This window comes from Coriobacteriaceae bacterium (assembly GCA_025992705.1).
GTDB lineage: Bacteria > Actinomycetota > Coriobacteriia > Coriobacteriales > QAMH01 > QAMH01.
Genome location: DAJPGJ010000001.1, coordinates 1 through 115343 on the forward strand (window position 1 = coordinate 1; position 115343 = coordinate 115343).

The 115343-nt window shown below is 58.8% G+C and carries 108 protein-coding genes, 1 tRNA gene and 1 riboswitch (1 of these 110 running past the window's edge); of the genes, 32 read left to right on the plus strand and 77 right to left on the minus strand.

The genetic code is table 11. The annotated features are described in order from the left end of the window. The first annotated feature begins 63 nt into the window (after positions 1-63). On the plus strand, positions 64-1071 hold the full coding sequence (locus OIM11_00005; protein HJI99532.1) for a GGGtGRT protein: 1008 nt from the start codon (positions 64-66) through the stop codon (positions 1069-1071). An 84-nt stretch (positions 1072-1155) separates the two neighbouring features. Here the strand turns inward: OIM11_00005 and OIM11_00010 are convergent, their stop codons facing one another. The 18 genes from OIM11_00010 to typA form a co-directional block, all read right to left on the minus strand. Further along, entirely contained in the window at positions 1156-2181 is a 1026-nt protein-coding gene (locus OIM11_00010; GenBank protein HJI99533.1) for an aspartate-semialdehyde dehydrogenase, read from the minus strand. 92 nt (positions 2182-2273) lie between these two features. Beyond that, a complete protein-coding gene (locus OIM11_00015) occupies positions 2274-2870 on the minus strand; it encodes a CYTH domain-containing protein (protein HJI99534.1) in 597 nt (198 codons plus the stop codon). Positions 2871-2955: 85 nt separating this feature from the next. Beyond that, the gene (locus tag OIM11_00020; GenBank protein HJI99535.1) at positions 2956-4158 is read right to left on the minus strand and encodes an aminoacetone oxidase family FAD-binding enzyme; all 1203 of its coding nucleotides are present in this window, start codon (positions 4156-4158) and stop codon (positions 2956-2958) included. Between the two features lie 22 nt (positions 4159-4180). Next, complete coding sequence (locus tag OIM11_00025; protein HJI99536.1) at positions 4181-4696, minus strand: signal peptidase I; 516 nt, start codon at positions 4694-4696, stop codon at positions 4181-4183. Positions 4697-4768: 72 nt separating this feature from the next. Then, positions 4769-5767, minus strand: a complete 999-nt coding sequence (locus OIM11_00030) for a MucBP domain-containing protein (GenBank protein HJI99537.1) — start codon at positions 5765-5767, stop codon at positions 4769-4771. Further along, positions 5767-6558, minus strand: coding sequence for a hypothetical protein (locus OIM11_00035; protein ID HJI99538.1), 792 nt, complete (start codon positions 6556-6558; stop codon positions 5767-5769). The genes OIM11_00030 and OIM11_00035 overlap by 1 nt, the downstream gene beginning before the upstream one ends. Next, complete coding sequence (locus tag OIM11_00040; protein ID HJI99539.1) at positions 6555-7241, minus strand: hypothetical protein; 687 nt, start codon at positions 7239-7241, stop codon at positions 6555-6557. The genes OIM11_00035 and OIM11_00040 overlap by 4 nt, the downstream gene beginning before the upstream one ends. A 15-nt stretch (positions 7242-7256) precedes the next feature. Then, entirely contained in the window at positions 7257-7799 is a 543-nt protein-coding gene (locus OIM11_00045; protein ID HJI99540.1) for a hypothetical protein, read from the minus strand. 26 nt (positions 7800-7825) lie between these two features. Further along, positions 7826-10564 carry a hypothetical protein gene (locus OIM11_00050; protein ID HJI99541.1) on the minus strand — a complete coding sequence of 913 codons (2739 nt, stop codon included), beginning with the start codon at positions 10562-10564 and terminating at the stop codon, positions 7826-7828. A 92-nt stretch (positions 10565-10656) separates the two neighbouring features. Continuing rightward, positions 10657-11355 (minus strand): N-acetylmuramoyl-L-alanine amidase, encoded by a 699-nt coding sequence (locus OIM11_00055; GenBank protein ID HJI99542.1) that lies wholly within the window; start codon positions 11353-11355, stop codon positions 10657-10659. Between the two features lie 12 nt (positions 11356-11367). Then, on the minus strand, positions 11368-12747 hold the full coding sequence (locus tag OIM11_00060; GenBank protein ID HJI99543.1) for an O-antigen ligase family protein: 1380 nt from the start codon (positions 12745-12747) through the stop codon (positions 11368-11370). 1 nt (position 12748) lies between these two features. Next, complete coding sequence (locus OIM11_00065; protein ID HJI99544.1) at positions 12749-17296, minus strand: 2-hydroxyacyl-CoA dehydratase; 4548 nt, start codon at positions 17294-17296, stop codon at positions 12749-12751. Positions 17297-17322: 26 nt separating this feature from the next. Continuing rightward, on the minus strand, positions 17323-18687 hold the full coding sequence (locus OIM11_00070) for a PFL family protein (protein HJI99545.1): 1365 nt from the start codon (positions 18685-18687) through the stop codon (positions 17323-17325). A gap of 72 nt (positions 18688-18759) precedes the next feature. Continuing rightward, positions 18760-19407: a hypothetical protein gene (locus tag OIM11_00075; protein HJI99546.1), complete on the minus strand. Its 648-nt coding sequence runs from the start codon at positions 19405-19407 to the stop codon at positions 18760-18762. 243 nt (positions 19408-19650) lie between these two features. Beyond that, complete coding sequence (gene purH, locus OIM11_00080) at positions 19651-21252, minus strand: bifunctional phosphoribosylaminoimidazolecarboxamide formyltransferase/IMP cyclohydrolase (protein ID HJI99547.1); 1602 nt, start codon at positions 21250-21252, stop codon at positions 19651-19653. A gap of 29 nt (positions 21253-21281) precedes the next feature. Continuing rightward, entirely contained in the window at positions 21282-24578 is a 3297-nt protein-coding gene (locus OIM11_00085) for a M28 family peptidase (GenBank protein ID HJI99548.1), read from the minus strand. A 73-nt stretch (positions 24579-24651) separates the two neighbouring features. Continuing rightward, on the minus strand, positions 24652-25431 hold the full coding sequence (locus OIM11_00090; GenBank protein HJI99549.1) for an ATP-binding cassette domain-containing protein: 780 nt from the start codon (positions 25429-25431) through the stop codon (positions 24652-24654). A gap of 13 nt (positions 25432-25444) precedes the next feature. Next, positions 25445-27268, minus strand: coding sequence for a translational GTPase TypA (typA, locus tag OIM11_00095; protein HJI99550.1), 1824 nt, complete (start codon positions 27266-27268; stop codon positions 25445-25447). Between the two features lie 117 nt (positions 27269-27385). On the opposite strand from typA, the gene OIM11_00100 reads away from it, so the two are divergent. Further along, entirely contained in the window at positions 27386-27532 is a 147-nt protein-coding gene (locus OIM11_00100) for a hypothetical protein (protein HJI99551.1), read from the plus strand. Positions 27533-27545: 13 nt separating this feature from the next. Here the strand turns inward: OIM11_00100 and OIM11_00105 are convergent, their stop codons facing one another. The 4 genes from OIM11_00105 to OIM11_00120 all read right to left on the minus strand — a co-directional run bounded on the left by OIM11_00105 (position 27546) and on the right by OIM11_00120 (position 30339). Beyond that, the gene (locus OIM11_00105; GenBank protein HJI99552.1) at positions 27546-27947 is read right to left on the minus strand and encodes a hypothetical protein; all 402 of its coding nucleotides are present in this window, start codon (positions 27945-27947) and stop codon (positions 27546-27548) included. 143 nt (positions 27948-28090) lie between these two features. After that, positions 28091-28927, minus strand: a complete 837-nt coding sequence (locus OIM11_00110) for an energy-coupling factor transporter ATPase (GenBank protein ID HJI99553.1) — start codon at positions 28925-28927, stop codon at positions 28091-28093. After that, positions 28903-29754, minus strand: a complete 852-nt coding sequence (locus OIM11_00115; GenBank protein HJI99554.1) for an energy-coupling factor transporter ATPase — start codon at positions 29752-29754, stop codon at positions 28903-28905. Before OIM11_00115 ends, OIM11_00110 begins: the two co-directional genes overlap by 25 nt. A gap of 3 nt (positions 29755-29757) precedes the next feature. Next, the gene (locus tag OIM11_00120; protein HJI99555.1) at positions 29758-30339 is read right to left on the minus strand and encodes an ECF transporter S component; all 582 of its coding nucleotides are present in this window, start codon (positions 30337-30339) and stop codon (positions 29758-29760) included. Between the two features lie 12 nt (positions 30340-30351). Beyond that, positions 30352-30493: riboswitch (FMN riboswitch) on the minus strand. Positions 30494-30561: 68 nt separating this feature from the next. Here OIM11_00120 and OIM11_00125 point away from each other — a divergent pair. Next, on the plus strand, positions 30562-31848 hold the full coding sequence (locus OIM11_00125; protein ID HJI99556.1) for an aminotransferase class I/II-fold pyridoxal phosphate-dependent enzyme: 1287 nt from the start codon (positions 30562-30564) through the stop codon (positions 31846-31848). 95 nt (positions 31849-31943) lie between these two features. On the opposite strand, the gene OIM11_00130 is transcribed toward OIM11_00125, so the two are convergent. The 3 genes from OIM11_00130 to OIM11_00140 form a co-directional block, all read right to left on the minus strand. Next, entirely contained in the window at positions 31944-32294 is a 351-nt protein-coding gene (locus OIM11_00130) for a rhodanese-like domain-containing protein (protein ID HJI99557.1), read from the minus strand. A gap of 232 nt (positions 32295-32526) precedes the next feature. Continuing rightward, complete coding sequence (locus OIM11_00135) at positions 32527-32946, minus strand: hypothetical protein (GenBank protein HJI99558.1); 420 nt, start codon at positions 32944-32946, stop codon at positions 32527-32529. Positions 32947-32949: 3 nt separating this feature from the next. Next, positions 32950-35373: a molybdopterin-dependent oxidoreductase gene (locus OIM11_00140; GenBank protein ID HJI99559.1), complete on the minus strand. Its 2424-nt coding sequence runs from the start codon at positions 35371-35373 to the stop codon at positions 32950-32952. 177 nt (positions 35374-35550) lie between these two features. Between OIM11_00140 and OIM11_00145 the strand changes: the two genes are divergently transcribed. Then, positions 35551-36486, plus strand: a complete 936-nt coding sequence (locus tag OIM11_00145; protein ID HJI99560.1) for a MarR family transcriptional regulator — start codon at positions 35551-35553, stop codon at positions 36484-36486. Here OIM11_00145 and OIM11_00150 read toward each other — a convergent pair. From OIM11_00150 to OIM11_00165, 4 genes are all read right to left on the minus strand, one after another. Then, positions 36452-37723: a type II toxin-antitoxin system HipA family toxin gene (locus OIM11_00150; protein HJI99561.1), complete on the minus strand. Its 1272-nt coding sequence runs from the start codon at positions 37721-37723 to the stop codon at positions 36452-36454. The genes OIM11_00145 and OIM11_00150 overlap by 35 nt on opposite strands. 1 nt (position 37724) lies before the next feature. Next, complete coding sequence (locus tag OIM11_00155; GenBank protein HJI99562.1) at positions 37725-38024, minus strand: helix-turn-helix domain-containing protein; 300 nt, start codon at positions 38022-38024, stop codon at positions 37725-37727. Between the two features lie 184 nt (positions 38025-38208). Further along, complete coding sequence (locus OIM11_00160; protein HJI99563.1) at positions 38209-40155, minus strand: NAD(P)/FAD-dependent oxidoreductase; 1947 nt, start codon at positions 40153-40155, stop codon at positions 38209-38211. A gap of 268 nt (positions 40156-40423) precedes the next feature. Further along, on the minus strand, positions 40424-41452 hold the full coding sequence (locus OIM11_00165) for a VanZ family protein (protein HJI99564.1): 1029 nt from the start codon (positions 41450-41452) through the stop codon (positions 40424-40426). Positions 41453-41813: 361 nt separating this feature from the next. Between OIM11_00165 and OIM11_00170 the strand changes: the two genes are divergently transcribed. Next, positions 41814-43079 carry a hypothetical protein gene (locus OIM11_00170; protein HJI99565.1) on the plus strand — a complete coding sequence of 422 codons (1266 nt, stop codon included), beginning with the start codon at positions 41814-41816 and terminating at the stop codon, positions 43077-43079. 212 nt (positions 43080-43291) lie between these two features. On the opposite strand, the gene yddG is transcribed toward OIM11_00170, so the two are convergent. The 5 genes from yddG to OIM11_00195 all read right to left on the minus strand — a co-directional run bounded on the left by yddG (position 43292) and on the right by OIM11_00195 (position 51059). After that, positions 43292-44221: an aromatic amino acid DMT transporter YddG gene (yddG, locus tag OIM11_00175; GenBank protein HJI99566.1), complete on the minus strand. Its 930-nt coding sequence runs from the start codon at positions 44219-44221 to the stop codon at positions 43292-43294. Between the two features lie 70 nt (positions 44222-44291). Beyond that, positions 44292-45350 (minus strand): carboxypeptidase regulatory-like domain-containing protein, encoded by a 1059-nt coding sequence (locus OIM11_00180; GenBank protein HJI99567.1) that lies wholly within the window; start codon positions 45348-45350, stop codon positions 44292-44294. Positions 45351-45352: 2 nt separating this feature from the next. Next, positions 45353-47962: a molybdopterin-dependent oxidoreductase gene (locus tag OIM11_00185; protein HJI99568.1), complete on the minus strand. Its 2610-nt coding sequence runs from the start codon at positions 47960-47962 to the stop codon at positions 45353-45355. Between the two features lie 256 nt (positions 47963-48218). Beyond that, the gene (locus tag OIM11_00190) at positions 48219-48578 is read right to left on the minus strand and encodes a hypothetical protein (protein HJI99569.1); all 360 of its coding nucleotides are present in this window, start codon (positions 48576-48578) and stop codon (positions 48219-48221) included. Beyond that, positions 48579-51059, minus strand: a complete 2481-nt coding sequence (locus OIM11_00195; GenBank protein ID HJI99570.1) for a molybdopterin-dependent oxidoreductase — start codon at positions 51057-51059, stop codon at positions 48579-48581. A gap of 251 nt (positions 51060-51310) precedes the next feature. Here OIM11_00195 and OIM11_00200 point away from each other — a divergent pair, with 251 nt between their 5' ends. After that, on the plus strand, positions 51311-51940 hold the full coding sequence (locus OIM11_00200) for a TetR family transcriptional regulator (GenBank protein HJI99571.1): 630 nt from the start codon (positions 51311-51313) through the stop codon (positions 51938-51940). An 82-nt stretch (positions 51941-52022) separates the two neighbouring features. Here the strand turns inward: OIM11_00200 and OIM11_00205 are convergent, their stop codons facing one another. The 3 genes from OIM11_00205 to OIM11_00215 all read right to left on the minus strand — a co-directional run bounded on the left by OIM11_00205 (position 52023) and on the right by OIM11_00215 (position 55901). Next, on the minus strand, positions 52023-53252 hold the full coding sequence (locus tag OIM11_00205; protein ID HJI99572.1) for an MFS transporter: 1230 nt from the start codon (positions 53250-53252) through the stop codon (positions 52023-52025). A 76-nt stretch (positions 53253-53328) separates the two neighbouring features. Next, a complete protein-coding gene (locus OIM11_00210; protein HJI99573.1) occupies positions 53329-53661 on the minus strand; it encodes a hypothetical protein in 333 nt (110 codons plus the stop codon). 2 nt (positions 53662-53663) lie between these two features. Continuing rightward, entirely contained in the window at positions 53664-55901 is a 2238-nt protein-coding gene (locus OIM11_00215; protein ID HJI99574.1) for a molybdopterin-dependent oxidoreductase, read from the minus strand. 511 nt (positions 55902-56412) lie between these two features. Between OIM11_00215 and OIM11_00220 the strand changes: the two genes are divergently transcribed. Continuing rightward, entirely contained in the window at positions 56413-58362 is a 1950-nt protein-coding gene (locus OIM11_00220) for an MFS transporter (protein HJI99575.1), read from the plus strand. A 146-nt stretch (positions 58363-58508) separates the two neighbouring features. Continuing rightward, positions 58509-58985, plus strand: coding sequence for a hypothetical protein (locus OIM11_00225; protein HJI99576.1), 477 nt, complete (start codon positions 58509-58511; stop codon positions 58983-58985). A 35-nt stretch (positions 58986-59020) separates the two neighbouring features. Here the strand turns inward: OIM11_00225 and OIM11_00230 are convergent, their stop codons facing one another. From OIM11_00230 to OIM11_00270, 9 genes are all read right to left on the minus strand, one after another. Further along, complete coding sequence (locus OIM11_00230) at positions 59021-59605, minus strand: TetR/AcrR family transcriptional regulator (GenBank protein HJI99577.1); 585 nt, start codon at positions 59603-59605, stop codon at positions 59021-59023. Between the two features lie 144 nt (positions 59606-59749). Then, on the minus strand, positions 59750-61213 hold the full coding sequence (locus OIM11_00235; GenBank protein HJI99578.1) for a radical SAM protein: 1464 nt from the start codon (positions 61211-61213) through the stop codon (positions 59750-59752). Positions 61214-61412: 199 nt separating this feature from the next. Then, positions 61413-62366, minus strand: a complete 954-nt coding sequence (locus OIM11_00240) for a hypothetical protein (GenBank protein HJI99579.1) — start codon at positions 62364-62366, stop codon at positions 61413-61415. A gap of 18 nt (positions 62367-62384) precedes the next feature. After that, positions 62385-63575 (minus strand): MFS transporter, encoded by a 1191-nt coding sequence (locus OIM11_00245; protein ID HJI99580.1) that lies wholly within the window; start codon positions 63573-63575, stop codon positions 62385-62387. 90 nt (positions 63576-63665) lie between these two features. Further along, entirely contained in the window at positions 63666-64079 is a 414-nt protein-coding gene (locus tag OIM11_00250; GenBank protein HJI99581.1) for a YbaK/EbsC family protein, read from the minus strand. Between the two features lie 131 nt (positions 64080-64210). Next, positions 64211-65056, minus strand: coding sequence for a protein-ADP-ribose hydrolase (locus OIM11_00255; GenBank protein HJI99582.1), 846 nt, complete (start codon positions 65054-65056; stop codon positions 64211-64213). Continuing rightward, the gene (locus OIM11_00260; protein HJI99583.1) at positions 65053-65328 is read right to left on the minus strand and encodes a hypothetical protein; all 276 of its coding nucleotides are present in this window, start codon (positions 65326-65328) and stop codon (positions 65053-65055) included. The genes OIM11_00255 and OIM11_00260 overlap by 4 nt, the downstream gene beginning before the upstream one ends. Before the next feature lie 158 nt (positions 65329-65486). After that, a complete protein-coding gene (locus OIM11_00265; GenBank protein HJI99584.1) occupies positions 65487-66449 on the minus strand; it encodes a DUF5692 family protein in 963 nt (320 codons plus the stop codon). A 24-nt stretch (positions 66450-66473) separates the two neighbouring features. Further along, on the minus strand, positions 66474-67421 hold the full coding sequence (locus OIM11_00270; protein ID HJI99585.1) for a hypothetical protein: 948 nt from the start codon (positions 67419-67421) through the stop codon (positions 66474-66476). Positions 67422-67566: 145 nt separating this feature from the next. Here OIM11_00270 and OIM11_00275 point away from each other — a divergent pair, with 145 nt between their 5' ends. Then, on the plus strand, positions 67567-68229 hold the full coding sequence (locus OIM11_00275; GenBank protein ID HJI99586.1) for a TetR/AcrR family transcriptional regulator: 663 nt from the start codon (positions 67567-67569) through the stop codon (positions 68227-68229). A gap of 18 nt (positions 68230-68247) precedes the next feature. Here OIM11_00275 and OIM11_00280 read toward each other — a convergent pair whose 3' ends face one another. Beyond that, a complete protein-coding gene (locus tag OIM11_00280; protein HJI99587.1) occupies positions 68248-68907 on the minus strand; it encodes a nucleotidyltransferase domain-containing protein in 660 nt (219 codons plus the stop codon). A gap of 136 nt (positions 68908-69043) precedes the next feature. On the opposite strand from OIM11_00280, the gene OIM11_00285 reads away from it, so the two are divergent. The 5 genes from OIM11_00285 to OIM11_00305 all read left to right on the plus strand — a co-directional run bounded on the left by OIM11_00285 (position 69044) and on the right by OIM11_00305 (position 72732). Further along, a complete protein-coding gene (locus OIM11_00285; protein ID HJI99588.1) occupies positions 69044-69454 on the plus strand; it encodes a pyridoxamine 5'-phosphate oxidase family protein in 411 nt (136 codons plus the stop codon). A 60-nt stretch (positions 69455-69514) separates the two neighbouring features. Then, positions 69515-70474: a GHKL domain-containing protein gene (locus OIM11_00290; protein ID HJI99589.1), complete on the plus strand. Its 960-nt coding sequence runs from the start codon at positions 69515-69517 to the stop codon at positions 70472-70474. Between the two features lie 23 nt (positions 70475-70497). Then, positions 70498-71226: a LytTR family DNA-binding domain-containing protein gene (locus tag OIM11_00295; protein HJI99590.1), complete on the plus strand. Its 729-nt coding sequence runs from the start codon at positions 70498-70500 to the stop codon at positions 71224-71226. Further along, positions 71223-72164, plus strand: coding sequence for a hypothetical protein (locus OIM11_00300; protein HJI99591.1), 942 nt, complete (start codon positions 71223-71225; stop codon positions 72162-72164). Before OIM11_00295 ends, OIM11_00300 begins: the two co-directional genes overlap by 4 nt. Before the next feature lie 193 nt (positions 72165-72357). After that, positions 72358-72732, plus strand: coding sequence for a LytTR family transcriptional regulator DNA-binding domain-containing protein (locus OIM11_00305; protein ID HJI99592.1), 375 nt, complete (start codon positions 72358-72360; stop codon positions 72730-72732). Positions 72733-72734: 2 nt separating this feature from the next. Here the strand turns inward: OIM11_00305 and OIM11_00310 are convergent, their stop codons facing one another. The 3 genes from OIM11_00310 to OIM11_00320 all read right to left on the minus strand — a co-directional run bounded on the left by OIM11_00310 (position 72735) and on the right by OIM11_00320 (position 75081). Further along, a complete protein-coding gene (locus tag OIM11_00310; protein ID HJI99593.1) occupies positions 72735-73727 on the minus strand; it encodes a nucleotidyl transferase AbiEii/AbiGii toxin family protein in 993 nt (330 codons plus the stop codon). Positions 73728-73737: 10 nt separating this feature from the next. Beyond that, positions 73738-74352 carry a type IV toxin-antitoxin system AbiEi family antitoxin domain-containing protein gene (locus OIM11_00315; GenBank protein ID HJI99594.1) on the minus strand — a complete coding sequence of 205 codons (615 nt, stop codon included), beginning with the start codon at positions 74350-74352 and terminating at the stop codon, positions 73738-73740. 114 nt (positions 74353-74466) lie between these two features. Beyond that, positions 74467-75081, minus strand: coding sequence for a helix-turn-helix domain-containing protein (locus OIM11_00320; protein HJI99595.1), 615 nt, complete (start codon positions 75079-75081; stop codon positions 74467-74469). Between the two features lie 263 nt (positions 75082-75344). Here OIM11_00320 and OIM11_00325 point away from each other — a divergent pair, with 263 nt between their 5' ends. Continuing rightward, on the plus strand, positions 75345-75548 hold the full coding sequence (locus OIM11_00325) for a DUF6440 family protein (protein ID HJI99596.1): 204 nt from the start codon (positions 75345-75347) through the stop codon (positions 75546-75548). 39 nt (positions 75549-75587) lie between these two features. After that, entirely contained in the window at positions 75588-76058 is a 471-nt protein-coding gene (locus OIM11_00330; GenBank protein ID HJI99597.1) for a hypothetical protein, read from the plus strand. Between the two features lie 9 nt (positions 76059-76067). On the opposite strand, the gene OIM11_00335 is transcribed toward OIM11_00330, so the two are convergent. Further along, a complete protein-coding gene (locus OIM11_00335; protein HJI99598.1) occupies positions 76068-77255 on the minus strand; it encodes an aldo/keto reductase in 1188 nt (395 codons plus the stop codon). Positions 77256-77533: 278 nt separating this feature from the next. On the opposite strand from OIM11_00335, the gene OIM11_00340 reads away from it, so the two are divergent. After that, positions 77534-78229, plus strand: a complete 696-nt coding sequence (locus OIM11_00340) for a pentapeptide repeat-containing protein (protein HJI99599.1) — start codon at positions 77534-77536, stop codon at positions 78227-78229. Between the two features lie 75 nt (positions 78230-78304). On the opposite strand, the gene OIM11_00345 is transcribed toward OIM11_00340, so the two are convergent. Next, the gene (locus tag OIM11_00345) at positions 78305-79237 is read right to left on the minus strand and encodes a radical SAM protein (protein HJI99600.1); all 933 of its coding nucleotides are present in this window, start codon (positions 79235-79237) and stop codon (positions 78305-78307) included. Positions 79238-79355: 118 nt separating this feature from the next. Between OIM11_00345 and OIM11_00350 the strand changes: the two genes are divergently transcribed. The 3 genes from OIM11_00350 to OIM11_00360 all read left to right on the plus strand — a co-directional run bounded on the left by OIM11_00350 (position 79356) and on the right by OIM11_00360 (position 80647). Beyond that, positions 79356-79688 (plus strand): helix-turn-helix transcriptional regulator, encoded by a 333-nt coding sequence (locus OIM11_00350; GenBank protein HJI99601.1) that lies wholly within the window; start codon positions 79356-79358, stop codon positions 79686-79688. A gap of 130 nt (positions 79689-79818) precedes the next feature. After that, positions 79819-79893: transfer RNA gene (locus OIM11_00355), tRNA-Gly, on the plus strand. Positions 79894-79981: 88 nt separating this feature from the next. After that, positions 79982-80647 (plus strand): DUF1847 domain-containing protein, encoded by a 666-nt coding sequence (locus tag OIM11_00360; GenBank protein ID HJI99602.1) that lies wholly within the window; start codon positions 79982-79984, stop codon positions 80645-80647. 8 nt (positions 80648-80655) lie between these two features. Here the strand turns inward: OIM11_00360 and OIM11_00365 are convergent, their stop codons facing one another. Beyond that, a complete protein-coding gene (locus OIM11_00365) occupies positions 80656-81945 on the minus strand; it encodes an MFS transporter (protein HJI99603.1) in 1290 nt (429 codons plus the stop codon). A gap of 127 nt (positions 81946-82072) precedes the next feature. On the opposite strand from OIM11_00365, the gene OIM11_00370 reads away from it, so the two are divergent. After that, the gene (locus tag OIM11_00370; GenBank protein HJI99604.1) at positions 82073-82981 is read left to right on the plus strand and encodes a MerR family transcriptional regulator; all 909 of its coding nucleotides are present in this window, start codon (positions 82073-82075) and stop codon (positions 82979-82981) included. A gap of 85 nt (positions 82982-83066) precedes the next feature. Here the strand turns inward: OIM11_00370 and OIM11_00375 are convergent, their stop codons facing one another. The 4 genes from OIM11_00375 to OIM11_00390 all read right to left on the minus strand — a co-directional run bounded on the left by OIM11_00375 (position 83067) and on the right by OIM11_00390 (position 87982). Further along, complete coding sequence (locus OIM11_00375) at positions 83067-83576, minus strand: 4Fe-4S dicluster domain-containing protein (protein ID HJI99605.1); 510 nt, start codon at positions 83574-83576, stop codon at positions 83067-83069. A 2-nt stretch (positions 83577-83578) separates the two neighbouring features. Next, positions 83579-85744, minus strand: a complete 2166-nt coding sequence (locus OIM11_00380; protein ID HJI99606.1) for a molybdopterin-dependent oxidoreductase — start codon at positions 85742-85744, stop codon at positions 83579-83581. A gap of 27 nt (positions 85745-85771) precedes the next feature. Continuing rightward, positions 85772-87061 (minus strand): NAD(P)/FAD-dependent oxidoreductase, encoded by a 1290-nt coding sequence (locus OIM11_00385; protein HJI99607.1) that lies wholly within the window; start codon positions 87059-87061, stop codon positions 85772-85774. A gap of 162 nt (positions 87062-87223) precedes the next feature. Next, a complete protein-coding gene (locus OIM11_00390) occupies positions 87224-87982 on the minus strand; it encodes a TipAS antibiotic-recognition domain-containing protein (protein ID HJI99608.1) in 759 nt (252 codons plus the stop codon). Between the two features lie 410 nt (positions 87983-88392). Between OIM11_00390 and OIM11_00395 the strand changes: the two genes are divergently transcribed. Then, positions 88393-90993, plus strand: coding sequence for an excinuclease ABC subunit UvrA (locus OIM11_00395; protein ID HJI99609.1), 2601 nt, complete (start codon positions 88393-88395; stop codon positions 90991-90993). Between the two features lie 17 nt (positions 90994-91010). Here OIM11_00395 and OIM11_00400 read toward each other — a convergent pair whose 3' ends face one another. Continuing rightward, positions 91011-91988, minus strand: coding sequence for a C-terminal binding protein (locus OIM11_00400; GenBank protein ID HJI99610.1), 978 nt, complete (start codon positions 91986-91988; stop codon positions 91011-91013). Between the two features lie 121 nt (positions 91989-92109). On the opposite strand from OIM11_00400, the gene OIM11_00405 reads away from it, so the two are divergent. Then, a complete protein-coding gene (locus tag OIM11_00405; GenBank protein HJI99611.1) occupies positions 92110-92571 on the plus strand; it encodes a GNAT family N-acetyltransferase in 462 nt (153 codons plus the stop codon). Positions 92572-92615: 44 nt separating this feature from the next. On the opposite strand, the gene OIM11_00410 is transcribed toward OIM11_00405, so the two are convergent. Genes OIM11_00410 through OIM11_00430 form a run of 5 tightly spaced genes read right to left on the minus strand, consistent with a single transcriptional unit; the run spans position 92616 to position 94454 of the window. After that, positions 92616-92981, minus strand: a complete 366-nt coding sequence (locus OIM11_00410) for an arsenate reductase family protein (GenBank protein HJI99612.1) — start codon at positions 92979-92981, stop codon at positions 92616-92618. Positions 92982-92995: 14 nt separating this feature from the next. After that, a complete protein-coding gene (locus OIM11_00415; protein ID HJI99613.1) occupies positions 92996-93343 on the minus strand; it encodes a hypothetical protein in 348 nt (115 codons plus the stop codon). 13 nt (positions 93344-93356) lie between these two features. Beyond that, positions 93357-93881 (minus strand): peptide-methionine (S)-S-oxide reductase MsrA, encoded by a 525-nt coding sequence (gene msrA / locus OIM11_00420; GenBank protein ID HJI99614.1) that lies wholly within the window; start codon positions 93879-93881, stop codon positions 93357-93359. A 6-nt stretch (positions 93882-93887) separates the two neighbouring features. After that, the gene (locus OIM11_00425) at positions 93888-94181 is read right to left on the minus strand and encodes a type II toxin-antitoxin system YafQ family toxin (protein ID HJI99615.1); all 294 of its coding nucleotides are present in this window, start codon (positions 94179-94181) and stop codon (positions 93888-93890) included. Positions 94182-94184: 3 nt separating this feature from the next. After that, a complete protein-coding gene (locus OIM11_00430) occupies positions 94185-94454 on the minus strand; it encodes a type II toxin-antitoxin system RelB/DinJ family antitoxin (GenBank protein ID HJI99616.1) in 270 nt (89 codons plus the stop codon). Positions 94455-94589: 135 nt separating this feature from the next. Between OIM11_00430 and OIM11_00435 the strand changes: the two genes are divergently transcribed. Then, complete coding sequence (locus tag OIM11_00435) at positions 94590-95315, plus strand: NAD(P)H-hydrate epimerase (protein ID HJI99617.1); 726 nt, start codon at positions 94590-94592, stop codon at positions 95313-95315. Then, positions 95302-96414: an aldo/keto reductase gene (locus OIM11_00440; GenBank protein ID HJI99618.1), complete on the plus strand. Its 1113-nt coding sequence runs from the start codon at positions 95302-95304 to the stop codon at positions 96412-96414. Before OIM11_00435 ends, OIM11_00440 begins: the two co-directional genes overlap by 14 nt. Before the next feature lie 23 nt (positions 96415-96437). On the opposite strand, the gene OIM11_00445 is transcribed toward OIM11_00440, so the two are convergent. After that, the gene (locus OIM11_00445; GenBank protein HJI99619.1) at positions 96438-96836 is read right to left on the minus strand and encodes a thioredoxin family protein; all 399 of its coding nucleotides are present in this window, start codon (positions 96834-96836) and stop codon (positions 96438-96440) included. A 254-nt stretch (positions 96837-97090) separates the two neighbouring features. Between OIM11_00445 and OIM11_00450 the strand changes: the two genes are divergently transcribed. The 3 genes from OIM11_00450 to OIM11_00460 are packed head-to-tail and all read left to right on the plus strand — an operon-like array spanning position 97091 to position 99042. Further along, entirely contained in the window at positions 97091-97519 is a 429-nt protein-coding gene (locus OIM11_00450) for a helix-turn-helix domain-containing protein (protein HJI99620.1), read from the plus strand. A 23-nt stretch (positions 97520-97542) separates the two neighbouring features. Continuing rightward, positions 97543-98379 carry an ABC transporter ATP-binding protein gene (locus tag OIM11_00455; protein HJI99621.1) on the plus strand — a complete coding sequence of 279 codons (837 nt, stop codon included), beginning with the start codon at positions 97543-97545 and terminating at the stop codon, positions 98377-98379. After that, complete coding sequence (locus tag OIM11_00460; GenBank protein HJI99622.1) at positions 98380-99042, plus strand: ABC-2 transporter permease; 663 nt, start codon at positions 98380-98382, stop codon at positions 99040-99042. It abuts the gene before it with no gap. Positions 99043-99183: 141 nt separating this feature from the next. On the opposite strand, the gene OIM11_00465 is transcribed toward OIM11_00460, so the two are convergent. The 6 genes from OIM11_00465 to OIM11_00490 all read right to left on the minus strand — a co-directional run bounded on the left by OIM11_00465 (position 99184) and on the right by OIM11_00490 (position 104111). Beyond that, the gene (locus tag OIM11_00465) at positions 99184-99717 is read right to left on the minus strand and encodes a GNAT family N-acetyltransferase (GenBank protein HJI99623.1); all 534 of its coding nucleotides are present in this window, start codon (positions 99715-99717) and stop codon (positions 99184-99186) included. Positions 99718-99961: 244 nt separating this feature from the next. Then, positions 99962-101101, minus strand: coding sequence for a DUF5692 family protein (locus tag OIM11_00470; protein ID HJI99624.1), 1140 nt, complete (start codon positions 101099-101101; stop codon positions 99962-99964). 16 nt (positions 101102-101117) lie between these two features. Next, the gene (locus OIM11_00475) at positions 101118-101708 is read right to left on the minus strand and encodes a TetR/AcrR family transcriptional regulator (GenBank protein HJI99625.1); all 591 of its coding nucleotides are present in this window, start codon (positions 101706-101708) and stop codon (positions 101118-101120) included. Positions 101709-101844: 136 nt separating this feature from the next. Further along, positions 101845-103344, minus strand: coding sequence for an ATP-binding cassette domain-containing protein (locus OIM11_00480; protein HJI99626.1), 1500 nt, complete (start codon positions 103342-103344; stop codon positions 101845-101847). A 186-nt stretch (positions 103345-103530) separates the two neighbouring features. Next, positions 103531-103839, minus strand: coding sequence for a hypothetical protein (locus OIM11_00485; protein HJI99627.1), 309 nt, complete (start codon positions 103837-103839; stop codon positions 103531-103533). Next, positions 103836-104111, minus strand: coding sequence for a type II toxin-antitoxin system Phd/YefM family antitoxin (locus OIM11_00490; protein ID HJI99628.1), 276 nt, complete (start codon positions 104109-104111; stop codon positions 103836-103838). The genes OIM11_00485 and OIM11_00490 overlap by 4 nt, the downstream gene beginning before the upstream one ends. Before the next feature lie 340 nt (positions 104112-104451). Between OIM11_00490 and OIM11_00495 the strand changes: the two genes are divergently transcribed. The 3 genes from OIM11_00495 to OIM11_00505 all read left to right on the plus strand — a co-directional run bounded on the left by OIM11_00495 (position 104452) and on the right by OIM11_00505 (position 107403). After that, a complete protein-coding gene (locus tag OIM11_00495; GenBank protein HJI99629.1) occupies positions 104452-105420 on the plus strand; it encodes an amidohydrolase in 969 nt (322 codons plus the stop codon). 88 nt (positions 105421-105508) lie between these two features. Beyond that, the gene (locus OIM11_00500) at positions 105509-106495 is read left to right on the plus strand and encodes a 2-keto-3-deoxygluconate permease (protein HJI99630.1); all 987 of its coding nucleotides are present in this window, start codon (positions 105509-105511) and stop codon (positions 106493-106495) included. Between the two features lie 26 nt (positions 106496-106521). Beyond that, on the plus strand, positions 106522-107403 hold the full coding sequence (locus OIM11_00505) for a LysR family transcriptional regulator (GenBank protein ID HJI99631.1): 882 nt from the start codon (positions 106522-106524) through the stop codon (positions 107401-107403). Between the two features lie 36 nt (positions 107404-107439). Here OIM11_00505 and OIM11_00510 read toward each other — a convergent pair whose 3' ends face one another. Continuing rightward, positions 107440-107967, minus strand: coding sequence for a zinc ribbon domain-containing protein (locus OIM11_00510; protein ID HJI99632.1), 528 nt, complete (start codon positions 107965-107967; stop codon positions 107440-107442). Between the two features lie 76 nt (positions 107968-108043). Between OIM11_00510 and OIM11_00515 the strand changes: the two genes are divergently transcribed. Beyond that, positions 108044-108388: a nitrous oxide-stimulated promoter family protein gene (locus tag OIM11_00515; GenBank protein ID HJI99633.1), complete on the plus strand. Its 345-nt coding sequence runs from the start codon at positions 108044-108046 to the stop codon at positions 108386-108388. Between the two features lie 93 nt (positions 108389-108481). Here the strand turns inward: OIM11_00515 and OIM11_00520 are convergent, their stop codons facing one another. The 6 genes from OIM11_00520 to OIM11_00545 all read right to left on the minus strand — a co-directional run. After that, on the minus strand, positions 108482-109039 hold the full coding sequence (locus tag OIM11_00520) for a flavin reductase family protein (GenBank protein ID HJI99634.1): 558 nt from the start codon (positions 109037-109039) through the stop codon (positions 108482-108484). A 19-nt stretch (positions 109040-109058) separates the two neighbouring features. Further along, a complete protein-coding gene (gene tenA / locus OIM11_00525) occupies positions 109059-109751 on the minus strand; it encodes a thiaminase II (protein HJI99635.1) in 693 nt (230 codons plus the stop codon). 230 nt (positions 109752-109981) lie between these two features. After that, positions 109982-111205, minus strand: coding sequence for an MFS transporter (locus tag OIM11_00530; protein HJI99636.1), 1224 nt, complete (start codon positions 111203-111205; stop codon positions 109982-109984). A gap of 242 nt (positions 111206-111447) precedes the next feature. Further along, positions 111448-114162, minus strand: a complete 2715-nt coding sequence (locus tag OIM11_00535; protein ID HJI99637.1) for a LuxR C-terminal-related transcriptional regulator — start codon at positions 114160-114162, stop codon at positions 111448-111450. Between the two features lie 216 nt (positions 114163-114378). Then, positions 114379-114816 (minus strand): FKBP-type peptidyl-prolyl cis-trans isomerase, encoded by a 438-nt coding sequence (locus OIM11_00540; protein HJI99638.1) that lies wholly within the window; start codon positions 114814-114816, stop codon positions 114379-114381. Between the two features lie 124 nt (positions 114817-114940). Continuing rightward, positions 114941-115343: the 3' portion of a hypothetical protein gene (locus OIM11_00545; protein ID HJI99639.1), read on the minus strand. Its footprint extends 104 nt past the window's final position; 403 of the gene's 507 nt are visible here — the last part of the coding sequence; the start codon falls outside the window, past its right edge; it ends in the stop codon at positions 114941-114943.

Consider the following 115343-nt stretch of genomic DNA (forward strand, 5'->3'; position numbering starts at 1 on the left):
ACGGGCAGCTACGGTCGATTTGACGAAGCGGCCAAGGTCATCGATCCGAGGAAGGAGTAGACCATGGCAGAGTTCGAGAACATGGACCATAGGCTCGACAAGATCAACGCAACGCTTAAGGAATACGGCATGGGCTCTCTCGACGATGCCGAGAAGGTATGCAAGGAAGCCGGCATGGATCCGCTCCCCTACGACATCGTCAAGAGCGTACAGCCCATCTGCTTCGAGGATGCCGCCTGGGCATATACGGCTGGTGCCGCCATCGCCATCAAGAAGGGCGTCAAAAGCGCTTCCGAGGCAGCCAGTGCCATCGGTATCGGCCTGCAGGCCTTCACCACGCCAGGCTCCGTCGCCGACGATCGCAAGGTCGGCCTCGGCCATGGCAACCTCGGCGCAATGCTCCTGCGCGACGAGACCGAGTGCTTCGCCTTCCTGGCGGGCCACGAGAGCTTCGCCGCGGCAGAGGGTGCCATCGGCATCGTGAAGAACGCCAACAAGGCACGCAAGAAGCCGCTACGCGTCATCCTCAACGGCCTCGGCAAGGATGCCGCCCAGATCATCAGCCGCATCAACGGTTTCACCTATGTGCAAACGCAGTTCGACTACGCCACGGGCGAGCTCAAGGTCGTCAACGAGACCCGCTACTCCGCAGGCGAGCGCGGCGACGTGCACTGCTATGGCGCCGATGACGTGCGCGAGGGCGTCGCCATCATGCACCATGAGGGCGTGGACATCTCCATCACGGGCAACTCCACCAACCCCACGCGCTTCCAGCATCCCGTCGCGGGCACTTACAAGAAGGAGTGCATCGAGCTGGGCAAGGACTATTTCTCAGTCGCGAGCGGCGGCGGCACGGGCCGTACGCTGCATCCGGACAACATGGCCGCCGGCCCCGCCTCCTACGGCATGACCGACACCATGGGTCGCATGCACTCCGATGCGCAATTTGCCGGTTCCTCGAGCGTCCCGGCGCACGTCGAGATGATGGGCTTCATCGGCATGGGCAACAATCCCATGGTCGGCGCAACCGTCGCCGTAGCCGTTGCCACCAACGCAGCCATCAACGGCTAGCTCCCTGGCACATATGCACACATGCAAGGAGGCGGGTCATATGACCCGCCTCCTTCTTCTTTAATTGATGATTTGCGAAGGCCCCTACGGGAGCAGCTCCTCGGCAATCTGGACGGCGTTGAGCGCCGCGCCCTTGCGAATCTGATCCATGACGAGCCAGAAAGCGAGACCACCCTCGACCGTGGGATCCTGGCGAATACGACCAACGAAGACGTCATCAGTGCCTTGCAGCAGGCCAGGCATGGGGTACACGTTGGCACCCGGATCATCCATGACCGTTACACTCGCGGCAGCCTCAAGTGCATCGCGGGCTTCATCAGGCGTGACCGGCTTGTTAAGCTCAACGTTCACGCTTTCCGCATGGCAGCGCAGCACGGGGATGCGCACGGCCGTCGAAGCGACCTTGATGCCCGCATCGCCAAAGATCTTGGCGGTCTCGACGACCATCTTCCACTCTTCCTTGGTGTAGGCATCATCCATGAACACGTCAATGTGAGGGATGACGTTAAACGCGATCTGGTCGGAAAACGCCTCGATGGTGAGCTCCTCGTCATCGAGGAACTGACGCGTCTGGTCGTAGAGCTCGTTCATGGCCTTGAGACCGGCACCGCTGGCAGCCTGGTAGGTGCTCACGACGACGCGTTTGATGCCACCGGCGAGATCGTAAAGCGGCTTGAGCGCAACGACCATCTCGATCGTCGAGCAGTTGGGGTTGGCGATGACGCCCGAGTGCCACTCGAGATCCTTCGCATTGACCTCGGGCACGACGAGGGGGACGTCATCGTCGGTGCGAAATGCGCTTGAGTTGTCGATCATGACGCAGCCCGCATCGACCACGGCCTGACGATACGCCTTGGAGGTGTCACCGCCGCAGGCGAAAAGCGCGATGTCGACGCCCTCGAAACTTGCCGGCGTCATCTCCTCGACCACGAGTTCGCCATCGTTGAACGGCACCGTGCTGCCAGCAGAGCGCGCAGATGCGAGCGCCTTGACTTTCGCAGCCGGGAAATTGCGCTGTTCGAGCACCTTGAGCATCTCGCGGCCAACGACGCCCGTTGCGCCAGCCACAGCGACAACAGGCTGTGCGGGCATGGGTTTGTTCCAAGTCATGTTCGTTCCTCTCAGGATTTCATATGAAGTGCAGACAATGATAGCGCAAGAGCGCCGCGAAAATGAGACAGTTGCTCAGAGCACTATCTCATTTACAGCGCCATGGCACGAGCGAGCTTGGAGAGAGGCTGCGTTTCGAGCCCGAAGCGCTCTTGCATCCGGGTTGCGCATGCGTGAAACGCTTCCTCCGAGCCGCTCAGGTGCTCAAGCTCCATCTCGTGAATGGGTGCCGTGCGACCTTGCCGGCGCATTTCTCCTGTGTCGATAGCGAGCGCTGCCGTGAAGTCATCACATGCGAGCACATATTCACGTCGTGTGAAATCGGTCTCGCACGTTGGCTGCGGCTTTGCCGCAAGCAACATCTCGCAGACATCGGCTGGCGCTCCCACCTCGGGCAGGCGCCTCAAGCCATCAACGATATCCCGTGCGTTGACCTCGAACTCCTGTCGTGCCTTGCACGCACCACTTGCCTGCGCAGCAAGCTTGAGGCAGCACACGGACTCGTCATTCTCCTGACGTATGCGCAAACCACCACGCATGCGGCGCACGTCCTCGGCTACGGTATCGTAGTAGATCGCACGCATGCGCAACATGCATGGTTCACCCAGCATCGGGGCAAGCTCATCATCGCCGAGCAGCTCCGCGAGCACATCCTCGTCAGGCAGCTCCCACTTGTACTCGATCTCCATAAACCCTCCCTCGCGATGAGACACATGGGACAGGTACATCTGTCTCACTGCATGCAGTGAGACAGATGTACCTGTCCCATGTGTCTCATTTCGCAGCTGCGGTGCCGGCCGCGATGCCGCTTGCCCAAGCCCAATGCAAGTTGAAGCCACCGCAGCGACCGTCCACGTCAATGGTCTCGCCTGCGGCGTAAATGCCCGGCTTGAGGCGCGACTCGAGCGTGAGCGAGTCGAACTCCCAGGGCGAAGCACCACCGCGCGTCACCTGCGCCTGATTGGTCTCTGCAAGCCCCGTCACGCGCACGCGAAAGTCCTTTGCCGTCGCCGCAATCTTGGGCAGCGTCTTGGCTGTCGCCGGCTCGGAAGGCTTGAAACCCGCCATGCGCACAACGGCATCGTTTACACGTGTGTGAAAGCATCCGCACATGAGCTCGGTGAAGTTGGGCGTGCGGCCAAAGAGCTCGTTGATGCTCGTGGAAAGCGATGCGTACTTCGCCGTAAAGTAGTTGACACACTGGCTCGGACTCAGCTGTGGCAGGAAATCGAGGCTCAGGATGCCGCCTGCACCGATCTCGCGCGACATGTCGAAGATGACGATGCCAGACAAACCGTAGTCGCGAAACAGCACCTCACCATAGCTCACGATACGCGGCTCGGCTGCCTCCTCGTCCACGTAGCCGCTCACACGTACGCGAGCCCGCACGCCTGCCAGGCCCTTGAGCGGTTTGGTGTCGGTCTTGAGGGGGCAGAGCACCGGGGAAAACGGCTCCACCGTATGTCCCAAAGCCGAGAGCAGATCCGTGCCGCCACCCGTCGCGATGACGACGGCATCGGCATCGAACGTGCTCTTGTTTGCGCATGTGAGGCGATATCCAGGCTTCGCCGCGGCGATCTCGGTAACTTCCTGGCCGTTGCGCACGTCGACGTTATTCCACTTGCAGGCATCGCGCAGCACGTCGAGCACGGTGTTGGCGGTGTTCGAAAACGGATAGATGCGACCCTGGTCCTCCTCGGTGACAAGCAGACCAAGTTCGCCGAAGAAGCCGAGCACACGTGAGCTGGGATATGCCTCGAGCAAGGGCATGACAGCAGCGCCATTGTAGTAATCGGTGAGCTGAATATTGGCGTTGGTCATGTTGCAGCGGCCGTTGCCCGTCTTGAGGATCTTCTGCCCCACGCGCTTGCCGGCCTCGACAATCGTTACCCGTGCGCCTGCACGGGCAGCGGAAATCGCCGCAACCAAACCGGCGGCTCCGCCTCCGACCACGACGACTCGCTTCTTGTTGCCCATGAAACGCTCCTTTTCGCCTTATCTAGGCGCGTCGCCTTATCCTGTCGGCAGCAATGCACAGTAGCAAGCCTACGACGATGAGCAATGCGATGGAGACTTTCCCAACGGGCGTCGAGACAGCCACCGCGAGATAGCCAAGCAGCGGAATGCTGAAGATAACCTTGCCGACCACCTGGCCGTACGAAACGGTAATTGGATCGGATTGCTCGTTGGCATCGCCCTTGGTCACGAGCTCCCACTCGGCCAAATCGTTCTCGACAACGCGATGGGTCACGGGAACGTTGGAATCTTGCGCGTCAACATAGGTGATGACGTCTCCCGCCACAAGATCTTGCGGATCGACACGCTCGACGCAGACCAGACTACCCACGGGAATCTCGGGTTCCATGGATTGCGTGGCGATGCAGAACATGTTTACGCCGGCAACAGCGGGAATGACCAGAAACGCGCTGAGCGCCAATGCAACCACGATGATAAGCGTACCGACGACAGACAGGATACGTGCCGAAACCGGCCTCTTCTTGCTATGCTTGCCCAATGATCCTCCTATAGCAACGGGCCCGCATCATGCGGACCCGTATAATCATACCTGCTTTCGGCTCGAATCGTCTTAGAAGTCTTCTTTCCTGCGGTTGCGTCGCCAGAGCACGAAGGCCACAACCAACAGAACGACAGCGCCAGCAATGAGGGCGATGGATACCCAGTTATTCCAGGCAGACGATGCGGCGTTGGCCTGCGCGATGTCGTCAGCAGAGCTCAACGGCGTCTCATCATCGGTGATGGTCAAGCTCTCGATCGGCGCACTCAAGGGCGTGCCGTCTTCCGTCATGACCTCGGTACCGTCAGGAGCAACGACGCTCTGGGCGCTCTCGGCCGTGCCCGCAGTCACGGCTGCCGCCGGAAGAGACGTTGCCGGGCTCGGGGTGAGCGCCACGCGATCGCCCGTTGGGGTGACCACGTCGATGGTGCCGTCACCGTTCTGCTCGGTCGTATAACCCGTGGCAAGGCGAGCGTACGTGAACGTGATGACGTTCTGGTCGGGATCTCCGGTAAGTGCGAGCGTTGCCGTATATGCATTGGGCACGTAGTTCTCGAAATACGGGGCAGCCGTTGCCGGCGTGTCGCCGATGTCGCCCATGAACTTCTGAGAAGCGGCGAGCTCGTTGCCCGCGGCATCGACATAGCGCACCGTATACTCAACGCGATCGGCCAAGACACCGTACGCGATGACATAATCGGCATCCTCGGTCACCGTAACAGTGCCACTGAGCTTGCCGTTAGCGTCAACGTCTGCGACGTACACAACATCCTTCACGTTATCGAGACCGGCTGGACGTGCGCCCTTCGCATAGTACTTGCCATCGGTAACAGTAATGTTGGCTTGCCCCAAATCGACGGTGTCGCCATAGTGCACGCCAGTCCACTCGACCATGTCCTGGCCGTTGACCGTACCGCGATTTCCGCCATACAGGCGAATGGTGTACGTGGTATCGTCGGGCGCCGCAAAGGCGGCTGCGGGAAGTCCCATGCACAACGCAAGCAAAAGCGTCAGGACGACGCCAAACAGAGCAGCGCCAAGATGTCGCATCGTATGTTTTGCAGCAGTCATTACTTGCCACCTTCTTTCCTTGTGCTCGAACGCCTGCGAATGGCAACCCATGCCACGAGGGCGATAATCACTGCGGCAACCGGAAGACCGAACTTCACCATATCGCCAGTGCTGGGAAGCCTGGAGCCGCCGGTGGCCTTATTCGCGGGGGTGCTGGATTTGTCCTGGGTCACCATCTTGCCGCCGGGAACCTCCGCGGCGAACTCGAGTCGGAGCTTTGCCTCGGTATCGAAATAGCTGTTGCCATGAGACTCGGGGTCAAGCGCCACGTAGAGCGTGACCTGACCCTGGCCATGCGCCGGAAGATTGTCGAGGAAGAACCATTCGCCCGTTGCCGTGGTCGCGTCAAACAGGCCCTCGGAATCGGCACCTTCGCCGGAAACGGTCTCGTTGCCGATGATTGTCTCGGTCTTGCCACCAGGCCCCGTATAGCTGAGCCTATAGGTGTAGGAGCCGCCCTTTGCGAGCTCGGTCTCCATGGACTCGAGAACCGAGTTCTTCATGTACCAGCTTGCCTCCTCACTGCAATCGTTGAGGAGTTTCACGTCGAAGGTCGCGGAATCACCCGGCTGCATGCCGGAAAGCGTCTTGTTGATGTCCGCCGTGCCGTCAGATGTCATGGAGCTGCCCGTGAAGGTCACGGTCCAGCCATCCGTCACCGCCCATGCCGTGGAGGGAAGTCCCGCAAACGCCGCGCACCCGATGATGACGGCAAACGCCACTGCGGCAGCGGCGCACGTCACGCGCGCAACGAAACCTGTCCCGTTGGTCATGTCTCGCGTGGCACTCACTCGCTAGCTCCCTCGTTCCAGCCAAGGCCCAGGGCCTTGACGTCAACACCCCAGGCGCTCTTGGCGGCATCGACGGCATAGCTGGTCTGCACAGAATCGACCTGCGCCGAAAGCGCGACGCGCACGCTCGCATCGTCGCCCAGCAGGTCAATCACGCTGGGGTCAATCATGATGGCGCTCACCGCGGGGCTGGCGGCACTCGCATTCGGATCAAGCACATGCTTGTAATAGAAGACGAGGCGCTCGTCCGTGCATTCGTCCTCGTTCAAAACCCAGTCCTCGCTCGCAGAGACGAGCTCGATGAGCGCGGGATCTATTGCAGGCACCTTGGAACCATCTGCCGTCTCCCAGTACTTGCGCACCGTGAGACGCACGTACTCGCCCATGTCGGTATCGTTCTTGACCGAGAGGGCCTCGGCATATTCCTTACCCGGAACCAGCTGGTCATCACCGGCGAGCAGCTGGCCAAGCAGGGCATCCTTGCCCTCGACGACGGTGCCGTTTTCGGTCAGGTTCACGCCCAGATGCGTCTGCGCGATGCCCGCGACGTATTGCTCACTAAAATACGCGAGCTGCGCGCGCGAGGATTGAACGACCCCGACAACGCCCAGGCCAAACAAGACCAGTGCGCCGATCACCATGAATGCGAGGGTACGGGAAGAGATCTTCTTAGCGTTTTCCATGATTATCCTCCCGTCCTAGAGATTACTCGCGGCGCCGACGGGGGCGAAAGTGCCCTCTGTGAGCGAGATCACGCTATCGCCAAACTTCGCGCAAAGCGCGCCGTCCTCGTAATAGGCGACACCGTGTTGCTGGAATACGGCAATGTCAAAGCTGCTGGGCGCGTCATCGCTTGGCTTGACGTTGACGTCCAGGCGCTCCGTCGTGGCACCCGCCATGAGCGGTTGCGCGTAGTAAATCCATCCGTCATCCGAATTCAGGACGACCCAATTGCTCGAAGTCGATCCCACCGACACCGAGGCGAACTCCTCCGAAGGATAGACAGCCTTGAAGCGGACCACCACGGGAACACCCCCCGTGTTCTTGATGGCGATATCCTTGTTCATGCCATCGAACTCCTCCTCGATCTCCGTGCCAGGAGAAGTCGCGAAGGGCACCGAACCCGAGGCGTTCGACGTATCCGTGTAATACGCAAGGGAAACGCCAACTGTCGTCAGGGCAAACAGGCAGATTGCCAGACCGGCGACTGCAATGCGCTTGGTAAGGTAACTGCTTTTCATGAGGAACCTCCTTTCGTCCCCGTGGGTTAGTCGGTCACCGGCTCGCCGTCTTTGTAGCGCTGCCAGGTAATCTTTCCATCCTTGTCAATTACCTTCTTGTAGGAATTGACGATGGCGTTCTCGTAAGTGTTCTGATCGTCAAACGCATTGCTAAAGCTCACGGTAAACTCTCCGCCAACACCAGCGGTGACATGCACGTGCTTGCGGGCGATATCCACGACTTTCATGTTCGTAGCCGAAAGCTCCTCAATGGCGTAGTAGCCCTCGTCCAGACCGGTGAGCTCGGTGCTCTGCACGCCGTTGGCGGTCAGGTGCATCGCAAGCGTGCCTTTCCAGGTGGCGTTCTGGGCGTTACCGCTCCTCACAAACGCCACGCAATCCGCTTCGGTGTCGAACCTGTACACGTTGAAGGCGACGTTTGCCTCATCGTACTTGCCAAAGTCAAAGCCCTCGAGATTCTTGGTCACGGTGAGCTTGCTGCCCGCAGGCGCGTTGGTAAACGTCACAGCGAACTCGCCATTACCGGACTCGTCTAGGACAAGCTCGCCATAGACGCCCGTGGCCGTCTTGTCCGTTGCGCCGCTGGGCGCAAGCAAACTGGAGACGGGCGTGTTACCGGTGTTCACGATCGTGTCCTGAGTTGCCTGCCCAAAGCCAAGATCCTTGCCCGTATCGACCGCATAGCCTTGCAGGCTGTAGGTCTTGGCGACAGCGCCCTCGAGAAGCTCGTTGACGATGATGGCACCCGGCTCGCCCTCGACATGCTTATAGGGAACGTCCGTGAAGGTGATGTACTGGCCGGCCTTGAGCTCGATTCCCGTCACCTTGTTCTGAACCACGTCATATGTCTTCGAGCTAACCTCCTTGCCGTCACTCTTGTTGTAAACAGTGCCGGTAATGGATGCGGGCTCGGTATTCGTTCCGATGTAATGCTCCGGAGTTGCCCACTCGGGCGAAATAATCATCTCGAAATCGAACGTGGCATCGGGATCATCGGCACCTTCGAGCATCTTGGAGATGGTGACCTTTGTCTTGCCATCGACCGGTGTCTCCTGCGAAGGCGGAGTCACCTGCCTGTTCGTGACGGTCACGGTCGTCAGGCCATTGGCGCCCAGAATGCCGGTGGCCGTACCCAGGGCACTTGAGTCATGATGCGCATCCCCGTCCTTGGTGACGGCACACGTGCCCTTGTCGGCACTGACAGTGCCAAACTTATATGAGGCAGCGGGCTGCTCCTCCGTGCCTTCCTTTGCCTTGTAGGAAAGCTCCTTGATGATGTACGTGCCTTCTTTGTCGTCAAGGGCAAAGGGCATATCCGCAAACTCGATGCTCTCGCCCGCGTGCAGGCTGAAGGTAATCGCATGATTCTCGTCGAAGACGTACTCCGATGTCACCGTGTTTCCGGCGGCATCGACAAGCTTGCCGGAGACCTTGCGATCCTTATACGACACGTCTTCCCCGAATCCGGGCGAAGCGATGAGCTCGAAATTGAAGACGGCTGTGGGGTCATCATTTGCGTCATCTGCAGACTTCTCGACGCTCTTGGTAACCTTCAGCGGTCTCGGGTCGAGCACCTTCTTGTTGGTGAAGACGACCTCGGTAGCGTGGGTTATGTACTCTTCGCCATATTGATACCATGACCAATTAGGCGTCACTTCTTTGTGATCTTTATCGTAATAAAACTGAACCTTACTGCAGAGTGCAACGAATTTGCCATCTACAACATAGCCACCGCCCTTATCAGTCTCTCCGGCACTAGTATTCGGCTCATCGACGACATTTCCATCAAAATCGTAGTAGACCCAGCCATTTTGATTAATGTTGAAATACCAATTTGTAGTCGCCGGATCAGTATCGTTGTTGAAATATATATCGCTGTAATAGTCATCCGAACTGCAGTTCGGATCAGCAATTTCATTACCATTCACGTCAAAGAACGCATATTTATAATCGTAATCGTCTTTACTGCAATTAGGTTCATTCACCACATTGCCATCATCATCGTAATACGTGTAGAGATATTCCTTGTACTCGTCATAAGCGGTCTTGCCAGTGGTGCCCGTGCCCTCAATCGTGCCTTTTGCAGCATCGGGATGCACCTCGACTCCCGAAAAGTCGTAGCCGGCCTTAGCAGCGGCACTGTCGTAACCGATGAGCTCCTTCACGATGAAGTTGCTATCCTTTTTATTGCCATGTTTATCGTAGGCATCATCATAGGCAAATGGCATGTTCTCGAAGAGGATGCGCTGGCCGGCCTTGAGCGAGAATCTAACTGTATGGTCCTTGATGCCAAGAGTCACCATGCCCAGAACGGGATTGCCATAATCGTCTATCGCGTCTGTTACGGCCGTCATGCCATTGATCGTAGCAGCTTCCGAAGCGCTACCGGCATCAACGGCGGCGGGCGTAAGGATGGCCTTTCCGGCGTCATCATAGGTGACGTCGTAGACAACACCCTCGACTGACGTGACCTTGGAGCCTTTAGTGTCCTTGTCAATCTGGTTAAGCTCGTCATTGACGTACTCGGGCGAGACGGTCAGCTCGAAATCGAACAGCGTGTCGCCCGAGGACTCCGTCCCCGGCTCGAGCTGTTTCTCGACGGACACCGGCTTTAGGACGGGATTGTAGCTGCCACCCTCATAGCCGTTGGCTATTGCGGCAAATGCTATGGCAACACCCACCAAAACGGCCATGATCGCCACTATTGCCATGGGGACGAACTTCCGCCTGGAAGCTCCCTGCGCCTCGACGTTTGCACTACTCATACGCCACAACCTCCTCGTCTCACGAAGGTCTTCTCTCTCAGTCGTTTTCCCCGCTCAAGGAGGAAATAGCGACAGTAATTCCAAGATAGCTATTATAAGCGAGCGTTGACCTCACGGGCAAGGGCGGGGAGTTTACCGTTGAGATACGGACCGGGACATATCGTATCCGGATTGAACATGCGATGGGTCGTCAACGTGCCCCTCTCATCACCCGTGTAAGTGAACTCGGTGATGTCGTTGCGCTTGCAGATGTCGACGCAGAGCTCGACGAGCGCATCGTAGGCGGCATCGCTCACGTGCCAATCCCCGTCCGCCTCGTCGTTGGCCACCTCAATGGTGATAGCACGCTCGTCGTTCTCCCGGTCGCTCGAGGTCCAGGCCCGGTTCTTCTCCTCGACGTAAAGGGCCACGTTACCATCGCTGTCTATGGCATAGTTGGAGGATGCGCGCCGGTCACGGTCAGAAAAGCGGCTACCCAGCTCCTCGAGGGAAAGGTCACCGGCCATGTGGTGGATCGTGATCTTCGTGATGTCGTCATCGCGTGGGAAATCCGCGTTGGGACTCAACATCACGTAATCGGTGAGCGGACTGTTATCAGCGATGACCTGCGCCTGTTCCTCCTGCGTCAGCACACGATCAACGTTGTCGGGCAGGGAGCTGTATTCGACAATGCAGAGAACAGCCACGGCAATGACAAGGACGACAAAGCTGGCGAGCAGCAAGCGCGCGGCACGCCATGGATGCTCTGGGGCACCTGGGGCGGCAGCATCGTGTCTCACATCGTCTCCCATGGCTCCACCTCCCTAGATTCCCAGCGCGTAGCAGAGGGCAAGAGCGGCAAACCCCAGGGCAAAGGCCCCGGCAAGAATCTTGACCGGTGCGCCGCACAGGCACGCCCCTGTCTCTCGCGGGGAGCCTGCCGTCACCATCATTAGACCGGTGATCGCCGGGAAGAAGAAGCTCGTATCGAACATGTTGTGGACAAAGAAGGCGATGAAGCCACCACGTTGCTCGGGATTGCGGCGCTTGAGAAAGAAGCGCACGACGATGACCAGCAACATGAGCGCCGCTATGAGGCCAAGCTCCACGGAGATGTGCAGCAGACTGTTGTGGATATGCCAAGTGTTAAAGTACGTGTCGCCGTCCGCCATGTTCAGCATGCGCCACTGGTAGGGGCCGACGCCGAAGAGCGGATTGACGGACAGATAGCCAAAGCCGTTGCCCATCATCTCGAGGCGCTCAACGAAGGTTGCCGGCGCACTGCCGCGAATGCATGCGGCGGCGACGGCAAGGAGAGGCCCCAGGATGGCGAGGGGCACCGTAAGGTGCATATGCGCCCGCAGGTAGTCGTCGAGGCGGGGCCAAAACGCCACGAGCACGACGAGGTAGGCGAGCGTGACGACGTTGAAGAGCGGCAGATCGCCCCAGGACGGCGCAAGGTACAGACATAGGCCCGTCCCCACCCCAATCGCGAGCTTGACGACCATGACGGCGGCATCGGCTCCCACCGCGCCCCAGGTCCGATCGCGCTTGCCGTAGAGTAGCATCGCGATGGCACCGATGACGAGGGCGCCAAAGCTGCCGAGCGAAAGCGTGAGGGCAAGGGCCACGAGAATGATGGGCTCACCGTGGCGCAAGACACGATCGGGCGTTTCATCGGACTTGAGGGCACGCAGGGCAAACCAGGCAATCACCAGGAAGATGCCCTCGGCGTTCGCACCGGAAAGCGGCCAGTTCAGCCGGGATACCACGCCACCGAACGCATTGCAGGCAAAGAGCACGATGGCGACAGCACCCGCCACGATGGCCCAGGCTACGCATCCCCGACGCATGAGGAATGTCTCTTCATCACCCATACTGGCTATGGCCAGGTAGATTGCGAGGAAAACCGCCTCCACGCATACGTAGCCCTCGGTCAGGGTCCCGTAGGTGACAAAGGTCGCGATGGCACCTATGACGATATAGATGACGAGCGGTATGAAGATCCACAGGTCAAGCTTCATGCTGCGCTTCGTGAGAATGGCGACGCAGAGCATCGCGCCGAGTGCGCATACGAACATGGCGTTTCCGACGCCGGTGAACGACAGTGCGACGATGGCCAACAGCATGCAGATGGCCACGCAGTTGTCGCTCACGAACTGGGCAACGTCGAAGCGCGGGGTGTCTGCGGACTTCGCGCCCACCCTAGGCCCTCGCAGCGTCTTCCTCGATACGCTCCATGACCTGTGCGGCTTGCTCCTCGGCCTGCTCCTTCTGGTTGTTGAACGCAACGGCGATCATGAGCTTGATGCGGTTGAGCTGGTTGACCTCGCTCGCACCCGGATCGTAGTCCACGGCCACGATGTTGCTCTGCGGATACTGGCGGCGCATCTCCTTGATGACCGCCTTGCCCACGACGTGGTTGGGCAGGCACGCGAAGGGCTGACAGCACACGATGTTGGGCGTGCCCTCCTTCACGAGCTCGACCATCTCGCCCGTGAGCAGCCATCCCTCGCCCATGGTGTTGCCCAGGTCGATGATGTCGCTTGCGCCCTGTGCGATGTCCTCGATATGCATGATGGGCTCGAAGCGCTCGGAGGCGGCCAGGGCCTTGCGCACCGGATCGCGCAGCTTCTCGAAGAACGCGACGACGCCCTTGGCGCCCACGTACTTCTTGAGGTTGGGCGTGAGCTCCTGGTGTCTGAACGCCGGATTGAGCATGCCGAAGAGGAAGAAGTCGACGAGGCCGGGCACGTTTGCCTCGCAGCCCTCCTCCTCGATGATCTGCACGATCTGGTTGTTTGCCGTGGGGTGGAACTTCACGAGAATCTCGCCGACGACGCCCACGCGCGGTTTGCTGCCGAAGTTCTCGCAGGGCAGCGTATCGAAGTCGTGCACGATTTCCTTGATGACGCGTTTGACATCCTTCCACTTGAAGTCGCACACGTTTTCCTTGAGGTAATCCATCCACTTGCGGAAGAGCTTGTCGGTACTGCCCGGAACCTCCTCGTAGGGACGCACGCGATACAGGCACATCATGAGCAAATCGCCCAGGATGAGCGCCGGCACAGCCGTCTTGAGCATCGTGGGAGTGACCTCGAAGCCGGAGTTGCGCTCGCCCGTGTCATTGAACGACAGCGAGATGACCGGTACGTGGTCAAGCCCCGCCTCGTGCAGGCCCTTGCGGATGAGCGAGATGTAGTTGGTCGCGCGGCAACCGCCACCGGTCTGCGTGATGATGAAAGCCGTCTTGTCCATGTCGTACTTGCCGCTGGTGGCCGCTTCCATGATCTGGCCGGTGACGAGGATGGATGGATAGCAGATATCGTTGTTCACGTACTTGAGGCCCGCATCCACGGCCGACGGATCCACGCTCGGCAGCAGCTCCATGTTATAGCCGTAGTGATGGAAGATGGGCACGAGCAGCTCGAAGTGGATGGGCGACATCTGCGGGGCGAGAATCTTGTAGCCCGCATCCTGCATCTCCTTCGTGTACTCGGCGCGCGGGAACTCGGTCGATGCCGCGTCGCGATTGGGCGTGAAGTCGAAGTCGATGCCGCATTCGCTCGGCAGCTCGGGCTCGACGTCGACGGAGGTCGCGTCGCCCCTGTCCGTGTGCAGTGTCTCGACGGAGCTCGCCGCGATGTCGACGGCAGCCGAGCTCTTGCCGGGTTGCACGGGCATCTCGCGCAGTTCCTCCTGCTGGCGCAGCGCGGCCATGAGCGAGCGAATGCGGATGCGTGCCGCACCCAGGTTCGAGACCTCGTCAATCTTGATGACGGTGTAGACCTTGCCGCTTCCCTCGATGATCTCCTGTACCTCGTCGGTGGTGAGCGCATCAAGGCCGCAGCCAAAGGAGTTCATCTGCACGAGATCCAGATCGCTTCGCTGGGTCACGACCTTGGCCGCGTTGTAGAGGCGCGTGTGATACATCCACTGGTCGTATACGCGCAAGTTGCGCTGCAGCTCGCCCAGATGCGCCACGGAATCCTCCGTGAGCACGGCCATGCCATAGCCGCAGATGAGCTCGGGCAGCGAGTGGTTGATCTCGGGGTCGATGTGATAGGGACGGCCCGCCAGCACGATGCCGTGACCGTTGTTCTCCTCGATCCAGCGCAACGTCTCCTCGCCCTTGGCGCGCATGGTCGACTTGAAGTCGAGATCTGCTTGCCAGGCAAGGTCGATGGCATCCGAGATCTCGACACGCGTGGGCCACTGCATGGCCAGCACATCGACGCCTTGTGCCTTGAGGTCTTCCTTGCGCCTCTTCACGAGATGCTCGAAAAGGCGCTTCTTGAGAGCCTTCTTGTCGTCGTAGGGAATGAACGGGTTGAGGAATTGCGTGCGGCTGTCTTCGAGCTCGTCGATGTTGAGCTTGAGCGCCTCGGAATAGCTCATGACGATGGGGCAGTTGTAGTGGTTGTTCGCGCCCTCGTCCTCCTGACGCTCCCAGCGGATGCAGGGCATCCAGATGAAGTCCACGTCCTTGTCGAGCAGGTCCATGATGTGCCCGTGCGAGAGCTTGGCCGGATAGCAGGCGTTCTCGGAGGGCATGGACTCGATACCAGCCTCGTAGGTCTTCTTCGTGGAGGGGTCCGAGAGCACGACGCGGTAGCCCAGATGCGTGAAGAAGCTGTGCCAGAACGGGTAGTTCTCGTACATGTTGAGCGCACGCGGAATGCCCACGGTGCCATATTTGGCGGCTTCCTCGACAAGCGGTTCGCGGTCGAAGAGCAGCTTGTCCTTGTACGCGAAGAGATTGGGCACTTCCTTGGCCGGCTTCTTGATGCCGGCGCCGCGCTCGCAACGGTTGCCCGTGATGAAGCGGCGATGCTTGCCCGTCTCCTCGTCGATGCCGAAGTCGTTGATGGTGAGCAGGCAGTTGTTCTCGCAGCGTCCGCAGCGCACCGCCGTGTGCTTGATATCGAGCTCGTCGATTTGCTCGGGGCGCAGTAGCGTCGACTTCGCCCCCGTCGCGCGATCGCGTGCCAGCAGCGCGGCACCCCAGGCGCCCATGTTGCCGGCGATGTCGGGACGAATCGCATCGTGCTCGCTCAGGTTCTCGAACGCGCGCAAGACGGCGTCGTTGAGGAAGGTACCGCCCTGGACGACCGCATGCTCACCCAGCTCGGAGGCATCGCGCAGCTTGATGACTTTGAACAGCGCGTTCTTGATGACGGAGTACGACAGGCCCGCCGAGATGTCGGCCGGCGTCGCACCCTCCTTCTGCGCCTGCTTGACGCGGGAGTTCATGAAGACCGTGCAGCGGCTGCCCAGATCGACGGGGGCCTCGGCCTTGAGCGCCTCGGCGGCGAACTCCTCGATGGGCATGTTGAGCGAGGTCGCAAAGGCCTCGATGAAGGAGCCGCAGCCTGCCGAACAGGCCTCGTTGAGCATGATGTGCTCGATGACGCCCTCCTTGACGTGCATGCACTTCATGTCCTGGCCGCCGATATCGAGGATGAAGTCGACGTCGGGGCAGAGCTCGCGCGCGCCACGCAAGTGCGCGACCGTCTCGATCTCACCGGAGTCGGCCTGGATGGCCTCGAGCAGAAGCGCCTCGCCATAGCCCGTCGTGGTGGCATGCCCGATGGTCACAAGCGGGTTGCCCTCCGCATCGCGTGGAATCTGGTCGAAGAGATCACCGAGCATGGCGCGAGCCGCGCCGAGCACATCGCCCTTGTTGTTGACGTAGTAGCTATAGAGAATCTCACCCTTCTCGCCCACGAGCACCGACTTGAGTGTCGTGGAGCCGGCATCTATGCCGAGATACGCCACGCCGCGATAATCGGCAAGGCTCGCCTTGGGAACGGTCGCCTTGGCATGACGCTTCTTGAACGCCTCGTAATCCCTCTCGTTCGCGAAGAGCGGCTCGAGGCGCTGGACCTCGCTGCCCTGAATGCTGCCGAGCTTGCTCATGCGATCCTTGAGCTCGGCGAGGCTCACGATGTCATCATTGGCCTCGGAGGCAAACGCCGCACCGCGCGCGACGAAGAGGTGCGATTCCTCCGGGATGATCGTCGTCTCGTCGGTGAGCTCGAGCGTTTCGATGAAGCGCTGGCGAAGCTGTGGCAGATAATGCAGCGGGCCACCCAGGAAGGCGACGTTGCCCCGAATGGGGCGACCGCAGGCCAAACCCGAGATAGTCTGCATGACGACGGCCTGAAAGATCGACGCGGCGATATCCTCACGCTTGGCGCCCTCGTTGAGCAACGGCTGTACGTCGGTCTTGGCAAACACGCCGCAACGCGATGCGATCGGGTAGATGATGTTGTGCTCCTTGGCCATCTCGTCCAGGCCGGAGGCGTCGGTATTGAGCAGGGCGGCCATCTGGTCGATGAACGCGCCCGTGCCACCGGCGCAGGTGCCGTTCATGCGCTGCTCGATGCCGCCATCGAAGTAGATAATCTTCGCATCCTCGCCGCCGAGCTCGATGGCAACGTCGGTGGCGGGGATAATGCGTTCGATGGCCGTCTTGTTGGCGATGACCTCCTGCACGAAGGGCACGCCCAGCCAATTGGCGAGCAGCAGGCCGCCCGAACCGGTGATGGTGATGGTCGCCTGGCCATCGCCCACTGCCTCGAGCGCCTCGTCGATGATTTCGACGATGGTTGCGCGCACGTCGGAATGGTGGCGACGATACACGCTGAAGACGATTTCGTCGTTCGGGTCGAGCACGAGCAGCTTGACCGTCGTCGAACCTACGTCAACGCCAATCCTGAGCGTGTCCTGCTTGCTGTCCTGGGTACTCATATGCGTCTCCTCAGGCGTATGGACGACTAGTTCTTGAGCGAGTTTATGGGCGCGGGAATACGTCCTCCGCGGTGCGCGAACACCGTCCCGGCATGGGTGTTGACCGGCATGACAGGCGCCTCGCCGAGCAGGCCGCCAAAGTGCAGGGTATCGCCGGCCGCCTTGCCGATAGCCGGAATCACGCGCACGGCGGTGGTCTTCGTGTTGATCATGCCGATGGCAGCCTCGTCGGCGATGATGCCGGCGATTGCCTCGACGGTCGTATCACCGGGAATCGCGATCATGTCGAGCCCCACGGAGCATACGCAGGTCATGGCCTCGAGCTTCTCGATGGAAAGCACCCCATCCTCGGCCGCCTTGATCATGCCCGCATCTTCGCTAACGGGAATGAAGGCACCGGATAGGCCACCGACACTCGAGCTCGCCATGACACCGCCCTTCTTGACGGCATCGTTGAGCAGTGCAAGTGCGGCTGTCGTACCCGGACCGCCTACCTGCCCAACGCCGATGGTCTCGAGAATCTGCGCCACCGAATCGCCGCGGGCAGGCGTGGGGGCAAGCGACAAGTCAAGGATGCCCTTCTCGTAACCCAGACGCTTGGCCGCCTCGCGCGCGATGAGCTCACCGGCGCGGGTAATCTTGAAGGTCGTCGCCTTGATGGCCTCGGCAACCTCGGTCATCGAGGCGTCCTTGGGCAGGTCCTCGAGCACGGCGTTGACGACGCCCGGCCCGCTGACTCCGACGTTGATGACCTCGCCGGCCTCGCCACTGCCGTGCATGGCGCCGGCCATGAAGGGATTGTCCTCGACCATGTTGCAGAAGACGACGAGCTTGGCGCAGGCGATCGAGTCGCGGTCGGCCGTGACCTCGGCGCACTCGCGGATGATCTGCGCCATGCGCAACACCGCGTCCATGTTGATGCCGGCGCGAGTCGAGCCGATGTTGACGCTCGAGCAGACGATATCGGTGCTCGACAGGGCATGCGGAATGCTGTTGATGAGACGGCGGTCGCTATCGCTCATGCCCTTTTGCACGAGCGCGGAGAATCCGCCGATAAAGTTGACGCCGACTTCCTTGCCGGCACGATCGAGTGCGGCGGCGATGGGCGTGAGGTCTTCGGCCGTCGTCGCACCGCAAATCTCGGCGATGGGCGTAACCGCGATGCGCTTGTGGATGATGGGGATGCCGAACTCGCGTTCGAGCTGCTCGGCGCAGGGTACGAGGTCCTTGGCTGCCGTCGTGAGACGGTCGTAGACGCGCTGCGCCATGACGTCGATGTCCTCGTGCACGCATCCGCGCAAGGAGAGTCCCAGCGTAATGGTGCGGATATCGAGATGCTGCTGCGTCACCATCGAAAGTGCTTCGACAACCTGCTTCGGTTCTATAGCCACGGGCGCTCCTTTTGCCTACTAACTACTTTGAGACACGGACAATCACGAGCCTATGATTGTATCTCAATGCCTCTATTTATTCAGGCTCCAGAGCTTATCGAAGCATTCGGAGAGCTTGGTGACGACAGAGCCGGTCGTGCCCTCCACGGGGACGATGCCGAACTCGTCGCTTACGGCAAAGACGTCCGCGCTTTCGCCGAACTCAAGCTCGTCCTGGGTAAGGGTGTAACCAAGCGTCTTTGCGAGATCGCGGACAAAGGTGTCAGCGGCATGGTTGGATGACGCTTCCGTGTAGAGCTCGTCACCCTTAGCAACCCATAGCGTACCGGGCACGTCGCCTGCATCGAGCATCGCACGGGTGAATTGCGGAGTTGGGCTCAGTTCCTCGAGCCGCACGTCAACCATACCCTCGGGATCGACGGTAAGGACGATGACACCATCGGGCATTTCATAGAGCTTGTTATCGCGCACCCACTCCAGGCGCGAGCGTACCCATGCCTGAACCGCAGGGCCCACATTGAATGCGGCAAGCGAGCGCAGGCGACGCTCATAGAGATGAATGGTCTTGTTGGTATAGCGCCAACGAAACTCGAGCATGGAGGACGGCAGGTTTTGCGCGCGCCATTCCTCCTCGCTGATGCCTTCGCTTTCTGCCACGTCTGCAACGGTCTCGGGCTTCGAATTCCCGACTTTGTTATATGGAATCGCCTCTTCGGCCATGTACGCTCCCCAAATGAGACAAATGGACAGGGACGCTGTCTCATTTTTACATCCCTGTGCATATTTTTTTTCGATTGTGTGAGAGCAAGCGAATTCACATGCACGTTTTTTGCGATTATGTGAAGGTGATTGCGTCTACCGCTTCACAAAATCGCAACTTTCTTGCACAGCGGGCCAGCTGGTCTCACAGAGACAGCGTGCCTGGCACGCTGTCTCATATCCTGGTCAATGCAATAGAACTGTCTAATGCCTGAAGTGACGGTGCCCCGTGAAGACCATCGGTATACCGGCCTCGTCGGCACACTCGATGGAGAGATCGTCGCGAATCGAGCCGCCCGGCTGGATGAGCGCCGTGACGCCAGCATCGCGCAGGACCTCAAGCGTGTCGGGGAAGGGCAGGAACGCGTCACTCGCGGCAACGGCGCCCTTGGCCTCATCGCCCGCCTGCTCGACGGCGATGCGCGCGGAATTCACGCGGTTGGGTTGGCCGCCGCCAATGCCCACGGTGCGAGTACCCTTGGTCAGAATGACCGCGTTGGACTTCACGCACTTGCAGCACTTCCAGGCAAAGAGCATGGCGTCCATCTGCTCGTCAGTCGGCTTTGTCGTGGTGGGACACGAAAACTCCGTGTAGTCCTCGCTAACCGTGTCGACGGTCTGCATGACGACGCCACCCTCGACCGCACGAATGTCCGGATCCCCGCCCGGGGGATTGATGCCGCCGGTACGCAGAATGCGGGCGTTTTCCTTCTGGGAGAAGATCTTCAATGCTCCCTCGTCGTAATCGGGAGCGATGACAACCTCGATGAACTGCTTGTTGACCTCGACGATTTCACGGGCAACGTCCTCGGTAACCGTCTGGTTGAAGGCCATGACGCCACCGAAGGCGCTCACGGTGTCGCACGCCCATGCATCCTTGTAGGCTTCCAGCATGGTTTTTCCGCTGGCGATGCCGCACGGCGTGAGATGCTTGATGATGACGCAGGTGGGCACGCCCATGTCGAACTCGCGCACGGAAGCCCACGCGGCATCGGTGTCGAGGTAATTGTTGTAGCTGAGCTCCTTGCCCTGCAGCTGCTCGGCCGCAGCGAGGGTGTGCTCGTCGGCCTCAGGGGCAGGACCAGGAACGCCCACGCGCTTGCGCTTGTAGAACGCAGCGTGCTGGTGGGGATTTTCGCCGTAGCGAAGATCGGCCTCCTTGTGAAGGACGACGCGCTCGTCCTCCCAGAACGGACCCTCCTCGACCAGCTCGTTGTGCAGCCAGGAGTAGATGGCGTTGTCATAGGCACTCGTGAGGCGGAAGACCTCGAGGGCAAGATCCTTACGGGTCTTGAGGGTAGTCGCGCCATCGTTGTTCCTCATCTCGAACAGGATGGCATCGTACATGGCCGGATTGGTGACGACCGTCACGGAAGCGTGGTTCTTGGCAGCGCTGCGCAACATGGAGGGACCACCAATGTCAATATGCTCGACGGCGTCCTGATAATCCACATCGGGCTTGGCAATGGTCGCCTCGAAGGCATAGAGGTTAACAACCACCATGTCGATCATGCCGATGCCGTTATCCTCGGCGTCTTTCATATGGGAGGCAAGGTCACGACGCGCGAGCAAACCACCATGCACCTTGGGATGCAGGGTCTTCACGCGGCCGTCCATCATCTCGGGAAAACCCGTGAGCTCGTCGATGGCAACGACGGGAATGCCCGCCTGCTCGAGCACCTTGGCAGTGCCACCCGTGCTCACGATCTCGACGCCAAACTCATCGACGAGGGCACGCGCGAAATCCTCGATACCCGATTTATCGGTGAGTGAGATAATAGCGCGCTTGATTTTTGGATCCGACATGAAAGCCCCTTTCCTTTTGACCGTACCTTCTAGGAGTTCTCGATAACCTTGAGAAGCAGACGAGTCATGTACTCGAGCTTGTCCTCTTCGACAATATTGGCGGTGTCCTCGGCCGTATGCCAATCCACGGGGGCGACACCGTTATCGGCAAAGCCCATGACGGTGAGGGCACGCATGCCGGCGATCATGGCCGGTGTTGCATCGGTATTGCGCCACTCAAGACTCTTTGCCTTCATCTCGGTGCCGCGCACCTCCTTGGAGGCCTTCTTGACGAGGCTCATGAGGCGACGGTCGGCGCGACGGGGCTTGCCCGTGCCCTCGACGTCGATGTAGGAAATGGTGCCAGCGCCCACGGCCTCGAGGTTGATGATGAGCGAGCCGCGCAACTCGGAAGAATGCAAGTCAAGGAAGTTCTTCATGCCCTGGGCACCAGCGCCGGAGGCACCGAGCGCGACGAACCAGACCTCCTTGTCGAGCAGGTCGTTTTCGGTCATGGACACGACGGACTCGCGAATCTGGGCCGCGCGCTGACGCACGGCGTCATAGGCGCTTTCGGCCTCTTCCTCGAAGTAGCCGCCGCCCTTCCATCCGTAATCGTCCTCGTCGCTCCAGGGGTCCGCGCCACCTGTATCATAGTCTTCGGCACCGTTCTTGTTCTTGCGGTTGAACAGGCCGCCCACCTTGTCGACCGCATTGCGGAAACGAGACTCGGGGATGTTGATCTCGGTCGTCTGTCCGGCAGCCATGAAGCTGTCGAGGGCAGCGTCATCGGCAATCACGCTGTTGTCGGCCGTGTCGGCAAAATCGCCGGCATCAATCACGGGCATCGCGCCCGAAAGGGCGGGGAAAGAGCCGGTGAGTGACGGGAACGAGGACGTATTGGCAGCAGGAACGACCGTCTCGCTCGTCTGCCTGTAGGCTGCGGAGTAGCCGCTCGTGCGCTGGCGTGGCGCGGGGCGCGAGCTACGCTCGCTCGAGGCGGCCTCGTCCTTGGGCGCAAAGGGATCGTAGTCGGGCGTGGCCTGCGGAGTATCCTCGAAGGTGGAGCTGACCGGCGCCTCTTGGCGGTTCTCCCCCAGGTGGATATCACGATTGTGCGTGGCACGCGTCGGCACGAATTGTTGCGTGACGTGACGCGCCGTCGGCTTCTTGCGCTGCGCCTTGGCCGTAGCGGGAATCACGGACTCGATTGCCGGAGCGACCTCGACAACTTCCTCTTCGACGGCCATATCCTCGAAGTCGGCCTGCCCCTCTCCGGAGTCGACGACGGGGATGCTTTGCAGCTCGGGGCGCGATGCGCGAGCGGCAAGGCTCTCGTGCGCCATCTTGCGCTCCTCGCGCTCCTTGTCGTCCGACGAGCCGATGTTGGGAATGCGCGAGGTCAGCTGCTGCTTGCGCGGGGCATCGGCCTTCTCCTCGGTACTTGCCTCGGTCTTGACCTCGACGCGCGTGAACAGGCCGCTCGCATCCGGACTCAACTCGTCGAGCTGGTCATCCGGGATGTCGAGATTGATGGCGGTTGCAACGGCCTCGACGATCTCTGCCGCCTGCTCCTCGTGCTGCTCGGCAGCGGCTTCCTCGGCCTGGGCCGTCTCGACGACCTCGGCCATCACGGCATCGACGACCTCTTCGGTCACCGGATGCTCGGCATCGAAAATCTCTTCGGTCTCGGGCTCAGCCTCTGCCTGCTGCACGCGTGCCCCGCCCGTGGCGGCAGGCGCATCGGCAAAACGCGAGCGATACGAAAGCACAGGCGCATCTTCGTCTTGAGGCGCGGCAACGGCCTTCTTCTCGAGATCCTTGGCGGCCTTCTCCTTGGCGGCGGCATACCACGAGGGCACGGGGCGCGCGACCTGCGGGCCCTCGTCGTGCGAGCGTGTCGGCGTCTCGATGGGCGCGTAGACGGGGGCCGGAGCGGGAGGCTCCTCCTCGACTACCTCTTCTGCGGCGACCTCGACAGCCTGCGGGGCATCCGCGGTTTGCGCCTCGACCTCAATGGGTTCCTCGCCAGCCTGTGTAGCCTCGGCCGCAATCTCGGCCTCGAGCTCGAGCTCGGCCTCGTCATGATGCTCGTCGTCGTTGCCCATGTACTCGGCAAAAATCACGGCATCGTCAAGGCGCTCGACCGGCTTCTTGTTTGCCTGGTCGATTTCCTCGTCAAGCGTGAAGTCGATATCGGGGACCTGCATATCGGAAATCGCGCCCGGCTTTGCCGGCACGACCTCGGCATCCTCCTGCTCGAACTCGACATCATCGAGCGAGAAGGCGTCAGTCGAGACGGTATCGAGGTGCAGCTCCTCGGCAGCCGTATCGGCCAGGACATCGAGCTGCTCTTCGGGCGTGAGCGCGGGGAAGGCAACCGTCGCATCGGCGCGCACGCCGTCGTCGTCATAGGTGACCTCGACGCCCTCGGGGATGAGGCCCTCGGCGTATGCCTCCTCGGCACTGTGCATGACAGGCTCATCACCGCCGGTAGAAGGTGCGAAGGAGTCGACCGGGCCCATCGCGCCATCGTCTTCCTCCTCCTCGACAAGCCCGAACCTGAAGGAGTGATCCCTCATGTAGCGCTCGCGCTCATCGGGATTAACGAGCAGACGGGCAACGGACAGGAGCACCGCGATGGACGATGCGTTGTCATTGCCGCCCGAAATGTAGGGCGTGAAGCGGCTTGCAACGATGCAGGCAGCCGCAGCCAGCACGTAAACGCTCGCGATGAGCGAGATGACCCAGAGAACCGTATCGATGACCTCGGGCCAGGGAAGCGGCAGCAGCCTGATGAAAAGCACGGCGACAAGACCGACCATGCAATAGAAGATGATCTTGTGCAGCAGCGGTGCATGACCGATGAGCTGGGGCGATGCCTCAGGCTGAGCACGCACGGTATCGACATGCGCGGCGATGATGATCTTCTTGCGACGGCGCGAGTCGTGGGCCATGCTTGCGGGCACGTACTTTGCCACGACGTTCTGAGAGACGCCGCTTGCGCGCATCTTGGAGAGAATGGGATTGTTGTTGTTCTCGGTGAAGTAGATGAAGAGGCCGGCGGCCACGAGGATGAGGCCAATGATGAACATGCTGAGCGAGATGCCGGGCACGAAGATGCCAATGCCGGAGATGACCGTACCGAGGGCAGACGCAACATACGCGAGAACATAGGGCCAACGCACGCCTGACGGTGTCGCGAACTCGTCGACACTCACGTCGAGGCCATCATCGGATAGCTCCTGGGCGATGTAGAGCGACGCCTGGTGCTCTTCCTCCGTGCTGACTGGTCGCGGGCCAATCTGGTCGGCCAGTACGTTTACATATTCCATGAGATCAGCCATATGGCTCTCCTCCAGTTACTGCATCTGCGTTTAATTGGTCTATTTTATCGTAACCGTCTGCAACTCCAAAAGACTACTGCAGGTGATAGCGCCCATCCATCTCGACGAGCGTGATGGGTACGCCAAAGAGGTGGCGCAGCTTCTGCGTCGTGAGGACCTCTTCCTTGGGACCATCGGCAACGATGTGCGCATCCTGTAGCATGACCACACGCTCGAACTCCGGCATGATGTCGCCGACGTTATGCGTGATGACGAGAACCGTGTGACCGGCCTTGGCCAGTGCAGACAGCGACTGGCGCATGTTCCAGGCACCCTCGGGATCGAGGCCGAGCGTCGGCTCGTCGAAGATGAGCAGCGCGGGGCCGTTGATGAGGGCACGGGCGATGAGCGCGCGGCGCGCCTGGCCCGTGGAAAGCGTGAGCATGTCGCGCTCGGACAGCGACGGGATGCCAATCTCGCGGATGGCCTTGCGCGCCTGCTCGACCTGCTCGTCGGAGGCACCGATGTGGAAGGGCACGCCGACGCTTCCGAAAAAGCCGCCGAGCACGATGTCGAACACCGTGCGGTGCACCATCATGCGCTCCTGCACATCGGTGGACACGAGGCCCACGGTCTCGATGAGGGTCTCCTCGGAGGGATCGGGCTGGCCCATGAAGAGCACCGGCGGCGTCTCGCGCCAAACCGGCTCGATTTCCTTGGTGAGCAGTTTGACCAGCGTCGACTTGCCCGAGCCATTGGGTCCGAGCACGACGATGTGTTCGCCTTGGTTGATGACGAAGTCATCGACGTCGAGGATTACACGGCCGTCCATCTTTACTTTTGCGTCATGAAGACGAAGCAGTTCCTGGGTCATGGTGGCTCCTTAGCTATTTGCCCAATGCACGGGCGCGTTCCTTCTTTCTTCCAATCTTATCGAGCGTGCGCTTGCGCAAGCGAATCGATTTGGGAGTGATCTCGACGAGCTCGTCATCGGCAATGTATTCGAGTGCCTCCTCGAGCGTGAACTTGACCGGAGGCGTGAGCATGATGGCCTTGTCGGCGCTCGACGCACGCTGATTGCCGAGCTGCTTGGTCTTCGACACGTTCACATCCATGTCGCCTTCCTTGGCGTTTTCGCCCACGATCATGCCCTCGTAGCACTCGTCGCCGGGCTCGACGTAGAGCGTGCCACGCTGCTGCAGCGTGTCGAGCGCGTAGGCGACGGCCTTGTCGGAATGCATGGCAACCATGGCGCCGTTCTTGCGCATGCCGAGCTCACCACGCATGGGGCCATACTCCGAGAAACGGTGGCTGAAGATGGCCTCGCCGTGACTCGCGTTGAGTATCTTGGTGCGCAGGCCCATGATGCCGCGCGTCGGGATCTTGAAGGAGAGGACCGTCTGGTCCTGGTGCGTGGTCATGTTGGTCATCTCGCCGCCGGCCGTGCCAAAGAGCTCGATGATCTTGCCCGAGTACTCCTCGGGCGTCTCGACCGACGCGTCCTCGATGGGCTCCATCTTAACGCCGTCAATGGTCTTGTAAAGCACGCGGGGGCGCCCGACCTGGAACTCATAGCCCTCGCGGCGCATGGTCTCCATGAGCACGGAAAGGTGCAGGATGCCACGACCAGCGACTTCGATGCCGCTTTTGTCCTCGAGTTCCTCGATGCGCATCGAGATGTTGGCCTCGCCCTCGCGCATGAGGCGCTCCTTGAGCTGACGGCCACCGACGATATCGCCTTCCTTGCCCACAAGCGGGCTCGAGGATGCCTCGAAGATGACCGAAAGCGTTGGCTCCTCGACCTCGATGGGCTCCATCTCGACGGGGTTCTCGATGTCGGTCACCACGTCGCCCACGTCCGCGTCCTCGACGCCGACGATGGCGATGATGTCACCGGCTTCGGCGCTCTGCGCTTCCTCGCGGCCCAGGGCCTCGAAGGTGTAGAGGTGCTTGATGGTGGTCTCGTAGCGAGTAGTGCCGTTGTTCTTGATGACAAGCACCTGCTGACCAGCTTCGATGGAGCCGGAGAACAGGCGACCCGTGCCGATACGACCCACGTACTCGGAATGGTCGACCGTGCAAATCTGCATGGCGACGGGGCCGTCCGGGTCGACATCGGGCGCGGGAATATGCTCGAGGATGGTATCGAGCAGCGGCAGCATATCCATGTTGCCGTCGTCCGGATCGAGGCGCGCATAGCCGTTCATCGCGCTCGCGTAGACAGTCGTGAAGTCGAGTTGCTCATCGCTTGCGCCCAGCTCGAGCATGAGCTCGAAGACCTCGTCGAGGACTTCGTCGGGGCGCGCACCCGGGCGGTCGATCTTGTTGATGACGACGATGGGCACCAGATTGAGGCTGAGGGCATGCTTGAGAACGAAACGCGTCTGCGGCATGGGGCCCTCGAAGGCATCGACCAGCAACAAGACGCCGTCGGCCATCTTGAGCACGCGCTCGACCTCGCCACCGAAGTCGGCATGGCCCGGCGTGTCGATGACATTGATCTTCACGTCCTTGTAGCGGATGGAGACGTTCTTGGAGAGAATCGTGATGCCGCGCTCGCGCTCCTGATCGTTGGAGTCCAAGACGCGCTCCTCGACTTGCTGGTTCTCGCGGAAGACACCGGCAGTTTGCAGAAGGCGATCGACGAGTGTGGTCTTGCCGTGATCGACGTGCGCGATGATGGCGATGTTGCGGATATGTTCTTGAAGCATGTGCGTTATCCCGTTGTCAGCTGTATTTCGTACAGCCTTGCAGGATACCACGCTTGATGCGCTCGCGCAGCATTTCATTGCGGGAATGGAGGGACGGGACGACGGGCGACGGGAAGCTTGCTCTCGCACCCGACCCGCGTCTCGCGCGATGCCGCTGCGGAACTCGCGCGCACAGATCGCGCGCTCAGACAGTCCTCGCAAGACCGCATCGCGCTCACCGTGGGTCTGCTCGAGATGCTTCCCGTCGTCCGTCGTCCCGTCTAGCGCTCGTAAACCGCTATCCGAAGAGAAGCTCTTCCTCGCCTGCAGGCATGGGATCGCTTACCTCGATGCGACCATCCTCGTCACGTCGGTACAGCATGAAGCCGCTCCATGCGCAATCCATGCCGCGCTCGGCAAACTCGAAGAGCAGGGCCGGCTGCCCCGAATCGGTCTCGTCCTCCTGAACGAAGCCCTGGGTGAGCAACGCATAGCGCGTGCAGTCCTTGCCATAGGATCGCACCTGCTCGCGAGCGGCACGATAGCAGCCATCGGGCGTGTCATCCTCGAAGGTCAATAGTTCGTCATCGCAATCCACCGCAAGCATGACGGGAACATCGTCATGCACGTCGAGCATGTCAATCGCTGTCTGGATGAGTGCAATCGAAAGCTGATCGAGCTCAGGCGAAATCTGCGGCATGGTTATGTACCTCTCTATACGGTAGGCGTGACAGTGGGGACGGGGCTTCTGTCACGTCTGTGTGTCAGGGGGTCAGACCCCTTGGCACATGTCGCGAATCCAGCGTGTGCCAAGGGGTCTGACCCCCTGACACACGCCCACTGTCACGCATGCAACGTAATCAGCGCCTCGACAAGCTGTTGCTCATCGAGAATGGGCTCGGGCAATACGAGCCCGCGTTGTGCCAATTCTAGGGCAAACTTCGTGGCGCGGGGCACATCAAGGTTGATGCGACGCAACTCGGCAGCGTTTTGCGCCGTGAACAGCTCGTCGGGTGTTCCCTGCATGTGCAGCACGCCATGATCGAGCACGACGATGCGCGAACAGAGCTCGGCGACGTCATCCATCGAATGCGAAACAAGCACAATGGTGAGGCCCTGATCGTTGAGGTCACGCAGGTAATTGCGAATCTCGTCCACCGTCGCCGGATCCATGCCGGCAGCAGGCTCATCGAGCACGAGCACGCTCGGCTCCATCGCGAGTATGCCGGCAAGCGCCACGCGACGCTGCTGACCGCCCGAGAGATCGAAGGGGCTTCGTTGCGCGATAGCGTCGTAATCCAACCCCACATGATCGAGGGCCTCTCGCACACGCCGATTAACCTCGTCATCAGATAATCCCAAGTTGCGAGGACCAAAGGCGACGTCTTCGGCAACCGTATTGGCAAAAAGTTGCGTCTCGGGGTATTGGAAAGCCAAGCCAACCTTCGTGCGCACCTCGCGACGCAGCTTGCGCTCGCGCGTATCGAGCCCATCCACGAGCACGCAGCCGGCTGTGGGAACGAGCAGGGCGTTCATGAGCTGCACGAGCGTTGACTTACCCGAGCCAGTGTGACCAATAACGCCCAGAAATTCGCCATCCTCCACGACGAGGTCGATGTTCTGGAGGGCGTCATGCTCGTCATCGTAGAAGAAGCTCACCTGTTCGAAAGCAATTGACACAGCTCCTCCTCCAGCTTCTCCTCGGAAAGCCCCATCCCGACCTCGACACCTCGCACGCGCAGGTCCTCCGCGAGTTGAATCGAGAACGGCAGCTCGAGGCGCAACGCACGCAGCGCCGTGGCATCGGTAAAGACCTCATCAGGCGTGCCCTCGAGCGCGATGCGTCCGCGATCGAGCACGACGACGCGGTCGGCGCCAAGCGCGTCTTCCATGAAGTGCGTGATGAGCACGACGGTCATTCCGTCGGCATTGAGCTCGTGGGCCACGCGCGTGATGCCGCGCCTGCCGCGTGCATCGAGCATGGCGCCCGGCTCGTCGAGTATGAGGATTCGCGGCCGCATGGCCAGAACGCCCGCGATGGCGATACGCTGCTTTTGGCCGCCGGACAAACTTTCGATTCCGTCAAGCGCATGATCTTGCATGGCAACGGTCGCAAGCGCCTCTTCGACGCGCGCGCGAATCTCGTCGGGAGCGAGGCCAAGGTTTTCCGGGCCGAAGGCGACGTCGTCGCGCACGACGGAGGCGACTGCCTGATTGTCGGGATTCTGGAACACCATGCCCGCGCTCTCCCGGATGGCAAAGACGCTGTGCTCATCGCGCGTATCGAGGCCGCCTACCGCGACACATCCGCTCGTGGGCGTAAGCAGCGCGTTGATGTGCTTGGCCAGCGTCGACTTGCCCGAGCCATTGGCGCCGAGAACGGCGACGAATTGTCCGGCCTCGATATCCAGGCAGATGTCATCGAGCACGCAGGGTGCATCTGCCTTGTACGTAAACGATACGTGATCGAACGAAATCTTGCCTGGATTGTCGAGGCCGTCACCCATGCACTAGTCCTTGGACATGAGGTTCTCGACCGGCTTGTAGAGCACGAAGGCGAGCACGTCGTTGATGACGATCTTGAGCGCGTTGAAGGGAAGCAGGATGGGAATGATCATGGCTGCGACCGTTGCTACGTTCGTCCCCGTGTATATGGGCGTGATGAGCAGATTGCCCACGATGGCGCCGGCCAGCGAGAGGACAGAGCCTACGACGATGCCGATGAGCAGCGTCGTACGCGTCCCCTTGGTGCGATAGATGAGCGCCATGGGCACGATCCAGCATGCCACGGCGATGATGGTCATGAGCGAGCCCCAAGGATCACCCATGATGAGGCCATGGATGGCAGCCGAGGCAATGCCCACGAGCAAGCCAGCACCCACACCAAGGCCGCAGGCGGCAAAGCCCGCGATGACGGCCGACGGGTCGTACTTCAGAAACGGTGCCGCGGGAAAGATGGGCGCCTCGATGAAGGACAGGATGAGCGAAAGCGCCGTGAAGAGCGCAAGCAGGACGAGCTTGCGCGTGCTCCATGCGGCCTTGCGTGATTGCTGCGGGGTGACGCTCCCGCCTGCGTGAGAGATTTCGGACATAGTAATCCGCTCCTTTCTGCTCTCTCATCCGGACTATGACCGTCGGCTCCAGAGTCTCACTGGATCGGCCCTTCCGAAGAAGGGTTTGCGGGCTGCGCGGCGCCTCTGGCCGCTTACCGCCGGTGGGGAATTCCGCCCCGCCTTGAACAGATGCGTCGTTCATTATAGCCATTGCGTCTATAATGGGCGCCGACATTTTCACCACGGGGGAAAGAAGCGGGCATGACCGAGTACAAGGACCTGAGCACAGACGAGATGCGCACGCTCTACGACGCGCTTGAGAAGCAATACGAGAAGTATTGCGCCTTGAATCTCGAGCTCAACATGGCCCGTGGCAAGCCGAGTCCCGAACAGCTCGAGCTCAGCATGCCGATGCTCGACTGCGTTAACTCGACAAGCGACTGCCACGCCGCCGACGGCACCGACTGCCGTAATTATGGCGTACTTGCCGGCCTGCCCGAAGCACGTACGTTCATCGCCAGCATGCTCGATGTTGCGCCCGAGCAAGTCATCGTGTGCGGCGCCTCGAGTCTCAACGTCATGTTCGACACCATCGCACGCGCCTGGATTTCCGGCCTAGGCGGACAGCTGCCCTGGAGCAAGCTCGATAGCGTCAAGTTCATCTGCCCTGTTCCTGGCTATGATCGTCACTTCGCCATCTGCGAGCACTTCGGCATCGAGATGATTCCCGTCGAGCTGGGCGAGGATGGCCCGGACGTCGCCAAGGTCGCGCGCCTCGTGGCAGACCCGGCGGTCAAGGGCATCTGGTGCGTCCCGCAATACTCGAATCCCTGTGGCTACACCTACTCGGACGAAGTCGTGCGCGGGCTGACCGCACTTGAGCCGGCTGCCAGTGACTTCAGGATCTTCTGGGACAATGCCTACGCCGTGCACCATCTCTATGATGAGCCCACGCAGCAGGATCACGTGCTCAACATCATCGATGCTTGCGCCGATGCGGGCAATCCCGACATGGTCTTCGAGTTCTGCTCGACCTCGAAGGTGACGCTTCCCGGAGCGGGTATCTCGGCTTTTGTTTCCAGCGTTGCCAACGTAAATGAAATGCTCGCGGCGATGGGAGCGCAGACCATCGGGTTCGACAAGCTCAACCAGCTGCGCCACGTGCGCTTTTTGGAAGATGCCGAGGGCGTTGCCGCGCACATGAGCAAGCACGCGGAACTGCTGCGTCCGCGTTTCGAGAAGGTGCTCGAGATCTTCGACGAGGACTTGGGTGGTACGGGCATTGGAAGCTGGACCCACCCGCGCGGTGGCTACTTCATCAGCTTCACCGGTCTTGACGGTACAGCCAAGGCGACCGTGGCCAAGGCCAAGGAAGCGGGCGTCGCACTGACGGGCGCTGGCGCAACCTGGCCGTATGGGAATGATCCGCACGACTCCAACATCCGCATCGCTCCGAGCTTCCCGAGCATCGAGGAGCTCGAGCAGGCAGCGCGCATCTTCACCGTTTGCGCGCGCATGACCGCCCTCGAAAAGCTGATGGGGGAATAGAAGGCAACTCGAATAGTGGGACAAATGGACAGGTCATTTGTCCCACTATCCACAGGGGCCTGTTGCTAATGAGACAGTTGCTCAGAGCGGTTGTCTCATTTCTCAACGGGGCGTGAGGGGTCGGAAATCCAGTCGATCCAGCTACCCTCGTAGCACTTCTGGCAGGTATTGCCGGCATTCTCGAGCAGGTCACAGGCTTCGCGTGCAAGGCCGCCATTATAGCAATAGACGATGAAGCCCTTGGTGGGGTCAATTCCCGCGTCGAGAACCTCGCGCAGGAAGAACTCGGTCGTGTCCTCCGGGGCTTCCTTGGCCTCCATAAGCGGGGCCGAAACCGCACCGGGAATGCGGCTTTCCAGGTACATGTCCTTGGGACGCACGTCCAGAATAGGCATCTTGCCAAGATGCTCGAGCACGTAGGCGGCATCAACGATTTCGTATTTCATGGGAACCTCCTTTTATAGTCGGTAGCGATGATTTCATTTTAGCAGCAGAACGCGAGCGAAACGTCAGCGTGACAAAACGCGCCGGGGACGTTTTGTCTGGTTTCGAGACGTCTGTCACATAGCCAGACAAAAATGCCCCGGCGAGCTTTGTCTGGTCGCAAACGAAAGCGGCCCCCGGATTTCTCCGAGGGCCGCCCGATAAGACAAAAGTGCTCCGGCGCGTTTTGTCTCATTATTGGCGGGTGCTCGCGTACTCGATGCAGGAGCGCGTCGTCGTGCCGGCGCTATCGAGCTCCCAGAACCGCGCACCGCGGGCCTCGAGTCGCGCCCGGGCCTGCGAGTAGGCGGAGTCCGGGTCGTCAGCGTCGCCGAAGGCCAGCGCAAGCGTCGGGCAATCCATCACGCAGAACTGCGGCTCCCCCTCCTTCATGCGCTCGGCGCAGAAGGTGCAGCTCGGCTTATAGATCGGCTGCCACCACATGTGCAAGTCGGGGTAGACACCCTCGGGACGGTCGATGCCGGCGCCTGAGCCGTGGGTCTCGACCTCGACGCGATACTCGTCATCTTCCAGGTGGTTGCCGACCTTGCAGCCCATCGCGCAGGTCCAGCAGCCTATGCAACGGTCGATATCGACCAACATCTTGTGTGCCATGACTTAAGCCTCCTTCACGATGGATTCCTGCGGATTGGGCGTTATCTCGCCCTCGAACTTGCGGATATCGCACCACGAATCCCAGTAGCAGTCGGTCGAGCCCGTGAGCGAACTCATTGCCTCGACGTAGGGGTTGGGATGGTGTCCCGCGGCAAGCCAATCCGCGAACCACTTGTCCTCGAGCGGGCCCTGCGAATCCTGGCCAGCGCACTGGTGCGTGATCTCGGCGTAGGTGCCCTCCTCGAACTGACGACGACGCCAGCCAAACCACACGTGCACGGTGCCATCCGGAACGCTCTCGTCGAGCACCAGACGCGTGATGACATGCCCACGCTCGTTGAAGACCTCGACCATGTCACCTTCGGCCAGCCCCAAGCGCTGGGCCTGCACCGGATTGAGCCTCGTGGCGGGCGTCTCTCCGGAAAGCTTCACGGTGATGGGATCGTCGGTGAAGCTCGATTGCATGAAGAAACGCTGGCGACCGGTGAAGAGCTGGTATGGATACTCGCTCGACTTGCCGATCTTGTTCGGCTCGAGCACCTTGGTCGTTGCCATGCCGAGTTCGGCGAGCTTCTCGGAGTAGATGATCTCCATGCGTCCGGTCTCGTTATCGAGCACCTCGGCGGGATTGAGGTACGGCGTGTACTTGGGCTCGGGCGGAGCGGCAGCGCGAATCATCTTCTCGGCCTTGAGACGCTCGTAGGTGACGGGCGGCTGGATGCCGGCGATGAGCGGGTACTGCGTCTGCAGGCGAATGTCGATGTATTCGGGAATGCCCATCGTGAAGTAATCGCCCAGACCGACGCGCTTGGCGAGCTCGCTGAACACCCAGACGGGCTCATGGCCGTCGACCTGCGGCTCGATGGCCGGCTCCTGCAGAATGACGTGGTTGTAGCATGCTCCCGTGATGAGATCCTCGCGCTCGAAGGACATGAGGTCGGGCAGCACGTAGTCGGCGATTTCGCCGGTGTCGGTGAGCCATACGTCATAGTCGACGACAAGCTCCATGTCCTTCACGACGTCGAGCCATCGCTGACGATCGGGCTGCTGGTGCACGGGATTGCCGCTGCATACGATGAGCGCCTTGTAGGGGCTGTCATCGGCCTCGGCCGCCGCAAACCATTGCGCCATGCGCACGGGCACCGACTTCACGCCGGCAACGCCATCGGGGCAGCTGATGGGGATGTCGTTGAAGACGAGCGGCCAGCTCTGGAGCTGCAGCGCCTCGAAGACGCCGCTACCCGGCTTGCCCAGACGGCCCGTCAGGGCGCCGAGCAGCAGGAACTGTCGATAGGTCTCGTTGGAGTTGCGGTAGCGCAGGCCATAGCCCGACAGGATGAAGGCGTTTTCCGCCTCGACCCAGTCACGTGCAAGACGCTCGGCGTCCTCGGCACTGATACCGCACTTCTCGGCGGCGAGCTCGAAGGTGTACTCCGCCGCGGCGTCCTTGAGCTTCTGCAGTGCCGTGGTGTAGCGCTTGCCGTCAATCTCGTAGCTACCGAAGAGCTGGACGTCGGCCCCCTCGGGATAATCTCCGCGCTTGGGCGCAACACCGACGGCGGCGTCACTCGCCGCATCCCAGACAAGGTAGCAGCCATCATCGGGATCGCGGGCGAGCAGCCCCGTCTCGTCATCGACGAGGTAGGCGGCGATTGAGCGTGCGAGCAGGTACTCGCTTGCCTGCAGGTCGTTTTGCAGGATGTAGTTCACCATGGCCATGGCCAGATAGCCATCGGACGCCGGCTTCATGGCAACGAACTCGTCGGCAAAGCCTGCCGTGCCGTCGAAGATGAGGCCAAGGTCGACGATGCGCGCACCGGCCTCGCGGGCACGTACGAGGTTCTGGGCGCAGCGCATCTGGTTCTCGATGGGATTGCAACCCCAAACGTAGATGAGATCCGTGCCGACCATGATGCGTGGGTCGATCACGGTGCGGGGAAACTCGCTGCCCGCGTTATAGAACTCGGCGTAGAAGGGACCGTTATCCAAACCGATCGAGCCGAGCGGAACGGTGACGCCAAAGGTGTTCGCGAAACGGAACGGCATCAGGTTCTCGAAGCTGTACTGGGCGGGGACGCCTGCGCCGAGGTTCCAGAGAACGACCTTATCAGGGCCATACTCGTCGCGAATCTTGCAGAGCTTCTCGCCAATTTCGTCGAGGGCTTGGTCCCAGCTTATCTCCTCCCACTTGCCCTCGCCGCGCTCGCCCACGCGCTTGAGCGGTTTTCTGAGACGTTTGGGATCATAGGGTTGACGACCCGCAAGGCAGCCCTTCTGGCAAATGTGCCCATCGGGCTCTTCCGGCTGAGAGTAGACGATGCGCTCCATGCGCTCGATCTTGCCATCTTTCACGATGGTCTTGAGCGCACAGTAGTCATGGTCACCCCAACCGGGACAAGCAGTGTAGACGAACGATTCTTCCGACATGCGAAACTCCTCTCGCTCTCTCTTTGCTGGCTGCGACATGCGACGCATCCGCGATGACCAGTCACGACTAGATTACGCCCATCCACCCTTATGTAAAGCATTTTTCATTAACAATATATGCATTCAATAATATTGTGATTGAATAACTTTTCGCAAAGTCGCATCTGTGAGGTTTTCATGATCGCAACGGAACTTGACCAGGAGCGCCGTAAGCTCGAGGACGTCAATCATCCACAGCATGTCGCCGCAGTCGAGGGCCTGTCGGACTACCTCACCATCATGAATCTGCTGTACAAATCCATCAGTCGCATCCTGGAGGGCGACTGCTCCCTTACGACCCTGCAGTACCGCATGCTCTTGCGCCTGCTATCGGCTCCGCGACAGACCATGCGCAGTACCGACCTTGCCGCCAACCTGCGCGTCGGCGTGAGCACAGTTTCGGCTGCAGTCCCCCATCTCGTGGACGAAGGGCTCGTTACGAGGGCGGAAGACCCCGATGACATGCGCGTGGTGTCACTCGCCCTCACCGCCAAGGGAGCATCGTCCATCGAACGGGCAGACTACCATGTTGGGCAGTTCTTGCAGAACTACTGGAAAAACCTCACGCCCGAGCAGCTCGAGGCCGCCTTTGCCAGCTCGACGAACGCGGTAACCATCCATGATGCGCAGCGCATCGAGAACGGCAAGTTCCGCCTGGACACGGCATTCTTCGACACCATCATGATTTCGCGCACGCTCACGGCGCAACGTCTGCGCGAGCTCGGCCTCAAGACATCCGAACTTCGCGTATTGCTCGCGCTCTACCTGCTCGGCCCCAACGTGACCGCATCTCGCGTCGCCGACTACCTTTTCCTGAAGAGCAGCGACATCACGGCACCCATGAAGACCCTGGAATCCCAGGGACTCATCTCCAAGGAACGCAGCGTGGAAAACCGCCGGACCAAATTGCTACAGTTGACGCAAAAGGGGCGTGACCGAACGGAAGAGCTGCTTCTTCCCACGCACGACGCGCTTCTCGAGACGTGCCACAGCGACGAAGAGGCTGTGCGCATACACCTGAGCGCCGCGCAAGGCATCGTCACGCGCGAGCGCAGCATGAGGCTTTTCGGGTGAAGGCCTCTTGCAGATCATGAGCTCTGTGCTCGAAGACAGGCTGGAACATCTCCAGTTCGCGCTTGGGGCATCCGTTTTTTTTCGCCACGACACGCCATTGACCAACCGTCTGTAAAACGTTTTCGACAACTGCGGATGCCTCATCAGGAGATACTCCACAATACGCAGCAAGATCACGCACCCCTGTAGCGTCCCTTCCCTCCTTCTCGCCCGCTATAGAAGTCACGCGTCGGGCATCCATATAGGGATTGGGATTCACGTCGAAAAGCGGAGATAACTGCCAGCTTCTATCGCGCCTCAGAAATCCCCAATTTCGCATATGGTCGTCCGTGTTGTTTATGGCCACCGAGAAAACTACGCGCTTGAACAGCTCTCGCAGTTCCTGCGAAGCCGTCTTGGCAAGAAGTGCAATGGATTCAGCCAGCTCGGCATAATCACGCGTCTCGCCATCCGCGCTCTCCAGAATCGTCATGCCGCTCATGTAAGGGATACGAAGCCCAGTTATGCGCGAGCCCTCGCGATCGAAGCGATCGAGAAGCAGGACGCTCTCATCGCCCACGCGGATTAGCTGACAAGCCGGCGTGGGGATTCCCGCCATCCCCGCAAGATCAAGAGCAGTCTTCTCCCACGCCATCACGTTCCATTCATCCTCGGGATGAGAAAACTTTGCCAGGAGAAGACGTTCGCCGTCGCATACCGACGCCTTTGGACGAGCGCCGCCAAGCGATCCCGACCCCGCCGCCAACAACGCCTTGATCTCGTCACGCCCTGCATCGTCTCGAGCCACGTCATAGCTCGCGTGGAGAAGAGCCGGCAACTGGACAATGGGCGGGATGGGAGACGAAGCGGCAAGGAAGCTCCCACCCGGCTCGCAGAAGCGCAACGCACCTTCGCGCGTCCGGTCGAACACCCCTATAAGAAAGTCAACGTCATCGAGCTGGTGCAGGGGCAGATCATTTTGCAGCGCCTCTTCTCGCGCCTCGCGCTTGATGAGCGTGCGGCCCCAGCGATCGGGAGAGCAGTCGCGAAACGCACCGGGGATTCCCGAGCAGTGCTGGGAGCCTGCCATAAGCGGAAGATCCGGGTCGATCACATAGGAACCCCGCCCATTCGCCAGCCACGCCTCGTCGTAGGCGAACGTGGTCGAAATGGCACCGCGGCGCAATGAGAACCTTGCGGTACCGACAAGCCGGTCATCCCCTGAAGAAGCATCGTAGACTTCGAGCACGGGAATCATGCTATCGCCTCACCCTCTGGGGAAGCTCTTCCTCAGCCCTGAGACGACCGTAATCAGTCTCGAAGGGATCGAAGGCATCGATAACGCGATCCATGATGCCGAGCATGGTGGCCACGTTAAGCACGGTCTCGAAGGACACGGAAGGGTCGCCCTTCTCCAACCGCGAGATGGTGGCCCGGCTTGCGTTTGCCTTGTCGGCAAGCTGCTGCATGGTCAGCCCGCGTAGCTTGCGCCACGTCGTCACCGACTCGCCAATGTCCTTGGCAGCCAGCTTTGTCTTCATGGGGGTCGGGCGTTTCATAGATGTCCTTAATGTCTCATAATTAAGATATTACAATAATTAATGTAATGAATATACGACATTATAACATGCAAGCAACGTCAAAACAGAGCGGCCGGAGGGATTTCTCCACTCCAGCGCTTCGCGCCTCCGGTCGAAATGACAATTGAGGGCCGCTTGTGCCCGGTCGAAATGACAAAAGCAGCTACACGTCCAGCGCGGCGTGGTAGGCCTCGTAGATCGCAAGCGTGATGTTGGCCGGCCGCTGGGCGTCGCCGATGACGCGCACGAACGGCGCACCATCGCGTAGCTCGTCGACAACCGCGCTGCGCGAGCGCTGGCCGATGGCGGCGATGACCGACTGGCACGGCACCACTCTCTCCTCGCCATCGATGGTGACCGTCACGCCGTCGGCGTCCACGCACTTCGCGGCAGCACCCGTCAGCACGTCGATGTCCTCGCCCTCCAGCTCCGCCAGCAAGATGGGGCGGTGGCGGATGTTGGCGTCGGGCGCCAGCTCGGGACGCATCTCGATGAGATGCACCTTGCGGCCCGTGCGCGCCAGCTGCAGCGCGCACTCGCAACCGGTGAGGCCACCGCCGATGACGGCAACCTCCGGTCCCGGTTCGGCGCCGTCCAGGTAGAGCTCGTCGATGGAGATCACGCGAGCGTCCTCAGCCACGGGGAAAGGCAGCTTGATGGGCTCGGAACCCACGGCGATGATGAGCGCATCGGGCTCGAGTTCTTCGCACAGCGCAGTGGTCACGGGCGTCTCGAGCCGAATGTCGACGCCGGCCTCGCGGCACAGATGCGCATAGGTGCGTCCCAGCTCGTACATGTCGTACTTGAAGGGGAGCGCCGCCTCGGTGCGCAGGATGCCACCGAGCTCGTCGCTCGCCTCGCAGAGCGTCACGTCATGGCCGCGTAGCGCCGCGGTGTGGGCCGCCTTCATGCCGGCGATGCCGCCGCCAGCCACGAGCACGCGCTTGGGCTGAGCAGCAAGCGTCACGGTCAGCCCCTCGAACTCGCGGCCGATAAGCGGGTTCACGGCGCAGCGGCGCGTTTGGGTCACAGGGCGCTCGGCCATGCAGACGAAGCAACGCAGGCACTTCACGACCTCATCGCCCCGGTTTGCCATGACCTTGTTGGGAAGCTCGGGGTCGGCCAGCAGCGCACGGGCCATAGCGACGGCATCGGCCTGACCACCGGCGACGATCTCCTCCATCTGCGCGGGGTCGGATAGGCCGCCGATGGCGATGACCGGCACGGACACGTGCTGCTTGATCTGCGCGGCCAGCGGCACGTTGCAGCCATGCTCGCGGAACATCGACGGATGGGTGATCGAGAAGCCAAACTGGTACGAGCCGGCCGACACGTGGATGAGGTCGACGAGGTCCTCGAGGCCTTCGGCGATGCGGCAGCCTTCCTCGATGTCGTAGCCGCCATCGAAGAGCTCCGAGCCGCTCATGCGCAGCTCGATGGGAAAGCCGGGACCTGTGGCCTCGCGAATCGCGGTGAGTATCTGGCGAGCGAAACGCAGACGGTTTTCGAGGGAGCCGCCGTACTCGTCGGTGCGCTTGTTGAAGTACGGCGAGAGGAACTGGTTGATAAGCCAGCCGTGCCCCGCATGGACCATGCACATCTGGAAGCCCGCACGGCGCGCCAACACGGCGGCGTTGGCGTAGGCGGCGGCGATGTCCTCGATTTGCTCGACGGAAAGCGCCCGCACGGGGAGCCCGTCAGGACGCACGCCATCGCTCGGCCCCCACTGGCACAGGTCGGCTTTCTTCTTCTTGTCAACCATATAAGTGCCCGCATACTGGCCGGAATGCGACAGCTCGATGGAGGCGATGGCACCGTGACGCTTGATGGCGTCGGCGACGTAGGCAAACGCGCCGAGCTGCCCGGGCGTGGCAAGCGAAAGGTGCAGCATCTGTGAGCCGTCGGTCTCGGGATGGACCACGAGCTCGCTCACGGTGACCGCGGCGGCACCACCCTTGGCACGGGCCTCGTAGAAGCCCTGGGTGCGCAAACCCGGCGTGCCCTCGGCCGTAATGTCGGTGGCGCCCATGGGAGCCGACACCATGCGGTTACGGAATGTTAGGTTGCCTACCTTGAGGGGTTTGCAGAGATTGGGATAATCGCGCTTCATGGGGTCCCTCCCGGGTCGTCGCGTTCTATTGGGCTGATTATCCTCCAATCGGCATGCGCTGGCTGGCAGCATGACGAGATTTCTCGACTCCGCTTCGCTCCGCTCGAAATGACAGCGGGGGCGTTTCGCTCCGCTCGAAATGACAAGTGGGGGCCGCTGCCTACTGTCATTCCGACCGAAGGGACCGTAAGGTCCCGAAGTGGAGGAATCTCGCCATTTTGCTCGAAATGAAAGTGGGAAATGACCTGTCCATTTGTCCCACTTGGCATCATTGCCCCGGTAGGTAGTCGTAGGGCATCTTGCGCGCGATAAGGTAGAAGATGACGACGACCGGGACGAGTGCGAGCGGAAACATGAGGATGGCGATGAGCGCGGCAGCGCGCACCGCGTAGAAGAGCGCCCGCTGCGATCCCATCCGCTTTTTCGTCTCGAACGACATGTGCACGAGCTTGCCGCCGACCGTGCTCCCCTCGTTGCACCAGGGCGCCACGACCTCGAAGACGGCATAGGAAAGAGCGAAGCAGGCGTACATCATGAGCGTCTCCGTCTGGGGCGCGGTAAGCCCCGCTATCGTGAAGGGCTCGTCGAGAAACGCCTCGCTCGCCAGGGCCAGCAGCAGCCATGGTCCTTCCGTGCACAGGGCGATAATCATCAGATCGACCCAAAGGGCCACGCAGCGGCGCACGAAGCCGGGGTCATGGGTCGTCTTCAGGAAGATGGTCTTCTCCTCGGGCAGCACGCGCCCCAGGCCATAGGCGCACCACCATCCGACGATGCCGCCAAGCGTGTTGCAGATGATGTCGTCCACCTCGAAGGTGCGGTAGGCGTACGGATAGATGCCAAAGAGGCCCGTGAGCTGCGCGGTCTCGATGAGAATCGTCGTCCCGAGCGAGATGAGCACGGTCATGCCAAAGCCCAGGCGCAGGAAGCGCTTCGCGATGAATCCCAACGGCACGAACAGCACGATGTTGAATAACAGCTGCAGGACCGCCTTGATACCGTCCTTCGCGATGTCGTGGACAAAGTTGAGTGGATCGAACTGCGGTGGGATGCCGTAGGTGATGCCCGGGCCGGCATCCCCACTTGGGAGCGGGTAGAGCGTGAAGCAACCCAGACCCGCGATGTAGAGGATGGTGAGATAGGCGGCCACGGCCGATGACAGGCGCAGCCGACCATCGCGATGGTAGAGGTACACAAGCACGGGAAGCGTGAGGGCAAACGAGAGGAACGGCCAGATGAGAAGCGCGGCCTTGAAGCTGCCGCTAAAACTGCTCAGAAACGAGCTGACTGACCCCATCCGCATCTCACCCCCATCGCGAAGTTCCTTTCCACACAAGGTAAGTTACTAGATGATGGGGTCGCGTGACCGAGAATGACAAGATTGTAAGCCGATGGAAGTGGGGACAATAGAATCCGACGAGGGCAAGGTGAGATGAGATTTCTCGACTTCGCTTCGCTCCGCTCGAAATGACAATACCTGTCATCTCGACTGGAGCGGCCGTAAGGCCGCGGAATGGAGAGATCTCCCTTTTTTGCTCGAAGCGACATAACGCATTTCTGTCTTTTTGGAAACTATACCGATAATTTGCAACCGAAACCAGATAAACGCTGTATTATGCTTGACAGTGACTTAATTAACACTTAAGGAGGCGTTTATCATGAAGACGCTTGCTTCAGGTCCCACTTCCATGCGCTATTTCAAGGTTTCCTTGATCTCGGCAATCGCGCTCCTGTGCATCGGCATTGCCTTGAGTGCGTACTGCGCCTACAGCGCCTTTGCCGAAGACTCCACCCAGTCCGTCGTGGACACGCAGGGAAACGAGCTCGAGGTCCCGACATCGACCATGCAAGACCAGACCCTGGCTAGCGACGGAGATGCAGGCCTATCCCCCGCCGACGATTGCTCCATCACGCTCAACTACTACGAGATGGTCATGTTCGATGACCCAGACGTGCCCAAAGACGAGAATGGCCTTCGCCTCATGGGAACGCGCACCCTCTCGGGCTTTCACGAAGGCCAGGAGCTGACTGCCTGGAGCTATGTCGTTGACATCCCCGGCTACTTCTTCTGGGATGGGTGGCCCAACAGGATGGTCGTGTCGCGCGATCCAAGCCAAAACGTCTACACGCTCAACTACGTGCGGCTGTGGAATTCCGAGTACACGGTCAACTACTACCTCATGACCGGCGCCGACCTGGCCGCCGATTCGTGGAGCGGTGCCCTTGCACCCCAGGACGTCGAATTCACCAAGCTCGGATCGGAGACTTTCACGAACCAGCGCTTCGACAAGCTCATCGTGGGCGATGCCTACGAGTACAAGCTTGACGGAACCTATGTAATCGACACATATCCGGCCCAGATTCGCCTGGGCACGGACCCTGACAACAACGTGATCAACGTGCTCTACACGCCTTCGTCAACGACGCTGCCCGACGGCATCGAGATTCCCGATGGCATCTTCGACTACAACGACCAGATCACCACGTTGCCGGACGCCGTGGAAGTTCCCGATGGGGACGTCAACTATGACGACCAGATCACCACGTTGCCAGATGCCGTGGAGATTCCCGACCAGATCTTTGACCATGACGATCTCATCACGACCCTGCCCGACGACATCATCGTGGAGGACTTCGTCGGAGACGGAACCGATGCCCCTGGCAACGGCGAGGCCGTTGACGACACGGTCGAAATCACGGACGAGATGCTCGAAAACCCCGTGAACAAGAAAGACGCCGAAGAAACTATCAACGCCTACACGACCGGCACGGAGAAGACCATGACGCTCGTCAAGACCGGTGACAGGACGATTGCCGTCGTGGGTACGCTGGCGGGTATCGCGTTTCTCGCAGCCGTCGTGTTCGCCGCGCTTGCCTGGCGTGGCCGCAAACGCGTGACGGAAGCAGGCGGCGATTCGAAGTAGCAGACACGGGAATGAGACAGTTGCTCAGGGACGCTGTCTCATTTGTCCCAGTCCTGCCCCATTCTCCGAAAACCGTTCACGAATTCGACGGGGCAATGCTGCCGTGAGCACAGTCGCTACCACCGATGGTGCTCCCGCTGTCCAGGCCACGACCCAGGGCATGGTCGTCACCAGACGCCTGGTCGGCGTCACCTCACAATTTTTCTTTCCGCCTAATCACGAATTCGCTCATCGCTTTCTCTTCGTTCAACCACCCGCCTTGCAAAAAAGCCGAGCAATGATCCAACTGAAACTAGAATGACACCTATCCAAAGAAAGATGTCAGGAGCGACATTAAGAACGAGAGCACTCGCCACGCAGGATAATATCGGCGCCGAATACGAGATTATGGAAAGAATGCCCACATCGCCGTGATTGATCGCGAAATTCCACAAGGCGTACCCCACTGCGACCGAGAGAGTTGCGCCAATTAGAGGAGCCGCTGCCGAGACAACATCGGCACCACCGATAGATGGCCAATCGCCGCTCATGGCAACTGCAATCCATAGAACAAGGGAGACCACGACGAAAAAGAAGGCCGTGGCATTTGTCCCTTTCGACATCCGAGGCGTGAAATTCGTGTAGAACGCCCATATGGCCGATGCTGCCAAGGCGAGCATATACGAAGCTGGAATGCCAGCCTGCGATTGCGACTGCTCGCCCGCAGCGAGCAGATCGGGGCCGCCAACTGCCAGCGCAGTGCCTATTGCAACAAGCAAGATGCTCGGCAGCATGAGCGACGTCGCGAATCCACGACCTTTCTTGCGGTTGAGCGCCCACAGCAGCGCAGTCAAGGTGGGCCATAGATAGTTTAGGATGCTCACCTCTATGACCTGCACGTGATTTTGTGCGAGTGCAATGGCCAAAGCGAGGCAAATCTCGTATGCAGCAAACATCAGGCCGCCGACAAGCAGGTACCTCTTTGGAATATCGCAAAAGGGACTCGGCCGATTGACGACAAACAAAAGAATCGCGCCAAGTGTATAGATCAGCGCGATGCCACCCAAATGCCCAAAGTTTTCCGTTGTCGACCGGAGAAATGCTGTCATCACGCTCCAGGCGATGATGGCAAAGGTTCCCGCGAGAATGGCTTTCCTATTCAAAACTTCACCTCAGAAAATGAAGGGCGCGCTTTTTGAAACGCGCCCTTCGTACAACAAGGTTGATATACTGCTATCTGGTGAGCTCCGCGGCTTTCTCCTCTACAGCAGCGGTCAAATCAGCCTTGCAAAACTGACACCTGGGAGATTCGACGTCCAACGCGGTATTTACCTTCTTGCCGCATGTCGGACAAATCACCGCAATGCTTCTTGAGCCGACAACACCCTTTTGCTTAAGCGCCTCAATTGATGCATCCCACTTGCGTTGAGCAATCGCACGCTCTTCTTGCGCACGAATCCTATTCGAGGGCCGATTGCTAGGATTTCCAACAAAATTCATGGCGATATCCCCGACAAACCGATCTTTCTCAGACAGGTCGATGCCAACATGCGCAGTGTCATATCCCGCTGACTCAACGATGATTTCGTAGTTGCCCGGATCGACCTGCTCGAACTTGAAGTCGCCAAAATCATCGGTGCGCATTTCTTGTACTACGGCTTCGCCCTGCTTGAGCGTGACCTTACCGTCTATGATTACTTCGTCTGCCTCGGGGTCATAGACAAGGCCCGCAACAAAACGTTTGGGGTAATTCAGATAGTAGACTTTGGGGCCTGTCCCTGCCAGCTCGGGAAGCGTGACAGCATTTGCCAAATCAACTTCTTCTTCGTCGATATAGCGGAGAGCCTCCGTAGGGCAAGCGTCACCACAGCGCGGCACTTCCCAGCCATCGTCAAGCAGATGAGCACAACCCGTGCATTTTTGGGGCAGCGAAAGCTCCTCATTCCAAAAAATTGCACCTACCGGACACGCATCCACAAGGTTCGAGTTCCCCCGCGCCTTTTCAGGATCGATGATGACGAGCCCATCCTCGCGCTTGTAAACTGCATCCGGTGCAGCCTTTTCGCAAGCCGGGTTCTCGCAGTGATTGCAGAGATGCGGCAAATACGAAACTCGGACAACGGGTACCTGTCCTCGCTCCTTCTCGTTCACCTTCATCCAGAATTGGCCCGTCAATGGCTGTGCCTCCGCATAGGGCAGCCACGCTTGCCCGCAGTGCTCGTCTTTGCAGGCGACCTGGCAATTATGGCACCCGTTGCATTTATCTACATCGATAACAAACACTTTGCTCATGCTTATTCACTCTCCTGAATATATGCTGCGGGCACATGACCAGTAGCGGAGTCGTAGGTACGCGAGAACTCTTCTGGATACTGACGGGCAAGCTCAAATACATCCACCTTCTCGATTCCTACCAAGAAGCTGTTCGTCACCTCACCCGCACAGTTTTCCGATGTGGTGCCTGGTGTGCAGATGAGATTGTTTGCGCCACCGCGATCAAGGCCCTTGCTACCAGCTCGTATAGCATCGACACGGGCGCCATGGTCCTGGTAAAGGACACCGGGGCGAATACGCTCGGTAACATGCGCAGCGCCAAGTACCTCACCACGCTCGTTGAAAAGCTTCACCACATCGTGATGCTTGATGCCGAGCCGCTCCGCATCGACAGGATTAATCCACACGGGTTCATATAAATAACCGTCCGGACCCTTGATCTTGCAGGTTCCAATCTCGCGCAGCCACGGAACGTCATCCAAATTCGCGTGCACGCGCCAGCGAGGATGGTTTGACATAAGCGGGAAGGGGTAAAGCTTCGCTCGATCAGAAGTAATCCGTTCGTGATGAGTCGGGGTCTCCTCAATCCATTTGGGATACGGCCCCCTAACATTGTCGTCGGGGAAACTGCCTGCCAGAACCGTGGAGTAGTACTCTAGCTTGCCTGTCGGCGTGTCAAGTGGCGCGCTCTCGGGGTCAAGATAGAACGCAATGAGACCAGCCGGCTCATCTTCCCATCCTTCGGTAATGGGCGAACACCAGAAGCGCTGCTCCTTGAGTTGGTCGTAGGTAATCCTATCCGCAACGCCGCTTTGCTCGAATCCAAAGCGCAAAAAATCATCGCAATCCATTCCATTCGAATAACGTTCCAGGAGCCCTTCGTACTGCCCTCCATACTTCTCAAGCTTGGCAGCCACGGCACACACTGCGTCATACTCCGACTTGGCCTCACCGATAACGTCGACGGCCTGCTCTTCAATGTAGATCATCGCTGTCTGACCGTTGTAATTATCAGTGGTTAAATCGGGGCATTCCATCATCGTAGCCGTAGGCAAAATAATGTCGGCAAAGAGCGTGTCATTCTCCATCCAAGGATGCTGCACGATGACGCACTCGACCTCGGGACTACGAAGCGCCTCTTCAAATTCGAATCCGCCATTCCAGCAAGTTGACCAGCACGGAGCATCTGACCAAATCATTTTGACGCCATCGTTGCCCGGCAGCGGAAACTGAAACCTGCGTAGCTGATCTTCCTTGGGGTATCCGGCCGCCGTATGGCCATACCACTCAACGGGAGGATTCATGATGGCCTCGGGAAGCTTAGTCTTTACGATGAAAGACGGTCCCATGTCCATGTCAAATCCGTGGTACACCGCCTCCGCACTCGGGTACACCTCACTTCGTGGAACAGGACTCTTGGTGGGTAAATTAAACAGTGTCCATTCCATGAATTGGAACTGATTTGCTCCCGGCTTGCCAAGCGCCTGCATGCCCAGAAGCGCAACTTCAAGACGCGCGGGCTCATGCGAGAAACACGAGCGGATATAGCCGCCGCCATTGCAATGGCCGATTGACACATTTGATTTTGCCCAATACCGAGCAAGTGCCTTGATCGTATATGATTTCACTCCGCATTTCTGCTCTGCCCATTGAGGCGTCTTTGGCGTCTTGTCATCGAGGTAACCGAGTACATATTGCTCAAACCAGTCGAATCCGTCAGCATGAGTGGCAATATAGTCCTTATCGTAGAGGTCCTCCGTCAGCCAAACATAGGCTATGGCCAGCTGAAGCGCCGCATCGGTATTGGGAATAACAGGAATCCACTTGTCCGCGTGTACGGCACCCGTGTAGTTCACATCAGGAGAAATGAAGATCGACTTAACGCCAATCTCATTGAACCAATAGCACATTCGCGAGGGAAGCTGGCCGCCCCATCCCCATGGCGTCGTCTCGGGATCGGCACCCCAGAAGAGAACCGCGTCTCCATGTTGGGTGATATCACGGAAAACGCCATTTTGGTAGACATTCTGACCGACCGGGTCCATTCCCCAAATCCACTTGGCTCCCCAATACCAACCTTCCCAGCTGTCGGCATTGCGCGCCTGAATGGTGCAGCCACCGACCAGATTGAGCAGGGAAATCTGGCATCCGTGTGAGCCACCGTAGTTTTTGGCTTCTCCATGTCCCTCACCCTGGCAGTAAACCGAGTAGGGGCCATACGTGTCATGGACACGCTTGATTTCGGAAGCGATTATGTCCGTTGCCTCATCCCAGCTGATCCTGACATATTTCGATTTTCCGCGATTCTGAGTATTGCGCTTTCCGTTTGGGTCCCAATCGACGCGCTTCATGGGATAGGGAATGCGATTTGGCGAATAGGTCCTCGTTTTATAGGCGATGCTGTGAGGTGGCAGAAGCGTCTTGAATCCAGGGTCAAAGACATGGCCATCCTTTTCCAATGACCACATCCTCAATTCCTCTTTGGTGTAATTCTCGCCAAAATGAACTGGACGTATACGAACCACCCGACCATCAAGCACATCGACGTCGGCAGCATTTGCGGAAAGACCGAACCCGCAAAGGCCCAACGATTTGGTAGTCGTTCTATCAACCGTTTTCACATGAGACATATGCTCTCCCTTTCGTCAGCACTCGCCCCTATTGCTCCAACTTCTCGCAAGCGCTGCTATCAAGCAACGTATCCCGCTGCCCGGAGTATCCGGGCAGCGGGGGCAGCGATTTGCCACAGTGAGAACAAGACGAGGCATTCACATCATTCTGCGTATTGCAGAAAATGCAGAATCCACGAGAAATCGGCCTAGTTCCCGAATCCGAACCCGGTCCGCACTTTCCGCAATGGATGCAGTAGAAACACATTGCCGGGCGTCATTGCTCCTGTAGGGGCGCCCATAGGACCTGTTTGGGCTTCTTGCCCAGACTCTGTGATAATTCGTCCACAGGACCAAACTCCATGCACGCCGCGAGGCAGTTGTGGACACAAGCCGGCTTACGTTTCCTTGCGACCCTATCGGCGCAAAGATCGCAGAGGTCCGTGGGAACGGGAATCTTGTTCCAGTTATAGTCTGAACCCTGGTCTTCAGACTCGTCCTTTTGCCAGGGGCCATCATCAAAAACCCTGATTCCCCATTTGCCTATGGGCAGACCATGCTCCTCCTTACAAGCCACCTCGCAAGAGCGGCAGCCGGTGCAATACTCGTAATCGATAAGCAATCCGTAATTTGCCATTTAGACCAACTCCCCAAACTTCTCGCCAAACTTCTTCATGTCGACGTCGAAGCTCTCCCTGAGCGGGACGATATTGCAGCAACTGCACTTATACGGAGCTCCAAAGCCAAGCGCGTTGTTGTGATGCACGGGAATCATGTCATTGCAATTCGATTGCCAAACTCCAAACAGGCTCGGCTCACTGCCGTTTTGCTCAGGGAACCACCAGCCGTGGTCTGCCTCGACATATCCAACACGAACTGCGGGGGTCACCCTTGCCTTGTACTTCGCTTTGCCAAACATGTTGGATATCTCGCACCACTGGCCATCTGCGATGCCCAGTCTCTCCGCGTCCTCTGGGTTTATCTCGACCATCGGATTCGGATCGAGTTCACGGAGAATGGCGACCTGTCTATGCTCCGAGTGGAACGAGCTATAGCGCCTGTGTCCAGTGGACAATATGAACGGATACAGCTCCATGATCTCGGCATGGGGCAAATCGCGCGCGTGCCATTCCTCTTCCAGCTTCTCCCCGACTCGCGGATTCGTCTGCAGCTCCAAATCGTCCATGCCGCTGTCGGGAATTCGAGGACTCAAGTCGGGCTCGTAGTAATAGGGCAGAGGATCCATTCCGTTGGCGTTGAACGCAGATGACCAGAGTTCGATGCGACCCGTGGGAGTCAGAAATCCCGGCTGTCCGTCCATGCGCAGACGACCCGTCTCGTACTTCCTGTAGTACACGTTGCGCTTGAACTTCACGAGGTTCTTCACGTCATCGAATTCGTGACGTCCCTCGAGACGGTTCTTGTTGAGATAGTCGTGGTATTCCGTATATTTCTCGTGCGCGAAGCGCGCCTTCGGGTCATCCGGGAACATGCTCGCCATGCGCTCGGCGAGCAGGCAATAAATCTCGAGATCGCTCTTGCACTCGCCAACCGTAATGGCCTTGTTGCCTATGCCCGTGGTAATCGATGCGGCGCCGTAATGAGTTCGGTTCACGCCATCATGTTCAAGCACGGTTGTGAGCGGAAGAAACACATCACAGGTAGCTTGAATCGTCGGCGTGATGAAGCAGTCGGTACCAAACGCAAAATCAATCGATCGCTCAAAGGCCTTGTGCCAACGTGTCGGATCGGCAGAATTCGTGGGGGCGAGCAAGTTGCTATTGGCAATCCACGCGAAACGCACAGGATAAGGCTTATCGGTTTCGAGCGCATCGAGCACGCTATCCGCATGGCACCCCGTAATCTGGTTGCAGTAGAGAGGGTATTTATCCATGCCAAGGCACTCTTGGCGTTCCTCATCGGTCATCTGGTACCAACCCTCAGTAATGAATGACCTTGTATCGGTAAAGTCCGCGGCTTGACCAGCCACGGCATCTGATGTGAGGTCTTCGGGTTGTGAGAGATCTGCGACGACATTTCCACCCGGTACGTCCAGATTTCCGGTGATGCTCATGAGCGCCAGCACGCAATGGCCAGCCTGCATGCCATTCGTGTTCTGATCAAATGCAAGACCCCATGCAATGGATGCGGGCTTTGCAGTGGCATACATACGAGCGAGCTTGTAGATGTTCTCAACAGGGACCTCGCATATTTCAGCAGCTTTTTCGGGCGTCATATGCTTCACTCGCTCGGCAAATTCATCAAAACCGTATGTCCAGCGATCGACAAAATCATGATCGTAAAGGTCCTCAGAAATGATGATGTTGCACATCGCCATCGCGAGAGCTGCATCGGTACCCGGACGCACCCTCAACTGCAGCACCGATCGCGTCGAAAGCCAAGTAATGCGCGGATCAATACAGGCGAGCTTCGCACCGCGCTTCATGAGGTCAATCACGGCGTGCCCAAACATCCCGTCGGGATTTGAGGCCAGGGGCATCTTTCCCCACATGACCATAAGCTCTGGCACTTTATATTGCGGATCGTCATATCCGCCCGGAAGACCGCCCGCGTAATCCATCTCTGGATAGAGTGCACCGAGAACCATGTTCGAGGCTGTCATGCGCGGTTGGTAGCACGCATAGCCCGATTGGGTGTACGCAACGTTAGGCGTGCGGAAAATAGAGAGCTGAAAGTCTTGCGAGAGCATGCCATCGCGTCCGGTACCGACAAAAATCGCCATGGTCTTTCTACCATACTTGTCGGTCAGACGCTTCCAATTGTCCATGATGATATCCAGCGCCTCATCCCAAGAGCAGCGCTCCCAAGCATCTGCATCACCGCGCTTCTCCTTCGCGCGTTTCATGGGATGAATAACACGCGTAGGATTGTAAACGTAATCCTTGAGGGCAAGGCAACGAGGGCAAAGCCTGCCTTGCGTAATCGGATCGTTCTCGTCGCCTTCGATATGGTCAAGACGTCCGTCTTTATCGACATAAACCTTGATTCCGCAACCAACCGGGTGACAGCCGGGCGGAGACCATACCGACGAACGGATTACTGTGAAATCGCCATCTTGGTACTTCCACGGTTTGCCGAGATCGGTTTCGAATTCCATGCAGTCCTCCTTCTGACATGAGTCGAACGAAAGCTAGGCCGAGGGAAGCGCGCGCTTCCACTCTCTGTCATCAATTCTGGTTGCATGAAAAACGCAGCTCAAGCTATAAGAACGGTACTCTGAACAGCAGGACGCTGCCATCTTGTGCGCATGTCCATCGGCAATGGACACTGTCGCCAATGTGTCTTATGAGAATTTACATGGTGAGGCGCAGATTATAGAATCCGAATGAGCAGTCGTCGGGGGGGCTTATGGACAATGACTACGCATCGCCAAACTTTTCCACGAAGATGAAGATTCTCTCATCTCTGAATCGACTATCTGGCGAGCAGGGCAATTCGTTCGATTCGGTAAGCGTCATCCAAATCTGCGAGGACTGCTCTATTTCCAGGTCAACGTTTTACAACCATTTTGAAGATAAGAACGCTATCGTCAGATGGCATTCGAATATCGCCTACGAGATGGGCGTAGACAGAATTGGCAGAACCCTCACTTGGCAAGAGGGGCATTTCATCACAACTCGCTTTCTTGAGAAATACAGCACGCTCTACTCAATGGCAGGATCCGTTACCGATTATGGAGGAGTGCGCCCCTTCTTCTTCAGGCATCGGGTAGAAAATCTCCAAGTCACATTGACGCAGTTCTTCAACATGCACATAACGGAAACACTCGACTTCCTGATTAAGGCAACTGCATCCGTCGAATCCGCGATGGGCAACATTCGTTACTTTGAATCACCAGAAGAGCGCATCGACGCCCGGGAATATGCTGAACTCATTACCCAGGCGGTTCCACATGACATCTACGATCTCTTGAAGGTACCCGCCGACACTTCGAGAGATGACAGTATCATCCTTGCGCTCATCGGTAACGGAGTCTAAGGTACATACGGAAAAGAGGAAGCGGCCCCGTAGGGGGCCGCTTCCTTCTGGGGGAGGGTATGACTAGTCCCGGAGTGAGGACTCAGTCAGCATTGGTTTGCCCCGAGGGAACAGAATTCTGGTGAATCTTGCCCTTGAGGCCAAGCTCCGGCGTAATCATCATGACGACACCTGCCAGGATTACAGAAATGGAGCAGAGCACGAAGAAGAATGCCATGTTTCCGCCAGATAACGGCGTGAACACAAATGACGGTATCAAGAACGCTGCGAGATTCTGGAAGAACGTCTGAATTCCACCTGCTGTGCCCATATACTCCGGCTTGATGGTTGGGATGAGGCCAACGCAGCCCTTGATGAGCGCGATGTTGCCCCAAGAAAGCAGGCATCCGGAAATAATGAGGGGCAGAGTCGCGTCACCAAGTGGAAGCAGCCAACCGGCAATCAGCAGCGCATTGCCCACAAAAACCGTAATGGCGAAAACCGGCTTTATTCTCTTCAGCGCATCGGCGATAGGACCGACAATCCAATTCGAGGGAATACCCGCCAAGGAGATCATCGACGCCCAAGCAGCGGCCATCGCAGGATCGAGACCTTTGCTCTGAAGGCCGATCGGAACATTTCCGGCATAGGATGCCGAAGAGGCCATGGAGAGAACCATCGCGAGTGAGACGAGGAGCAGGATCTTATTGGAGAGAACGGACTTCACGGCCTTGGCGCTGTATTCGTCCTTGATGACGACGGCATTCTTTGGCATGCGCGCCAATGCGAACCAGATGACGCAGGCAACGACGAAGACAGCCGCCGTGCCGGTGAACATGGGGCCAATCTCGGGGCAACCCGATGCTAAGGCCATCATGATGGAAACACCCACACCAGCGCCAGAGACGTATAACGTCATTGCGGTCGTGACTTGCCTCTTGCCAAACCAGGCACCAAGAAACTTAACTGAATTCGCATTCATACCGGCAAGACCGATGCCCATCACGAAACACGAGATATAGAGCGGCCAGAACTCGACGCAGAAGATACGGGCGATTGCCGCAGCACAGGAAATGACCATGCCGATTCCCAGAATCTTTGTGACGCCAAATCGATCCGCAAGGATGCCCATCGGAATGGACAGGAGCGCACCGGTCAAAAAGCTAATCATCGTCAGCTGAATGAACAGGTCTTGTGGGACTCCCCAACCGCCTATTAGCACCTCGGCATACGCACCGGGGACCATCAAGGCAGCCATGAGCGTCGCGTGCATAAGAAAGAGGCAGAATACCGCAATCCACCGTCTTGGAGAAAGCTTTTCTTTTTCGTTCATTGGTAATTCCTTCCTTGGTCTCGTATGAAACCTGCAAGTCGGAGATTCTCGTTGCAAGGCGAACTTGTCTTGTAGCTCAGCGGATGGTGTAGAGGGCGCGATCGAGGTGACCCTCCATGTCCTTGGCAAGCTCACTCACGTTTCCGTAGCTTATGCAGCGAGCTTGGCAATGCTGTACGCAGCTGGGCTGTTTTCCAAGCGATACCCTCGTCGCACATCCATCGCACTGATCAGTTGGAATCGGAACATATGAGAGCTGCCATGTTTCGGGTGCGTATTCCCAAGGACCCAGCTCGAACACCTTGATTCCCGTTTGACCAACCGGCATGTCGTGTTCCTGTTGGCACGCCATCTCGCATGCATGGCAACCCGTACACCAATCCGTTTCTATAAGAAGGCCCTTAGTCATGGCTATTCACCATCCTTCGCCTTGTAAATCTTGCAAAGTGAGCACTTGTAGTTGCATCCAAAGCCACCATCACCATTCCCGAAGGGGATAAGATTGTTGATGTTGAGCTCGAAGGCATCGTAGAACTGCTCGGGGTCGGCCTCCGGATACCACCATCCATGATCACTCGATACAATCTTCTCGCCCCATATGGGTGTCTCCTTGACGCGTCTCTTCGCGCGGCCAAACTGATTCTCGACCCACACCCAGTCGCCATCACGAACCCCATAGCGCTTAGCGGTTTCCGGATGCACCTCTAGAACGGGATCGGGATGCTGGGAGCGCAGGCGTTCGATCTGACGATGTTCGGAATGGAACGATGAATGACGACGCGAACCCGTTGACAGAATAAGCGGATACTCCTCCATCAGCTCAGGCGTGGACCCAGGTCCAGGTGTCGGCTCCTCGAAATACGGAAGCGGATCGATCCCGGCCGAAGCATATATGGTCGAATACAGCTCAATACGGCCAGTAAGCGTCCCGAAGCCAGGTTGTCCATCTGCCCTCAAAAGGCCCTTTTCATGACGGTTGTACTCGAAGGGAATCATTGCTGGACCACATTCCTGCACTTCTTTGAAGCTCATTGCTGTCGAGGTCAAGACGTCATCGAACATCGCCTGCACGTTTTTCCACGGCCATGCTTCGGGATTGATGCGCCTTCCAATCTCCAGATTGATCTCCATGTCCGATTTACGATCGGTCTCCAGTACCTTGTTAATCGTATCGGCACGCTGCGCACCGCAGATCACACAAAGGCCATCACGCTCGGGATAGGTCGCCGCAGGCAAAAGCACGTCAGCAAAAGCCATCGCCGTCGGTGTCATGAAGAGATCGACATTGACAATGAAGTCGAGCTTCTTCGTTGCCTCGTACACACGCCTCGGATCGGTGCCCATACACGCGATTACATTGCAGGCCTGTAGATACAAACCATGGATAGCATACGGCTCACCGGTCTCCATGGCATGCATGAGCTCATCAGCATTGCACGTACGGATTAGGCGGCAAAGCGGATATTTCTCTCCGCCAATGATTTTCGCCTCTTGCTCTGGAGTCAGGAACTCCGCACCCCAACCTGCGCTTGCATATGAAAGAAGCGTAGGAGGCAGTATGTTCGTACCGGGTTTTTCGATGTTGCCCGTGATGTGGAAGATGCTCATGATGGCCTGACCGGCGGGCAGCGTTTGCTTTACCATGTCGACGGCGACGCCCCATTGGAGAGCTGCCGAATCGGCCTTTCCAATCATGCGCGCGGCTTCGATTATTTTCTCCTCCGGCACCCACGTGATTTCGGACACCCTGGAAGGAGGATACTCTTTGACCCTCTCGGCTAACTCATCAAAACCGTAGGTCCATCTGTCAACAAAATCGTGATCGTACAGATTCTCCTCAATAAGGACATTGAGAATGCCGAGGGCAAGGGCTGCATCGGTGCCAGGTCGCAGGGCAAGGTGAAGCTCGGAATGCCGTGTCAACCAGTTCACCTTGGGATCGACGACAATAAGCTTGGTCCCCCTGCGCATAAGGTCGACGACCCAGTGACCGTAGAATCCGTCGGAATTGGAAACGATGGGGTTATTTCCCCAAACGACCATGAGCTCGGGAACCTTGTACAGAGGATTGTCATAGCGATCTGCAAACTGTTGCGAGCAATCGGCAACGGTCATCCCACCCTGTTGGCAAATACCAGCCATAATGCGAGGCATATAGCACGCAACGCCCGACATTCCATAGCACAAGTGATTTGGCGACCCCACGGACCAAGCCAGACGAAGCAGCCATTGGGCGACATCGCGACCCGTACCCTGACCGAAAACGATTGATTCCGGTCCGTACTTTTCGGATATTTCTTTGAATTTGTCGGCAACCAAATCGAATGCCTCATCCCAGGACACCTCGTGCCATGCGTCCTTGCCGCGGTCTGCGCGATCTCGAACCAGCGGCTTGCTCAGGCGATCCTTGTGGTATACGACCTCGCGAACATCAAGACATCGCTGGCAAAGACGCCCCTGGTTGTAAGGATGCTCGGGATCGCCCTCAACCTTCACCAGTCTGCCATCATCATCGGTATACATCAGCACACCACAACCGTCATGGCACCCTGGTCCCGACCACGCACAACCGCGCGTAACATGTAGCCCGGCTTCGTCATATTGAAATGGCTTCTCGTGCGGGACCAAGACATAGTCTTTCTCGCCCATTCCCCACTCCTCTCCTTCTCGACAGCTGAAATAACCATCCGTAGATGAGGGTAAGAAGGAGCTCATGGGCATTCAACGAGCATGATGGGGCATCCTTCCACCGTAAGCACTCAGTCTTGAGAAAATGAAATATCAGATTGGACACTCTTTGGATTCTGTGCATCAACTTGTCTGGCGTGGCCGCAAGCGCGTGACGGAAGCAGGCGGCGGTTCGAAGTAACAGACACGGGAATGAGACAGTTGCTCAGGGACACTGTCTCATTCCTCGGGCGAATCTCGAAAGAACCGTTCGCGGATTCGATGCGGCCATCTCCTGGGATGTGCGTGCTATCATCCCTGCCCGACAACCAAATAGGAACTGCAAACGACACATGTGGCGCTACGGCGCGTAAATCTGATCACGGCACAGGAGCGATTCGAGCCTCGTGAACCGGATGATTTGCGTGCCGAGCGCTTTCTTGTTGCTTGCATTGGATTTCCCGGCCGCACGCCACGGAAAGCGAGAAGCACCATGACCAGCAAGAACCTCGACCATGACAAGCCCTCATCGCGCAAGCCGGCAGTCACCCTATTCGTGGCCGCCTTCGCGGCGTTTCTCGCCACCTTCAACGAGACGTTCCTGAACGTGGGATTCGCCCCCATCATGGAAAGCCTCTCCGTCGACGTGAGCACGGTGCAGTGGCTCGCGACGGCCTACATGCTCGGGGCGGCGGTCATGGTGCCCGTATCGGCCTTCGCCTACCGCTCGTTTCCCACCCGCCCGCTCTTCTGCGCCACGACGGCGCTTCTGGTCATCGGCTCGGTCGTCGGAGCGCTCGCGCAGAACTTTGCCGTGCTGCTCATCGGGCGCATCATCCAGGCACTGGGCACGGGCATGCTCATCCCCATCGGCATGAACATCACCCTCGAGGTTGCCCCACGCGAGAAGCTCGGAACCTACATGGGCATCATGGGTGCCATGACGACGTTGGGACCCTCGTCTAGTGTCATCCTCGCCGGCCTCATTCTGGCCGTGGCCGATTGGCATATGCTGCTGTGGACCTTCGCCGCGCTCTCGACGCTGTGCTTCCTGGCAGGAGCGATCATCTTACGCGACATCGCCAAGCTCAGCTATCCCCGCCTTGACGCCCTCTCCGTGGCACTCATCGGTATTGCGCTTATCGGCATTCTCTACGGCATATCGATGGTGTTTGGTGGAAACGTCATCATCGCGCTTGTCGCGGCTATCATCGGCATCATTGCGCTCGTTGCCTTCATCAAACGCCAGGGCAAGCTTGCCGATCCCCTCATCAACCTCGAACCCCTCAAGATCGCGCCCTTTGCCGTGGGCGTCATCGCCAACATGCTCTCCCTGATCGTCATCTTCGCGATGAACATCATCGTGCCGACGTTCATGCAATCGATCCTGGGAACGCCGGCTCTCGTCGCTTCCCTCACGCTGTTTCCGGCAATCCTGTGCTCGTGCGTCGTCTCGCCCGTAGCCGGTCGCGTCTTTGACAAGCACGGTCCCGGCGTGTTGCTGCCCCTGGGCTTTGCATGCATGGCAGCATTTTCCGTGCTCACGGGCATCTTCATCGCGACCGCCAACCCCATCGTGCTGGCGCTCATCTACATCCCGGTCATCTGCGGCTCGGCCCTCGTCATCGGGCCGGTGCAGAGCTTTGCGCTCTCGAAGCTTTCCTACCAGCTCAACCCTCATGGCGTCACGGTCATGTCCACGGGCTTCCAAATCGCCGGATGCATCGGCTCGTCCGTGTTCACGGGCGTCTATGCTGCGGTGAGTGCGGTCACGGCCGCCGGCGGCGCATCCGCTGCCCAAGCAGCGACCCAGGGCATGGTCGTCACCGGATGCCTGGTCGGCGCCGTTGCCCTGGTCGGATTCATCGTGGCTCTCTGGATTCGCCGCCAGGCCGCCAGCAGCGCCATCGCCGCCACTGAAAGCTGGGAGCAGGCGCAAGTCGAGGAAGCGGTCCACGAGTCCGGCATGGGCATCGAGCCGAACGTGGTCTCACTCATGAAAACCGATGTGTACACCCTCGCGGAAGACGCCCTTGCATCCGATGCCATGCAGCTCTTCGCGTCCAAGGGAATCTCGGGCGCGCCGGTCGTCAGCGAGAGGGGAGCGATCGTCGGCTTCGTCTCGGATGGCGACGTGATGCGCAGTCTCGCCAATCAGGTGCCGGCGTTCAAGAGCGCATGGTCGTTCATCGTCGAGCTCGACAACGAGGACTTCAACAAGACGCTCGGCGAAGTCATGAAGACGCCGGTCAGCCAAATGGCAACCCGCAATGTCATAACCGTGAACGCGACTGACGACATGGGCGCTGTCGCGCGCGTCCTCGTTGACAATCACCTGAAGAAAGCACCGGTAATGCAAGACGGGCACATGGTGGGCATCATCAACCGCTCCAACATAACCGCCTATGCCGTGTCGGCCTATCTCGGAGAAGCGACGAATTAGCAAATGAGACAGTTGCTCAGAGACGGTGTCTCATATTGCGATTGATATCATAGGCTCTGACACGTTGGAATCAGGAGGATGAGCGGCAAGGCAGCCCATCCTCCTGGCTTTATGAGCAGATTCGGAGTCTTCAGGTGGGTTCGCAGGTGAACTGGCGCAAAGTCAACGGGGCCATTGCTGGCGTTCTGTGCCTGTTCTTCCTCGTGCACGGCATCCTCGGAATCCTATGGACGAGCGGTGCCATCAACGCGGAGCTCGCGTTTGTCATATGGGCGTTCTTCATCGCGGCCCTCGTTCATGGACTATTGAGCATCGTGACAAGCCGGCAGATGCTGCACGATGCCGAAAGGCCGCCAAGCCGCCGAAAGAAGCGGCACCTCGTTCTCAAATGGGTAACGGGCCTGGCGCTCTTGCTCATCGCCTGCGTCCATGCCCTGCTCCCGGAACACGCGGCAGCATGGCCCTCCGTCAGCATCCTCGTGGCCCTCGCGTTAGCCGTACACATGTACGTGGGCGGAAAATCCCTGACCAGCGACCTTGGGTTACCTCGCGGAATGTGCATCGCCTTCAGGCTCGTGGCGATTGCCTGGGCAGGCATCGTCTGCATCGGACTGCTCACGTAAGTCATAGACGAAAGGCGTGTCTCGCCAAACGTCGCTCATGTCTGCTGGCTATCCTCCACCAACTTGTTCACGATATCGAACGCGTGATACAGGTAATCCGCGCCCCAGATGTCCTTCAGGTCGAAGCTCCCGCTCTCGCGACTCCTGTACGTGAAGATTCCCAGAAATCCGCCGATGACGAACTCCAGGGACGTACGGTCTCGCAAATCGAGCCCGTCCACGTCAATGCCCAACTTGGCGCTCCACATCCTCAGGATGGCGTCATGTAGCATGCGGCGCAACTGAGAAGGGGCCCTATCATCGGCCAGGAGGCATACCCGATCCAGGCGCATCGAGAACTCGCTCTTCGAGAGGTAGTCGGGAATCTGCGCATCTCCCCTGATCGCCTCGATAACCGTGTAGATGAACTGCGTCTCGACAAGGGACTCCGCAGCCGCACGGGCCAGCTCGTCGATGTTGTCGAAGTGGTAGTAGAAGGTGTTCTTGTTCACACCAGCCGACCTGCACAGCCCCACCACGCTTATGCCCTCGTAGGACCCTTCGGCGAGCGCATCCCAGAACGCCGCTTCCAGCTTGTCACGGGCGGTGTCATCGCCCTTTTTGTAGTGGGGTCTCGGCATGGCTCTCCCCATCGACGGACCGTGGATGCATTGGCCATTTAATTAGCCCGTGCAGCCAATTAACGGGAAGAGTAGCATGCAGACAGCCCTGGTGGGCGTTACAAATACGTGACGATGGGTAACTGGCGCACGCTGCGTCAGCCGTTATTTTGTCGCGAAGATGGAGTCCTTGTCGCGGTCGGGATCGAAGGCGGCATGCATCGTGCGACCCTGACGCCCCAGGCGTTCCAGGTCGCTATCAGCCAGGCCGCTGCAGGTGCGGTTGCGCAGCTCGGCACGCGGATCGTCCGGGTCGGTCCAGAGTCTTTCTGCCACCGGCGCCCATGCGCGTGCTGCGGGTCGGCATTTCTCCGCAAGGTCGTGAGCGCTTTCGGTCGCCTGCAAATCGGTGCAGTGGGCTCCCGTCTCCTCGACCATGTGCTCGATGCACTCGGGATTCTCGAGCATCGGACACGGCCGCAGCAGATTGTCGTTGAAGGGCTGCCCTTCGTAGTAGGCCATGAAGATGGGCGAGCGCAGACAGTCGAGTAACGACATCTCACGGACGTTGGCATTCGAATAGTGGATGAACACGCAGGGCTCGACGTCACCGGCAGCATTGATGTGCAGGTAGCGTCTGCCACCGGCGATGCAACCGCCCACGAACTCGCCATCGTGCTGGAAGTCCAGAGTGAGGATGGGCTTGGTCTCGCGTATGCGACGGTTGAAGCGGTAGAGGCGCTCGCGGTCCTCGGGGGTGGGCATGAGGGAGGTAGGGGCGTCCTTGCCCACGGGCATGTAGGTGAAGATCCAGGCAAACAACGCGCCCTTCTCGATGAGCCAGTCGAAGTACTCGTCGCTGGCAACGGAAGGCGCGTTGTCGTGGGTATAGCAAATGGAGACGCCAAAGGGCAGCCCATGTCTGCTCAGCAGATCCATGGCGGCCTCCACCTTGGCGTAGGTGCCCTCGCCTCTGCGCCCGTCCGTGGCTGCCTCGTCGCCCTCGGCCGAGATGGCCGGGATGAAGTTCTTGACGCGGATCATCTCCTGGCAGAACTCCTCGTCGATGAGCGTGGCGTTGGTGAAGCACAAGAACGCGCAATCGGGATGGGCCTCGCAGAGCTTGATGAGATCGTGCTTGCGCACCAGCGGCTCGCCGCCCGTGTAGATGTAGATGTGGACGCCAAGCTCCTTGCCCTGGCAGATGATGGAGTCGATCTCGTCATAGCTCAGGTTGAGCTTATGGCCGTACTCCGCAGCCCAGCAGCCCGTGCAGTGCAGGTTGCAAGCGCTCGTGGGATCGAGCAGGATGGCCCAGGGGATGTTGCAGCGATACTTCTCGCGCATCTTCTCCTGTACGCCCCATGCTATGAGGTTGGACTCGACCAGGACGGTCTTGATCATGTCGTTGCGAACCGCGGGGTTGAGGTTCATGATCCGCATCATGAGCTGGTACATGTTGTTGTCGGGATCGGACATGACCTTCGTGAACGCCTCGCGCTGCGCGGGAAACAGGGCATCGGGGCAAATGGCGTTGATCTTGTCCATCACCTTGCTCATGTTGTTTTCGGGATCTGCGCAGAGGTAGTCGACAAGTTTGTTGGCCGCCGTGCGCTTTGCAAAGTCCATTGGTCTCATAATCCGGACCTTTCCTCTTGCCTGGCCGAAAGGGCCGCAATGCCGCGTTTTGCTTTTCTGACTAGTCTAGGATTCGCCACGACGCACAAAAATGGCCGATATGCGGGATACCGGCCAATAATGCGACTATGGCTTCATGGACGCGATGATAGCTGGAGCGCGGTCCCAGGAATGTGCTCGGTGAGCAAACCTATTCTTCGAACATGTGCTCAGCAGCCAAAGCGCGTTCTGCGTTGCGGCGGAACACCGCAGGGTCGCGAATGTAGTTGTACATGACCGACCTCAGTACATCGCGATAGTAATCATCGTCAAAGCTATCAAGCCCAGCCACCCGTTCCAAATCGAAGCTAGCCACGAGCTCTTCCAAAAACGGATCCTTGCGCTTGGCTCGACGCAGCACGTCGTGATTGCGAGGACAGACCTCCTGGCATATGTCACAGCCGTGAATGTAGGTGCCCATGGCCTTTGAATCGGCTTGCCCATTGGGGATGAGGCAGTTGAGCAAGATGCACTTCATGGGGTTCAGGTGCCGCGACGACTCGATGGCTCCCGTCGGACATGCCTTCAGACACAGGTTGCAATCCGGCGGGCACTCGTTTTCGATTGGAGCCTGGTCGTAGACGAGCTCTGCGTCCACGAGCCACGTGTAGAGAACGACGAACGATCCGTCCTCCTCGGTATAGGCGAAGTTGTTGTTGCCGTAGGTGACGAGCCCGGCCTCCGCGCAGATGGGCCGGGCGGGCAGCTCGATGTTGCCGCGATAGACCTCCATGCCCTGCGATTCCAGAAACTCCCCCATGGCTTCCAGGCGCTTGCCCGCCACGTTATCAGGGACGGGCACATAGCAACGGGCCAGGTATATGCGGCCGATGTACTTCAGCAGCTCGGGCGGGTAGTCCACATCGCCAAACCCGAAGGTAGCGCACACGATGGACTTGCCCTGGGGGAAGAACTCGGAGGGAAAGCACCCGGCGTAAAACGACGCGGGATTGTCGATGAAGCGCTCGTAGCCGTTGCGCGCGCGAACCGCGGCGGCGTAATCCGGAAAGTCATGGCACGGTATGACGCCCACGTGAGAAAACCCGAGCTCCAGGCCCTTCATCTTGATGCGCCTGGTCAGCGCCTCGCGAGCTTCGACGTCCATGATGCACCCCCGATTCGTCTAGGTAATTCTATCCTGCCGACGCTGCAGATTCCAACGCAAGACGATGAGGGAGGCCCCTATGGCGGGTATGAGCATCGCCAGCCACATGAGCGAATACGCCTCGGGTTGGCTGCCGAGAATCGGCGTTGCGGCCTCTATGACCATTCCCCCGATGATGGGACCGATGAGCATTCCCAGGTCGAGCCCCGTGAAGGCGGTATTACTTGCGGCGCCGCGTCGAGACGGGGGCACAGAGGCCAACGCAGCAGATTGGAGCAGCGGGCCGCAACATCCGAATCCAGCCGAGCCCAGAATCGCGGCGATGATGAACGTCGCCAGATTGTCCGCAGCGGCAAATGCGACATAGGACGCCGCGAAGAACGCGATGCCAACAAGGAGCACCCGCGGTGCTCCAAACCTATCGGCCATGCTTCCGAATAGGGGGCGTGTTCCCAATAGGCAGAGGGAATACACGATGAAGAAGACCCCCATCTGGGAAACCCCCACGGAGTAGCCATACAGCACGACGTAGGCGCCCATGCACGAAAACGAGGTCGCGAGCAGCATCAGGGCGACGCCCTTTCCCACTGCCTCCGGCGCGAACATGCGATCGAGTTTCAACTCGTACCGCAAACGCTCCCGATACGGCTCCCGTATGAGTCCGACACCGCACATGGCCACCAGGAGGCAACCTGCGGCGAGGAAGTAAGATGGCGAAAAGCCAATGGCATCCACTAGATACAACCCTGCCGCTGGACCGATTACCTGCGCGAACGACTGCGCCAGGGCATAGATGCTTATTCCGCTCGCGAACCTCGATTCCGGAAGGAACTCCGATACGAGCGACATGGCGAGTGGGCCACTACAGCCAATCCCAATGCCGTGCACGAGCCTGACGATGACAAGCCCCTGCAGGGAATCCACCACACCGTAGAGGAACATGCAGGCGCATATGATGCACTGCGATGCCATGAGCAGACGCTTGCGCGAGAAGCTGTCGAACGCAGGGCCCGCGAAGGGCCTGATGAGCAATGCCGTCACGGAAAACGAGCTCACCACTATGCCTACCACGGAAGGAGATGCTCCCAGCGCGTCGGCATACACCGGAAGCGTGGTGTTGGCCATGAACGCGGCCATAGACTGGAAGAGGTTCACCACCATCAACGCGATGTAGGGAAAGCTCCAGATGCTCTCTTTTTGCTCTTTCACGCGGCCGCCTTCGTCTTGGTACGCACACACTATAGCCGTAGGCTAGCCTACTGCCGCGCGGGAAAGTCCAATCGAAACAGGTGATGTGCCTCACTCCGGCAACTTGCAGACGTCCACCCACTCGCTTTTGGGAACAATCGCCGCCAGCTCATCGGGCGTCAACGCGATGGCGCTGTTGGAACTTCCGCACGCCGGATAGACCATGTCGAACCTGCGCAGGGACTCGTCGAGATAGACATCGCACCCGTCTTTCACGCCAAAAGGGCACACGCCACCGACGGCATGGCCGATGCGCTCTTCCGCCTCGTCGGCGGACAGCATCTTCGCCTTGCACCCGAAGCGCGTCTTGAACTTAGGATTCGCTATGCGTGCGTCTCCGGCGCACACCACGAGCGCCACCCGGTCACCCACCGCAAACGAAAGCGTTTTGGCTATGCGCTCGGGCTCACAGCCGACCGCCTGGGCGGCAAGCTCCACCGTGGCGCTCGAAGTCTCGAATTCCAAGACATCTCCTTCACGCCCGTATACGGCGAGATGCTTCTTTGCCCTCTCTAACGACATGGCTCCTCTTCTCTCTATCCTGCCTTCGGGAATGATAGAGGACTTATGCAGCAACGGCCATCTGCGACCGAGCCTCAGGCTTCAAGAAGCTTGCTTCCCCGTCCTGTGTCATCTCCTGTGTCATCCCCCAGCAGCTCGCGATATAACCGCTCGTCCGTCTCCCCATACACGTTGAAGACGACATCGAGCGCGTTATCGTGACTGTCGAGCCATTCGTCCACCGCGGTCACGGCGATGTGCGCCGCCTCGTCCTGGGGAAACCCGAACACGCCCGTGCTGATGCAGCAAAGGGCGATCGACTCGCAGCCCGCCTCAAGCGCGGCATCCAGGCAGGCAGTGTAGCAGTTGGCGAGCAGCGCACAGTCAAGGTCACTTGCCTCACCGCGCGCGATAGGCCCCACGGTGTGGATGATGTGCCCGCTCGGCAGGTTGAAGGCGCTGGTCACCTTTGCCATGCCGGTGGGCTCGGGATAGCCCTGCTCCTCCATCAGCCGCGCGCACTCGAGGCGCAGCTGGATACCCGCAAAGGTGTGGATGGCATTGTCGATGCAATGATGCCCCGGCACGAAGCATCCGAGCATCTGGGAGTTCGCGGCGTTCACGATGGCATCGACGCCCAGCGTCGTGATGTCACCACGCCACAGGCGCATGGAATCGCGTCCCTCAACAGGCTCGATGTCATCGAGGGCCGTCGTGCCCCGGTACTCCAGAGTGCCCTGCAAGAGACAGTCCTGCAATACGATGAGCTCCTCGGATGCCGGGACAGGCGGACGCGTGTTCACCAGCGCACGAAATAGGTCCCATTGCGCTTGGGGGCCCTCGGGAACGGTCACCACGTCGTCACGCTCTTCGAGCAGCAGTTCGATGACCGCGGGAAGGGCCTTCTCGATCTTTTGGAGCAGTTCCACCCTATCGCTCATGACAACCCGTCCTCTCCAAGACCAGGCCCCGCTACCAACGCATCCAACACCGGGTCTATGTCGGCGTCGAGGCAAATCGAGCGGCCCGCTATCAACCTTCCAGCCATCATGTCACAATACGTGGCGCTTGCTGGGCCTGCTGCCAGGTAATGTGCGCTCATGGTCGTGTCACCAGCCACCACGCCGCATTTCATGGCAATTACGCCAAGCAATGTGCGCATGGTCGCGCCCTCGACCACCACACCACCATACGTGGCACTTACGTTGTGCATCGCCAAGCAATGTGCACCTGTGGCTTCGTTGCTTACCACCAGACCACAATGTGTGGCGCTCGCTGGAACCGCGGCTTGTCCTTTGGTAAACCCTAAGATAGGATTTTTGGTATCGCTTAGGAAGTAGGCACAATATTGTGCTGTAGGTGCCTAAATGCCTAGCGGTTCTCCTCGACGATGCGCTCGTAGGGCTTGGTGCCCTTGTAGATCTCGTCCTTGAGCGGATTGAGCTTGAACTTGCGGATGCGATAGAGCTGGTAGACGGCCACGGCGACGTTTGCCGCCAGCGCGATGAGGCTCACCACGAAGAACGCGGTGGGATTGTGCGTGGTGGGAATGGGCGCCAGCACGTCGGCAAACTGCGGAACCGTCATGACGAACATGATCCACAGCGCAAGCGTCTGGGCCCGGTGCTGCAACCACGCACCCCGCTTGATGAAGAAGGTGGGGATGGTGCATGCGAGCAGAAGCGCCAGGCCGCAATAGGCCGAGTGGTCCGAGATGCAGTTGTAGGTATAGGCGAAGTTCCACAGGTCGTAGGCGATGATCCAGGGCCAGATCATGTCGGGCCAGATCATGTCCTTGGAGGAGTCCTTCGAGATGAAGATCCCGAACCAGCCGCAAATCGTGACGATGTTCAAGATGCCCGCAATGCCGTTCATGATGTTCCACGGGCCCGATATGGTCCAGAGGTTCTCAACGACGCCACCACTCCACAGGGCAAAGCCGAACACCTGGAAGTCGCGGATGACGGCCTCGGCAATGTTGATGGCGAGGATGAGCGGCGGGAAACACAGCGCCCATTTCTTCTCGTACAGATAATGGACCTTGCCGTCCTTGCCGTTCCACTTGACGAAGCGCAAGGCGATGAAGCCGAGACAGCCCGCAAGGGCCGAATAGGTCTTCACCCAATTGAACCAGGTGCCGGTTCCGTACTCGTTTCCAGGCGCGGCGGTCTCGGGCCAGACGAAGATGGTCAACGCGATGGGAACGATGGCGAAAAGCGCCAAGCCGGCCCACAGCTTCACGCGTCCCAACTCGTTGAAGGCCATGAGCGCAAACAGGACGAACAGCCAGATGGCCCAGTAGATGGGATCGGCGGCTTGATACAGAATCCCCATGATGGTTCCCCTTCCCTCAAATACCTACTTGGAGACTTCGGGCTTGTCGCCCACCTGCTCGTCCACGACGATGGCAGCCTCGGTGCTCACCGGGTCTCCGTACTCGTCTATCAGGCCTTCCTCCCGGCCAACGAGGTATTCCTCCCGAGCCTTGCGCCGGCGGAAGGTGACATCGGCCTTTCCGCTGCTCAACTGGTAGCAGTACCAGAAGACGAACGGGATGCCGATGATGCCGTTGATCATGCCCCACCAGTACATCACGTCGGGGTTGAACCAGGCCGCGCTGTTCATGATGGTGGGGAACAGCAACGGGAAGCAGCTGCGCAGCAGCAGGTGTATGCCCAGGGTGTAGATTCGGCCGGTGATGTAGAGTTCCGGCTGCCGCTTGATGATGGGATAGAGCTCGGCTGCGGCCAGGATGCAGCACGTGCTGGCAAAGAACGCATGACCCTCGGCATAGACGAAGCACGCGTTCCACGTGGTGTAGAGGAAGTTCCACATGGGCACCGTGTAGGCGATGATCTCGCCGTAATGCGCGGTGTCGTACTTCCAGTACTTGTCGCCAAAGGGCATCGTGACACACAGGATGAACCCGGCCAGGGCGTTCATGTAGTTGCCCATCTCGACGTCGCGCAAGGTCGCCTCGGCGATGTTGCAGAACACGATGCCGTAGAGCACCCAGCGCACCCAGCGCTGGCGCATGAGGCGCCAAAACGGAGTGTCCTTTTGCTGCACGGCGGCGATGCGCCCGATTCCGGCATAGATGAGCGGCAGTATGACCGACAGGTTCTTGGCCCAGCGGAACCAGTCATCGGCCGGTATGTTCATGATCCAGAACGGGATGGTGGCAAGCGAGACCACCCAGAACCACATGGAGGTGCGGTAGTGGCGACGCATGAACTCCGTGAACAACATCAGGAGTATGGTGTATATCACCATCGAAATTGGAGTAACCCAAACAGGAACCGTCATGGCGTGCCTCCTCACCTCGGTGTTTTCCCAGCTAAATGCGGGAAATCAGCCGCAGTGTACCATCTCGGAGTATAATAAGATTTAACATATTGGCCTGATATGTGAAAGACATGACGAAATTTGCCAACCTAGGCCAGGTGAGGACATGACGACAATCCTCGAATATGGGGAGCGTTCGCCACGCGAAGCCGCTTCGCATGTTCGCCCTCATAGACAGAACCTGAGTGAGACACGCCGGCTCACGGGAACGCGCGGCAACATCGCCACGGCTGCCCGCAAGCTCTTCGAACGTGACGGCGTACGGGCGACCACGGTCAGGGCTATCGCGCAGGAGGCCAACGTGACCCGCGAGCTCGTCTACTATCACTTTGGGAACAAGAACGGCATCATCGAGGCGGTCATCGACGATTATGTCGAGGACTTGGTAGAAAGCGTCATCGCATGGAACGAAGAGCGGGTCTTCGGAGACACCCGGGGTTCGCTCAGGAAGTGCGTGCGCATCTTCCGCTATGCGCTCTACGATGCCGAAGGCACCCCGCGTCCGATGATCCGCGTGCTCGAGGAACTCGGCGTGCGCGACGCGTTTGACGTGAGAGCGACCCGGGAAACGGCGGAGCTTCTCTACGATCACATCGCCACCGAATACGCCGCATACCATCAGATAGAGATCGAGCTCGTCTACGAAATGTTCTGCGTCGCAATCTTTGGCCTGGTGGGACTCGTGAAGGTCAAGCCCGACATCAGCGACGACGACCTGATGAAGGTCGTTGAGCAGACCCTGCGCCTCGACATGATCCCCCTCGCGTGAGGGCAGGGGGGGGGATTGCTACAGGCGCACGATGGAGCTCGACCAGGTGAGAAGTGCGTGGGCAAGTTCCCCGGTCTCGAAGGCATCGGGATCGTCGTAAGCATCAAGGAACATCGCCTCTCGTTCCGTCGCAAGTTCTCTCATGGCGGCGCGGCTCGGCGGATACTCGCCGGTCCTGGCATAGCGCAGAGCGCGCATGACGAAGAAGGCCGACTTCACGCAGGCGGCGACGATGGCATCGAGCGAGCCTTCGGCGAAGACGAGCTCATGGCTCATCGCATGGTAGATTTCCGAAGCCCCTACCTTGGCAGACAGCATCGCATCATCGGCGGTGAAGTCCGTATCCATGAAACTGAAAGAGCCGAACGCGACGTACGTATCCTGGACCAAGTTGAACACGTCGTGGCGCGGCCATGCGGCGAGCAGCTCCGGCGAGCCCGTGAACCCACAGGCAAGATCGCCGTGGGGCATGGTGGCCAGCAAGGTGCGATAGCCCGCAAGGTCATCGTCATCCAAGCCCTCCACGACCAGCACGACGTCGATGTCGCTGTCGGGCCGGGCCTCCCCTCGGGCACGGCTGCCCTGGATGCCGACGAGCTTCAGGCGGGGGCCAAAAACGTCAAGCGCCTTGCTGACAAGGTCATCGGTCCAGCTTTCGATGTCGATTTTCTCGTTCATGGGAATCCCTTTCACCGTGCTGCGAAACAAGGAGGGACATGATAGCAGAGGGAGACAAGGCGCGGTCCCTTGTCTCCATACATTATTCGAGGGCGTATACTATCCGCAACGAAAGCTTGCGAGAAAGGAAGCCACCATGGCAGCCATGACCCAAGACGTGAGGGAACTATTCGAAACGGCCGAGAACATGGTCCTATGCACGGCGTCTGCCGACGGGACGCCCAACGGAGCCGCCATCGGCATGAAGACCGTCATCGACGAGGAGACGGTCTACATCTCCGACCAGTTCTTCAAAAAGACGCTGGCCAACCTGGAGGAGAACCAGAAGGTCGCCGTCGCGTTCTGGACCGGCCATGATGCGTTCCAGATCCACGGCACGGCACGCTACGTCAACGAGGGCGACGAGTTCGCCGTCCAAAAGGAGATGGTGGACGCCAAGTTCGCCTCCATGGGGCTTCCCATCAAGGCGAAGGGCGGCTGCTTCATCCACGTGGACGCGGTGTATCAGATGGCCGCAGGCCCCACGGCCGGAGAACAACTGGCCTAGGCAGAGCAATCCAATAACGGGAACATAGTGGGGAGAGCACGGATGCGGGATGGGGGCACGGTGACAGAAATCGCCTCTTGCACGACATCCACTTGCTCATTTTCCTACCGCAAAGAACTCAAGGGATGGAATACCTCACTACCCCAGCGAGTCATATACGCGCTTTTCCCTCTGAGCCAGCTTCTGACCATCGCGGCAATTTCATACTGGGCCGTGGGTTCATCCTGCCCGGCGTGGATACCCGTATTGATCATTATCCTTGCACTCGCGTGCATTCCTGTCGACGTACTCTTGTTCCGTAACTTGAAAAGAGTCCGGGACAAGGCGCGCTCAGAGCTGCGCATGAAGACACTTGCCGACCAATTGGAGGCGCAGAGACAGTACAACTTGAAGATGCAGCAGGATATGGAGCGCATCAAGGCGATCCATCGTACAGCTGATCGCGAATTTCAAAAAGCGTCAAGGCTGCTGGAAGAAAAAGAGGGCCCGCATGACGATAGTCTTTTTGCGGACATGCGAACAGCCCTGAATAGCGTCACCTTGCGTTTTTGCGAGCACCCAGCCATAGATGTACTTGCAGCGGTAAAGCATGACGAATGCGCGGCAGCAGGTATAGATGCATCATTCGCGATTAGCGTTCCTCGCAGCGTTCCTCACATCTCGGACGTGGAACTGTGTGCCGTATTCGCCAATCTCTTGGATAACGCCCTGGAAGCCGCGAAACGATCGGTAGAAAACGAATGCTCCAAGCCATTTGTGGAGATGGCATCGGAAATGCGTGGCAACATGCTCGTGGTGAGCACGCGCAATAGCATGCCATCCAATACGTCATGCACATCGAACAAAGACGCCTGTATGCAAAATCCGAGAAGGCGGCCAATCTTCAGGAGCATCGAAGATCATGGTTGGGGACTGTCCATAGTCGAGGGAATTGCCTCACGTCACAGTGGCACACTCGTAACGAGCATAGAGAAGGACGTCTTCTCTGCGGCAGCCATGTTCGTATGCGAAGATAGCTGAGAAAACACACGGAAGGTCTGCTATTGAAATACAACGCTATCATCTTAGAAGACAATCAGGAATCAATCAGGGCGCTTCTTAGCCTAATCGAGGCGAGCCCCTTTGCCGACCAGCTCGCAACACAATGCATGAGCACGGCAGATGAGCTTGCCGGAGTCATAGAGAACGAGGGCGCGCCAGACGTCCTCTTTGCCGATATAAAGCTCGACAACAGCAGCATGAACGGTATCGACGCGGTTCGCTCCCTGCTCAATTCAAACGACATGACGGAAGTGATCTATGTAACGGGATACATGGAGTATTGCGAGTCCGTCTATGAAACGCAGCATACCTATTTCCTCGTCAAGCCTGTGAGCCAAGACACGTTTGACAGAGCGCTATGCAAAGCAATCGAGAACCTGCGCACCCGACAAGACAAAGTGCTGCCTGTCACGTACAAGGGGCAGACCACATACCTTCGGACCAACGAAATCGAATACGTTGAGAGCAACTTGCGTAAGGTGCATATCCACGCCACGCATGGTTCTTATGAGATGTATGCAACTGTTTCCGACCTGATTAACAGACTGCCCGCCTCCTTCGAACGCTGCCACAAGAGCTTCCTGGTAAATATGGATGCCGTGACAACGTTAAGGGAAAAGGAGCTCGTCATGCGCTCTGGCAAGACGGTACCACTCGGCCAGCACTACAACGCAGCGGTACGCAAGGAACGGACAGCGTATCTTGGCAGACTGAGCGGGAACCTGCTGTGATAGAGCTCCTTCCCGAAGGATATGGCCCTGCATTCTTTCTGATAGATTGCCTGAACGTGCTTCCTACGCAGTTCTTGTTTGCATTTACGCTGGTAAAGATTCTCGGAACACGCCATCCAAAGTTATATTGGACGCTGACGATAGCAAGCACCTTGCTTTTTATGCCGTTTCGAACGACGATTCCGCTCTCCTTAAAGGCTCTCTTCTCGGTAGTGTGCTTGCTTGTGCTTCCCATTGCGCTTTTGCGCGGGAACCTTTTCAAAAAGACAATGGTAGTGGTCATCGCAAACACGATCATGGCCGCCGCGGAGTTTCCAGCAGGGCTCATTTGGGTTGCGCTAACGGGCTCTGAAATCATGGATTACGACGCAGTCCTTGCGCATATCCCCGAATACTTTGGGGATACTATCCTATTCCACACGAGCTGCTGCATACTTGCGCTATGGGCGCTCTATCGAATATGCGAGCGCTTGGGCATCTCAGAGGAGAAGTCAACGCAAGTTAGCATCAAAGATGGCATCGCGTACCGGGCATTCCTCCCCTTTGTGTTGGTGCAAATGCCGCTTCTGTACATTGTGGCTTTCATGGGATTGCAGTTCATGAACGCAAGCACCACGGACCTTTTTATTGCGATAGTCCTTTATGCAATCGCCATCGTTACGGACGCACTCCTGCTCTTCGACATCCGACGCTACCAGGAAAAAGAGCGTATCGACATGGAAGCCGAGGCGCTCAGCCGCAGCGTGGACGAGAGTTTGGCTGCTGCATCTGTTATGCAGGCCTCTCTCCAAGAGGCAGCAGTGCTTCGTCATGACCTGCGCAATCACATGCACGTGGTGAAGAGCCTCTGCGAGCATGGCGAACACGAAGACGCCCGCGCATACCTCGATGAAGCGCGCATGACCCTGTTTCCAGAAGAGTCACGGACTTCTTATTAGCAGCACCCGCAATTGCCCCGCCTTGCGATAATCAGTTTTCATGACAACGCAGGCAGCGTTCATTCCAAAAGTATTCCCTGGGGTTTTCCCTTTCCTTAGAGTGGGCATGGCGCTCCTTTGAACGCATGGAACCAAAAGCAATCCGGGTAGATCAACGATGTCCCAAAAGAAGCCAGCGCTCGATGCGAGTGCTATGCAGCATAAACAACATACGAGCACTCCCAACAGCGCACCCACGCCTACTAAGCTTGTAGTTAAATTCGCACGCGAGATACACCTCGTGCCCATCGAAACCATCGACTACATCGAGAGCATCAGGCGCAAGGTTTTCATTCATTCCGACGATGGCATATATCAAATGTACTCAACGATGCGTGACATCATTGCGAAGCTGCCGGAGAGCTTCCTGCGTTGCCACAACAGCTACCTCGTAAACTCAGAGCGTGCAGTCACTGTCAGGTCGACGGAAATTGTGCTCACCTCAGGCTCGAAAGTTCCAATAAGCAAGCGTTATGCAAAAGGCGTGCGCGAGAGGCTAGCAGCCCTCGAGCATGAGAAGCAATCGTAACGCTATGCGCCCGAAACTCCGTAGCTGTTAATCTCTGTTTCAAGCACGGCAATTCCTGCCATCAACTCCTTGAAATCAGGTACCTCGCCGAAAATCATATTTCGCATCGATGCGTAGTCTTGCTCGACTAAGGGTACAGATTCCTTTGGAGGCATGAGCTTCAACGTCCCGGGAACGCACAGGTCATATCGTGCGGTGTTCGATCGCCAGAAAGCCATCTTGAAATCGACCACGCTTTTGAGGAGATCCATATCGTTTAACGCTCGCGCTTTGACATCGGAATGCGCCAGCCTGTAGAGATCGTAGTAGTGGCGGGAGTACCTGGAGGGAAACCTTCCATTCGTGCGGAATGCCTCCTTGTGCAAGATGGTCGTCTTCTCCCAGAACGTTCTCTCGGGAGACACTGTCAGCACGGATGTCTCCGGTTGAGCGAAAACTCCTGGGAACTCCTCGGCAATGCATGGGCTGATGTGCGCCACAGTCGTGGGCGTCCATGCGGCAAGCGCGCCTGTCTCCAATCGGATCTCCTGCAAAATGGAATCATCAGAGAAGGACTGCGGATAGAAGAATCTGAGCGTTTGAGGGTCATCCCCGTCGATTCGCAGCGACGCGCCAGCAATGTGCTGTCCGTCGAGGTACGCTCGCATCTCGGGCATCAGTTCGTCGCGCAGAAACGACGCGGCATCCGCATTGATTCGGCTTACAAACGCATCCTGCTTGGTGTTGCTCCTCTTCTCCCAGGGCTCATCGATCCCGTATCCCAAAAGTCTCCAGTCGAAGATGAGGTCGATGTCTTCCGAGAAGCGCTCGATGAGGTCGAAGCCCTTCGACAGGCTCGTTCCTCCTTTGAATGCGAACGAGTCCTTGAATGCGGATTCGCCGAAGAGGTAATCGAGGGTCCAGCAAACCCAGAAGTCCTTCTCGACGATGGCCGGATGCATCCCCAGCTCTCGTGCCGCGACGATTAGCGCGTCCGCGCGATCCTCCTGCGGCAATGTCGCGAATTCACGCATGCCGTGCCCTCCTTCTCTGCATCTCCCTAACCGCGTCTCTCACCCATGACGTTGAGTTGCGGGTCTCTGACGCAAGTCTTTCCATCTGCGAATCATCGAGCCGGGAGGAGATGATGTCGAGCACGCCCTCCGTCACGCCGTCTTTGCCGAGTGCCTTCAACGCCTGAACGACGGTGGCCGCAACGGGGTTCAGCCTCGATAGGTCGCGATTAGCCGTATGCCGAAACTCAATCGTATAGGGGCCGTACTGATAGGTCCGGTACGGCCCATCACTCACATAACGCACGACCGACGGCACTTGAGAGTCCAAGCCCAGTCGATTGAGAGCCGTGTCCCCATAGGGCGCGATGCGCCACTCGAACTTGCGGGCAAGGGCCTCCGCTATCTCGTCGGGACTTGCAGGAACTGCCTTGTCCAAAAAGGCACTTCGTCGCGGCTTGCGGTAGAGCCCCCGCATCGGCCGCTCCAGCTCCCCGGCTTCCACCATCCGAGACAGTGCCTTGCGTATGGCGTCCGCCGACCCCGCCTCGGCAAAGTCGCCCGGAACGAAGACCTCTCCCGGTTCTGCCTCGGAAACCAACCCCATTATGGCTTTCTGCTCGCTCACTTCATCATCCTTTTCTGTCACAAAAACTATATCATTTTTGTGACAGAAATACCAAGCAATTCGCGGATTAGTCCTGCTGGCCGATTCTCGTCTTTTAGATTCTGAGCGTCGAGGCTAGCAGCCCTCGAGCACGAGGAGCAATCCCGCTAGCATCAATCCAATAACGGCACCACCCAGAAGCTTCACCATCACGCCGAGGGCCGGATGCCTGCGCGCGAAGCCCTGCGAGTCGAACTCACCGTCGAGCTCTCCCTTGAGAAACCGGTCAATCTCCCGGTAGGTGACAATGTCGTGCTTCTTCTTCAAGCGATCGATGGCGATGGCCATGCCGAATCCGATGGCATAGAGCACGATGAAGGTGGCCGCTCCCGCGATGTTGCCCTTGCTCATGCGGGCAAAGCCCGACGGTTCTTGCCAGACTACTGAGAACACAAGAAGGAAGAGGAAGGGCAGCCCCGAAAAGGCGAGCATGCCAATCGACAGCAGCCTCATCTTGCGCGAATCCTCCTTGATGGCCTGCTGCATTGCAACAGCATCCCCTTTGATGAGCTCGTCGATGGAAACGCCGAACAACTGGCTGAGCAAGAGCAGGCTCTGCACATCCGGATAAGTCTTGTCGTTCTCCCAATTCGAGACGGTCTGCCGCGATACGAATATCGCCTTCGCGACCTCATCTTGGGAAAGGCCGTGCTCTTCCCGTTTTGCTTTCAGTTGCCGAGCAAGTTCCATTGCCCTCTTCCTTCCGATTGCCCATCGACGCATCCCGATGCCATGCAGGCCGGAATGATAGTTCACACGCCTGACAAAGGGATGCGGGTGCCACGAATGCTCTTGTCAAAATCCTTTGACAAGCCAGCTGAACAGGGATTTTACGATAATTCTTCGCTTGCGGGCATAGGGACGAATGGGAAGAATGATGTCTGCAAAGGCCGCTTTTCATCAACGCTAGGCGGCACATGCATCCCGCAGGTTCACACGAAAGGAGTTCCCCGATGAAAGAAAATGGCGATCGTTTCGTCCAGGCATACATGCAACAAGATGGCCTGGCGAATCGCACGTACGTTCTCGTCGACCGCCAGACTGGAGTGAATTATCTCCTGGCAGGCTTTCTAGCATCTTCTGGTGTCAGCTGCACCGGCATGACCGTGCTTGTCGATTCGTCCGGCAAGCCCATCGTCACTCCCATCGAAGAATAGAACAGGTGAATCATCGATAGCGAAAGGGGCAGAATAACCATGGCTCGCGAGGAAAAGGTTTGGAAATACGCAATCGAGGCAGGATATACACCTCTGGAGGGTAGATGCATCATCGTCAAGGGCGCGGCGGGAAATCTGAGCGAGAAGATCGTCCGATTCTTCAGTGCGTGCGATGTCGCTGTTCTCCAGATGTGCGAGAACGAGATGATCCTGCTTCCCTTCGACCCTTATTGGTCGACTCTCGAACGGGACGTCTCCCTCGTCGTCCCCTATTCGGAAATCGAATCGGTGAAGCTTGTCGATGACTTGCTCAACGTGATTATCGATATCGAGACGAACAGTGGCGGCGTCCGTCTCACCACTCAGCAGAAGGAGCTGAGCGACATCCGACTCTCGGGCATATACGCCTCACAGTACGCCGGTGGATACAAGAACTGGCATGCCGAGAACGTGGATGCGACCCTCGAGACGCTCAGCGAGCTCGGGTGCGCAGCACAAGACTGCGCTTGAATTGCCGCGTTAACGGCTCATCACCCTTACTCCGAACTTGATCAGAGCCGGAAGGCCGGGAACCTGGAGGCGCCGCTTCACCGAGGTCAGTTCGTCCGGGATCTTGATATGCTGGGGGCACTTCTCGAGGCAGGCGCCGCACCTGACACAATCGCTTGCGAAGCGTGCATCACCCGACATTGCTCCCGACGCCGTGATGTATTGTTGCATGCCCTGGTACCAGCCATGAGCGAAGGACGTGTTGTACGCGGCGAAGCACATGGGAATGTTCACGCCCTTGGGGCACGGCACGCAGTACCCGCATCCCGTGCAGGGAATCCTATAGCTCTTTGCGATGCTCTCCCGCGCCTTCTCCACGGCTTTGACCTCAGCATCTTCGAGCGAACCCGGTAGCGCTCCATCAGCCGTCGCAATGTTTTGCAGCAGTTGCTCCTGCGTGTTCATCCCCGACAGCACCACGGTTACTTCCGGGTGATTCCACACCCAGCGCAGGGCAAGCCTTACCGGGTCGTCGCTTATGTCGGCATCGGTCAGTACACCACGTGCCTCTGCCGGCAGCTCGGCCGCAAGCTTGCCCCCGAGAAGCGGCTCCATGACGATAACAGGCAGGCCTCGCTCTGCCGCTGCCACCAGACCCGCCGTGCCCGCCTGGTAGTTCTCGTTCATGTAGTTGTATTGGATCTGGCAGAAGTCCCAGTCGAAGGAGTCGAGCAGTGTGGGGAAGTCGGTTTTCGGTCCGTGATATGAGAACCCGATGTTGGCGATGCGCCCCGTGCTTTTCTGCTCATTCACCCATTCTTTGAAGCCGAGCGAGCTCAGGCGATCCCATGCCGCTGCGCTCGTTACGTTATGGACGAGGTAATAGTCGATATGGTCGGTGCGCAGCCTTTCAAGAGAGCGCCCCAAATACTTGTCGAAGTCGGCTGCCGCCTCGCATCTTGCCATTGGCAGCTTGGTGGCAATATGCACTTTTTCCCTAAGGCCGGGATTGCGAGCGAATATCTCACCTAGAGCGGCTTCATTTCCGTTGTACAGGTAAGCCGTGTCGAGATAATTCACGCCTCTTTCGACAGCCTCGACAATAAGCTGCTCAGAGGCATCGATGTCTATGCGCCCCGCTGTGGTCGGGAACCTCATGCAGCCGAAGCCCAGCGCCGACAGTTCGTTTCCGTTCTTGGCATCGGTTCTGAATTGCATGGCAATCACTCCTTGCACAGAATTAATTGCATGATGTGACTACGTTTCCGGTCTCTATCCTGCGACCCATCCGCTTCCCATCCAAAGCGCCACCTGCGAGGAGGCGGGCTACCCGATTCCGTCCTACGAGAAATCGTTGTGCGACTTCCTGACCGTCCAGCTCGTCGGCTATGGAACGCTAAAGGGAAAGCAGAGATAGCGTGCGCTATCATGGCGAGATAGTAGCAAACATATAAGACGCCCTCTACATTGCATTGGCGCTGAAGAGAAGGAGGGGCATGCACGTTTTTCCTAGTTCGGCACAAGCTGCCTACGACAAGGCGTCATCGTCTTGCAAGCTGGCTGCGCCTCGCATAGTCACCTCCCTCGACGAACTGCCTTTGAGCACTCTTTGCGATCCCGACCGTGGAACACTCGAAGCCGTTGAATTGCGTGGGCTCCATGCTGCGGAAGCGGAGTTCGTCGAACTTGAGGTTTCCGGTGGCCGCTTCTCCAACTGCCAGTTCCTTGATTGCGACTTCACCGGTGCGCTTTTCACCGATATCGCCTTCGATGGTTGTGACTTCTCCAACAGTGTATTCGACAGCGCCGCATTCACGCGCTGCACGTTCAGCAACTGCAAGTTCGCCGGGGCGTCCTTTGCCGAGGCGCTCTGGAAGCATGTCGCCGCAGACGAGTGCACATTCGCCTACGGCGCATTCAGCCGATGCCTCTGGAAGACTGTCCGTGTTCGCGCCTGCGATTTCTTATCAGCGGACATGTCTGAAATGGAGCTGTGCGGCATCTCGCTCGATGACGACCGCTTCGTTGGAACGAGTTTCTTTCGCACGAAGCTCGTCGGCCTCGATTTCACGTCATGTCAGCTCGAGGGCATTGCCATATCGGACGCTATGGATGAGGTGTACGGTGCGAAGTTCGGACTCTATCAAGCTGCTGCGCTGGCCCGGCGCCTTGGTGTCATTATTGAGGAGTAGCCAAAGGGATGGGATGAGTCCCATCTCCTTTTCTTAGAGGCACTGCCTACTCATTTGCCAGAGACGACCCAAGCATCACAGGTGCTTTAGGTTCGTGCGATAGTGGCGCAGCCTATCCTCTCCGATTTCATCTATCACGCGGTCGAGAGCTGCAATGATTTGCGCGCGTTGCTCGGGCAGCCTGCCCTGCATCATCACGGGGTTTGATGCGCCGAGCATGGCGAATTCCACGGGTATTTCCAAGTCTTCCACAAGAGCCTTAATCTCCTGATACTTCTCAATTTCTGTTTCTTCCTCCCAGTTGCCAGCCAGAATCTCCTGGTAAAGCTCGGAGTTCTTGTAGATGGTGAGCATGTTTGCGCCGATGAGGGAGGGGCGCGTTTGATTGCAGACTGCCGCCGTGAGCCGCGCACCTTCGATACCGTGTCCTTTCCCTGAGATTCCCGCAAGATAAAAGAACGCATAGGAAATGTCCGCCGCATCCAGGCGCGCACACTGCGCAACGATGTCTTGCGCTGCGTAACCTTTGTTCATGAAGGCAAGGGCGGCATCATCCCCCGTCTCTATCCCGATGGTGAGGCCGGTGTATCCCGCTTCGCGAAGGGCCGCAAGCTCCTCGTCTGTTTTCGAGGCGACATCTGTCACGCGTGCAAAACAGCCGATCGTTTCGCACGATGGAAAGTATTCGCGGATGAGGTCGGATATCTCGAGCAGGCACCTCGCTTTCAGCACAAACGGATTAGCGCCTGCAAGAAAGGCGCGACAACGCTTAGGCATTGGAAGATTGAAAAGGCGCGTCTCAATCTTCGATAGCGGATCGTGGAACCACGTCTGTGCCTCAAGGAGGTCAGACTCCATTGTGGAAAGCTCCGATACCTTGAATTTGAAGGGAAGCTCGTCGTAAAGCGTGCAGAACTTGCAGCGGTGGTGCGTGCATCCCGCAGTCGCTTCCAAAATAAGGGAATCGGCCTCATAGGGCGGCCACCAGATTGTTCCTATGTAGTGCATGATGTGCTCCTTGCCTCGGATTTCGTGAAAGACGGTTGAGCTTGTCGCATCCATCATGCAAATAAAGCTTTAGAATTAGAAGTACTGATGTTTTTTGTAGTACATAGGAGTTAGGTTTATGGCAAGAAGGCGAGGTGAAGAGATAGAGCGCTGCAAGTCGGTTTCCACGCTTCAACGCATGATCGGCGGCAAATGGAAGATCGAGATACTCTTCTACATCGCGCTCAAGGACGTTCGCCATTTCGGGCAGTTGCGACGCTGCATCGGCAACATTTCCGAGTCGACACTCTCCAAGCAGCTCAAGGAGCTCGTGGATGATGGTTTCCTCGTGCGCACCGACTTCGGCGAGGTGCCACCGCGCGTCGAGTACACGCTGACAGAGCAGGGCGAGAGCTTCATTCCCATCCTGCTCGCCATGAAGCGATGGGGGGAAGAGGAGCTGGGGCTATAGAGATTCGCCCCTGCGCTTCCTGCAAGCTTTGCCGGTCATCTCCCGAGTGACCGGCCTCGCACTCGACTCGTGGGGATTCTCCAAAATGACCAGAGTAGAGGATGAGGTAGCGGTATAATGCTCACTCAATGCGGGCGTCGCCAAGTGGTAAGGCCCCAGCTTCCCAAGCTGGTATCCGCGGGTTCGAGTCCCGTCGCCCGCTCCATCATGACCCCTGGCCCCGCTCCTTCGAGCGGGGTCGTATGATATTGGTCGTCATATCTGCGACCCGCGAGGCCCAATCGGGAGGGATCATGGAATCAAAGCTCAATTGCATGAGCTGCGGAACCGCCGCATGCGAATACACCGATCGCGAAGAACCAGGGTTTTGCGCGCAGGGCGCGGTCTCCTCTGTGCTACATGACGAGGCGCAGCGTCTGTACGCGCTTCCCGAAAACCACGTCATCATGCAAGCCGCCGCGATGGTCAGCGAGGAGACGGTAAACTCCACGCGCGTGCAGGACACCATCAAGTTCGCGAACCTCATCGGCGCCACCCACATCGGTATCGCGTCGTGCACCATCATGCTGCGCGAGACGCGCATCCTGGCCAAGCTGCTCGAACAGGCGGGATTTTGTGTCGAGACGGTTGGCTGCAAGCTCGAAAGCAATCGGAGGGCCGACCTCGACCTCGAGCCCCCAGCAAGGGGCGGCGAAGGAGGTGTCGTCTGCAATCCCATCATGCAGGCGCTTCTCCTCAACGAAGCGAAGACGGACCTGAACATCCTCATGGGCATATGCGTGGGACATGACGCCCTCTTCTGCAAGTACTCCGATGCACCCGTCACGACGTTTGCCACGAAGGACTTCCTCGCCGGCAACAACCCGTGTGCGGTGCTGTACACGGCACATTCTTGCTACAAGAAGAAACTCGCGCAGACCGTGGAGGAATGGCACGCGTCTGGCCCCGTCACGGGCTAGTCCTCTCGTCAATCATCTAGGCCGCGTACGTTGTGGCTCAGCAACGCGAGAAGCATGACGACACAGAGCAGGCAGCCGCACACGACGAACCACGTGTTCACGCCGAGCGCCTCGGCGGCAGGCCCCGCGACGAAAAGGCCGATTGGCGAGGCAAGCGCCGATAGCGAACCGAAGATTCCCATCACGCGCCCGAACCTCTCAGGTGCCACGCGCTTTTGCATCAGCGGGATCACGGGTGCGTTGAAGACGGCAGTCGCACCGAAGATCACGACGATGAGGCCGACGAAGACGGGAAACGCCCCGCGCGGCAGAAGGCCGCAAGCGATGCAACAGGCGCCAAGCACCATGCCCGCGACCGCAAGGATGGGCACGAGCCTCTTGCCGCCACCCCACGCCAGCATGACCACCGATCCCAGCAACAGCCCGATGCCGGCTGCCGCCTCGACAATCGAGGCCTGGAAGCCATCGCCGCCAAACCAGTCGTAGGTCATGAGCGGACTGAGCGTTCCCAGTGGCAGGAAGAGCAGCATGGCGGCCATGACGAGAACCAGCAGCGCACGGATGCCACGACTTGCGCCGATGACCGCGAGTCCCTCGCGCAGGTCGGCGACGACACCGTGACTTTCGCCTTTCGCGCCCTTGGCATAAGGTAGCCTGGCCACCGCGAGGCAGATGCACGCGAAGGCCGCGCACGCAGCGTCCATGACCAGCACCGCCGTGAATCCCCACGCGGTGTAGAGCGCGATGCCGAGCACGGGCCCCGCAATCGCCGAGATGCTCGAGAGGGCCTGGTCAAGCGTGTTGATGCGCACCATATCGCGTTCGGGAACGAGCTCGGGCATGAGCGCGACGAGCGAGGTGCTGTGAAACGCCTGCGCTGCCGAGCGAACGACCAGCAGCAACAGGAGAATCCAGATATCGCATATACCGAGCGCCACGAGAACCGCGAGCGCGAGCGAGAAGAGGCCCGCCAGACCATCGGACCATATCATCACGTACTTCCTGTTGAAGCGGTCGGCCACGACGCCGCCGAAGGGCGAGAGCAGGGCCGTGGGCAGTAACGCAGCTACACCCGCCAGCGAGAGCACGAACGCGGAGTCCGTCGTAGTGGTCACGTACCACAACACGGCAAAGGTCGCCGCGCAGGTCGCGAGAATCGAGACAGCCTGTCCCGACCAGATGATGGCGATGGCCCGCTTCCAATGCCCAGGAAGCGGGTGCCCGTTCGCATTCACCTCACCGCCGTCACGTATCATCTCGAGTTTGCTGGAATCCGCGCTTTCGTTGTCGGTTTTCATGGCGGCTTCCCCTTTCCTGTCCTGACGTTGCGATTCGTCTTTACCCGTTCCTTCACCGAAGATGCTAAAGTGTGGGGTAACAACACGGTCAAGACTGATTTCCGAGCGCATGTGAAAAGGAGCCACAATGCCCCTGACGTCGGATTTGATGGAAAACCCGGCCCTCTCCCACCTCGTGCGTAGCGGTGAGTTCGCACGCCTATGCCAGACGACGAAGGAGACGCTTCGCCACTACGACCGCATCGGCTTGCTCAAGCCCGTCACCACGGCGCAAAACGGCTACAAGCTGTATTCGCCCTTGCAGATTGCGGACTTCTTTCTGATCGTGGCATTGCAGAATTCGGGGTGCAGCCTACATGAGATCGGCGAATACCTGACCGATCCGCAAAATGCTTCACTCACCTCCGTCATGGAAGAGCGCGTGGCCGCCCTCAAGTCGGAGCGACGTCGTTTGCTCGTCTCGCAGCGTGTCCTGGAGAGCACGCTCACGCGCTGGCACGCCCTTGACGAATGGCTTGCCTCAGACGCGGACTGGCGCATCGAGGACTGCCCGGCCGAGCGCTTTGTCGAACTGGACATGTCGAATTTACTCGGCGTACAGGACGAAGGAATGGAGGATGCCGATTCCATCGACGAGTACGAGGCGGCGGAGCGCGTGTTGGAGCACTTCTACCGCTGCTGGGAGACCGGACGCCCCGTTGAGCTGCAGGGAACGTACCGCGTTGGCCTCGAGGCGCTTCTCGCCGACTCGCCGGAAAGCGATTTCCACGTATGCTCATATGCACCTGCTCCGGTCAAAGCAGGAGAGGTGCACGAGAAGCCGGCGGGTAGGTACTTCAAGATGCTGCGCGTCGACAGCTTAGAAGAGCTGCTGCAGCGCGACGAAATCGTCTTCGAGGCCCACCATGAGTTGCTTGCGCGTCTTGAGGAGCATGGCCTCAAGCCGTCCAGCGATCTGTACGAACGCGAACTCTCGCTGTATTCCGGCAACCTCGTTGAGACGATTTACTCCGAGCTGAGCGTCCGCGTCGAATAGGGAGCAAAAAGGGACATCCCAAAACGTTCATTTGCCAAGCGCTACCGACAAACGAGTATTTTGGAATGTCCCTTTTACTCCAAGACTACACGAGCTTTCGGGCTGCGCTGGCCGCTTTCTCGTCCATCGAGGCGTTGACCGGTTCGTAGGCGAGCGCGTGGGTCGGGCAGTTCCTGACGCACGCTGGTTCCAGCCCGAACTGCGTTCTGGCATAGCATCCGTCGCATTTCTGCATCTTCCCGCTGCTCCCAAAACGAGGGGCCCCAAACGGACAGGCCATCGCGCAAGCATGGCAGCCGATGCACAGGCCATCGTCCACCAGCACAGACCCCGTTGCGGCATCTCTCGTTATCGCCCCTGCAGGGCACGCGGCTATGCACACCGCATCTTCGCAATGCATGCAGGCAATCGAGACACTGGCGTTGCCACGGTGCTTGCCCACCAGCCTTCCGGGAACGCTCTCGACGATTCGCCACGATAGATCATCCCTCGCGACGTCGAGGTCGTTCTGATCCATGCACGACACGACGCACGAATAGCACCCTATGCAGCGGTCGGACTTGAAGACGATGCTCTTAGTATCTTTGGAAGTCATGCCTAAGCCTCCTTCGCATTGACGCTCATACGCGCGGGAACTACTTTACAGAGCAGGGACCTATATCCCGGGAAGCCCGAAATGGGATCGAGGTAATCGCCCGACATGAGGTCGTTTCCATTGGCCTCGGGCCAGTCATGGTAGAGGTGCACGTCACCTTCGCGAATCGTGTCGTCTAGATGCGCCTTCACAAAAACGCTTCCCTCCGGCGTCATGAGTTCGACTTCCTCACCCTCGGCGATACCGACACGCTTGGCGTCAGCCGGGTTCATATCGCAGACAGGGTCCGGCGCGAACTGGCGAATCCAGGGGATGCGGAAAGTGCGGCTGTGCTGGAACATGGGCTTGCGAGCACCGATGGACAGGACGAACGGATACTCCTTGGCGATCTCCGGCTGCGAGATGGGGCTCATCGCTGGCTCGCGGAACGCGGGGAGCGCCTCGAAGCCCTCACCATCCGTTTCGTCGAGCACACTGGAGACGAATTCGAACTTGTCTGACGGAGTCTTGAATCCCTGGTCGACGTACTTCCTCTCAGTGGGCTTCTTGAAATCGGGGACGAACATCCCGGCCGGGTGCTTCTTGAGCTCTGCAACGGACAGGGCACTGGGTGCGAGCATCCAATCCAGGCACGCGTCGAATCCCGACTCGAGCAGGTCGTCGCCCAGACCCAGCTCCTTGCTCAGCTGCGCGATGATATCGACATCGGAGCGGGACTGCCCCACCGGATCTATCGCGGGCTGCGAGAGCATCACGTAGCCCATGGGCCAGCACCGCGCTTCGCTGCGCTCCACCGAGGTGCATACCGGCAAGACGATGTCGGCATACTTGGCGCTGTCGGTCAGGAAGGGATCTGCCACCGCTATGAAGTCGAGTTTGCTGAAGGCGTCGATGAAGCCCTGCGAATCGGGGAACATCCTATGGTTGAAGCCCATGCAAAACGCGGCCTTGAGCGGATAGGGATCATCGGTCAGGATCTGCCTTGGGATGTCGCACGCCTGCGCTTGCGTGGTCAACCGATCCCACACCGGGAAACGGCGGGATCCGACCCTTTCCGGCAAATCCTTCAGACGGGATGCCAAGGTGAACTCGCCCTCGCGCGTGGGAAAGCCTCCCGGTATGTGCACCAGCGAGGGCCTGTTCATGAGGTTTCCACCACGGATATCGAAATTGCCGGTCAATCCGATGAGGCAGAACACCGCACGGTAGTTCTGCACGCCATTCGTGTGATGGACCACGGGTGCCGCGCTGGTCATGATGCTCGCGGGCTTCGTGGTCGCGTACATCCGGGCCGCCTCGCGGATCAGGTTCGCGTCAACACCCGTGATGTCCTGCGCCCTTTCCGGAGTCATCTCTACAGCAAGCTTGGCGTATTCCTCGAAACCGACCGTCCAATTGGCGACGAAGTCGGCATCGTAGAGATTCTCGTCGATGATGACGTTGGCCATCGCAAGCGCCAGCGCGCCGTCGGTTCCCGGGCGCAGCTGCAGATGAATGTCTGCACGAGCCGCGAAAGGGGTGACGCGGGGGTCGACCACTATCAGCTTCGTCCCCTTGTCCAAACGATTGAACAATCCTTCACATATGAGCGTCCTTGACGCTGCCGGGTTGTTGGACCACATCATTATGCAAGCCGACTCACCGTTATCCGGGGCCGCAGGCGCGCCGTAGGTGAGCTGCTGGGCCATGATGGTGGCTGTCGAGCACGTGCTCGACTCGGTGCAGTAATTCGGCGAGCCAAAGCTCATGGCAAGACGCTGCAAGAACGGCCTGTGGTGCTTTGGATAGCCCGCGAAGAAGATGACCGATTCCGGACCGTACTGCGCCTTTGCGGCGTTGAGATTCTTGGCAATCTCGCTCAGGGCCTCATCCCAGCTAATCGGCTCGAACTTACCCTCGCCGCGCTCGCCCACACGCCGCAGCGGAGTTTTCACGCGGTCGGGACTGTAGACGTATTGCCGCGTGGCCGCGCCCTTCGAGCACAGGCTGCCATGCGAATGCGGAGCCTCCTTCGAGCCCTCGACTCGAATGATCTTGCCATCCTTCACGAACAGGTCCAGCCCGCATTGCGTGGTCGGGTCGCAAATCGTGCAGATGGACTTCTTGACTTCGATGCCGGTCTCCGGACCGGGAACCTTGCCCTTTTCCCTCAGCTCGCGCTCGTTCATCTCTCCTCCGTCTCGCTCATGAAACCGTCAAACATCGGTGAATGCGCCTTGAAGCGCATTGCGGGCTATTTCTGCCTGCATGCGCCCGATCGAATCTGTCAGCTTGCCAAAGAGTCCGGCCATGCCGGCCTTTGCCACGAGGTTGAAACCGGACAGTAAAGCCCGGCCATCCTGCTGGATGAAGTAGGACTTCATCAGATACTCGTTTTCGGTCTCGATTTCCTCAATCGCGAATGGGCCTTCGGCCGATGGAATCATTCCCGCAGCGGCGAACAGTGCGTCTCCGACCTTGATGGTGTTCGCGGGAAGAAATCCGTGATATTCCATGCTGCCGGCAAAAGCGGAGGCATCGGATGCGCATGCCCTTCCCTCGTCGCGAAGCTCCTTTGCCATGTTCGTGCCCGCCACCTTGCCCTGCTGACGTGCCGCGAGCCAGAGCCCGGCCACCTTGCTTCCTCCAAGCAAGCAGGGCACTGTGGCCACATCGCCTGCCGCGTAGACATGAGGGGCGCTCGTGCGCATGAAGGCATCGACGACGATTCCCCTATCGGCATGTATGTTGGCGTTTTCGATGAAGTCGATGTTGGGGCTCATGCCATGGGCTACGAGAACCGCATCGAAAGATCTCGGTTCTTCCTGGTGGGAAAAGGAAACGCTTGTGGAGCCGTCTTCGAGAACGCGGGCTTTTTCGACAGTCTCGCCGAGCAGAAGCTCTATTCCCTGGTCTTCGAGCAGGGCCTCCATCCTGGAAGCCGCACGGGAATGCGCCGACCCTTTGAGGATATGAGGGCTGCGACCCAGAATGGTTGGCCGCCCATCCCTGCGAATGCACGCCTCCGCCGCCTTGAGGGCGACCATGGAGGTCCCGGAGATGAGGATGCTGGCATGGGGACGCGCGGCAAGTACCGTGCTCAGGCGCTCGGCATCTTCGAAGGTCCTGAGCGTGAGCGGATCGCATTCGAAAAGCGGGCTTTCACCCGAAAGCACGGGTGATGCGCCCGTAGCAATCAGGCAAACGGAATAGGACCACTCGCGACCGCTCGCGGCTTTGACGGTCTGGCTTTCCGTATCTATGGACGTGATCTCCTCGTTCGGGAAGATGCGCGCGTTGGCATCGTCGAGCGCCGAGGCGTAGATGCTTCCCTGCTCGCGGGTTACGATTCCAGCGGCGCTATACGAAGTCAGGACGGGGCTTTCGCAAAAAGCGGGGCCCGAGGTGATGATGTCCACGTTCGCGTCGCATCCTTGCGAGCGCAGTGCTTCCACGGCACTGGCGGCGGCAGGGCCGAACCCAAGAATGACGACATCGTTTGCCATGAATCCCTCTCTGGAAATCTCTGGCCAATAGTACTGCCTGCCGCCAACGAATTGCAATCGGGGGACGGGGCAAGTGGGACAGGGGGACAGGTCATTTGTCCCACGAACCCCAGTGGGACAAATGACCTGTCCCCCTGTCCCACTTGCCCCCTGATACCTTCCCTATCCCTGCGAGGCGCGTATCGCCTCCACCAGAAACTCGGTGGCGCCTTCGCCGGCTGCCGAATCGTAGTAGCTCACGAAGCGCGGGTCGGCCAGGTAGCCCTGCGCCAAGCCCAGATACTGATCCGGCTCGGGGGCCTTTCCCCAGTGGATGCTAATCCAGCGCCTGTGCATGCGCACCAGCTCCTGGGCCGCATCGCCCACGGGATCGCCCGTGGCCATGGCAAGGCGCAATTGCACCTTGATCGATTCCTCCAGAAGCTCCTTGGCGTCCCACTCGTCCTTGGTGAGGGCCATCATGCGAGCGTTGGCGTCCTCGATGACGTCATCGCCGTAAAGCCTGCGCGCCTCCTCGCCGTACTCGTTTTCGAAATCGCGCAGCCCCTGCTCCTTCATCATCTCGAAGCTGTCTTTCGTGCTCATGTCCTTCATCCTCTCGATGGTTGTCAGTGCGGCTCTCGTCCTTTCGATTGCCGCGTCCAATGACGCTCCCTGCGATTCGAGAGCGTGAAGATGCGCACGGAGCGTGCTGGCGAGGTCGATGCCGGCATCTTGCATGAGCCTGCGAATGGTGGCCAACGGCAGATGACACGAGCGCAGGGCGAGCACCTGCGCGAGACGCCTCGCATCCGCCTCGTCGTACACACGGTAGCCTCCATCGCTTCGGTGGGGCGAGATGAGCCCTTGCTCCTCGTAGTAACGCAAGGCCCGCGAGCTTATACCGGCTTGCGTTGCCATTTGGCCAATGGTCATCGTCATGATCGCGATCCTTCCTAACCCATTGCTCCATACGTGTCTTCGAGAGGCATCATGGGCCCTGACGTGACGAGAGGGTCAAGCGCTTTTGCGAACTTTTTCGCGCATAAAGGAAAGGAGCCCCGAGAGGCTCCTTCTTGTCCAATCTGGCGTCGCCAGTCCTGCTTTGCCTTTGCGCGATCATACTTCTTGCTGCCATGGGGACCATAGCCACCGGCAAACGCATCGTATCGCGGCATCTTCGCAAGCGTCGCCTCTTCGGACGTCTGCCGCCATACTGCACCGGTCTTTGGCACGTTGTGTTTCTTCGCGCGTTTCTTCTTGGACATCAGCCTCACCTCCTTCGCGTCACCGATATATTAGAATGAGACAATTGCTCTGAGCAAGTGTCTCATTCCCGATGGAGAGCTGATATGCCAGACAAACACAATGACGCTTCCTGCAGCATCGGTGACATCGTCTTTCGCGAGCCGGCCGCCATCGAGGTGCGCGGTGCGCGCGTCCACAACCTGAAGGACATCGACGTCGACATTCCGTTGCACCGGATGGTCGGCATCGCCGGCGTGTCCGGGTCGGGCAAGAGCTCGCTTGCCCTGGGCGTGCTGTACGCGGAGGGAAGCCGTCGTTACCTCGAGGCGCTTTCCACCTACACGCGCCGCCGCATCAGCCAGACCACGCGTGCGCAGGTGGATGAGGTCTTGCACGTGCCGGCTGCCATCGCGCTGCGCCAGCGCCCTTCCACGCCCGGGGTGCACTCCACCTTCGGAACCTCCACCGAACTGCTCAACTACCTGCGCCTCATGTTCTCGCGTCTGGGTAGCCACGAATGCCCTAACGGCCATCACGTGCCGCCCAGCCTCAACGTGGCTGCCGAAAAGCCGCTCGAGTGTCCCGTCTGCCACGAGACGTTCTATGGTCCGAGCGCCGAGGACCTCGCCTTCAACAGCGCGGGCGCCTGCCCCACCTGCGGGGGCACGGGCGTCGTGCGCGAAATCGACGAGTCGACGCTCATCGCCGATGACTCGCTCATGCTCGAAGAAGGCGCGGTCGCTCCCTGGCGCCAGCTCATGTGGTCGCTCATGCCGCAGGTCGCCCAGGAAATGGGCGTGCGCATCGACGTGCCCTATCGCGACCTCACCGATCACGAGAAAGAAATCGTGCTGCACGGGCCCATGGAGAAGCGCCATATCCTCTACGTGCCCAAGAACAAGAGCCACGCCACCGAGCTCGACTTCACATACTACAGCGCGGTCAACACGGTAAAGAACGCCCTTGCCAAGGTGAAGGATGAAAAGGGACTTGCCCGCGTTGCGCGCTTCCTCAAGCAGGGAACCTGCCCGGATTGCCATGGAACCCGCCTCTCGGCCAGGGCGCGCTCGAGCCTTCTGGACGATATGAACCTGACGCAAGCCACGGCCCAGACCCTCGATGAGCTGGCGGCATGGGTCCCGACGCTTCCGGACAAGCTGCCCGGGGAAATGCGCCCCATGGCCCAGGCGATTGTCGCGGAGATGAACGAGCCGATGCATCGCCTGCAGCAGCTCGGCCTCGGCTACCTGAGCCTGGACCGTGCCGGCTCTACGCTTTCCAACGGCGAGCTGCAGCGCGTCCAGTTGGCTCGCGCCGTGCGCACGCGCACTACCGGCGTGCTCTACGTGCTCGACGAGCCCTCCATTGGTCTGCACCCCTCCAACGTCGAGGGGCTGCTCGGCGTCATCGACGACCTCATGGGCGATGGCAACTCGGTTGTCGTGGTGGACCATGACCTCAGCGTGCTCAGGGCCACGGACTACATCGTGGAGATCGGCCCCGGATCAGGCTCAAGCGGTGGTCGCGTCATCGCCCAGGGCACTGTCGGCCAGATCGAGGCAGACCCGGCTTCCCGCATCGGGCCCTATCTCTCGGGCGCAAAGCACATACATGTGCGCGAACGTGCAAATGACGAGGTTATGTTCGAGAAAGGTGCTATCGAGCTCGAGACGTTGCCCCTGCATACCGTGAAATCGCTTTCCGTGAAGATTCCCCTGGGGCGTACGACAGCAATCACCGGCGTCTCGGGATCGGGAAAGACCACCCTCGTCCTCGAGAGCCTCATCCCTGCACTGCAAGCGGCGCTTGACGGCAAGAAGCCACCTTCGCATGTCCGTAGCATCGACGCGCCGGGCATCAAGCGCGTCCATCTCATCGACGCGACACCCATCGGAGCAAACGTTCGGTCGACGGTGGCTACCTATTCCGGCATCATGGACGACTTGCGCCGGGCATTCGCCGCGACGCCTGCCGCCAAGGATCGCAAGCTCAAGGCCGGCGCCTTCTCCTACAACACGGGAAGCCTACGCTGCCCCACCTGCGACGGCACGGGCCAGATATCGCTCGACGTCCAGTTCCTTCCCGATGTCGACATCATGTGTCCCGACTGTCACGGTTCGCGCTACGGCCAGGACGCCTATGGCATACGCTTGCCATTTGAGGATATCGACGGATGTCGCGACGAAACGGAAGAACCAGCGGGCACGCCCGACAATCTGACCGAGGAACTTTCCCTGCCCGACGTCCTCGCGCTCACGGTGGACGAGCTGCTTTGCATGGCATCCACGAGCATCCCCAAGGCGAAGGCAAAGTTGCAGACGCTCTCCGACCTGGGCCTGGGATATCTCACCCTCGGCGAGTCGACACCCGCGCTCTCGGGCGGCGAAGCCCAGCGCCTCAAGCTCGCCGGAGAGATGCACAAGAAGCAGCAAGATGCCCTTTTCGTCTTCGACGAGCCCACCATCGGGCTGCATCCGGCAGACGTGGAGGTATTGCTACGCGTCTTGCAAAAGCTGGTGGACAAGGGCGCGACGATCATTGTCATCGAACATGACCTCGACCTCATCGCGAACTCCGATTACGTGATCGACATGGGTCCGGGCGGCGGCGAGGCAGGTGGCGAAATCGTCTGTGCCGGCACGCCCGAACATGTCGCCGCATGTGCGAAAAGCGTGACGGGAAGGTACCTCAAGCCGCTACTGTGACGCGACAGACCACTCCGTCAGCGCGTGAGCACCTCGGCGTTCACGCAGCTTTCGGGCTTCTTGCCGAGTACCACGTCGATGGCGTTTTGCGTGCAGCGCGTGCGAAGCTGGACGGCCGTTTCCTCGGACCAGTAGGCAACATGCGGTGTGAGCACCGTATGCGGTGCCTTACAGATGGGCGCATCAGGCGCGATGGGCTCCTCCTCGAACACGTCAATGCCAGCGCCCCAAAGCTTGCCCGCGATAAGTGCCTGGGCCAGCGCATCGGTATCCACGACAGCACCACGCGAGGTGTTGACAACGATGGCGTCGGGCTTCATGGTGGCGATGCGCTCCGCATCAAGCAAATGATGGGTCTCTGGTGTCAGCGCCGTGTGAAAGCTCACGATATCAGCCCGTGCAAACAGGTCATCCAGGCTCACATACGGGAAGTCCTCCGGCGTGAAACGCCCCGGTACCCCCTTGCGATCCCAGACCATGACGTCGAAACCAAGTCCACGCGCCTTGCGCGCCGTCGCCCGGCCAATATGCCCGTACCCGACAATGCCGAAACTTCGCCCCTGCACCTGCCCGAGCGGGCGGCGTTTGTGAAAGTCCCACACGCCCTGCCGCATGTCGGCATCCATCTCGTTAATGCGACGCAGCACGCACATCGCAAGCGCGATGGCGTGATCGGAGACGACCTCCGTACCGTAGCCGGGAACATTGCAAACCGCAGTACCGTTCTTGGTGGCCGCAGCTACGTCGATGTTGTCGACACCCGTGCCCGTCTTGCTCACGACCTTGAGTTTTGGCAGCGCCTGGAACACCGCGGCGGTATAGTCACCATATGAGGTGATGGCGCCATCGGCATCCTGCAAGTGTTCGATGAGCGCCTCGGGGGCACGGTCATCCTCGTTTCCGAATGCGGCGAACTCGATGCCGGCAGCCTCGACCATTTGCCTCTCGAGCGCGGTATCCCCGAGATCGAAATCTGACACGACGATTTTCGACATGGCATGCTCCCCCGAACGGTTGGATGGTGCCCCCATCTTAAGTCTTTGACGCACGCACGTCTCCCCGTGCCGTACAATCGCATAGAGTATCTGTCTGGCTTCTCATGCGAGAAGGAGCAACATGGAATACGTTACCGCTGGTCCAGAGCATATCGACGGGATTCACCACGTCATGCAGTCCACGATCCGCGCGGTGTATCCCAAATATTACCCAACCGAAGTCGTCGACTTCTTCTGCCAGTTGCACAGTCGCAAGCACGTGCAAGAGGGTGTCGAGTCCGGCAACAGGGACGTGCTCCTGGACGAGGGCAAGGTCGTTGGCGTGGGTTGCGCTGACGGAAACCACATCACGAGTGTGTACGTGCTTCCCGAATGTCAGGGGCGGGGTTTCGGCTCACATATCCTCGATTGTCTGGAAGCGCGCATCGCTCGCGAACACGAAACCGCCGTGCTGGACGCATCACTTCCTGCCGTGATGCTTTACGAGCACCGGGGCTACAAGACGACGGGACACGGCGTGCTCGACGTCGGCAACGACGTGAAGCTCGTATACGAGATCATGGAGAAGCAGCTGCGCACGTGATTAAGTTGCCCCAACCGTCAGGACTACAAACCGGCAAGCTGGAGCTATAGACCCAGTGCTCGCATCCAGGCATCTTCCTTGAAACCAGGAATCGCCATCGCGTTGGTCACCAGCAGGGGACGTTTCACGAGCATGCCATCGCTTGCCAACAGGGCGTATTGCGCGGCTTCGTCCATGTCGGGCAGCTTCTTCGACAGCTCCATCTCACGGTAGAGCATACCGCTCGTGTTGAAGAAGCGCTTGAGGGGGAGCCCGCTTCGCTCGTGCCATGCGCGAAGCTCGTCGGCGCTGGGGTTGTCCTCCACGATGTGGCGCGTCGTATAGCTCACACCATGCTCGTCAAGCCATTTTTTGGCCTTCTTGCAGGTGGAGCACTTCGGGTATTCCAGAAACAGGACTTCGTTGGACATGACAGCTCTCCTTGCTAAAACAAGCTCTCGCCGAGGTACTTGTCATGGGGCATTACGAGACAGCGCTCAATGGGCTTCCAGTAGCTTTCGTACAGGGCTTTCTGGGCTAGCCCGTAGTTTTCCTTCGAGTCAAACTCCCAGACGAGCACATACTTCACGCTCTTCACGACACGTGTGAGTTCGATGGGTGGCAGGCCATCGCGAATCTGCTCCATGTCGACACGATATCCACGTTTGATGAAGCGCAGCGACAAAAGGCCCGGCTGTTGCTCGAGAAGCTCTTTTGCCTCCAACATGAGTGTCTCGAATTCCTCGACCTTCTGTGGTTTCACCTGATATATGCACACTTCTACAAATGACATTGCTGCTCCTCTTTCAAGCCCCGAAATCCGCCGCGTGCTCGGCGATAAACGCGTTGGCATCCGCGAGATTCACATGGCAGTAGCCAAAAGGGTTTTTGCCAAGATAGTCCTGATGATAGTCCTCGGCCGGATGGAAGTTTGCGAGCAGTGCAGCTTCCACACGTGGCTGTTTTCCAGCTTTGTGCGCAAGCTCCATGAGCAATGATTCTGCCGCACGGGCATCCGCCGGGTCCGTCCAGTAGATTCCGGTGCGATACTGCGTGCCCACGTCATTGCCCTGGCGATTGAGTGAAAATGGGTCGATGGTGCGCAAGTAGGCCCGCAAGAGCAACGGCAGCGAGATCACGCCAGCGTCATACGTGACCTTCACGGCTTCAGCCGCGTTTGTCGTGCCCGCGCACACATCCTCGTAGCTCGGATTCTCGACGCTCGCATTTGCGTAGCCGACCTCGGTGTCGATGACACCGGGGAGCTTCTTCAGATACGCTTCGGTGCCCCAGAAGCACCCGCCGGCAAGATATATCTCATGTACGTTCATGATGCCTCACGAGCGAAATATCTCGTCGTGGCTTCCCGTGCGTTGAAAATACGCGACATCATCGCGAACTGCCCACACGAGCAGCCAATTGCCAGCATTGCAGACATGGCATTCGTTGGAACCATCCCATGCACCGCCGAGCGTGTGCATGTCATGCCGACGAATGAGTTCTTCGCGTGACTCAATCGTGTTTTCGAGGATGAGCTTGATAACCGGCCGCAGGGCACTCGTATCAACGTGCTTCTTTTGCAGCCTCTTGATATCGCGCAAGATGGCGGGTGCAAAATCAGAATCCAGCATGGGCTATATCCCCAATGCCTCGAATAGCTCTTCAGCTGTCTTGAAGCGACCGCCCTTGCCACTTGCAATCATCTCGTTCGTCTCGCGGATGGCCTCGAGGCTCTCCTCGTTGGGCTCTTCCTCGCAAAGGTCAAGCGGAATGCGCCTCGTGCGCGCAATCTGCGCCCAGAGGGCACGAGTGACACTTGCCAAATCGAGGCCGTAGAACTTGGCGACCTCTGCCGCCTCGTTCTTAATGTTTTCGTCTACGCGTATCGCATATGTCGTGCTCATGATGTCCTCACTTCATGTTTACATTTGTTATACATATAATAACATTTGCAAACATCCGAAACAATCACGCGAATGATTAAAGGCAGGTCGTGAGATAATGCGCTGCAAGAATCAACGAGCCCCGAAGGGTATTTCATGACACGAGTTACTGACATACAGTGCGTGGACGGCGATATCGCCCAGGCCCCAGTGCTCGATGTGGCGGATGTCGTCGCGCTCGAGCAGCGCGTCGCACGGGATGGCACCTCGTTGTTCGATCTCATGACACGCGCGGGAACCGCTCTTGCTCGCGCGGTCGAAGCGCACGCTGTGCCCGGCGCCACGATTGTCATCCTCGCGGGCTCGGGCAACAACGGTGGCGACGGGTGGGTGGCCGCGCGTGCACTTGCCGCGGCAGATCGCAACGTCACGCTCGTCAGCAAGGTCGTCCCCGAAGAGCTAACGGCGGAGCCAGCCCGCACGGCTGCGCTCGAGTCTGCATCTACCGGTAGCTTTGACCTTGCCATCGCCCCGTCAGATGCGAAACTGGCACGGTTGCTCGACAACGCCGATGTCATTGTCGACGCGATACTTGGCACCGGCTTTGCCCACGACCGGGTACGCGAGCCCTACGCAACGTGGATTCGTCTGGCAAACGAGGCGCATCGCAAGCACGGTGTGCGCATCGTCGCAGCCGATTGCCCCAGCGGACTCAGTGCCCAAACCGGCGCAACCGCCAGCGAATGCATCGCGGCCGACGAGACCGTTACGATGATCGTGCCCAAGACCGGGCTTCTGGAATCGCAAGCGCGTCCATACGTGGGCACGCTTCTGCTTGCCCTGCTCATCTCGATTGAGGAGTATTTTGATGACCTGCTTTGACGACGTCCACGGTAAGCTGGGATTTGGCCTCATGCGCCTGCCGAAGATCGATGGCGAGATCGACATCCCGCAATTCGGCGACATGGTCGACGCCTTCCTCGGTGCCGGCTTCAACTACTTCGACACGGCCTGGGCCTATCCGGGAAGCGAGGAGGCCACGCGCAAGGCGCTGGTCGAGCGCTATCCGCGCGATGCGTTCCTGCTCGCCACCAAAGCCGCCCCCTGGTTCAAATGCAATAACGCCCAGGAGGCGTACGCCCAGCTCGAGACCTCGCTCGAGCGCACAGGCGCCGGCTACATCGACTACTACCTCATGCACAACCTGGGAAGCGTGCGCACCGAGGTGTTTGACCGCTTCGACATGTGGGAGTTCGCGCGGCGCAAGCGCGAGGAGGGCGTCATCCGCCATCTCGGGCTTTCCATCCACGACAGCGCCGATGCGCTTGATGCCGTGCTAGATGAGCATCCCGAAGTCGAGTTCGTGCAGCTCCAGCTGAACTATCTCGACTGGGATAACCCGGTGCATCAGAGCCACGCATGTCTCGAGGTCGCGCGCAAGCACGGCAAGCCCGTCGTGGTCATGGAGCCGCTGCGTGGCGGATTGCTGGCAAATCCTCCCGAATCCGTGCGCCATGTCTTTGAGCAAGCCGACCCGACGAGCTCGTGTGCGTCGTGGGCCTTACGCTTTGCTGCCAGTCAGCCCGATGTGGCTGTCGTGCTTTCGGGCATGAGTGACCTTGCGCAGATGGAAGCCAACATCCACACCATGCGGGATTTCAAATGCATGGGTGCCGAGGAGGAGGCGGTGATTGCGCGTGCGCAGGACGAGTTCGCGAAGTTCGACCTCATCCCCTGCACCGGATGCGATTACTGCGCGAAGGCATGCCCGGCCAACATCGGCATCTCGGGCGCACTGCTTGCGCTCAATGCGCACACGATGTTCGGTAGCTACAAGAACGAGTGGATCGTCGGTGGCGAGCGCAAGAACAAGCGCAAGCCGAGCGAGTGCCTGCAATGCGGTGCCTGCGAGAAGGTGTGCCCGCAGCAAATCCCCATCGTTGCCGACCTCAAACGCGCGGTCGAGCTGCTTGGCTTGTAAATGGCAGGGCGCTTTCGCCTGTCTTATTGGAACGCGATGCTACTGAGCGACTGCTCTACGCTTGGCGTGAGCTCGTCAACCTTGCCCTCGGCAAATGCCAGGATCTCGTCCTTTGTGAGGAAGCCCTCGTGCTTGGCAATGAGTTCTCCGTTATCGACGAGAATGAACGAGGGGGTCTCAGAGATGCCGTAGACATTACCCTTGGTCCACATGACTTCGGCATTCGCATGATAGACCTCAACACCGTGCTCCCTGATGGCAGGTGCCATCTCGTCAAGCAGCGGGGCTTCGCGCTGGCAGTGGGGACACCAGGTTACGAAGAACTCGACCATGACGCGACCGGGGGCATTGTCGACCTTTTGCTCCCAGGTCTCCTCGTCTTTTATCTCCATGATTACATCGCTATCGAATACATCTTGCATGGCGAATCGCCTCTTTCCGATGATGCGGCGCTTGTCTGCGCCTGCTAACTTCCATGCTAGCACCAGTCAACACCGATGATGTCGTCAATACGACTTCTCCAGATATATTTTGACAAAAGATAATCTCGACGAGTGGGGCTTCGTACATTGCGCATGTCACCCAGACATGACATATTCGCCCGATTATCTCCACTTCAAGCTGGTGGATTGCGCGTATTTGCTGTCGTACACTCTTTCGCGGAGGTGCGAAACGTATGATTTCTCAGAACATTCGCTCGCTGCGTGAACACGAGGGGTTTACCCAAGAGGCGCTCGCGAGCCGTCTGGGGGTGGCGCGGCAGACGGTTGCCAAATGGGAGTCCGGGGAGGCCACACCGGACCTCGAGAACGTTCGCGCCCTCGCAAGGCTTTTCGGCGTGTCCATCGACGATTTGGCCAATCACGACGAAGTGGCAAGCGGCTACCCCATTCCCCCGCGCGGCAAGCATATCTTCGGTGTGGTGCGTGTGGGCGAGCGGGGGCAGGTGGTCATTCCCAAACGCGCACGCGAGGTGTTCGATCTCGTGCCTGGCAGCGAACTACTCGTGCTCGGGGACGAATCGCAAGGGCTCGCCCTGCAGAAAGTCGAGGATGCGCTCGCGATGATGGAATCCTTTGGCCGAGCAATTAACGAGAGACACTAGCGGCACACGCGGAAAGGTAAATCATGGCTCAAGATTCTGCGCCCCTGGTAGAAGTCAGGGGGCTTGGCAAACGTTACCCTGCGTTCACGCTCGAGGACGTGTCCTTCGCGGTTGGTGCCGGCTCGATCACGGGCTTCATCGGGCGCAATGGCGCAGGCAAATCCACCACGCTGAAGTGCCTGGAAGGCTCCGTGCACCCCGATGCGGGAAGCGTCACGTACTTCGGACAACCTTTTGCGGGACACGAGGAACAGGCCAAGCGGCTCATCGGCTTCGAGCTGGGCGGTGCCGACTTCTACCGCAACAAGCGCGCGTCCACCATCGCCGCCGTCACCCGTCGCTTCTACGATAACTGGGATCAGGGTGCTTTCGAGAACTACTGCCGGCTTTTCTCCGTCGATCAAGCCAAACGTGTGAAGGAGCTGTCGCAGGGCATGCGCGTCAAGTTTGCCGTGGCCCTCGCGTTATCGCACCGCTCGAAGTTGCTCGTGCTCGACGAACCCACGAGCGGATTGGATCCCGCTTCGCGTGAGGAAGTGCTCGACGTTTTCCTGCAGCTCGCACGCGACGAGGGAGTGGGGATTCTGTTCTCGACACACATCACGTCCGATCTCGACAAATGCGCCGATCATATCGTCTACATCGAAAACGGCCGCATCATCGGTTCGGGCGCGCTGACGGACTTCAAGGACTCGTATCGCGTGGCGCCGCTTGCCGAGGCCAGAGCCGCAGGTACGCAGGTCATCGGCATCCGCCATTCCGTCTTGGGCGACACGGCGCTCGTGCCCGCTTCGGCGGGCATCGGCACGGCGGCAACTCTCGATGACATCATGACCCACGCCCACAAGGAGGTGGCCTGAATGCATGCGCTTTTGGCAAAGGAGTTCCGGCTGGTGGTACATCCCGCCACGTACATGCTTGTCGTGCTCGGGGCGCTTGTGCTCATTCCGAGCTGGCCATACGCGGTCATCATCCTCTATGGCATCCTGGTGGCCTTCTTCAACGCCCAGAATGCTCGCGAGATGCGCGACCTTTCCTACTCGTTTGCCCTGCCGGTATCACGCCGCGACATGGTGCGAGCGCGCGTGCTTGTCATGATTATCATCGAGCTGGCGATGACGACGATCATGGCGCTGTGCATCTGCTTGCGCCCCGTTCTCGGCATTGACGCAGTCGCCGCAACACAGCCGATGGTGGGATTGCCGGCCAATATCGCGCTTCTGGGCTTCACGCTTGCGACCTTCGGCATCTTCAACCTCGTCTTCTTCGCGCTGTATTTCAGGAATCCTGCGAAGATCGGAATGCCGTTTCTCCTGGCTTGCATTCCCGTGACCGTATTTGGCGTTACGTTCGAAGCGGCCCCGTTCATCCCCATCGAGGCATGCGCGCTCATCAGCACGCCGGGATTCGGAAACCTTGCCGCCCAGCTCATCGTGCTATTCGCGAGCATCGCGTTCTTCGTCGCGCTCAGCGCGCTTGCAACCAGGCTCGCCTCGCGCGCCTTCGCCACGTACGACGCGTAAAACCCAACCCTACGTCAGACACGAATCTTGCCCGCCTCTCGAGAGAAGCGATAGATTAAACGGAGCATTGTATCGATGTCAGCCCTTTGATTATGCCGCTTGTCCATTGTTCCGTACGGAGGCTTCGCGCCACAGCCGCTATCACAGCGCGTACTCGAACATGTCAAGGTCGACGGTTCCCAAATCATCGTAATAAACTGAATGTGCGCCGTGATTGACGAAGCCGAGCTTGTCGTAAAGCCCATGGGAGCGCACGTTGTCGACAAAGGTGTCGAGCTGCAAGGCGCGCAATCCCTCCCCACGCGACACGTCAATCGCAAATTCCATGAGCATGGAGGCGTAACCGCGACCATGATATGCTGGCCGCGTGGCAACCGAATGCACGATGCCGAGCTCGTCAAGGGGCGCGTCCACCTTCCAGGGCACGGCCTCGTAACCGGGTGCTCTGTCATGATTGACGACAAGCGCTGTGGCAATGTTGCCATCCTCGGCGATGCCAATGAACATGTATCCTCGCTCCACCGACTCACGCAAATGGGCGTCACTCGGATGCTTGTCATGCTGCCAGAGGATGTCAAAGTCCGTCCCCTGCATCTCCTCGATCATGTTGTAGTAGAAATCCATGACGGCATCTTTGTCCGCCAGCGCTGCCCTGCGCGTCAAAAGGAACCCCATCGTACGCTCCCCATCGTTCGTGGCCTTTGCTACAGGATAAACGCTCGCATGCACATGCGACATTTCATCCCGCGAGCGGCTGGGCGGCAATGGGGCGAAAATGTGACAGGTGCCTGGCACCTGTCACATTTTCGGGGAGAACGAAAGAGAAGCCGCCCAGTGGGACGGCTTCTCTCGTTGGGAGCTGATGCGAATGGCCATGGGCCGAAACGGCCATCCGCATCATACGGAATGGAGGGGCGCGTTACTCGCGCTTGATGGTATCGACCTCGACTTCAGTTTCGTTGGCATCCTTCCTCACGTACACGAAGCCCAGCTCGCCGTCCACGGGCAGCTCGTTGTAGGCGACCATCTCGGCAATCTCGGCCGGCGTGGCGCTCTTGGGCTCGGTCTCAAGCAGATAGGCGGTGTCAGCACGACGCGCCATGGCATCCCTGAAGTCCTTCGTGCCCACGAAGACCTCCTGCTTGTACGGGTTGACGTGCAGCTTCTTGGAGCGGTAGATGATGTAGCCAAGCGCCAGGATGTTGGCAATCAGGGCGATGGAGGCGACCACGGTGTTGACCGCCGGGTCGTTCACCGACTGCACCGCGAAGATGGAGTCGTTGGCGAACATGGGCACCATCTGGCAGAACATGCACCACATCGAGAGAGTAAACGCACGGTTCTGGATCCAGCCGCCCTTGTTCCAGATGAGGCCGGCGATGGTCGGTGCCAGAAGGAGCGCAATGCCACAGTACCAAGAATGCGTCGGCAGGCAGTTGTAGGTGTAGCAGAAGTTCCAGAGGTCGTAGGCGATGATGAAGACCCACGTCATGTCGGGCCACAGCATGTCCTGGCGCTTCTTGGAGATGTAGATGCCGAACCAGCCGGTCATGCACAGGATGTTGAGCAGACCCGCGCAGCCGTTGAGCACGTTATGCCAGCCGCCATTGAGCAGCACACCTTCGTCGGTGACGAAGCTGGAATCCCAGGCGACGATGGCGCTCTCGAAGTCGCTGGCCACGGCAATCAAGATGTTGATGGCGACGATCACGAACGGGAACGCCTTGAACCAGTGGGAGCGGCCGATCTTTCCCCAGGAATACTTGAGGGCCATGAAGCCGATGCAGCCCGCGGTCGCGGCATACACCTTGGCGTAGTGGAACCAGCCGCCCATAGTCTGATAGGTGGGGTTGTTGAGCGCCCATTCGGCACCCATGGCCGCGCCCACTTCCACGGCGATGCAGTACACGGTCATGAAGCCGCATACGCCAATAAACATGAAGATGCCGCCTGCCTTCGTGCGGCGGGCAAACTCGTTGAGCAGGATGAGCGCGACGAGCACCATGATGAGACCCATCCATTGGAATGGGGCGTTTGCCCCGTAGACGTCAAACAGCATTTCAATCCCTCCTTGCTTAGGACCTATCGAGATGGAGTGTCTGAGCAATTACGTCGGCGATAATGGCGTCGTCGGCATCCGGATGCTTGCGCAGATATCCAATCACACCGAGTACAAGCACGTAGAACGTCTCGTACAGGTGTTGAATCCGTATGTCATGCAGCTCCGCGTAGTCGCGGACGGTGGTATCGATGATGTAGCGCGTGGTCTCATCCGCCACGCGGTTCACGAACTCGAGGTAGAGTGCCGCGTTCTCGCGCGACGAGAGCGCAATGTGGAACGCGTCGTCCTCGAACAGGCCGATGCGCAGAAGCTTGACGATCGTGCGAAGCGCATGGTCGATGTCACCTTCGATGCGCCCTTCGTTCCAGAGCTCGAGGGCTTCGATGTAGTCCTGGATGTAGTCGTCGAGGACGGCAGAAGTGACGGCATCCTTGTCCGGGAAGTAGTGATAGAAGAGCGTGCGCGTAACGCCGACGCGCTCCGCGATGTCCTTCACGGTCGTGCGAGAGAGGCCACGCTCCTCGTAGAGCTCGCGTGCTGCTGCGACGATTTCCAACCGACGCGCATCACTGCGACTTGTCGATATGTCAGTCGTGTTCTCCACGTTCACTCCCCGTCTCTCAATCCGCGTATTAGGCTATCGCGACGGTCGACACAGGGTCAATGAACACAATTGACGAAACGTCAATGAGAGGAGGAGAAAATGTGACGGGCGCCTGGCACCTGTCACATTCTGCGGGTCAGAGGACTTCCAGCGAGAACGAGTTCACATCGCCGTCGTCGCGCTCAAGATGCCAGCGTATATCCGCCGTCCTCTCGAGTAGGCGCTCGTCGTGACTCACGAGCAGCAGTGCACCCGGATAAGCGACGAGTACACGCTCGAGGGCTTCGATGGAACCGAGGTCCAAGTGATTGGTCGGCTCATCCATGGCTATCAGCACCGGCTGCCGCAAGATGCCCTGCGCGAGCATGAGCTTGCGCATCTCACCCGGGCTCAGCTCGCTGCCATCCAGGATGCGGTCGGGATCGGAGTTGAGCTGCGCCACGATGGAGAGCACGCGCCCGCGCTCGTTGCGAGACATGTCGCTCAGCGCCAACATGATGTGTGCAGCCTGCTCAGGGCCAATTTCCTGCGGGATATACAGGGTGCTCAGGTCATTCGGCACCGCCTCCATGAGAGCCGTGAGCAGCGTCGTCTTACCGCTACCGTTGACTCCGGCGATGCCGATGTGCTCGGTATTGCCCACCGCGAGGTCGGGCACATGAAGCCGATGCTCGCCGCGCGTCAGGTCGCAAGCCTCCATGCACACGAACACCTTGCGGGGGCTTGCCTCGGCGTCCATCCAGATATCGCCCGCGTATTCCTTGTTCACGTACGCATCATCAAGCGCCTGCTGCGCTTTCTTGAGGCGCGCACCCATGCGCGTGGAGAGCTTGCCAGCGACGCCATCCTTCCCGGTATACACCGCAAGCTTGATGCGCTCCTTGCCATCATGGTCCTTTGCGTCAAGGTATCGGGCGCTTCGCTTCGTAGCCGACCTGCTCGCCTCGCTGCTTCGGCGCGCGGCTTCCGCTTGAAGACGCGACACCTCGCGCTTGGCGTCCTGCCTCTGCCGCTGCGCGCTCGTAGCTTCGCGCGCTGCCTGGCCCTTCACCTGCGTATAGCTGCCCGGACGCATGATGACGTTTGGACCCTCGAAACACAGGCATTGGATGACGAGGTCATCCAGGAGCTCGCGGTCGTGGGATATCAGCAGCCCTAGGCCCTGATAGCTCGCGAGCGCGTGCGCGATAGCATGGCGTGTACGTGCGTCCACATGGTTGGTTGGCTCGTCCATGACGAGCAAGTCCGGCTCCTCCCAGAGCGCAACCGCAACTTGCAGGCGCTTCTGCTGGCCACTCGAAAGCGTGTCGTAGCGCCAGGGCCAATCGTCATCGATGCCGAGTGCCGCGCGCAGACGCACGGCGCGTTGCCCCCATGAGCAAGCGAAGTCTTCGAGTCGCGCGGGAGCGATGGTCGCGTCTTGCTCGCAGTAGGCAGCGACAAGCCCGCATGGAGAGGCCGCTCCGCTATCAGGCGAAAGCAGCCCAGCCGCGATGCGGGCAAGCGTGCTCTTGCCGCAGCCGTTATTGCCGATGATGCCCGTCCAACCTTGCGGGAAGACGGCGCTCACATCCGCAAGCACGGTTTGGGTCGAACCGGGATAGGAATAGGAAACATGATTCAGGGTAATCTGCATGGGGACCTCGCTTGATGACAGTGCAGCATGCCCGCCATCGAAGACGGCTTGCCGCGAAACGGAATGAGTCATCAGCTAGAGGCGCAAGGTCCAGTTCCCCTCATCAGAGCTCGGCATCTTGGCGCGCCACCGCCACCGAGCCAAACAGCGGCCACATGATAGCACAGAGGGCAAGTGAGCTACCGCCTATGTGCCGAAGCGTTTTGTTGGGTCGGTACGCTGGTCTTCGATATAGGCGACATTCACTTTGAGACAGGACTCGTCGATATCGTAATAAATGCCATAGTGGCCAGCGTAGACAACCATGATTGGTTTCTCCGGCGTAGCCGCTTCGTAGAGCGGATCGTAGGTACGTCCCATCGTGGGAGTTGTTGCAAGCGCTTGCAAGACATTGTCGACTGCCCGCAGGTCGGCCCTCGAGCCAATTGCCATTAAGGCAATTTCTGATGTCGGAGAAAGGATGACCTCGTAAAGAGGCAAATCGTCATCACTCATAAGCTCAGCTGCTCACGAATCGCAGCGTAGGGACGCCCCTTGCCAGCAGCGATTTCCTCGCGCCCGCGCTCGATCCCCTCGAGTGTCCGCACCTCTCGCTCAAATGCCGCATTCCGCAAGTCGAGAGCATGCTCGAACGCGGCTGCATCCATAAGCACAAGGTCCGCCTCGCCGTTCTTGGTGATGTAGATCGGCTCCTTGATCTGATGGCAGAGCGCAGCGACATCGCCCATGTTCCGTTGCAACTCCGTGGTCGTTCTCATGACAGGCATCGTTACCACCTCTTTCGCAGAAGAAGTATACCACCTATCTGATTATTCTCTGATTACACTTCAACGGCATCTTCATCGGCAAACAGGGTTTTTCCTTACTGGTTTCTCGCTGCACAACCAGCGTTCCTGGGTTTCCGGGGGCGCTTTGCTTTCGGATGTTTTCGTATGCGCGTATTTGGGCGATTGATTCTGTTTTGGAAATTCTGACACGCGATAAGAGATGGTAATAAACGCAAGGTCAGAGCATATAATTAAGCCATCACGATAGCTAAACCGGTTTGCTGTCTTCAAGTCTATCGCCTCTAGTCATAGCGATTGGAGGTCTTGGAGGTATGCGCACATGAGTTATGGCTATGTTGATACGCATTGTCATTTTTTATCCCCAACAATCGAGGAAGCATTCGAGGACCACGATATCGACGTTGCGGCTATTGAGGGCTTTCCGGTGCCTAGGTATGGTCAGGATTGGACCGTCGAGAAGCATCTGGATAATGCACGATGCAACGGCATAGGGCTTTCGTTTCTGTCCTACTCCGCCCCTTTCCCTCATTTCGGGGACGAGGCCGCATTGGTTGAAATATGCCGTCAGTCGAACGACATGCTGGCAGAGATAAAGCTAGAGCATCCTGATGAAATTGGATTTTCTGCGCTGCTGCCTGTTCCCTACATGGATGCAGCTATTGCCGAGACAAGACGGTCGATATGTGATCTCAATGCAGATGGCGTAAAGCTTCCAAGCAATGTAGACGGGCTGTATCTTGGAGCCAAGGAGTATGATCCCCTCTTTGAGGTTTTAGATGAGCTGAACGCTGTTGTTACCATTCACCCGGAACAGCCTCCCGTAATCCCGCAAGATGTTTTTACTGCAGGGCCACTCCCCCTCTTCGAGTATGTTGGCGATACTACCAGGGCAGTGACGAACATGATCGCTAATGGCACTGTCGAAAAATATCCAAACATCAGCTTCCTCGTTCCGCACTGTGGATCATTTCTTCCCGCTGTTATTTACCGGCTTAACGGCATGATGAATAACGTTCTTATTCCTAAGGGACTGGCGGATCCATGCGATGTTCTTGGACAAATTAAATCCATGTATTTTGACGTCGCAGGAGACGCGTTGCCCGCGGCGCTCGGCGCACTGATTACGATGGTTGGGACCGAAAAACTCGTCTATGGCAGTGATTTCCCCTACACGCCTGGTCCCGCCATAACCCAGAAGCAGAAGGCTTTACTCGAGTGCGCCGAGCTTGCAGATTGCCAGGAAGATGTATTTCGGAATAACGCCCTGAGACTATTCAAGCGAATCTAACGCATCCGAATCATCCCCAGATATTGTCTGCCGAAAGCAAGGACCCTCAGGTTGCTTTGTATTGATTTCCCACAGGGAGGAGATTGTCATGGTTGATTTTTATAAATTCTTCGGAAAGGTTCCGGGCGGATCTATCCTTATTCCACTATTCCTGTTCGCGATTATTGGAACGATTTTCCCAGACCTCTGGAAAAGTCTGGGTGGCATGTCCCAGCAATTATTTAGCGGCGGTGCGCTCGTTTTGTCAGGCTTGCTTATGTTTGCAAGTGGCGCAACCATTCGCCTGAAGGATCTCCCGAAGCTCCTTAAACGGTTTGGCTCTTTGACTGTCGCAAAGCTTGTATTTGGAGTGGGCTTGAGCATCGCCTTTATCTTTGCGTTTGGCATGGATGGCGTTTTCGGAATCAATGCGGTGGCATTTACCGCGGTGATGTGCGCCTGCAATCCCGGAGTTTACGCCAGCGTCATTGAGGAGTATGGCGAGCCAGAAGAGCAGGGAATGTTTGCCATCATGATGGTCCTGACTACTCCGGCTATTCCCGCTGCTATAATTTTAGCCACGGGCGGTACAGGTGGATTTGATTGGGTAACTATTCTCACCATCTTGATTCCCTTCTTCCTGGGCCTTGTCATGGGTAATCTTGACCCCAAGCTTGCCAATATGAACAAAACCATGACGCCTCTTATTTTGCCCTTCCTCGGCTGCTGCTTCGGTTCTGGCTTGAATCTTATGCAGTGCGTAGAAGCCGGTATTCCAGGAATACTCCTGGCGCTTTTTGTCTTTGTCGTTTTTGCCATCGTGCTTACGTTTACGGATAAGGTAATAAACAAACGACCTGGATATGCTGGTGCTGGAATGTGCACGACAACGGGTTCTGCAATGCTTGTCCCTGCTATGCTTGGAGCTAACTTCGCAGCTTATGGGTCGGCGGCAATCACTCAAATCGCTCTCACCCTATTGATTACCGCTATTCTGACACCCCTGCTCGTGAAATTCATCGTAAAGAGATCGGGCGGCAGCGAACGATATAACAACCTGCAGGCGCAGGAGGCTAAGGAGTTGCCGAAGTCGTAGAATTGGATGCAGCTGAAGGAGGCAGCATGCGAGTCTCTTGGATTGAGCAATTTCTTCATCTATGTGACACGCTCTCGTTTCGGGACGCCTCCGAACAGCTGTATCTTTCGCAGTCGAGTTTCAGTAAACATATTGCGTCGTTAGAGAAGTATCTAGGCGTGACACTTGTGGACCGAACTACACGGTCTGTGCGATTGACCGCGAAAGGGGAAGCTTTTCGCGATGCGGCTTTGGAATTCATGGCTGCGTTCAACACCGCGGTAAAAGACATCCAGGAAAACAGAGCGGTGTCCGGATCGCTGATTATTGGAGGGGCGATTCGGATACCGCTTTTTTCTCATGTACTCAATTGTTTGCTGCTTTCAATGGAAGATAAGTATTCTGGCGTGCGAATAAGCGTTCGTGACACTGAGGTTCAGGACTATCAGCCATTGCTACTTCAGGAAGGCTACGACGTTATCTTCTCGATTTTAGATTCCAATCTTATTGGCTCCGAGTTTGGAACTTTGGAGATTGGGAAAGTTCCCATATACGCATGGCTAAACGAGGATAGCCCTCTGCTTTCCATCGAGCATTTGACGTGCGCGGATATAGATGGATACTCCGTGCGGTTTCTAGAGCCAGAAAAGCGACAGCGTTATATATCTCGAATCATGGCTCTCGTTCAAGATAGAGGAGCATGCATCTTTGAGGGCAAGCCTGCCAATCGCTCATTTTCTGGCAATCCCAATGAGATAGTCGGAATACTTCCCGGTTTCGATGCTCCATTGAATACGAGTCTCGTTGCCCGCAAAATTGAAGACATCGAGAATGTCTCCATTGGGGCGATTTACCTGAAGTCCTCTACTTCCGAAGCTCTGCCCTACTTTCTCTCAGAGCTTTCTAGAATTAAGGGCATTGCCGAATAAAGCCGATAAGGCAAAAGGTGCCGGACACGTCTTGCCCTATTCTTCCTTCCAGCGCTTGAGCTCGGGGAGCACGATGCGCATGAGCGAGATGGCCTCGTCGGGAGCGACGTCGTTGGTCTGCGCCATCATGGGCGCACAGGTCTCGATCATCTCGTCCATCGTGCAGTCGGTGGCGAAGCTGCCATCCTCGCTCACGCACCACTTGCACCACTCATCCGAGAACGTGCCGTCGGCATTGTGAGCACGGAATTCATCCGGCGTGAGGAACATGCCGCAGCTCTGGCAGAACGTGCCTTCGGGAGGCATCTCGAGAAGCATCGTCACGGGCACGTCGAGCGTGACGGCAATGAGCTTGAGCATGTCGATGCCCGGCTTCGTCTCGCCGCATTCCCAGCGCGATACCGCCTGGCGCGTCACGTAGAGTTTGTCGGCGAGTTGTTGCTGGGTCAGGCCGCGCTCCTCGCGCAGCTTGGGAAGCAGTTCGTTCACGGGCATGCCGAAGGCAGCCTCGCGCAATTTGGGCTTGGCACCCCAGGTTCCGGCGGCGGATGCGGTATCGGTCATGGTCAATCCCCTCTCGGATTGCGAATACGTGCCTTCATTCAAGCACGACCATGAGCGTCCGTAAAGCAACGAGCAGTTGCCTTATGCATTCGTCTATACTGGCTTCATGGAGAGAGTAGACAAAGACAGGCGCACGATGGAGGCCATTGGCCGCATTTACTGCAACGGCAATCACGATGGCGTCGAGAAGGACGCCGCTGGCATGTGCCCGGAATGCCGCGAGGCCATCGAGCAAACGCTCGCTCGCGCGGCCTCGTGCCCCCATGGACATGAGGGCAACTGTCAAGATTGCGAGACGCATTGCCAGCGCGGCGAGGCGCAGGCGCGCATCAAGACCATCATGCGCTATGCCGCTCCGCGCATGGCCTTCCGCCATCCCATCATGACATTCGAGTACCTGCGCAAGAAGCAGCGTGGCTAATTTCGCGTACGTGGGACAAACGTCTCCGGGACGCTTGTCCCACTCTGCAAAATGTGACAGGTGCCAGGCACCTGTCACATTTTTCTTGTCTGCCTATTCGATGACGTAGGCGGCGACGATTTCGCCGATGAACATCGTGTGTGAATCGCGGTTCGCCCCGCAGCTCGAGCTGTCAACATCTTGCGGGTAGAACTGCGTGCGATATGGCTCGGCGATGGCGGCCTGCACCTGGTCCTGGCGATATATCGTGCGACATTCGAGCGTGAGCGGGAGCTCCTTGATGCCGGGCACGCTCACGACCTCGGGCTCGACGAGCGTAAGGCCGAGTTCGGCAATCTTGTCCATCGTACGGCCGCTCGTGGAACCTGCGGTGCCGAGGATTGCACGCGCGGTCTGCGCGTCGGGCACGTTGATGGTGAACTCGTCGTTCACATCGAGCAATTCGTGTGTGAAGCGACCCGTGCGAATGTAGGCCGTGAATGCCGGACGGCCCCACACGGCACCAAGCGCTCCCCAGCCTATGGTCATCGTGTTGACGCGCTCGTTCGCCTTTGTGGTAAGGAGCAGGTCCTTCGCGATTTTCGGCACGATATCCGATGCGTGCTCGAGCGGGTCAATCGTGCGCCTATTCGCTGCAAGGTACTGAGTCATGGCTGTCCTTTCTCGGGTGCTAGCGGGACTCTGCATGCGGGACAGGCGTATACGTCTCGCCCTTCGACCACGCCATATCCCAGAACTGATATTCGTAATAGATACAATCAAGCAGTATGTCATCGAGGTGCTTGAGACGTTCCTCGCTCAGACCGCTGCAATATCTATCGACGAGCGCAATCATGTCGTCGTTGGCCTGGCGGTATTCGGGTGAGGAGTACATGTCAATCCAGCGCGTGTAAAACGAGTTGCCTTCGCGTGTGTTCATCTCGCTCAGGTGATCGCCGATGACCTTATAGCTCCACGAGCAGGCAAGCACCGCCACCGCAATCTCGGGCAAGCCGCCCTTTGACACCTGGGCAATCATGTAGTCCGTGTATGACTTGTTGTTGAGCGCCATGGGCGTTGCGGCAATCGCCTCGGGCGTGACATCGAGCTCCTTCAGGTATGCCTGGTGCACGGCATTCTCAGTGTCGAGCGTTGCCCTGATGAGGTCTGAGTACATGCGCATGTCGCCCTCATCGGTAGCCTTGACTAGGCCAAGCGCAAAGACCTTCGCGTATTGCATGAGGTACTTGTGGTCCTGGATCATGTAGTAGCGAAACTTGTCCTTTTCGAGCGTGCCATCGCCGATTCCCTTCACGAAGGGATGGTCGAAGTAGGTTTGCCACACGGGCATCGCCAGGTTGTAGAAGCGCTCGCTTGGTTTCATGGGTCCTCCAAGGGTTTGGGTTTTTCAGAGTATAGACGACCCGGCGCAAAGCGCCTCGGGAAACCCGAAGGCGTTGACCTGCGGAACAAGACAAGACGTGCCCGGCACCTTTTGCCTTATCGAATAGCACATGAAACAACAGCGCCCTCGGAAACCCGAGGGCGCTGACCTGCCGAATGAGACAAGCGCTCGCACTCGCTGTCTCATTCTCGTTTTCGCTTCGCGTAACCTTACTTGAGCTTACCGCGCAGACCGAAGATGACGGCGAGTAGGCCGAGCGTGAAGCACGGCACGAGCACGTACCAGCCTGCCATCGTGTAACCGACGGCCGCGATGACGTTGCCCATGAACATCGAGCCAAGGAACATGCCGATGCTCTGCGCGCAGGCGAGGGCCGCCGTCGCGCCGGAGATGAGGTGCGAGGGCACGACCTCGGAACAAGAAGCCCAGAGCATGGCCGCGACGCCGCCACCGGTAAAGCCGTTCAAGATGATGACGATGATGTACACGTACAGGTCGGTGATGGAGAAGACCATCGCACCGAAGATTACGGCACTCACCATGCAGAAGATAAGCACCTTGCGACGCGACTTGATGGCGTCGGAAATCTTGCCGGCGATCGGGCTGAAGCACATGCCCCAGAACGCACCCGCGCTCACGAGACCCGTGCCCACGATGAGTGGCGCGTTGAGATTCTCCATAACGTAAGCCGACAGGAAGCCCTGGCTTGCGATGAAGGCACCCTCCTCGATGAAGAACACGAAGGCAAGAACCCAGACGACCTTGTTGCTGAAGAGCTCCTTGTAGTTGAAGGATACCTCGCCGGACTTCTCCGCCTCGTCGATGTAGGGATCGCTCGGATCGCGATACACGATGAGGAAGGTCGCGAGCACGACGATGTCGAGGACGAGGAGCATCCACCACACGCTGATGAAGGTACCCGTCGCCTCAGCAACGGCACCGTCGATAATCGGCGTGATGGCGTTTGCCGTCGCGACCCACGCGCCCCAGATGCCGAGCGGCAGACCACGGCGCTCCTTGGGGAACCACGGAGTGATGGCCGTGACGCCGATGACGCCCATGAGGCCGAAGCCGGCACCCTGGATGATGCGCGACACCATGAGCACGGCGACATCGCCAGCGAGAATGCCGATGATGTTACCGATGATGCCGCAAGCAAGTGCAATGGTCACCGACCAGCGAATGCCCAGACGGCGCACGAACGATGCCGCCGGGAATGCGATGACCGCACCGAGAATGTAGAACACGCCGTTGACCCAACCAAGGATGTCCGGGCCAAAGCCGTATGCCTGCATGACAAGTGGCGCGACCCACATGGTCTCGCCCATGTTAGCGGGCATGCAGAAGCCCGCCATGAAGACGACGAACACGACGGCCCAGGCGCGGCCACCTTTCATGTTCCCCTTCTTCGTCGTTTGAATAGCCTCTTCCATTCCGTATCTCCCCTCACGAATGAACGATGGAAGCTGACCAAGACGTCCGCAATCGACACTCGTCATGGCGCCCCTTGCGCCTGCCAATCCGCATCCCTCTTGGCTGCCCGGACATACGCCCGGAACCCTGCTTTCAATCTAAAGAGGAATGCATGCGCGAAGTAGACCCACGCAAGGGGTTTTTATGGGGTGAAGAGGGTGAGACGCAGACGTGGGTTATGCGAAGAAATGCCCGATGGCAGCTACTCAACGCCTGAGCTTTCGACATCACCCGCATTCGAGCTTGCCCGGTAGGCTTCCGAACGCGTGTGTACCCCGAGCTTCGAGTAAATGTTCTTGAGGTGCGTCTTGACGGTGTTTTGCGAGACGTTGAACGAAAGCGCTATCTCGGAACGCGTCATGCCGGAGTTGAGCCTCTGGAGAATCTCGCGCTCGCGCTCGGTAAGCGAGTAATAGCCCTGCACGGCGCCCTCCCGGAAGGCCATCTTGTCTTTGATCTCCTCTTCCGTATCGAAGAGCAGCAGCACAGACTTAGCGTGGTTGCGAACGGCATAGGAGCTCTTGCGCGAAGTCGCGAGCTGCAAGAGTAGCTCATGCATGCAGGTGCGTCCCTCGAGGAACACACTTTTGAAACCGCCGTGCATGGCGAGTTCGACGGAACGGCTCAGCTCGACCATGGCACGTGCATCGTGCCCCATCTCGGCGTGATAGGACGCACAGAGCACCGCGAGCTGTGTGGCAAAGTAGATGCTGCCCGTCTCGTCAATCACCGGGCGCTTGCGCTCGAGGAGCTCGAGGCATTCCTCGCGTCGACCCTCATGCCAGAGCATGCGGGCTTTCGCGAAGGCGCAATTGATGGAACGGAACACATCGGCATCATCCATGAAGGCGTCAATGATGGCTTCGCAAGAACGCGCTGCCGACATCTCGTCGAGCTCGGCAGCCAGGGCAGCTTTGAGAGCATAAGCGCGCATGTCCATGTTGCGCGGAACACGTTTGCCCTCCATAGCATCCACCGTATCCGACGCGATCTCGAGCGCGGCAATTCGATTACCTCCCACGCGGCGCAGACGAGCGCGTGCCATCTGCACATCCACGTACATGTCGAGATTGGTGTCCGTGGAAACGCAGGCAAGCGCCTCCTCGAGACATTCCTGCGCAGCTTCGAGCTCATGGCGCTCGATGAGTATGGACGCACGCACGGCGAGCAGCGCTCCGTACAGCGGCGTTCCCTCTTCGCATAAGGTAAGGCCTCGCTTGATGGTCTTTTCCGCCTCCTCGAAATCGCCGATGTAGAAGTAATGCTGGGCGAGCAGGTTGAGGTCGAAGAGCTGGTAGAACGGGGTATCGCAGTGCTCGGCAAGCGAATAGGCCTTGAGGTACATGTCGCGCCCCTCGCGCACCCGCCCCAAGCGCTCGAGATTCTCGCCAGCCATATGATTGAGCAGGCAGTTGAACGCGAGCGGAAGCGCCTCCTCTTCATCCAGAAGCGGCTGGATGATTTCGAGCGAACGGGCGCTGTCGCCTTCGAGTGCCACGCACAGCGCATCGGCAAAGCGGTAGGGCTTATCGCTCGTGGTGTCACCCTCAATCACGTGCGCCTGGTCGAGCCATCGCCGCGCTTGCTGCACATCACCCGCAGAGATGCAGCTCCAGACGGCAACCCACGCCAGGTACGGCTCTTCCATGAAGTCCGCGGCATCTCGCGAAAGCAAGTACCCGTAGAGCGATTCATTTCCCGAATCAGGACGCTTCAGGCCCGTCGAGCCCTCGACGGTGCCCTCGAGATAGAACGGGTCCGTGCCCATCGCCAGGTACTTGCCGTGACGGGGCATGTCGCCATGATCGCGATACCAGTTGCTCGCCTTCATCGCGAGCTTCTGGAGCCATGATAGTTCCCGTGATAGCAGCAGGTCGCGCAGGTACGCGCGCAGCTGCGGTGACAGCTCCCAGGTATTGGGCTCGGGCGTGGCGGCTACGAAGAGGTTCTTGCGCTCCAAATCCGCAAGCCTCGATGCCGCATCCTGCGATTCCAAAAGCAAGTCGCAAAGCTCGGCATTCGCCGTATCCGTGAGCGACGCGCAGAGCAGGAGTTCCATATCCTCGGCAGACACGCGTTCCACGAGTTCGCGTTCGAAGAAACGCTTGCAGCATGCGCGCAGAATCTCTGATGCAGGCTTCGCGGCGGTCTGCCGGTCAAGCGCGTAGCGGATGAAGGAGAGGCCGAGGGGCGTCTGCGCGAGGTCATACGAGCCAATGGCATCGATATCGTCCGCCGTCAAACCAAGCTGCTTTCTCAGCAGAGCCAGGCGCTGCTCGTCCCAGCGCGTGTCTTCCGTGCCAAACTCGAGAACCTCGCACTCGAGGGCGAGGTCGGACAAAGCCGAAGGGATGTATGTTCCCGCGACGATGAGGTGCACGTTGTCCGCAACATATCGATTAACGTAGGCGATTGCCTCAGATAGCTCAGGCGATGCGGCTTGCTCGTATCCGTCGAGTATGATGACAGCGTGCTCGACGTCTTCGAACGCCGCGTCACCGCAGTTGATGAGCGTGATGGCGAGGGCTTCGGCATTCGACGGATCGCTCAGCGAGGCCGCCTGCTCACTAAAACACGTGTCGAACGCAGAGAATGCTTCGGCAAGGGCGCGCATGAAACGCAGCGGTGACGCGTCGTTGGCATCGAGGCTCACCCAGAAGACCACGCATCCCTCGCGCTGAGAAAGCTCGTCATACCATTGGGATAGCAGGGCCGTCTTGCCCGTACCGGCGGGGGAAGCGACGAGGCAGATGTCCCAGGTGCCCAAGTCCATGATGAGCGGCGTGATACGCTCCTCAGGAATGAGGGCGTATTTGCCCTTCATGCGGGGAGGCTGGAACTTCTTCTTCAGGAACGGAAGATCCCGCGCCCGATCAGCATGCTCCGCGATCTGATTCTGGGACTTCATCGTGTCCATTGGAACCCCTCGATCCTCCGCGTTGGCCTGGCGGTGCGTACGCAACATACCCGCAGCTCGTGCATGTGCCCGAGTCGGCGTCTATCATGCCCTGGCACACGGGGCAGCGAAACGCATTCCCGGCGCGTGTCATGTTGAACGTCCGGTCAAACTTGCCGCACCCGTTGCACCCCGGCCCCTTGCATGGAAAGCAGTTCATGGCTGCATCTGGCGATTCTAGCCAACCAGGTCTTCCAGTTTCAGCCAGTATACTAGCGTCTTCTCGGCAAGCGGATGGTTGAAATCGACTTTCACGGTCGAGTCGGTCGCCTCAATCACGCGCACCGGAATCGGCATGCCGGAAGCGGGGTTCGTCCACTTGAAGGCGCTGCCCACTTCGAGCTCATCGCCAAACGGAAACATCGTGCGCGGATAGACCTGCACGCCATCGGGGTCATGGCGGCCGTAGGCCTCCTCGGGCGGTACGGTAACGGTACGCTCCTCGCCCACTTCCATCTCGCTCAGCACGTCCTCGATGCCCGGAATGACCGCTCCCGCGCCCAGAATAATCTTGACCGGCTCACCCGCAGAGTGGTCATCGAAGGGCTCCTCGCCCTCGACACCACCGCGATAGTGGACGAATGCGGCTTGGCCAAATCGACTGTTGTTCTTCATGGTCACTCCTTCGAAGACATCGCCAGCAAATGGATTAGGGCGGTCATGGCTGGAGACCGCCCTAGAGGAGGGATTGAGGACGGGCGGTGGGATTGCCGCCCGTCCAGGAGTCATTGCAAAGAGCTTACTCCACGAGACCCATCTCGAAGTGGTCGTCGTCGCTGCGACGATGCGCGGCAGTCGACCAGCTCTCGTTGGCCTCGACCTCGACCTTGGCACCATCCAGGCCCTCGGAGTTGCTCTTCTTCGTGGGCACGAACTTGCCCTTAGCGGTGAGCGGCTTGTACTGCGGGAACCACAGCACCTGCTTGCTCTTCTCGGTCATCTTCTCGGCAAGTTCCACAATGGGACCATAGGTGATGACGTTGGCTAGGCAGTGGTGCACGCAGGCCGGCTCGCGGCCCTTCGAGGTACGCGCGACGCAGAGGTCGCACAGGTCGGTGGGAACGGGCACGTAGTTGTAGTCGAACACGCCAGTGCCATCCTCGATCTCCCACGGTCCTTCCTCGAGCACGCGGATGCCCCAC

Excerpts from the sequence above, each read along its gene's own strand:
- OIM11_00005 (HJI99532.1), top strand. The coding sequence starts at position 64 with ATGGCAGAGTTCGAGAACATGGACCATAGGCTCGACAAGATCAACGCA.
- OIM11_00010 (HJI99533.1), bottom strand. The coding sequence starts at position 2,181 with ATGACTTGGAACAAACCCATGCCCGCACAGCCTGTTGTCGCTGTGGCT.
- OIM11_00015 (HJI99534.1), bottom strand. The coding sequence starts at position 2,870 with ATGGAGATCGAGTACAAGTGGGAGCTGCCTGACGAGGATGTGCTCGCG.
- OIM11_00020 (HJI99535.1), bottom strand. The coding sequence starts at position 4,158 with ATGGGCAACAAGAAGCGAGTCGTCGTGGTCGGAGGCGGAGCCGCCGGT.
- OIM11_00030 (HJI99537.1), bottom strand. The coding sequence starts at position 5,767 with ATGACTGCTGCAAAACATACGATGCGACATCTTGGCGCTGCTCTGTTT.
- OIM11_00040 (HJI99539.1), bottom strand. The coding sequence starts at position 7,241 with ATGGAAAACGCTAAGAAGATCTCTTCCCGTACCCTCGCATTCATGGTG.
- OIM11_00045 (HJI99540.1), bottom strand. The coding sequence starts at position 7,799 with ATGAAAAGCAGTTACCTTACCAAGCGCATTGCAGTCGCCGGTCTGGCA.
- OIM11_00050 (HJI99541.1), bottom strand. The coding sequence starts at position 10,564 with ATGAGTAGTGCAAACGTCGAGGCGCAGGGAGCTTCCAGGCGGAAGTTC.
- OIM11_00055 (HJI99542.1), bottom strand. The coding sequence starts at position 11,355 with ATGGGAGACGATGTGAGACACGATGCTGCCGCCCCAGGTGCCCCAGAG.
- OIM11_00065 (HJI99544.1), bottom strand. The coding sequence starts at position 17,296 with ATGAGTACCCAGGACAGCAAGCAGGACACGCTCAGGATTGGCGTTGAC.
- OIM11_00075 (HJI99546.1), bottom strand. The coding sequence starts at position 19,407 with ATGGCCGAAGAGGCGATTCCATATAACAAAGTCGGGAATTCGAAGCCC.
- purH (HJI99547.1), bottom strand. The coding sequence starts at position 21,252 with ATGTCGGATCCAAAAATCAAGCGCGCTATTATCTCACTCACCGATAAA.
- OIM11_00085 (HJI99548.1), bottom strand. The coding sequence starts at position 24,578 with ATGGCTGATCTCATGGAATATGTAAACGTACTGGCCGACCAGATTGGC.
- OIM11_00090 (HJI99549.1), bottom strand. The coding sequence starts at position 25,431 with ATGACCCAGGAACTGCTTCGTCTTCATGACGCAAAAGTAAAGATGGAC.
- typA (HJI99550.1), bottom strand. The coding sequence starts at position 27,268 with ATGCTTCAAGAACATATCCGCAACATCGCCATCATCGCGCACGTCGAT.
- OIM11_00105 (HJI99552.1), bottom strand. The coding sequence starts at position 27,947 with ATGCCGCAGATTTCGCCTGAGCTCGATCAGCTTTCGATTGCACTCATC.
- OIM11_00115 (HJI99554.1), bottom strand. The coding sequence starts at position 29,754 with ATGGGTGACGGCCTCGACAATCCAGGCAAGATTTCGTTCGATCACGTA.
- OIM11_00120 (HJI99555.1), bottom strand. The coding sequence starts at position 30,339 with ATGTCCGAAATCTCTCACGCAGGCGGGAGCGTCACCCCGCAGCAATCA.
- OIM11_00125 (HJI99556.1), top strand. The coding sequence starts at position 30,562 with ATGACCGAGTACAAGGACCTGAGCACAGACGAGATGCGCACGCTCTAC.
- OIM11_00130 (HJI99557.1), bottom strand. The coding sequence starts at position 32,294 with ATGAAATACGAAATCGTTGATGCCGCCTACGTGCTCGAGCATCTTGGC.
- OIM11_00135 (HJI99558.1), bottom strand. The coding sequence starts at position 32,946 with ATGGCACACAAGATGTTGGTCGATATCGACCGTTGCATAGGCTGCTGG.
- OIM11_00140 (HJI99559.1), bottom strand. The coding sequence starts at position 35,373 with ATGTCGGAAGAATCGTTCGTCTACACTGCTTGTCCCGGTTGGGGTGAC.
- OIM11_00145 (HJI99560.1), top strand. The coding sequence starts at position 35,551 with ATGATCGCAACGGAACTTGACCAGGAGCGCCGTAAGCTCGAGGACGTC.
- OIM11_00150 (HJI99561.1), bottom strand. The coding sequence starts at position 37,723 with ATGATTCCCGTGCTCGAAGTCTACGATGCTTCTTCAGGGGATGACCGG.
- OIM11_00155 (HJI99562.1), bottom strand. The coding sequence starts at position 38,024 with ATGAAACGCCCGACCCCCATGAAGACAAAGCTGGCTGCCAAGGACATT.
- OIM11_00160 (HJI99563.1), bottom strand. The coding sequence starts at position 40,155 with ATGAAGCGCGATTATCCCAATCTCTGCAAACCCCTCAAGGTAGGCAAC.
- OIM11_00165 (HJI99564.1), bottom strand. The coding sequence starts at position 41,452 with ATGGGGTCAGTCAGCTCGTTTCTGAGCAGTTTTAGCGGCAGCTTCAAG.
- OIM11_00170 (HJI99565.1), top strand. The coding sequence starts at position 41,814 with ATGAAGACGCTTGCTTCAGGTCCCACTTCCATGCGCTATTTCAAGGTT.
- OIM11_00180 (HJI99567.1), bottom strand. The coding sequence starts at position 45,350 with ATGAGCAAAGTGTTTGTTATCGATGTAGATAAATGCAACGGGTGCCAT.
- OIM11_00185 (HJI99568.1), bottom strand. The coding sequence starts at position 47,962 with ATGTCTCATGTGAAAACGGTTGATAGAACGACTACCAAATCGTTGGGC.
- OIM11_00190 (HJI99569.1), bottom strand. The coding sequence starts at position 48,578 with ATGGCAAATTACGGATTGCTTATCGATTACGAGTATTGCACCGGCTGC.
- OIM11_00195 (HJI99570.1), bottom strand. The coding sequence starts at position 51,059 with ATGGAATTCGAAACCGATCTCGGCAAACCGTGGAAGTACCAAGATGGC.
- OIM11_00200 (HJI99571.1), top strand. The coding sequence starts at position 51,311 with ATGGACAATGACTACGCATCGCCAAACTTTTCCACGAAGATGAAGATT.
- OIM11_00205 (HJI99572.1), bottom strand. The coding sequence starts at position 53,252 with ATGAACGAAAAAGAAAAGCTTTCTCCAAGACGGTGGATTGCGGTATTC.
- OIM11_00210 (HJI99573.1), bottom strand. The coding sequence starts at position 53,661 with ATGACTAAGGGCCTTCTTATAGAAACGGATTGGTGTACGGGTTGCCAT.
- OIM11_00215 (HJI99574.1), bottom strand. The coding sequence starts at position 55,901 with ATGGGCGAGAAAGACTATGTCTTGGTCCCGCACGAGAAGCCATTTCAA.
- OIM11_00220 (HJI99575.1), top strand. The coding sequence starts at position 56,413 with ATGACCAGCAAGAACCTCGACCATGACAAGCCCTCATCGCGCAAGCCG.
- OIM11_00230 (HJI99577.1), bottom strand. The coding sequence starts at position 59,605 with ATGCCGAGACCCCACTACAAAAAGGGCGATGACACCGCCCGTGACAAG.
- OIM11_00235 (HJI99578.1), bottom strand. The coding sequence starts at position 61,213 with ATGGACTTTGCAAAGCGCACGGCGGCCAACAAACTTGTCGACTACCTC.
- OIM11_00240 (HJI99579.1), bottom strand. The coding sequence starts at position 62,366 with ATGGACGTCGAAGCTCGCGAGGCGCTGACCAGGCGCATCAAGATGAAG.
- OIM11_00255 (HJI99582.1), bottom strand. The coding sequence starts at position 65,056 with ATGAGCGATAGGGTGGAACTGCTCCAAAAGATCGAGAAGGCCCTTCCC.
- OIM11_00260 (HJI99583.1), bottom strand. The coding sequence starts at position 65,328 with ATGCACAACGTAAGTGCCACGTATGGTGGTGTGGTGGTCGAGGGCGCG.
- OIM11_00265 (HJI99584.1), bottom strand. The coding sequence starts at position 66,449 with ATGGGGATTCTGTATCAAGCCGCCGATCCCATCTACTGGGCCATCTGG.
- OIM11_00270 (HJI99585.1), bottom strand. The coding sequence starts at position 67,421 with ATGACGGTTCCTGTTTGGGTTACTCCAATTTCGATGGTGATATACACC.
- OIM11_00275 (HJI99586.1), top strand. The coding sequence starts at position 67,567 with ATGACGACAATCCTCGAATATGGGGAGCGTTCGCCACGCGAAGCCGCT.
- OIM11_00280 (HJI99587.1), bottom strand. The coding sequence starts at position 68,907 with ATGAACGAGAAAATCGACATCGAAAGCTGGACCGATGACCTTGTCAGC.
- OIM11_00285 (HJI99588.1), top strand. The coding sequence starts at position 69,044 with ATGGCAGCCATGACCCAAGACGTGAGGGAACTATTCGAAACGGCCGAG.
- OIM11_00305 (HJI99592.1), top strand. The coding sequence starts at position 72,358 with ATGCAGCATAAACAACATACGAGCACTCCCAACAGCGCACCCACGCCT.
- OIM11_00320 (HJI99595.1), bottom strand. The coding sequence starts at position 75,081 with ATGGAACTTGCTCGGCAACTGAAAGCAAAACGGGAAGAGCACGGCCTT.
- OIM11_00325 (HJI99596.1), top strand. The coding sequence starts at position 75,345 with ATGAAAGAAAATGGCGATCGTTTCGTCCAGGCATACATGCAACAAGAT.
- OIM11_00330 (HJI99597.1), top strand. The coding sequence starts at position 75,588 with ATGGCTCGCGAGGAAAAGGTTTGGAAATACGCAATCGAGGCAGGATAT.
- OIM11_00335 (HJI99598.1), bottom strand. The coding sequence starts at position 77,255 with ATGCAATTCAGAACCGATGCCAAGAACGGAAACGAACTGTCGGCGCTG.
- OIM11_00340 (HJI99599.1), top strand. The coding sequence starts at position 77,534 with ATGCACGTTTTTCCTAGTTCGGCACAAGCTGCCTACGACAAGGCGTCA.
- OIM11_00345 (HJI99600.1), bottom strand. The coding sequence starts at position 79,237 with ATGCACTACATAGGAACAATCTGGTGGCCGCCCTATGAGGCCGATTCC.
- OIM11_00350 (HJI99601.1), top strand. The coding sequence starts at position 79,356 with ATGGCAAGAAGGCGAGGTGAAGAGATAGAGCGCTGCAAGTCGGTTTCC.
- OIM11_00360 (HJI99602.1), top strand. The coding sequence starts at position 79,982 with ATGGAATCAAAGCTCAATTGCATGAGCTGCGGAACCGCCGCATGCGAA.
- OIM11_00365 (HJI99603.1), bottom strand. The coding sequence starts at position 81,945 with ATGAAAACCGACAACGAAAGCGCGGATTCCAGCAAACTCGAGATGATA.
- OIM11_00370 (HJI99604.1), top strand. The coding sequence starts at position 82,073 with ATGCCCCTGACGTCGGATTTGATGGAAAACCCGGCCCTCTCCCACCTC.
- OIM11_00375 (HJI99605.1), bottom strand. The coding sequence starts at position 83,576 with ATGACTTCCAAAGATACTAAGAGCATCGTCTTCAAGTCCGACCGCTGC.
- OIM11_00380 (HJI99606.1), bottom strand. The coding sequence starts at position 85,744 with ATGAACGAGCGCGAGCTGAGGGAAAAGGGCAAGGTTCCCGGTCCGGAG.
- OIM11_00385 (HJI99607.1), bottom strand. The coding sequence starts at position 87,061 with ATGGCAAACGATGTCGTCATTCTTGGGTTCGGCCCTGCCGCCGCCAGT.
- OIM11_00390 (HJI99608.1), bottom strand. The coding sequence starts at position 87,982 with ATGACGATGACCATTGGCCAAATGGCAACGCAAGCCGGTATAAGCTCG.
- OIM11_00395 (HJI99609.1), top strand. The coding sequence starts at position 88,393 with ATGCCAGACAAACACAATGACGCTTCCTGCAGCATCGGTGACATCGTC.
- OIM11_00400 (HJI99610.1), bottom strand. The coding sequence starts at position 91,988 with ATGTCGAAAATCGTCGTGTCAGATTTCGATCTCGGGGATACCGCGCTC.
- OIM11_00405 (HJI99611.1), top strand. The coding sequence starts at position 92,110 with ATGGAATACGTTACCGCTGGTCCAGAGCATATCGACGGGATTCACCAC.
- OIM11_00410 (HJI99612.1), bottom strand. The coding sequence starts at position 92,981 with ATGTCCAACGAAGTCCTGTTTCTGGAATACCCGAAGTGCTCCACCTGC.
- OIM11_00415 (HJI99613.1), bottom strand. The coding sequence starts at position 93,343 with ATGTCATTTGTAGAAGTGTGCATATATCAGGTGAAACCACAGAAGGTC.
- msrA (HJI99614.1), bottom strand. The coding sequence starts at position 93,881 with ATGAACGTACATGAGATATATCTTGCCGGCGGGTGCTTCTGGGGCACC.
- OIM11_00425 (HJI99615.1), bottom strand. The coding sequence starts at position 94,181 with ATGCTGGATTCTGATTTTGCACCCGCCATCTTGCGCGATATCAAGAGG.
- OIM11_00430 (HJI99616.1), bottom strand. The coding sequence starts at position 94,454 with ATGAGCACGACATATGCGATACGCGTAGACGAAAACATTAAGAACGAG.
- OIM11_00435 (HJI99617.1), top strand. The coding sequence starts at position 94,590 with ATGACACGAGTTACTGACATACAGTGCGTGGACGGCGATATCGCCCAG.
- OIM11_00440 (HJI99618.1), top strand. The coding sequence starts at position 95,302 with ATGACCTGCTTTGACGACGTCCACGGTAAGCTGGGATTTGGCCTCATG.
- OIM11_00445 (HJI99619.1), bottom strand. The coding sequence starts at position 96,836 with ATGCAAGATGTATTCGATAGCGATGTAATCATGGAGATAAAAGACGAG.
- OIM11_00450 (HJI99620.1), top strand. The coding sequence starts at position 97,091 with ATGATTTCTCAGAACATTCGCTCGCTGCGTGAACACGAGGGGTTTACC.
- OIM11_00455 (HJI99621.1), top strand. The coding sequence starts at position 97,543 with ATGGCTCAAGATTCTGCGCCCCTGGTAGAAGTCAGGGGGCTTGGCAAA.
- OIM11_00460 (HJI99622.1), top strand. The coding sequence starts at position 98,380 with ATGCATGCGCTTTTGGCAAAGGAGTTCCGGCTGGTGGTACATCCCGCC.
- OIM11_00465 (HJI99623.1), bottom strand. The coding sequence starts at position 99,717 with ATGGGGTTCCTTTTGACGCGCAGGGCAGCGCTGGCGGACAAAGATGCC.
- OIM11_00470 (HJI99624.1), bottom strand. The coding sequence starts at position 101,101 with ATGCTGTTTGACGTCTACGGGGCAAACGCCCCATTCCAATGGATGGGT.
- OIM11_00480 (HJI99626.1), bottom strand. The coding sequence starts at position 103,344 with ATGCAGATTACCCTGAATCATGTTTCCTATTCCTATCCCGGTTCGACC.
- OIM11_00485 (HJI99627.1), bottom strand. The coding sequence starts at position 103,839 with ATGAGTGATGACGATTTGCCTCTTTACGAGGTCATCCTTTCTCCGACA.
- OIM11_00490 (HJI99628.1), bottom strand. The coding sequence starts at position 104,111 with ATGCCTGTCATGAGAACGACCACGGAGTTGCAACGGAACATGGGCGAT.
- OIM11_00495 (HJI99629.1), top strand. The coding sequence starts at position 104,452 with ATGAGTTATGGCTATGTTGATACGCATTGTCATTTTTTATCCCCAACA.
- OIM11_00500 (HJI99630.1), top strand. The coding sequence starts at position 105,509 with ATGGTTGATTTTTATAAATTCTTCGGAAAGGTTCCGGGCGGATCTATC.
- OIM11_00505 (HJI99631.1), top strand. The coding sequence starts at position 106,522 with ATGCGAGTCTCTTGGATTGAGCAATTTCTTCATCTATGTGACACGCTC.
- OIM11_00510 (HJI99632.1), bottom strand. The coding sequence starts at position 107,967 with ATGACCGATACCGCATCCGCCGCCGGAACCTGGGGTGCCAAGCCCAAA.
- OIM11_00520 (HJI99634.1), bottom strand. The coding sequence starts at position 109,039 with ATGACTCAGTACCTTGCAGCGAATAGGCGCACGATTGACCCGCTCGAG.
- tenA (HJI99635.1), bottom strand. The coding sequence starts at position 109,751 with ATGAAACCAAGCGAGCGCTTCTACAACCTGGCGATGCCCGTGTGGCAA.
- OIM11_00530 (HJI99636.1), bottom strand. The coding sequence starts at position 111,205 with ATGGAAGAGGCTATTCAAACGACGAAGAAGGGGAACATGAAAGGTGGC.
- OIM11_00535 (HJI99637.1), bottom strand. The coding sequence starts at position 114,162 with ATGGACACGATGAAGTCCCAGAATCAGATCGCGGAGCATGCTGATCGG.
- OIM11_00540 (HJI99638.1), bottom strand. The coding sequence starts at position 114,816 with ATGAAGAACAACAGTCGATTTGGCCAAGCCGCATTCGTCCACTATCGC.